At 63.6% G+C, this 82,101-nt stretch carries 93 protein-coding genes and 1 pseudogene; 48 read left to right on the forward strand and 46 right to left on the reverse strand.

The window, feature by feature from the left end; genetic code table 11:
- Positions 1-1,138: 1,138 nt before the first annotated feature.
- The 35 genes from rpsJ to MNBBLIKP_RS04310 all read left to right on the forward strand — a co-directional run bounded on the left by rpsJ (position 1,139) and on the right by MNBBLIKP_RS04310 (position 25,022).
- Complete coding sequence (gene rpsJ, locus MNBBLIKP_RS04140; RefSeq protein ID WP_088307768.1) at positions 1,139-1,450, forward strand: 30S ribosomal protein S10; 312 nt, start codon at positions 1,139-1,141, stop codon at positions 1,448-1,450.
- A gap of 267 nt (positions 1,451-1,717) precedes the next feature.
- Entirely contained in the window at positions 1,718-2,476 is a 759-nt protein-coding gene (gene rplC / locus MNBBLIKP_RS04145; RefSeq protein ID WP_088307770.1) for a 50S ribosomal protein L3, read from the forward strand.
- A 3-nt stretch (positions 2,477-2,479) separates the two neighbouring features.
- Complete coding sequence (gene rplD / locus MNBBLIKP_RS04150) at positions 2,480-3,106, forward strand: 50S ribosomal protein L4 (protein ID WP_088307772.1); 627 nt, start codon at positions 2,480-2,482, stop codon at positions 3,104-3,106.
- Entirely contained in the window at positions 3,099-3,404 is a 306-nt protein-coding gene (locus tag MNBBLIKP_RS04155) for a 50S ribosomal protein L23 (RefSeq protein WP_088307774.1), read from the forward strand. The genes rplD and MNBBLIKP_RS04155 overlap by 8 nt, the downstream gene beginning before the upstream one ends.
- Before the next feature lie 8 nt (positions 3,405-3,412).
- The gene (rplB, locus tag MNBBLIKP_RS04160) at positions 3,413-4,249 is read left to right on the forward strand and encodes a 50S ribosomal protein L2 (protein WP_088307776.1); all 837 of its coding nucleotides are present in this window, start codon (positions 3,413-3,415) and stop codon (positions 4,247-4,249) included.
- Positions 4,250-4,255: 6 nt separating this feature from the next.
- Positions 4,256-4,534, forward strand: coding sequence for a 30S ribosomal protein S19 (rpsS, locus tag MNBBLIKP_RS04165; protein WP_088307778.1), 279 nt, complete (start codon positions 4,256-4,258; stop codon positions 4,532-4,534).
- Entirely contained in the window at positions 4,534-4,923 is a 390-nt protein-coding gene (gene rplV, locus MNBBLIKP_RS04170; RefSeq protein ID WP_088307780.1) for a 50S ribosomal protein L22, read from the forward strand. The genes rpsS and rplV overlap by 1 nt, the downstream gene beginning before the upstream one ends.
- A gap of 3 nt (positions 4,924-4,926) precedes the next feature.
- Positions 4,927-5,637, forward strand: coding sequence for a 30S ribosomal protein S3 (gene rpsC, locus MNBBLIKP_RS04175; protein ID WP_088307782.1), 711 nt, complete (start codon positions 4,927-4,929; stop codon positions 5,635-5,637).
- Between the two features lie 3 nt (positions 5,638-5,640).
- Positions 5,641-6,075 carry a 50S ribosomal protein L16 gene (gene rplP / locus MNBBLIKP_RS04180; RefSeq protein ID WP_088307784.1) on the forward strand — a complete coding sequence of 145 codons (435 nt, stop codon included), beginning with the start codon at positions 5,641-5,643 and terminating at the stop codon, positions 6,073-6,075.
- A complete protein-coding gene (rpmC, locus tag MNBBLIKP_RS04185) occupies positions 6,072-6,278 on the forward strand; it encodes a 50S ribosomal protein L29 (protein WP_088307786.1) in 207 nt (68 codons plus the stop codon). Before rplP ends, rpmC begins: the two co-directional genes overlap by 4 nt.
- Positions 6,279-6,288: 10 nt before the next feature.
- Positions 6,289-6,558, forward strand: a complete 270-nt coding sequence (rpsQ, locus tag MNBBLIKP_RS04190; RefSeq protein ID WP_088307788.1) for a 30S ribosomal protein S17 — start codon at positions 6,289-6,291, stop codon at positions 6,556-6,558.
- A 64-nt stretch (positions 6,559-6,622) separates the two neighbouring features.
- On the forward strand, positions 6,623-6,991 hold the full coding sequence (gene rplN, locus MNBBLIKP_RS04195) for a 50S ribosomal protein L14 (protein ID WP_088307790.1): 369 nt from the start codon (positions 6,623-6,625) through the stop codon (positions 6,989-6,991).
- Complete coding sequence (rplX, locus tag MNBBLIKP_RS04200; protein WP_088307792.1) at positions 6,991-7,305, forward strand: 50S ribosomal protein L24; 315 nt, start codon at positions 6,991-6,993, stop codon at positions 7,303-7,305. The genes rplN and rplX overlap by 1 nt, the downstream gene beginning before the upstream one ends.
- The gene (rplE, locus tag MNBBLIKP_RS04205; RefSeq protein ID WP_088307794.1) at positions 7,298-7,876 is read left to right on the forward strand and encodes a 50S ribosomal protein L5; all 579 of its coding nucleotides are present in this window, start codon (positions 7,298-7,300) and stop codon (positions 7,874-7,876) included. The genes rplX and rplE overlap by 8 nt, the downstream gene beginning before the upstream one ends.
- 20 nt (positions 7,877-7,896) lie before the next feature.
- Positions 7,897-8,202, forward strand: a complete 306-nt coding sequence (rpsN, locus tag MNBBLIKP_RS04210; protein WP_088307796.1) for a 30S ribosomal protein S14 — start codon at positions 7,897-7,899, stop codon at positions 8,200-8,202.
- 12 nt (positions 8,203-8,214) lie between these two features.
- Positions 8,215-8,610, forward strand: coding sequence for a 30S ribosomal protein S8 (gene rpsH, locus MNBBLIKP_RS04215; RefSeq protein WP_088307798.1), 396 nt, complete (start codon positions 8,215-8,217; stop codon positions 8,608-8,610).
- A complete protein-coding gene (gene rplF / locus MNBBLIKP_RS04220; RefSeq protein ID WP_088307800.1) occupies positions 8,610-9,143 on the forward strand; it encodes a 50S ribosomal protein L6 in 534 nt (177 codons plus the stop codon). The genes rpsH and rplF overlap by 1 nt, the downstream gene beginning before the upstream one ends.
- Positions 9,143-9,493, forward strand: coding sequence for a 50S ribosomal protein L18 (gene rplR / locus MNBBLIKP_RS04225; protein WP_088307802.1), 351 nt, complete (start codon positions 9,143-9,145; stop codon positions 9,491-9,493). Before rplF ends, rplR begins: the two co-directional genes overlap by 1 nt.
- Position 9,494: 1 nt before the next feature.
- Positions 9,495-10,226, forward strand: coding sequence for a 30S ribosomal protein S5 (rpsE, locus tag MNBBLIKP_RS04230; RefSeq protein ID WP_088307804.1), 732 nt, complete (start codon positions 9,495-9,497; stop codon positions 10,224-10,226).
- A gap of 6 nt (positions 10,227-10,232) precedes the next feature.
- Positions 10,233-10,409, forward strand: a complete 177-nt coding sequence (rpmD, locus tag MNBBLIKP_RS04235) for a 50S ribosomal protein L30 (protein ID WP_088307932.1) — start codon at positions 10,233-10,235, stop codon at positions 10,407-10,409.
- Positions 10,410-10,556: 147 nt separating this feature from the next.
- Complete coding sequence (locus MNBBLIKP_RS04240) at positions 10,557-11,702, forward strand: acyltransferase family protein (protein ID WP_088307806.1); 1,146 nt, start codon at positions 10,557-10,559, stop codon at positions 11,700-11,702.
- Positions 11,703-11,733: 31 nt separating this feature from the next.
- Positions 11,734-12,828, forward strand: coding sequence for an acyltransferase family protein (locus MNBBLIKP_RS04245; protein WP_176399650.1), 1,095 nt, complete (start codon positions 11,734-11,736; stop codon positions 12,826-12,828).
- 66 nt (positions 12,829-12,894) lie between these two features.
- Complete coding sequence (locus MNBBLIKP_RS04250) at positions 12,895-13,932, forward strand: acyltransferase family protein (protein WP_176399651.1); 1,038 nt, start codon at positions 12,895-12,897, stop codon at positions 13,930-13,932.
- An 83-nt stretch (positions 13,933-14,015) separates the two neighbouring features.
- A complete protein-coding gene (rplO, locus tag MNBBLIKP_RS04255; RefSeq protein ID WP_088307812.1) occupies positions 14,016-14,534 on the forward strand; it encodes a 50S ribosomal protein L15 in 519 nt (172 codons plus the stop codon).
- A 128-nt stretch (positions 14,535-14,662) separates the two neighbouring features.
- Positions 14,663-16,030, forward strand: a complete 1,368-nt coding sequence (gene secY / locus MNBBLIKP_RS04260) for a preprotein translocase subunit SecY (protein ID WP_088307814.1) — start codon at positions 14,663-14,665, stop codon at positions 16,028-16,030.
- A gap of 40 nt (positions 16,031-16,070) precedes the next feature.
- Entirely contained in the window at positions 16,071-16,718 is a 648-nt protein-coding gene (locus tag MNBBLIKP_RS04265; RefSeq protein ID WP_088307816.1) for an adenylate kinase, read from the forward strand.
- Positions 16,719-16,770: 52 nt separating this feature from the next.
- A complete protein-coding gene (locus MNBBLIKP_RS04270) occupies positions 16,771-17,607 on the forward strand; it encodes a hypothetical protein (protein WP_140420524.1) in 837 nt (278 codons plus the stop codon).
- A gap of 34 nt (positions 17,608-17,641) precedes the next feature.
- Positions 17,642-18,364 (forward strand): SRPBCC family protein, encoded by a 723-nt coding sequence (locus MNBBLIKP_RS04275; protein ID WP_088307820.1) that lies wholly within the window; start codon positions 17,642-17,644, stop codon positions 18,362-18,364.
- Positions 18,365-18,509: 145 nt separating this feature from the next.
- Positions 18,510-18,878, forward strand: coding sequence for a 30S ribosomal protein S13 (gene rpsM, locus MNBBLIKP_RS04280; protein ID WP_088307822.1), 369 nt, complete (start codon positions 18,510-18,512; stop codon positions 18,876-18,878).
- A gap of 57 nt (positions 18,879-18,935) precedes the next feature.
- Complete coding sequence (gene rpsK / locus MNBBLIKP_RS04285) at positions 18,936-19,325, forward strand: 30S ribosomal protein S11 (protein WP_088307824.1); 390 nt, start codon at positions 18,936-18,938, stop codon at positions 19,323-19,325.
- A gap of 121 nt (positions 19,326-19,446) precedes the next feature.
- On the forward strand, positions 19,447-20,505 hold the full coding sequence (locus MNBBLIKP_RS04290) for a DNA-directed RNA polymerase subunit alpha (protein WP_088307826.1): 1,059 nt from the start codon (positions 19,447-19,449) through the stop codon (positions 20,503-20,505).
- Positions 20,506-20,717: 212 nt separating this feature from the next.
- Positions 20,718-21,128, forward strand: a complete 411-nt coding sequence (gene rplQ, locus MNBBLIKP_RS04295) for a 50S ribosomal protein L17 (protein WP_088307828.1) — start codon at positions 20,718-20,720, stop codon at positions 21,126-21,128.
- Between the two features lie 106 nt (positions 21,129-21,234).
- The gene (locus MNBBLIKP_RS04300) at positions 21,235-23,388 is read left to right on the forward strand and encodes a prolyl oligopeptidase family serine peptidase (RefSeq protein ID WP_441339264.1); all 2,154 of its coding nucleotides are present in this window, start codon (positions 21,235-21,237) and stop codon (positions 23,386-23,388) included.
- Positions 23,389-23,743: 355 nt separating this feature from the next.
- Positions 23,744-24,355, forward strand: a complete 612-nt coding sequence (locus MNBBLIKP_RS04305) for a hypothetical protein (RefSeq protein WP_088307830.1) — start codon at positions 23,744-23,746, stop codon at positions 24,353-24,355.
- A 133-nt stretch (positions 24,356-24,488) separates the two neighbouring features.
- Positions 24,489-25,022, forward strand: coding sequence for a hypothetical protein (locus MNBBLIKP_RS04310; RefSeq protein ID WP_088307832.1), 534 nt, complete (start codon positions 24,489-24,491; stop codon positions 25,020-25,022).
- 68 nt (positions 25,023-25,090) lie between these two features.
- Here MNBBLIKP_RS04310 and MNBBLIKP_RS04315 read toward each other — a convergent pair whose 3' ends face one another.
- Positions 25,091-25,888, reverse strand: coding sequence for an esterase/lipase family protein (locus MNBBLIKP_RS04315; RefSeq protein ID WP_088307834.1), 798 nt, complete (start codon positions 25,886-25,888; stop codon positions 25,091-25,093).
- Complete coding sequence (locus tag MNBBLIKP_RS04320) at positions 25,885-27,417, reverse strand: WS/DGAT/MGAT family O-acyltransferase (protein WP_088307836.1); 1,533 nt, start codon at positions 27,415-27,417, stop codon at positions 25,885-25,887. The genes MNBBLIKP_RS04315 and MNBBLIKP_RS04320 overlap by 4 nt, the downstream gene beginning before the upstream one ends.
- A gap of 140 nt (positions 27,418-27,557) precedes the next feature.
- Between MNBBLIKP_RS04320 and uvrC the strand changes: the two genes are divergently transcribed.
- Positions 27,558-29,492, forward strand: a complete 1,935-nt coding sequence (gene uvrC, locus MNBBLIKP_RS04325) for an excinuclease ABC subunit UvrC (protein WP_088307838.1) — start codon at positions 27,558-27,560, stop codon at positions 29,490-29,492.
- A gap of 309 nt (positions 29,493-29,801) precedes the next feature.
- Here the strand turns inward: uvrC and MNBBLIKP_RS04330 are convergent, their stop codons facing one another.
- The 9 genes from MNBBLIKP_RS04330 to hisG form a co-directional block, all read right to left on the reverse strand.
- Entirely contained in the window at positions 29,802-30,929 is a 1,128-nt protein-coding gene (locus MNBBLIKP_RS04330; RefSeq protein WP_088307840.1) for a serine hydrolase domain-containing protein, read from the reverse strand.
- Positions 30,930-30,953: 24 nt separating this feature from the next.
- Positions 30,954-31,850, reverse strand: coding sequence for an acyl-CoA thioesterase (locus tag MNBBLIKP_RS04335; protein ID WP_088307842.1), 897 nt, complete (start codon positions 31,848-31,850; stop codon positions 30,954-30,956).
- A gap of 100 nt (positions 31,851-31,950) precedes the next feature.
- Positions 31,951-32,784, reverse strand: a complete 834-nt coding sequence (locus tag MNBBLIKP_RS04340; protein WP_088307844.1) for a cupin-like domain-containing protein — start codon at positions 32,782-32,784, stop codon at positions 31,951-31,953.
- Positions 32,781-33,956, reverse strand: a complete 1,176-nt coding sequence (locus MNBBLIKP_RS04345; protein WP_254912907.1) for a GNAT family N-acetyltransferase — start codon at positions 33,954-33,956, stop codon at positions 32,781-32,783. The genes MNBBLIKP_RS04340 and MNBBLIKP_RS04345 overlap by 4 nt, the downstream gene beginning before the upstream one ends.
- Before the next feature lie 173 nt (positions 33,957-34,129).
- Positions 34,130-36,223 (reverse strand): sodium-translocating pyrophosphatase, encoded by a 2,094-nt coding sequence (locus tag MNBBLIKP_RS04350; protein ID WP_088307848.1) that lies wholly within the window; start codon positions 36,221-36,223, stop codon positions 34,130-34,132.
- A 147-nt stretch (positions 36,224-36,370) separates the two neighbouring features.
- Positions 36,371-37,243 carry a thiamine-phosphate kinase gene (gene thiL / locus MNBBLIKP_RS04355; protein ID WP_088307850.1) on the reverse strand — a complete coding sequence of 291 codons (873 nt, stop codon included), beginning with the start codon at positions 37,241-37,243 and terminating at the stop codon, positions 36,371-36,373.
- A gap of 60 nt (positions 37,244-37,303) precedes the next feature.
- On the reverse strand, positions 37,304-37,759 hold the full coding sequence (nusB, locus tag MNBBLIKP_RS04360; protein ID WP_088307852.1) for a transcription antitermination factor NusB: 456 nt from the start codon (positions 37,757-37,759) through the stop codon (positions 37,304-37,306).
- Entirely contained in the window at positions 37,756-39,048 is a 1,293-nt protein-coding gene (hisD, locus tag MNBBLIKP_RS04365) for a histidinol dehydrogenase (protein WP_088307854.1), read from the reverse strand. The genes nusB and hisD overlap by 4 nt, the downstream gene beginning before the upstream one ends.
- Entirely contained in the window at positions 39,048-39,719 is a 672-nt protein-coding gene (hisG, locus tag MNBBLIKP_RS04370) for an ATP phosphoribosyltransferase (protein ID WP_088307856.1), read from the reverse strand. The genes hisD and hisG overlap by 1 nt, the downstream gene beginning before the upstream one ends.
- A 72-nt stretch (positions 39,720-39,791) precedes the next feature.
- On the opposite strand from hisG, the pseudogene MNBBLIKP_RS04375 reads away from it, so the two are divergent.
- Positions 39,792-40,850 (forward strand): annotated as a pseudogene (locus MNBBLIKP_RS04375) (DUF2332 domain-containing protein).
- Positions 40,851-41,026: 176 nt separating this feature from the next.
- Here MNBBLIKP_RS04375 and MNBBLIKP_RS04380 read toward each other — a convergent pair.
- The 6 genes from MNBBLIKP_RS04380 to MNBBLIKP_RS04405 are packed head-to-tail and all read right to left on the reverse strand — an operon-like array spanning position 41,027 to position 45,705.
- On the reverse strand, positions 41,027-42,349 hold the full coding sequence (locus MNBBLIKP_RS04380) for a low temperature requirement protein A (RefSeq protein WP_088307858.1): 1,323 nt from the start codon (positions 42,347-42,349) through the stop codon (positions 41,027-41,029).
- On the reverse strand, positions 42,342-43,253 hold the full coding sequence (locus MNBBLIKP_RS04385; RefSeq protein WP_088307860.1) for an alpha/beta fold hydrolase: 912 nt from the start codon (positions 43,251-43,253) through the stop codon (positions 42,342-42,344). Before MNBBLIKP_RS04385 ends, MNBBLIKP_RS04380 begins: the two co-directional genes overlap by 8 nt.
- A gap of 2 nt (positions 43,254-43,255) precedes the next feature.
- On the reverse strand, positions 43,256-44,077 hold the full coding sequence (locus tag MNBBLIKP_RS04390) for an SDR family NAD(P)-dependent oxidoreductase (RefSeq protein ID WP_088307862.1): 822 nt from the start codon (positions 44,075-44,077) through the stop codon (positions 43,256-43,258).
- Positions 44,078-44,102: 25 nt separating this feature from the next.
- Entirely contained in the window at positions 44,103-44,990 is an 888-nt protein-coding gene (locus MNBBLIKP_RS04395) for a pirin family protein (RefSeq protein WP_088307864.1), read from the reverse strand.
- Positions 44,987-45,436: an NUDIX hydrolase gene (locus MNBBLIKP_RS04400; RefSeq protein ID WP_088307866.1), complete on the reverse strand. Its 450-nt coding sequence runs from the start codon at positions 45,434-45,436 to the stop codon at positions 44,987-44,989. The genes MNBBLIKP_RS04395 and MNBBLIKP_RS04400 overlap by 4 nt, the downstream gene beginning before the upstream one ends.
- The gene (locus MNBBLIKP_RS04405) at positions 45,433-45,705 is read right to left on the reverse strand and encodes a BolA family protein (RefSeq protein ID WP_176399652.1); all 273 of its coding nucleotides are present in this window, start codon (positions 45,703-45,705) and stop codon (positions 45,433-45,435) included. Before MNBBLIKP_RS04405 ends, MNBBLIKP_RS04400 begins: the two co-directional genes overlap by 4 nt.
- Before the next feature lie 64 nt (positions 45,706-45,769).
- Between MNBBLIKP_RS04405 and MNBBLIKP_RS04410 the strand changes: the two genes are divergently transcribed.
- On the forward strand, positions 45,770-46,258 hold the full coding sequence (locus tag MNBBLIKP_RS04410) for a hypothetical protein (protein ID WP_088307868.1): 489 nt from the start codon (positions 45,770-45,772) through the stop codon (positions 46,256-46,258).
- 4 nt (positions 46,259-46,262) lie between these two features.
- Positions 46,263-46,841: a J domain-containing protein gene (locus tag MNBBLIKP_RS04415; RefSeq protein WP_088307870.1), complete on the forward strand. Its 579-nt coding sequence runs from the start codon at positions 46,263-46,265 to the stop codon at positions 46,839-46,841.
- Here the strand turns inward: MNBBLIKP_RS04415 and MNBBLIKP_RS04420 are convergent.
- From MNBBLIKP_RS04420 to MNBBLIKP_RS04475, 12 genes are read right to left on the reverse strand one after another with little or no spacing between them, the layout of a single operon-like run.
- Positions 46,816-47,268 carry a hypothetical protein gene (locus tag MNBBLIKP_RS04420; protein ID WP_088307872.1) on the reverse strand — a complete coding sequence of 151 codons (453 nt, stop codon included), beginning with the start codon at positions 47,266-47,268 and terminating at the stop codon, positions 46,816-46,818. The two genes, MNBBLIKP_RS04415 and MNBBLIKP_RS04420, sit on opposite strands and share 26 nt — an antisense overlap.
- On the reverse strand, positions 47,268-47,708 hold the full coding sequence (locus MNBBLIKP_RS04425) for an SRPBCC domain-containing protein (protein WP_088307874.1): 441 nt from the start codon (positions 47,706-47,708) through the stop codon (positions 47,268-47,270). The genes MNBBLIKP_RS04420 and MNBBLIKP_RS04425 overlap by 1 nt, the downstream gene beginning before the upstream one ends.
- Before the next feature lie 15 nt (positions 47,709-47,723).
- A complete protein-coding gene (locus MNBBLIKP_RS04430) occupies positions 47,724-48,374 on the reverse strand; it encodes a glutathione S-transferase family protein (RefSeq protein WP_088307876.1) in 651 nt (216 codons plus the stop codon).
- A 4-nt stretch (positions 48,375-48,378) separates the two neighbouring features.
- Positions 48,379-48,855, reverse strand: a complete 477-nt coding sequence (locus MNBBLIKP_RS04435; RefSeq protein WP_088307938.1) for a VOC family protein — start codon at positions 48,853-48,855, stop codon at positions 48,379-48,381.
- A gap of 33 nt (positions 48,856-48,888) precedes the next feature.
- On the reverse strand, positions 48,889-49,404 hold the full coding sequence (locus MNBBLIKP_RS04440) for a DUF6151 family protein (protein ID WP_088307878.1): 516 nt from the start codon (positions 49,402-49,404) through the stop codon (positions 48,889-48,891).
- A complete protein-coding gene (locus tag MNBBLIKP_RS04445; protein ID WP_088307880.1) occupies positions 49,401-50,186 on the reverse strand; it encodes a VOC family protein in 786 nt (261 codons plus the stop codon). Before MNBBLIKP_RS04445 ends, MNBBLIKP_RS04440 begins: the two co-directional genes overlap by 4 nt.
- A gap of 11 nt (positions 50,187-50,197) precedes the next feature.
- Positions 50,198-50,557 (reverse strand): DUF1428 domain-containing protein, encoded by a 360-nt coding sequence (locus MNBBLIKP_RS04450; protein ID WP_088307882.1) that lies wholly within the window; start codon positions 50,555-50,557, stop codon positions 50,198-50,200.
- Complete coding sequence (locus tag MNBBLIKP_RS04455) at positions 50,554-50,784, reverse strand: DUF4287 domain-containing protein (RefSeq protein WP_088307884.1); 231 nt, start codon at positions 50,782-50,784, stop codon at positions 50,554-50,556. Before MNBBLIKP_RS04455 ends, MNBBLIKP_RS04450 begins: the two co-directional genes overlap by 4 nt.
- Positions 50,781-51,188: a DUF1801 domain-containing protein gene (locus MNBBLIKP_RS04460; protein WP_088307886.1), complete on the reverse strand. Its 408-nt coding sequence runs from the start codon at positions 51,186-51,188 to the stop codon at positions 50,781-50,783. The genes MNBBLIKP_RS04455 and MNBBLIKP_RS04460 overlap by 4 nt, the downstream gene beginning before the upstream one ends.
- Entirely contained in the window at positions 51,181-51,600 is a 420-nt protein-coding gene (locus MNBBLIKP_RS04465) for a VOC family protein (RefSeq protein ID WP_088307888.1), read from the reverse strand. Before MNBBLIKP_RS04465 ends, MNBBLIKP_RS04460 begins: the two co-directional genes overlap by 8 nt.
- 25 nt (positions 51,601-51,625) lie before the next feature.
- Positions 51,626-52,294, reverse strand: a complete 669-nt coding sequence (locus MNBBLIKP_RS04470; protein WP_088307890.1) for a glutathione S-transferase family protein — start codon at positions 52,292-52,294, stop codon at positions 51,626-51,628.
- Complete coding sequence (locus tag MNBBLIKP_RS04475; RefSeq protein WP_217896649.1) at positions 52,284-52,937, reverse strand: TetR/AcrR family transcriptional regulator; 654 nt, start codon at positions 52,935-52,937, stop codon at positions 52,284-52,286. The genes MNBBLIKP_RS04470 and MNBBLIKP_RS04475 overlap by 11 nt, the downstream gene beginning before the upstream one ends.
- Before the next feature lie 86 nt (positions 52,938-53,023).
- Between MNBBLIKP_RS04475 and MNBBLIKP_RS04480 the strand changes: the two genes are divergently transcribed.
- The 3 genes from MNBBLIKP_RS04480 to MNBBLIKP_RS04490 all read left to right on the forward strand — a co-directional run bounded on the left by MNBBLIKP_RS04480 (position 53,024) and on the right by MNBBLIKP_RS04490 (position 56,327).
- The gene (locus MNBBLIKP_RS04480) at positions 53,024-54,724 is read left to right on the forward strand and encodes a GGDEF domain-containing protein (RefSeq protein WP_088307892.1); all 1,701 of its coding nucleotides are present in this window, start codon (positions 53,024-53,026) and stop codon (positions 54,722-54,724) included.
- Between the two features lie 80 nt (positions 54,725-54,804).
- Positions 54,805-55,797: a cobaltochelatase subunit CobS gene (cobS, locus tag MNBBLIKP_RS04485; RefSeq protein WP_088307942.1), complete on the forward strand. Its 993-nt coding sequence runs from the start codon at positions 54,805-54,807 to the stop codon at positions 55,795-55,797.
- A gap of 5 nt (positions 55,798-55,802) precedes the next feature.
- Entirely contained in the window at positions 55,803-56,327 is a 525-nt protein-coding gene (locus MNBBLIKP_RS04490; RefSeq protein WP_088307894.1) for a thioredoxin family protein, read from the forward strand.
- Between the two features lie 115 nt (positions 56,328-56,442).
- On the opposite strand, the gene MNBBLIKP_RS04495 is transcribed toward MNBBLIKP_RS04490, so the two are convergent.
- From MNBBLIKP_RS04495 to fmt, 4 genes are all read right to left on the reverse strand, one after another.
- Positions 56,443-59,730 carry an amidohydrolase family protein gene (locus tag MNBBLIKP_RS04495; protein ID WP_088307896.1) on the reverse strand — a complete coding sequence of 1,096 codons (3,288 nt, stop codon included), beginning with the start codon at positions 59,728-59,730 and terminating at the stop codon, positions 56,443-56,445.
- 94 nt (positions 59,731-59,824) lie between these two features.
- On the reverse strand, positions 59,825-60,931 hold the full coding sequence (locus tag MNBBLIKP_RS04500; RefSeq protein ID WP_088307898.1) for a zinc-binding dehydrogenase: 1,107 nt from the start codon (positions 60,929-60,931) through the stop codon (positions 59,825-59,827).
- Between the two features lie 42 nt (positions 60,932-60,973).
- Positions 60,974-61,720 carry a tRNA pseudouridine(38-40) synthase TruA gene (truA, locus tag MNBBLIKP_RS04505; RefSeq protein ID WP_088307900.1) on the reverse strand — a complete coding sequence of 249 codons (747 nt, stop codon included), beginning with the start codon at positions 61,718-61,720 and terminating at the stop codon, positions 60,974-60,976.
- An 83-nt stretch (positions 61,721-61,803) separates the two neighbouring features.
- Entirely contained in the window at positions 61,804-62,709 is a 906-nt protein-coding gene (gene fmt, locus MNBBLIKP_RS04510; protein ID WP_088307902.1) for a methionyl-tRNA formyltransferase, read from the reverse strand.
- Between the two features lie 40 nt (positions 62,710-62,749).
- On the opposite strand from fmt, the gene recR reads away from it, so the two are divergent.
- Positions 62,750-63,346, forward strand: a complete 597-nt coding sequence (recR, locus tag MNBBLIKP_RS04515; protein WP_088307904.1) for a recombination mediator RecR — start codon at positions 62,750-62,752, stop codon at positions 63,344-63,346.
- Between the two features lie 63 nt (positions 63,347-63,409).
- Here the strand turns inward: recR and MNBBLIKP_RS04520 are convergent, their stop codons facing one another.
- Genes MNBBLIKP_RS04520 through MNBBLIKP_RS04530 form a run of 3 tightly spaced genes read right to left on the reverse strand, consistent with a single transcriptional unit; the run spans position 63,410 to position 66,464 of the window.
- Complete coding sequence (locus MNBBLIKP_RS04520) at positions 63,410-63,940, reverse strand: nuclear transport factor 2 family protein (protein ID WP_088307906.1); 531 nt, start codon at positions 63,938-63,940, stop codon at positions 63,410-63,412.
- Complete coding sequence (locus MNBBLIKP_RS04525) at positions 63,937-65,403, reverse strand: acyl-CoA carboxylase subunit beta (RefSeq protein ID WP_088307908.1); 1,467 nt, start codon at positions 65,401-65,403, stop codon at positions 63,937-63,939. Before MNBBLIKP_RS04525 ends, MNBBLIKP_RS04520 begins: the two co-directional genes overlap by 4 nt.
- Positions 65,403-66,464 (reverse strand): alkene reductase, encoded by a 1,062-nt coding sequence (locus MNBBLIKP_RS04530; RefSeq protein WP_441339265.1) that lies wholly within the window; start codon positions 66,462-66,464, stop codon positions 65,403-65,405. Before MNBBLIKP_RS04530 ends, MNBBLIKP_RS04525 begins: the two co-directional genes overlap by 1 nt.
- 82 nt (positions 66,465-66,546) lie before the next feature.
- Here MNBBLIKP_RS04530 and MNBBLIKP_RS04535 point away from each other — a divergent pair, with 82 nt between their 5' ends.
- Entirely contained in the window at positions 66,547-67,320 is a 774-nt protein-coding gene (locus MNBBLIKP_RS04535; RefSeq protein WP_254912908.1) for an SDR family NAD(P)-dependent oxidoreductase, read from the forward strand.
- Between the two features lie 139 nt (positions 67,321-67,459).
- On the opposite strand, the gene MNBBLIKP_RS04540 is transcribed toward MNBBLIKP_RS04535, so the two are convergent.
- Together MNBBLIKP_RS04540 and MNBBLIKP_RS04545 are read right to left on the reverse strand one after the other, a co-directional pair.
- Complete coding sequence (locus MNBBLIKP_RS04540) at positions 67,460-70,009, reverse strand: TonB-dependent receptor (RefSeq protein WP_088307912.1); 2,550 nt, start codon at positions 70,007-70,009, stop codon at positions 67,460-67,462.
- A gap of 205 nt (positions 70,010-70,214) precedes the next feature.
- Positions 70,215-71,294, reverse strand: coding sequence for a Rieske 2Fe-2S domain-containing protein (locus tag MNBBLIKP_RS04545; RefSeq protein WP_088307913.1), 1,080 nt, complete (start codon positions 71,292-71,294; stop codon positions 70,215-70,217).
- 217 nt (positions 71,295-71,511) lie between these two features.
- Here MNBBLIKP_RS04545 and MNBBLIKP_RS04550 point away from each other — a divergent pair, with 217 nt between their 5' ends.
- Entirely contained in the window at positions 71,512-71,847 is a 336-nt protein-coding gene (locus tag MNBBLIKP_RS04550) for a GFA family protein (RefSeq protein ID WP_088307914.1), read from the forward strand.
- A gap of 373 nt (positions 71,848-72,220) precedes the next feature.
- Here MNBBLIKP_RS04550 and MNBBLIKP_RS04555 read toward each other — a convergent pair whose 3' ends face one another.
- The 4 genes from MNBBLIKP_RS04555 to estDL136 all read right to left on the reverse strand — a co-directional run bounded on the left by MNBBLIKP_RS04555 (position 72,221) and on the right by estDL136 (position 74,664).
- Positions 72,221-72,712, reverse strand: coding sequence for an Lrp/AsnC family transcriptional regulator (locus MNBBLIKP_RS04555; RefSeq protein WP_088307915.1), 492 nt, complete (start codon positions 72,710-72,712; stop codon positions 72,221-72,223).
- Between the two features lie 15 nt (positions 72,713-72,727).
- Complete coding sequence (locus MNBBLIKP_RS04560) at positions 72,728-73,201, reverse strand: Lrp/AsnC family transcriptional regulator (protein ID WP_088307946.1); 474 nt, start codon at positions 73,199-73,201, stop codon at positions 72,728-72,730.
- Positions 73,202-73,270: 69 nt separating this feature from the next.
- Positions 73,271-73,738 (reverse strand): nuclear transport factor 2 family protein, encoded by a 468-nt coding sequence (locus tag MNBBLIKP_RS04565; RefSeq protein ID WP_088307917.1) that lies wholly within the window; start codon positions 73,736-73,738, stop codon positions 73,271-73,273.
- Entirely contained in the window at positions 73,738-74,664 is a 927-nt protein-coding gene (estDL136, locus tag MNBBLIKP_RS04570; protein WP_088307919.1) for a chloramphenicol hydrolase, read from the reverse strand. The genes MNBBLIKP_RS04565 and estDL136 overlap by 1 nt, the downstream gene beginning before the upstream one ends.
- Before the next feature lie 156 nt (positions 74,665-74,820).
- Here estDL136 and MNBBLIKP_RS04575 point away from each other — a divergent pair, with 156 nt between their 5' ends.
- Positions 74,821-75,609, forward strand: a complete 789-nt coding sequence (locus MNBBLIKP_RS04575) for a glucose 1-dehydrogenase (RefSeq protein WP_088307921.1) — start codon at positions 74,821-74,823, stop codon at positions 75,607-75,609.
- On the opposite strand, the gene MNBBLIKP_RS04580 is transcribed toward MNBBLIKP_RS04575, so the two are convergent.
- The 4 genes from MNBBLIKP_RS04580 to MNBBLIKP_RS04595 form a co-directional block, all read right to left on the reverse strand.
- Entirely contained in the window at positions 75,606-76,850 is a 1,245-nt protein-coding gene (locus MNBBLIKP_RS04580; RefSeq protein WP_254912909.1) for a spinster family MFS transporter, read from the reverse strand. The two genes, MNBBLIKP_RS04575 and MNBBLIKP_RS04580, sit on opposite strands and share 4 nt — an antisense overlap.
- Positions 76,851-76,882: 32 nt before the next feature.
- Entirely contained in the window at positions 76,883-77,641 is a 759-nt protein-coding gene (locus MNBBLIKP_RS04585; protein WP_088307925.1) for an SDR family NAD(P)-dependent oxidoreductase, read from the reverse strand.
- 108 nt (positions 77,642-77,749) lie between these two features.
- Positions 77,750-78,628: a Coq4 family protein gene (locus tag MNBBLIKP_RS04590; protein ID WP_088307927.1), complete on the reverse strand. Its 879-nt coding sequence runs from the start codon at positions 78,626-78,628 to the stop codon at positions 77,750-77,752.
- 5 nt (positions 78,629-78,633) lie between these two features.
- The gene (locus tag MNBBLIKP_RS04595) at positions 78,634-80,376 is read right to left on the reverse strand and encodes an N-acyl-D-amino-acid deacylase family protein (RefSeq protein WP_088307928.1); all 1,743 of its coding nucleotides are present in this window, start codon (positions 80,374-80,376) and stop codon (positions 78,634-78,636) included.
- Between the two features lie 142 nt (positions 80,377-80,518).
- On the opposite strand from MNBBLIKP_RS04595, the gene MNBBLIKP_RS04600 reads away from it, so the two are divergent.
- The gene (locus MNBBLIKP_RS04600; RefSeq protein ID WP_254912910.1) at positions 80,519-81,271 is read left to right on the forward strand and encodes a helix-turn-helix domain-containing protein; all 753 of its coding nucleotides are present in this window, start codon (positions 80,519-80,521) and stop codon (positions 81,269-81,271) included.
- Positions 81,268-82,047 (forward strand): SDR family NAD(P)-dependent oxidoreductase, encoded by a 780-nt coding sequence (locus MNBBLIKP_RS04605; RefSeq protein WP_088307930.1) that lies wholly within the window; start codon positions 81,268-81,270, stop codon positions 82,045-82,047. The genes MNBBLIKP_RS04600 and MNBBLIKP_RS04605 overlap by 4 nt, the downstream gene beginning before the upstream one ends.
- Positions 82,048-82,101 lie beyond the last annotated feature (54 nt).

The following is an 82,101-nucleotide window of genomic DNA, read 5'->3' on the forward strand; positions in this document are numbered from 1 at the left end:
GCGATGGAGTTTGGGGGTTTACGGACGTGTCACTGTAATTCCGTGTCACTGTAATTCCCCACTGTAATTCCCAGCAGCAACGCGCTGCATCAACAGGCCGGACAGAAGGCAGCATCCGACACCGTGCAATACCCAAATTTAGCGCTTGCATCCGTGGGGGCGTCCACAGAGGGGGTTTACGGACGTGTCACCGTAATTGCCCGTAATTGCAAATGGGATTGGATATCGTTGGCTCCAACCATCGAAGTGAACACAGAATCTACGATTTCTTTCTGGGAAGCTTCTGGCAGAGCCGTCTTGGCGGGACTAACGTCTACCTTCCATGAACAGCCTAATTCGCCGCACGGCTCATCAAACTTTCGACGTACGAAAATGACCACATTGTTACTGGAGTAGAGGAACATGTCGTTCCCGTCGGCGTCCTTTCGAACATCTTTCTGAGAGGTATCCGTAGCCGTCGCTATGCCATTAAGAACGGTTTCCAATTCCGTTTCCCTGACATGCTGCAAGATCAAATTTCGACTATATATTTTATTCAAGTCAGATTCCTCTTTCTTGCAGCTAGCGACTAAAATAGTCAGCGCAACGCTCACGGCAATATGCGAAAGGCATGTTCTATACCTCACGAGACTAGCACCCATTAAAATTCTGCTTGGCATATGCAGCAGCATCTTCGTTCAGACCTTCGAAGATTCCAGGACCCAATTTTCCGTTAAGCCAATCGCGCGCTCCTCCGAAAAATTGAGCGCTGCCCGTGCCATGTGTCGTTGTGAACGTTCCGAAGCGATCCGAATATATCTTTCTGTCAATCTGACCGGCAAGGAATTACGGTGACACGTCCGTAAACCCCTAATNCTAATTACCCTTGGGCTTTGGCCCACGTTTGCCTGGCAGCAGAGGCTTGCCGCTTTGCTTTGCCATGGCAATTACGGTGACACGTCCGTAAACCCCTAAAATCATCGCCGTGGCTTGAATGTCGGACGGGGGCACGCAATAGCATGTCCCCGGTGAAGCTATCCGCCCCCACCGAAAATTCCCGAAATCAGCGCTTGCGCGAATCCCCCATGCTGTGTAGGGGCGCGGCTCGAATTTGGTCGGGGTGAAAGTCCCCGTGGCTCTTTCTCATCGGTAGGATACAATGGAAGCTCAGAATATTCGCATTCGTCTCAAGGCATTCGATCACCGCGTGCTTGATCAGGCGACCGGCGAAATTGCGGAAACCGCGCGTCGTACCGGCGCTCTGATCCGGGGCCCCATTCCTCTGCCGACGAAGATTGAGAAGTTCTGCGTCAACCGCGGACCGCACATCGACAAGAAGTCGCGTGAGCAGTTCGAAGTGCGCACCTACAAGCGTCTGCTCGACATCGTGCAGCCGAACGCCACCACCGTGGACGCGCTGATGAAGCTCGACCTGGCGGCCGGCGTCAATGTTGAGATCAAGCTGGCCTAAGCAGCGCGATCGAAAGTTTCGGACCTCTCGGTCCTTTTCCTTCCGGGCTTCGGCCCGGCTCCTAGCAGGCCAGTTCTGCGACGAGACAGAGCCCCGGCGTGAGGCCGGGGACACAAGGGATACCTCCGGGGCTTGCCCCGGGCATGCGTCCCCCGTCTCGCTCTCTCACTTGTGAGGGGGCACCCAGCCCGGACGGGGCTCGCATCACAAATTGGGCTGGACACGCCTGTGGGGATGGTCCCTGCAGGCCTCTGTAGGAGAAGGATCATGCGTACTGGCGTGATCGCAAAGAAGGTGGGGATGACCCGCCTGTTTCAGGACGATGGGCGGCACGTGCCCGTCACCGTTCTGGCTTTGGAAGATTGCCAGGTGGTTTCGGTCCGCACCGCTGAACGTGACGGTTACGTCGCGGTTCAGCTGGGCGCCGGTGCTGCCAAGCAGAAGAATGTTGCCAAGCCGCAGCGTGAACATTTCGCCAAGGCGGAAGTGCCGCTGAAGCAGCAGGTTGTCGAATTCCGCGTTGCGGACGATGCCGTCCTTGAAGTTGGCGCGACGATCGCGGCCTCGCACTTTGCGGTGGGTCAGCTGGTCGACATTTCGGGCCACACCCAGGGCAAGGGTTTCGCCGGGGCGATGAAGCGTTGGGGTTTCGGCGGTATGCGCGCCACCCACGGCGTTTCGATCAGCCACCGTGCCCACGGTTCGACCGGTAACCGCCAGGATCCGGGCCGCGTCTTCAAGAACAAGAAGATGGCCGGCCACATGGGCGATCGCCAGCGCACTCAGCAGAACCTGGAAGTCGTGCGCGTCGATGACGAACGCGGGCTGATCTTCGTCAAGGGTTCGGTCCCCGGTTCGAAGAACGCCTGGCTGACCGTCAAGGATTCGGTCAAGGTCTCGCGCCACGCCGAAGCGCCCTATCCCGCTGGCCTCAAGCAGGCCGCCAACAGCAATATCGCCGCTCCCGCTGATACCCCCGCCGAGGTGGTTGAAGCTCCGGAAGCCGGTGAAGGCCAGGAGGGCTAAGTCGTGAAGGTAAAGCTTTCCAATCTCGATGGCAGCGCCGGCAAGGGCGACGTCGAACTGAATGATGACGTGTTCGGTCTTGAACCGCGCGCCGACATTCTGCACCGCGTTGTCACCTGGCAGCTCGAAAACCGTCGCGGCATCGCCCGCGCCACCCGCGAGCGTTCCGAAGTTGCCCGTACCGGCAAGAAGTTCGGCAACCAGAAGGGTGGCGGTACCGCCCGTCACGGCGACCGTGCAGCCCCCGTGTTCATCGGCGGCGGCAAGGCCCACGGCGCGCGCCGCCGTGAGTTTGACGTCTCGCTGAACAAGAAGGTCCGCGCGCTGGGTCTGAAGATGGCGCTGTCGTCCAAGGCCAAGGCCAACCTGGTTGTCGTCGATACGCTCGACGTCAAGGATGCCAAGACCAAGGCCGTTGCCGCACAGCTCGCCAAGGCGAACTGGGGCAAGAAGGTGCTGGTGATCGATGGTGAAGCGGTGAACGCCGATTTCGCCCGCAGCGTCCGCAACCTGATCGGTGTCAACGTCCTCCCGGCGATCGGCGCGAACGTCTATGACATCCTGAAGCATGACACGCTGGTGCTGACGCGCGCCGCGGTCGAAAAGCTGGAGGCGCGTTTCAATGGCTAAGGAAGCAATCGACACGCGTCACTATGACGTGATCGTGGCTCCCCACATCACTGAAAAGTCGACGCTGCTCAGCGAAAACAATGCCGTGGTCTTCAAGGTGGTCGAAAGCGCCACCAAGCCGCAGATCAAGGCTGCGGTCGAAGCCCTGTTCGACGTCAAGGTGGTCGCTGTGAACACCCTGACCCAGAAGGGCAAGACCAAGCGGTGGAAGGGCAAGCCCTATCGCCGTTCGGACGTCAAGAAGGCGATCGTTCGTCTGGCTGAAGGCCAGTCGATCGACGTCACCAGCGGGATCTGAGGCGCACCATGGCACTCAAGAACTATAACCCGACCAGCCCCGCACGCCGCGGCCTGATCCTGGTCGACCGCTCGGCGCTGTGGAAGGGCAAGCCTGTCAAGGCGCTGACCGAAGGCAAGCGCAAGACCGGTGGCCGTAACAACAAGGGCCACGTCACTTCGCGCGGGATCGCTGGCGGTCACAAGCAGAAGTACCGGTTCATCGATTTCAAGCGCCGCAAGTGGGACATGCCCGCGACTGTGGAACGCCTGGAATACGATCCCAACCGCACCGCGTTCATCGCGCTGGTCAAGTACACCGATGGTGAACAGGCCTATATCATTGCGCCGCAGCGGCTTGCCGTTGGCGACACGGTGATTGCCGGTGAAAAGACCGACGTGAAGCCGGGCAACGCGATGCTGCTCAGCCAGATGCCGGTTGGCACCATCTGCCACAACGTGGAAATGAAGCCGGGCAAGGGCGGGCAGATCGCCCGTTCGGCCGGGACTTATGTCCAGGTAGTGGGCCGTGACCGCGGCATGGTGATCGCGCGCCTCAATTCGGGCGAGCAGCGTTACCTGCGCGGCGATTGCATGGGCACGATCGGTGCGGTGTCGAACCCCGACAACCAGAACACCAATCTCGCCAAGGCTGGCCGCAACCGCTGGAAGGGCATCCGCCCGCTGACCCGCGGCGTCGCCAAGAACCCGGTCGACCACCCGCACGGTGGTGGTGAAGGCCGCACCTCGGGTGGCCGTCATCCGGTAACCCCGTGGGGCAAGCCGACCAAGGGTGCCCGTACCCGCAACAACAAGCAGACGGACAAGATGATTATCCGTTCGCGTCACGCGAAGAAGAAGAGGTAAGCCACCATGGCACGTTCCGTCTGGAAAGGCCCCTTCGTCGACCTGCACCTGCTGAAAAAGGCGGAAGCCATGCAGGATCAGGGCACCCGCGCCAGTCCGATCAAGACCTGGTCGCGTCGTTCGACGATCCTGCCGCAGTTCGTTGGTTTGACGTTCAACGTCTACAACGGTCACAAGTTCATCCCCGTCTCGGTCAACGAAGACATGGTCGGCCACAAGCTTGGTGAATTTGCGCCCACGCGCACCTTCCCCGGCCACGCTGCCGACAAGAAGGGCAAGCGCTAATGGGCAAGGCAAAAGCTCCGCGCCGCGTTGGTGACAACGAGGCCCTCTCGGTCGGCACCACGATCCGTGGCTCGGCCCAGAAGCTCAACCTGGTCGCGACTCTGATCCGCGGCAAAAAGGTTGAGGAAGCGATGAACATTCTCGCTTTCTCGAAGCGGGCGATGGCGGTCGATGCGCGCAAGGTGCTCGCTTCGGCGATCGCCAATGCGGAAAACAACCACAACCTGGATGTTGACGCACTGGTCGTGGCCGAAGCCAGCGTTGGCAAGTCGATCACGATGAAGCGGTTCCACACCCGTGGCCGTGGCAAGTCGACCCGCATCCTCAAGCCGTTCAGCCGGCTGCGGATCGTGGTTCGCGAAGTCACCGAACAAGCAGGGGAGGCCTGATCCATGGGTCATAAATCCAATCCCATCGGGCTGCGTCTCCAGATCAACCGGACCTGGGACAGCCGTTGGTACGCCGAAGGCAAAAGCTACGGAAAGCTGCTTGAGGAAGACCTCAAGATGCGCAAGTTCATCATGGAAACGCTGCCCCAGGCCGCGATTTCGAAAGTGGTGATCGAGCGTCCGGCCAAGCTGTGCCGCGTGTCGATCTATGCCGCCCGTCCGGGCGTGATCATCGGCAAGAAGGGCGCGGACATCGAAAAGCTGCGTTCGCAGCTGGCCAAGATGACCGACAGCGACGTCAAGCTGAACATCGTTGAAATCCGCAAGCCGGAAATCGACGCCAAGCTGGTTGCTCAGGGCATTGCCGATCAGCTGATCCGCCGCGTTGCCTTCCGCCGTGCGATGAAGCGCGCGATGCAGTCGGCCATGCGCCTGGGTGCCGAAGGCATCAAGGTGGTGTGCGGCGGCCGTCTCGGCGGCGCTGAAATCGCCCGTGTCGAACAGTACCGCGAAGGCCGTGTGCCGCTGCACACCCTGCGCGCCAACATCGACTACGCCGAAGCCGAAGCGCTGACCACTTATGGCATCATCGGTATCAAGGTGTGGGTGTTCAAGGGCGAAATCCTTGGCCACGACCCGATGGCGCAGGACCGGCTGATGATGGAAGCCCAGACCTCGGGCGTCCGTCCGGCGCGTGAAGACCGCAGGAACTAAGTCATGCTGCAACCGAAGAAAACCAAGTTCCGCAAGGCCTTCAAGGGCCGGATCAAGGGCGACGCCAAGGGCGGCACCGATCTGAACTTCGGCTCCTATGGCCTCAAGGCTCTGGAACCGGAACGGATCACCGCGCGTCAGATCGAAGCGGCTCGCCGTGCGATCACTCGCCACATCAAGCGCCAGGGCCGTCTCTGGATCCGCGTCTTCCCGGACGTGCCGGTTTCGAAGAAGCCTGCCGAAGTCCGTCAGGGCAAGGGCAAGGGCTCGATCGAATACTGGGCAGCTCGCGTCAAGCCGGGCCGCATCCTGTTCGAACTCGATGGCGTTGCCGGTCCGCTTGCTGCCGAGGCGTTCAGCCGTGCAGCGATGAAGCTGCCGATCAAGACCAAGGTGATCGCCCGTCTCGGTGACACCAGCCACCTCGGAGGTGAATGATGGCCAAGGCTGAAGATCTGCGCGCGAAGAGCGACGACCAGCTGACCGCTGACCTGGGCGAACTGAAGCGCGAGGCGTTCAACCTGCGTTTCCAGGCTGCGACCAATCAGCTGGAACGCCCGGCGCGCATCAAGGAAGTGCGTCGCGACATCGCCCGCATCAAGACGCTGCAGGGCGAACGCGCCCGCACCGTAGCGAAGTAAGGAGCCCACGATGCCCAAGCGTATCCTGATCGGGACCGTGGTTTCCGACAAGACCGACAAGACCGTGGTCGTGAAGGTCGAACGCAAGGTGAAGCACCCGCTCTACGGGAAGATCATCCGTCGTTCGAAGAAGTATCATGCCCACGACGAAGACAACGCCTACAAGACCGGCGAAACCGTGCGGATCGAAGAGACCCGCCCGCTTTCGAAGCTCAAGAACTGGACGGTGGTTGAGCGGGTGACCGCTGGCAAGACCGCTGCGGTTGAGGCTGACGTTTAAGTCAAAGAAGCTTTTTGGAACTGCCGGACTGGTTTCGGCAAGCCACTAGGAAGGAACCGGATCAATGATCCAGATGCAATCCCAGCTCGACGTCGCTGACAACAGCGGCGCCAAGCGCGTCCAGTGCATCAAGGTGCTGGGCGGCTCAAAGCGCCGGACTGCCGGCGTGGGCGACATCATCGTGGTGTCGGTCAAGGAAGCGCAGCCCCGCACCAAGGTGAAGAAGGGCGACGTCCACCGTGCCGTCATCGTTCGCACCCGCAAGGAAGTGCGCCGTACCGATGGCAGCGTGATCCGTTTCGACAGCAATGCTGCCGTGCTGATCAACAAGAACGCCGAACCCATCGGCACCCGTATCTTCGGCCCCGTGGTCCGCGAACTGCGCGGCAAGGGCTATATGAAGATCATCAGCCTTGCGCCGGAGGTGCTGTAATGGCCGCCGCTAAGATCAAGAAGGGCGACAGCGTTGTCGTTCGTTCGGGCAAGGACAAGGGCCGCACCGGCACTGTCCTTCAGGTCATGCCCAAGGAAGGCAAGGTTGTGGTTGCCGGCGTTAATGTCGCTGCCCGCCACCGTAAGCCGACCCAGGTGAACCCGCAGGGCGGGATCGAACGCCGCGAAGCGCCGATGGCAATCTCGAAGGTCGGTCTGGCCGTCGATGGCAAGCCCTCGCGCGTTCGCTTCGAAACCAAGGACGGAAAGAAGGTCCGCGTGGCCGTGAAGTCCGGGGAGACGATCGATGGCTGACAAGTACGTTCCGCGTCTGCGCACCAAGTATGACGCTGACATCGCCAAGGCGATGACCGAAAAGTTCGGTTACAAGAACCACATGGAAGTGCCCAAGATCGAGAAGATCACGATCAACATGGGCGTTGGCGAAGGCAGCCAGGACAAGAAGAAGGTCACGACTGCCGCCGCTGAAATGGAGCTGATTGCTGGCCAGAAGCCCGTGATCACCAAGGCGAAGAAGTCGATCGCGCAGTTCAAGCTGCGTGAAGGCATGCCGATCGGTTGCAAGGTTACCCTGCGCCGTGAACGCATGTACGAATTCCTCGACCGGTTGATCACTGTGGCGATGCCCCGCATCCGCGACTTCCGTGGTCTGAACGCCAAGTCGTTCGACGGCCGTGGCAACTATGCCATGGGCCTGAAAGAGCAGATCATCTTCCCCGAGATCAGCTACGACCAGATCGAGAAGGTGCGTGGGATGGATATCATCATCACCACCACCGCCAAGACCGACGACGAAGCGCGCGAACTGCTTCGCCTGTTCGGGTTCCCGTTCCCGGCTGAAGCCGAAACCGCTGAAGCGGCCTGAGATAGAGAGAGCTTAAGTCCATGGCGAAACTGAGTTCCGTAAACAAGAACGAGAAGCGCAAGCTGCTCGTCAAGAAGTACGCGGCCAAGTACGCGAAGCTGAAGGCGATTGCCGACGACAAGACCGTCGACGATACCGAACGCCTGATCGCGCGTCTGAAGCTTGCCGAAATCCCCCGCAACGGCAACCCGACCCGGGTTCGCAACCGCTGCGCCACCACCGGCCGCCCCCGCGGCTACTATCGCAAGTTCGGCCTTTGTCGTGTTGAGCTGCGGGACAAGGGCAACAAGGGCCTTATCCCCGGTCTGACGAAGTCGAGCTGGTAAGGATCCAAAGCGATGGCATTGACCGATCCCCTGGGTGATATGCTCACCCGCATCCGTAACGGCCAGCGTGCGAAGAAGGACTCTGTCCTTTCGCCGGCTTCGAAGCTGCGCGCCCGCGTGCTCGAAGTGCTGCAGCGCGAAGGCTATATCCGTGGTTACAGCGAGGACGCCACTGGCGCCCATCCGCAGCTGCGCATCGAACTGAAGTATTTCGAAGGCGAGCCTGCGATCAAGCACGTGGCCCGTGTCTCCAAGCCCGGTCGCCGGGTCTACTCGGGTTCCAAGGAACTCCCGGTGATCCGCAATGGCCTGGGTATCACCATCGTCTCGACGCCGCGCGGTGTGCTTTCGGATGCCGAAGCGCGCGCGCAGAATGTCGGTGGCGAAGTGCTGGCGGAGGTGTTCTGATGAGCCGCATCGGCAAGAAGCCGGTTGTTGTCCCCGGCGGCGTTACCGCCGCGATCGCGGACGGCATCCTCACCGTCAAGGGGCCCAAGGGCACCCTCTCGCTCACCATGCGCGACGAAATCAGCTATACGCTGGACGACGGCAGCATCCAGGTGAAGCCCGCCAATGCGACCAAGCAGGCCCGGGCGTTCTGGGGCATGCAGCGCACGCTGGTTGACAATCTGGTCACCGGGGTAACCGAAGGTTACACCAAGGTGCTGGAAATCACCGGCGTCGGCTACCGCGCCAATGCTCAGGGCAAGAACCTGAAGCTGCAGCTCGGCTACAGCCATGACGTCGATTTCGCCGTGCCGGAAGGCATCGAAATCAAGACGCCCGACAACACCACGATCGAGATCTCGGGCATCGACAAGCAGAAGGTCGGCCAGGTTGCGGCCGAAATTCGCCGGTGGCGGAAGCCTGAACCCTACAAGGGCAAGGGCATCAAGTACCGCGGCGAGTTCATCTTCCGCAAGGAAGGGAAGAAGAAGTAATGGCCAAGCTGTCCCTTTTCGAGCGCCGCCGTCGGCGCGTTCGCACCGCGCTCAAGGCGCGCGCTGGTGGCCGTCCGCGGCTTTCGGTGCACCGTTCGGGCCGTCACATCTACGCCCAGATCATCGACGATGCGGCAGGCCGCACCATCGTTTCGGCAAGCTCGCTGACCAAAGGCAGCAAGACCGCCGGCGCGAACGTCGATGCCGCAGCTACGGTGGGCAAGACCCTGGCCGAAGCTGCCAAGAAGGCTGGCGTGACTGCCGTCGTGTTCGATCGCGGCGGCTTCCTGTTCCATGGCCGCGTCAAGGCGCTGGCTGACGCTGCGCGTGAAGGCGGGCTGGAGTTCTAAGATGGCTGACGAAACCAACATTGAAGCCGAAGGCGTCGTTGCCGAAGTGGCTGCTGCTGCCCCCGAGGGTGGCGATCGTGATGGCGGCCGTGGCCGTGGTCGCGGGCGTGGCGGAAATGATCGTGGCGGCAATGACCGCGGGCAGCGTGGCCGTGGCCGCGATGATCGCCGGGGCCGTGGCGGCGACGAGGATGGTGGCGAGGAGCTGATCGAAAAGCTCGTCCACATCAACCGCGTTTCCAAGACCGTGAAGGGCGGCAAGCGCTTTGGCTTTGCTGCACTGGTCGTGGTCGGTGACGGCAAGGGCCGGGTCGGCTTTGGCCATGGCAAGGCCCGCGAAGTGCCGGAAGCCATCACCAAGGCGACGGCTGCTGCCAAGAAGAAGATGGTCCGCGTTCCGCTCAAGGAAGGCCGCACCCTGCATCACGATTGCAAGGGCCGGTTCGGCGCTGGCAAGGTGAACCTGCGTTCGGCTCCGGCCGGGACCGGGATCATCGCGGGTGGCCCGATGCGCGCCGTCTTTGAAAGCCTGGGCGTGGCCGACGTGGTGACCAAGTCGGTCGGCACCAGCAACCCCTACAACATGATCCGCGCCACTTTCGACGGCCTGGTCAACCAGACTTCGCCGAAGTCGGTCGCCCAGCGTCGCGGAAAGAAAGTCGCCGACCTGCTGGGTCGGGGCGGTGCGAGCGCGGCGGAAGCAGAAGCTGCCGCCGATGCGATTGTGGAGTAATTGACCATGGCGAAGATCAAGATCAAGCAGATCGGTTCGCCGATCCGCCGCCCGGAAAGCCAGAAGAAGATTCTGATCGGCCTGGGCCTGGGCAAGATGCACCGCGTGGTGGAACTGGAAGACACCGCCGAAGTGCGCGGTGCCATTGCCAAGCTGCCGCACATGGTGGCCGTGGTCGACTGACCCGGCGCCAATGCGCTGCCAACCGGAAAGCCGGGCCGCAAGGTCCGGCTTTTCGCGTTTCGGGCCAGCGCGTCTCCGGCTGTGGTGACCGCGCGTTAACCATGTTCGCCTATGCCAGTGCACTCGTGACGCGGCGGAGCAGTGTGAATGGGGTTGTTGCGGGTCTTGCTGGCACTGGCGGTGCTGTTTGAACACACCGGCGGGATCGGCGGCTACGTCATGATTGGCGGGCCGCTCGCGGTGCAATGCTTCTTCATTATTTCAGGTTTTTACATGGGGCTGGTGCTTAACGAGCGCTATGATCGCCCCGCGCTCAACCGCGCGTTCTACGTCAACCGCGCGCTGCGGATTTACGGGATTTATTTCTTCTTTCTGGCGATCCACCTTGGCCTGTTTGCGCTGCTCCAGGCAAAGGGCATGGACACTCCGCTGGCGATCTACGGTGAAGACCGGATTTCGGTGATCGAGCGCATTGGTCTGGGCCTGCTCAATTTCACCGTGTTCGGTCAGGAATTGCCGATGTGGCTGCGGGTCAGCGAAGGGCACCTCGTCTGGTCGTCACAGTTCCTGGGTTCTGGCGGGGACGAAGTTTTCCATTACATGATGATTCCGATGGCCTGGTCGCTCAGCCTTGAGCTGACGTTCTATGCCATTGCCCCGTTTATTGCCCGCCGCCCGGCGTGGCAGATTGCGGTTGTTGCGGGACTTTCGTTTGCAGCGCGGATCATCGCGGCCGCATTTGGCTGGGTGCATGATCCGCTCTCGTTCCGGTTCTTCCCCTTTGAACTCGCGTTGTTCCTTGCCGGGGTGCTGGCCTACAAGGCCTGGGCCGCCAACAAGCTGCGCTGGGAGACAGGCTGGGCAAAGGTGCTGGCCCTGGCGGTCCCTGCCGCGATCCTGGCCTGGCCGCTCTATCTGGGTAACTGGTCGGAGGACCTGTTCTTCACCCCGCCGCGCCTGGCGCTGCTGGCGCTGGTTGCAGTCGGGCTGCCTGCAATCCATGGCTGGAGCCGCTACAACCGGCGCGACCGCACGTTCGGTGAACTGTCATTCCCGATCTACCTCGATCATCTGCTGGTCTTTTCGCTGATCGGGGTGATTCCGGTCCTGAAAACGAGCGATACCTTGTGGACGCTGGCCACCGTCCTGGTTTCGATGGCGCTGGCCTGGCTGGTGGTGCGGATGCTGGACAGTCGGATCGAGCAGTTCCGCCGCGGCCTGGCAAGCCGGGCCGGGGCCACAGAGGATGCAGCCGCATCATCCGCCCCGCCGCGCGACCTTTCGGCAATCTGAAATACGGGCCAGACGGAGCAAGAGAGCACACGTGCAGGATCGCAACGCCCCTGACCGGTTTGCCCTGATCGATGGCATGCGCGGCTTTGCCGCGCTGGCGATCCTGTTGTTCCACTACAAGAATTTCGGCAATGCCGGGGTCGATGTGCTGGCCTGTGCGGATTGCGCGCGGTTTGAACCGGGGCGCAGCTGGCTCTCGCCGCTGTATGATTATGGCTATCTGGCGGTGCAGCTGTTCTGGGTGATTTCGGGTTTCGTCTTTGCATCGGCCTATCTTGGCCGCGACGTTTCCGCGCGCGAATTCTGGGTGAATCGGTTTGCGCGGCTCTATCCGCTGCATCTGCTGACCCTGTTGGTGGTCACGGCGCTGCAATTCACCGCGCTGGCCAGATTGAACACCACCTTGCTGTTCGGTGGATTCGATCTGCCGCATTTCCTGCTGCAACTGGGTTTTGCCTCGAACTGGCTGGATGCCGGGTTTCACACTTTCAACGGCCCGATCTGGTCGGTTTCGGTCGAAGTACTGGTCTATGGCCTGTTCTGGCTGGGGCGCAATCGGCTGGCCGGGCTGGGGCCGGTGGGGTTCCTGCTGGTGCTGATGGGCTGCCTGGCCACGGTTGGTCTGGCGCCGAAATCACAAGTGCAGGCCTGTGCCTTCTTCTTCTTTGCCGGGGTCGCCGCCGCGCGGCTGAATGATCATCTGGCGGGGCATCCGGGCAAGCGTGGCCCGCTGCTGGCGGTATGGCTGGCAGCACTGGCGGCGATGCTGTTCGCGCCGTCCGTGCCGCTGCGCTATGCCGCCTCGGTTGTCGGCATCGGCGGTATGCTGGTGCTGCTGGCCGGAATCGAACCCTGGGCAGGAACCCGGCTGCGGCGCGCGGCGGTGTGGATCGGCGATTGCACCTATGGCCTCTATCTGTGGCACATTCCGATGCAGCTGGTGCTGCTGGTGGTGCTGCTGCCGGGGCAGGGCATGGTTGATCTGGCGCGGCAGGGCTGGTTCCTGGCACTGTGGCTGATCGCGATGGTGGCCATCGCCCGGCTGAGCTTCCTGTGGATCGAACGGCCTGCACGGCTTTACCTGCGCCGGAAATGGGCATCGCCGCCGCTGCCCGTTCCTGCTTAGACAGTTGCGTTCCGCCACCGTGCTGGGCACAAGCGCTCCGGCGATGGAATGCAGGGGCAAGATCGGGTGACGGACGGGAAGATGGGCGGCCTGCTGGGCAATGTGCAGGCCTTGCGGGCCGTGGCCGCGCTGATGATTGTGGTGGTGCATCTGGGGCCCTTGCTGGCCACGGCCGGGTTGGGGGCTGATCTGGGCGTGTTTCAGGCCGGGGTCGATGTGTTCTTCGTGATCAGCGGCTTCATCATGGTGCATATCTCGCGTGATCGGATGCCGGGGCCGGGGAATTTCCTGCACAACCGGGTGATCCGGATCGTTCCGGCCTATTGGCTGGTTTCGCTGGTGTTCCTGGCGGCGGCCACAGCGCTGCGGCAATGGCACCCGGACGGGGCGGGGCTGGGCCTGCTGGCGCGCTCGCTATTCTTCCTGCCCAGCGGCGATCCGCCCTTGTACTATCCCTTGCTCTATGTGGGCTGGTCGCTGAATTTCGAGATGTTTTTCTATCTGCTGTTCGCGCTGACTCTGGCGCTGAAGCTGGCTCCGCTGGCCCGGACCATCGCGGTGGCGGCCTTGCTGACCATTCCGGTCACGCTGGTCGGGCTGCGCCTGGTGCCGCCTTCACTGGCGGATTTTTATGGCAATCCGATCGTCTATGAATTCGTGCTGGGCATGCTGCTGGGGCTGGCCTGGCCGTGGTTCGGGCGGATGCCGGTCTGGTCGGGCTGGCTGGGGATCGTGGCCGGGCCGTTGGCCATGGTCCTGCTGCATCCGCTGGTGGAGGACGTCCACCGACTGTTCCTGGCGGGTTTTCCGGGCGCAGTGATTGTGGCGGCGGCGCTGGTGCTGGAACGGCATGGCCGGTCGGTGCGCAGCAACGGCGTGCTGCTGATCGGTGCGGCCAGCTATGTCCTGTACCTTTCGCACCCGATCGTGATTTCGGCCTTCAACAACCTGTCGCGCCATTTGCCTGCGCTGCGAGGCGCGGGGGCGGCACAGGCCGTGCCACTGGCGGCGCTGGCGGCGTGCATGGTCGCCGCGATCCTGATCCATCGCGGGTTCGAACTGCCGGTTTCGCGCTGGCTGCGCCGGGGTGGCAAGGGCGGCTGACAAAGGGGGGTGACATTGCCCCGCACTTCGCCTATGCGCCCGCCTTCCCATAAGCGCGACCAAAGCGAAAGCGAGTGCATACGATGAAACTGAACGAAATTTCCGACAACAATGGTGCCCGCAAGTCCCGCATGCGCGTGGGCCGCGGGATCGGCTCGGGCAAGGGCAAGACCGCCGGGCGCGGCCAAAAGGGTGCCAAGGCGCGCTCGGGCGTCAGCGTCAACGGGTTCGAAGGCGGCCAGATGCCGCTGCACATGCGGATCCCGAAGCGCGGCTTCAACAACATCTTCGCCAAGGACTTCGCCGAAGTGAACCTGGGCCTGATCCAGAAGGCGATCGACGCCGGCAAGCTGGATGCCAAGGCCGTGATCGATCACGCCGCGCTGAAGGCTGCTGGTCTTGCCCGTGGTGGCAAGAATGGCGTGCGTCTGCTGGGCAAGGGTGAACTCACCACTGCCGCCAAGTTCGCAGTTGATGGCGTGTCGAAGGGCGCGCTGGCAGCGGTTGAAAAGGCCGGTGGTTCGGTTGAACTGCCCGCGGCTCAGCCCAGCGAGCACGAAAAGAAGACCGCCCGCCGCGAAGCCAACAAGGCCGCGAAGTAAGGCAAGCTCCATCCCCGCACCACTGGTGCGGGGATGATGCATTGCAGGGGTTCGACATCGCGCAATCGTCCCTATATGGGGGCTGACAAGCGATCCGAAGCGGATCCACAGCAAGGCTTAATCAGCACATGGCATCACGCGCCGACAACATTGCGAGCAACCTGAGCCTCGCAAACTTTTCCAAAGCGACCGAGCTGAAGAACCGGATCTGGTTCACAGTCGGGGCGCTGATCGTGTTCCGCTTTCTCAGCTTCGTGCCGCTGCCGGGGGTCAATCCGTTGATCCTGCAGCAGCTCTACAAGCAGACCCAGGGCGGCATTCTCGATATTTTCAACACCTTCTCGGGCGGCAGCCTTGAGCGGATGAGCCTGATTGCGCTGGGCGTGATGCCATACATCACCAGCTCGATCGTGGTGCAGCTTGCCGCTTCGCTCCATCCGGCGCTGGGCGCGCTGAAGAAGGAAGGCGAAAGCGGGCGCAAGAAGCTCAACCAGTACACCCGTTACGGCACCGTGCTGCTGACTGCGGTGCAGGGTTGGTTCATCGCCGCCGGGCTTGAAGCCTATGGCGCTTCCAGCGGGCTGCAGGCGGTGGTCGATCCGGGCGTGATGTTCCGCGTGGGGGTGGTGATCAGCCTGATCGGCGGGACCATGTTCCTGCTGTGGCTGGGCGAACAGATCACCTCGCGCGGGATCGGCAACGGCACCTCGCTGATCATCATGGCCGGGATCGTCGCGCAGATGCCGAAATTTATCGGCAACCTGTTTGAAGGCGGGCGCACCGGGGCGATTGGCGGCGGGACCATCATCGGGCTGATCGTCTTGCTGGTCGTGCTGATCCTGATGATCTGCTTTATGGAGCGCGCGACGCGGCGGCTGCTGATCCAGTATCCCAAGCGCGCCAGCCAGAACGGCATGATGCAGGCGGATCGCAGCCATTTGCCGCTCAAGCTCAACACTGCGGGCGTGATTCCGCCGATTTTCGCCAGCTCGCTGCTGCTGCTGCCGCTGACGATTACGCAGTTTGCGGGCAATTCGGTTTCGCCCGATACCGGGGTTGGCAGCTTTATCATCAGCCTCAACCAGTATCTGGCGCACGGCAAGCCGCTGTACATGGCGCTCTATGCGGCCGGGATCATCTTCTTCAGCTTCTTCTACACCGCGGTGGTGTTCAATCCTGAGGAAACGTCGGACAACCTGAAGCGCAATGGCGGGTTCATCCCCGGCATCCGCCCGGGCAAGAGCACGGCGACCTATCTCGACTATGTCCTGACCCGCATCACCGTGATCGGCGCGATCTATCTGACGGTGGTGTGCGTGGTGCCCGAATGGGTCATCGCGCAGACCGGGATGTCGCTGTTCTTTGCCGGCGGGACCAGTTTGCTGATCGTGGTCAATGTTACGGTCGACACTATCACCCAGATCCAGTCGCACCTGCTGGCGCACCAGTATGGCGACCTGATCAAGAAGGCGAAGCTGAAAGGCCGCCTGCGCTGAGGCCAAGCGGCCCACGAGCAAGACTAGAGGGGATCTGCACGTGAACATCATCCTGTTGGGACCGCCGGGAGCGGGCAAGGGCACCCAGGCCCAGCGTCTGGTCGAAGCGCACGGCATGCGCCAGCTTTCGACCGGCGACATGCTGCGCGCCGCGGTCAAGGCGGGCACGCCGGTGGGCCTGCAGGCCAAAGCGGTGATGGACCGGGGTGAGCTGGTTTCGGACGAGATCGTCTCGGCGCTGATCGGGGATGAGCTGGACGCGATGGGCGCGGGCGTGGGCGCAATCTTTGACGGCTATCCGCGCACTGCGGCCCAGGCCGAATCGCTCGACGCGATCCTGTCCTCGCGCGGGCGCAAGCTGGACCACGTGATCGAACTTGGCGTCGATGAAGACGCGCTGGTCGAACGCATCATCGGCCGCTACACCTGCGCCAATTGCGGCAAGGGCTATCACGACACGTTCGAACAGCCGCGCGAGCCGGGCACCTGCGACAAATGCGGAAGCCACGAATTCAAGCGCCGCCCGGACGATAACGAAGAAACCGTCCGCACCCGCATGGCCGAATACCGCGCCAAGACCGCGCCGATCCTGCCGATCTACGACGCGCGCGGAATCGTGGCGCGGGTCAACGGCATGGCCGAAATGGACCACGTGACCGCGGCGATCGAACGTATTATTGCTGCCTGACACGGCGGCGAGCAGACTGGCGCATGGCGACAGAATCGCTATGCTGCCGGTCATGCGGCTCCCACACGTCCTGATCGCTGTCACGCTGCTCGCCCTGACCGGGGCGGGGCAGGCGCAGGAGCCGGTGCCGGTGCCGGTGGCTCCGGTGCAGTATTCCTGCAATGTCGAAACCAACTTCTTCGCGCCGACGTGGCACGGGAAGCGTCCCCTATTCTTCAACCGGACACTGAAGGGTGACCGGCCAAGGGAGTGGGATTCGAAAACCGGTCCCGAAAACGTCTATGGCTATGCGATTGTCGATGCGTCCGGAGCGATACTGAACCTGTACACGGTCTGGATGCAATCAGGCAGCATCGGCTGGCCCTATGTCAGCAGGGCCGATCTCGACGAGATTTCGATGACGCTCACTTTTGGCAGCGCTTCGGAATGGATCAGCCCTGACCCGTCGCAAGTGCGTCTAACCCGGTTCGATCCCGCTGCCGTGAAGGTGCAGATCGAGGCGCAGCAGCGCAAGAAGATCAAACGCCTGCTCGTCCTGCAGGTGACGCAACCTGGCTTTGGTCTGGATCCGGCGCGGCTTGGCGGGCTGGCGGATGTGCCGGGATGGCGCAAGAGCGCCCGGATCACAGTGCGCTGGCCCGAACTTCAGGCGCTGGGTGAGAAGGACAAACTGGTCTCCTTCAGCCTGTCGACGCCGGTCTTGGGGCAGTACGGGGTAGACTACATCCACGTGCGCTCCGGCCATCTCGACCTGACGCCGATCCCGGTGGTGATGGACCAGTTCCGCCTGGCGGAGGCGAAGCTGCAGGAGCTCGCCAGGGACCCGGTGAAAAACTGCCGCAAGCTTGAACCGCCGGTTGTGGAAGACAACCCGCTGGCCGAGATATGACGGCTGAATGCATCAACACCAGGAGAGGGTGCCAATGAAGTTCCGCGCATTTGCGATGGCCGCAAGTCTGGCCCTGACCTTCGCCGCGGCGGCCCGGGCCGAAGTGGTCGACAGTGCCGACACTGGCTTCACCGTCCGCCAAAGCGTCGAAGTTGCGCGCAGTCCACAGGATGTCTGGTCTGCGCTGCTGGCCCCCGCCAAGTGGTGGGACCGGGCGCATACCTGGTCGCAGGACGCCAGCGGGCTCTATATCGATGCCCAGGCCACCGGCTGCTTCTGCGAACTGATGCCCAAGGATCCCGCCGCCCCCGAAGGCGCGCGGCGCGGCAGTGTGGAACATATGCATGTGATCCACGTGAACCCGGGCAAAGTCCTGCTGATGGCAGGCGAACTGGGCCCGCTGCAAGGCGAGGCGGTAACTGGCAAACTGGCGATTCTGCTCAAGCCGGCTGAGCAGGGCAAGACCCGGATCTTCTGGGAGTATACCGTCGGCGGCTATTTCAGCACCAAGCCGGCCGAGATCGCTCCGGCGGTCGATGCGGTGCTGGGCCAGCAGCTGGCCCGGCTGGCACAGTTGCTCGAACCCGTCCCCGCGGCCGCGCCGGAAGCCGCAGCGCAGGGCCCGGAACCGGATGCGCCCGCCGCCAGCCCCGCACCCCGGACCAGACCCGCAGCCAAGCCGCCTGCCAAGGCTCCGGCAAAGGCTCCGGCGAAGGCGCCAGTCCAAGGCGTTGACAGCGGCAACGAATCGCCCTAAGCGCGCCCTTCACTCGACAGAGCGGGTCAGTCCGGCAGGCGGCAGCCTTTGCGCGCGCCAACCGGGCCTTTTGCCGTTCTGGCCCGGGTGAAGCGTTGAGATGGGAAACCGCATTTGCTGTTTCCTGTGGAGCATGGAGAACTAAGTGGCTCGTATTGCCGGGGTCAATATCCCCACCAACAAGCGCGTTATCATCGCGCTCACCTACATTCACGGTATCGGGGCCCACAAGGCCAAGCAGATCGCGGACAAGCTGGGTATCGATCATACCCGCCGCGTTCAGGACCTTTCCGACCAGGAAGTCCTGCACATCCGCGAAACCATCGACGCTGATCACACCGTCGAAGGCGATCTGCGTCGCGAAACCGCAATGAACATCAAGCGCCTGATGGACCTGGCCTGCTATCGCGGCCTGCGCCATCGCAAGGGCCTGCCGGTTCGCGGTCAGCGTACCCACACCAACGCCCGCACCCGCAAGGGCAAGGCCAAGCCGATCGCCGGCAAGAAGAAGTAAGCACGGGCCTTCGGGCTTACTGCTTTCCCTTCCCGATATTCGAGTAGGACGAAAAAAATGGCACGCGAACCCCAGCGCATCAAGCGCCGCGAGCGGAAGAACATCACCAGCGGCATCGCCCATGTGAATGCCAGCTTCAACAACACCATGATCACCATCACCGATGCGCAGGGCAATGCGATCAGCTGGTCCAGCGCCGGGATGATGGGTTTCAAGGGTAGCCGCAAGTCGACCCCCTATGCCGCTCAGGTGGCAGCGGACGACGCCGGCAAGAAAGCCGCCGAACACGGCGTGCGCACCCTTGAAGTCGAAGTGAAGGGCCCTGGATCGGGCCGCGAAAGCGCGCTGCGTGCGCTTCAGGCGGTCGGCTTCACCATCACTTCGATCCGCGATGTGACTCCGATCCCGCACAACGGCGTGCGTCCTTCAAAGCGCCGCCGCGTCTGATCGATTGCACCGCGGCGGGCCACAGCCCGTCGCAGTTTCGGTACGGCCGCGGTCCCAGCTGGGGCAGCGGCCTTTCCGCCAAAACAAGGCCTTAGGGCCAAAAACGCATTAGGGGACCTCCATGACTGTCAACATCAAGAACTGGCAGGAACTCAAGAAGCCCAACACCCTCGAGGTGAAGCCGGGCAACGACCCCAAGCGCCGCGCAACCTTCGTGGCCGAACCGCTCGAACGCGGCTTCGGGCTGACGCTGGGCAACGCGCTGCGCCGCGTGCTGCTCTCTTCGCTGCAGGGCGCCGCGATCACCTCGATCAAGATGGAAAACGTGCTGCACGAATTCAGCAGCCTTGCCGGGGTGCGTGAAGACGTCACCGACATCGTGCTGAACGTAAAGCAGATCGCGCTGCGCATGCAGGGCGAAGGCCCGAAGCGCCTGCAGCTTTCGGCCACCGGCCCGGGTGAAGTCACCGCTGGCGACATCGCGGTGACCGGCGATATCGAGGTGATGAACAAGGACCTCGTGATCTGCCACCTCGATGAAGGTGCAACGCTGAACATGGAACTGACCGCCGACACCGGCAAGGGCTATGTCCCCGCCGTCGGCAACCGTCCGATCGACGCGCCGATCGGGCTGATCCCGATCGATTCGCTCTATTCGCCGGTTCGCCAGGTCAGCTACAAGGTCGACAATGCCCGCATCGGGCAAGAGCTTGACTATGACAAGCTCAGCCTGTCGGTCGAAACCGATGGCACCGTCACCCCGGAAGATGCCGTGGCCTATGCCGCGCGCATCCTGCAGGATCAGCTGGCGCTGTTCGTCCACTTCGAAGATGCGATGCCGGTGGGCGGTTCGCCGATGATCGGTATGGCCGCTGCGCCTGCCGAAGAAGGCGATACCAACCAGCTCAACCGCTACCTGCTCAAGAAGGTGGACGAACTGGAACTGTCGGTGCGTTCGGCCAACTGCCTCAAGAACGACAACATCATCTACATCGGCGACCTGGTCCAGAAGACCGAGGCCGAGATGCTCCGCACGCCGAACTTCGGCCGCAAGAGCCTCAACGAGATCAAGGAAGTCCTGAGCTCGATGGGCCTGCGCCTCGGCATGGACATCCCCGGCTGGCCGCCTGAAAACATCGAAGAAATGGCCAAGAAGCTTGAGCAGGAACTGCTGGGCTAACAGGCTAAGCCCTCTCTCCTTTAGGGGAGAGGGTTGGGAAAGGGGAGTGCGCTCCCCTTGCCCCTCTCAACTTCGGCCAGGCAGCAAGCTGCCAGGCCTTCGTATCTCTCCCCTAAAGGGGCGAGAGCGAAACCCAGGGAACGGCCGGACCCTTAATCCGGCCAGGATCGGGCTACCTGATACGGGCCCCCTACGAACGAAGGACAGATACCATGCGTCATAAATACGGCGGTCGTAAGCTCAACCGTACCTCCAGCCACCGCAAGGCGCTGCTGCGCAACATGTCGGCTGCGCTGATCAAGCATGAACAGATCACCACGACCCTGCCCAAGGCACGCGAACTGCGCCCCTATGTGGAAAAGCTGATCACGCTGGCCAAGCATGGCGGCCTGTCGAACCGCCGTCTGGCCCACGCCCGGCTGCTCGACGATGCCCAGCTGGTCAAGCTGTTCAGCGTGCTGGCTGAACGCTATGCCGACCGCGCCGGTGGCTACACCCGCGTGATCAAGGCCGGGATCCGCGCTTCGGACGCCGCGCCGATGGCCGTGATCGAACTGGTTGACCGCGATGTCTCGGCCAAGGGCCAGGATTCGGGTCCGGTGTTCACCGCCGAAGAAGAATAAGTCGCGCCGCAACGTCGCTCGTCGACGGGCCGATTGCAAAGGCGGGGGCAAGCGTTAGGCTTGGTCCCGCCTTTTCATTTTTGGCCAATCCGTTGGGGAGAATACCATGATCCGCCCGTGCCGCGCCCTGCTGGGCGGCTTGCTGTTATTGGGGGCGGGACTGGTCCAGGCAAAGGACATGCAGCCCATTACCTATCCTGAAACCCAGCGCGGGCCCGTGGTCGAAACCATCTTCGGTGAACAGCTGGCCGATCCGTACCGCTGGCTTGAAGGGGACGTCCGCACAGAACCTGCGGTGGCCGATTGGGTAAAGCGGCAGAATGCGGTGACGCAGGACTATCTGGGCAAGCTGCCCGAACGCCCATGGTTTGCCCGGCGCATTCGCCAGTTGCTGGATTACGAACGGTTCGGCCTGCCGGTAAAGGCGGGCAAGGCCTATTTCTATACCCGCAATTCGGGGTTGCAGAACCAATCGCAGCTGTTCGTGCGCACCGGGCTGGATGGCGCACCCCGGATGCTGCTTGATCCCAACAGCTGGGCCAGGGACGGCGCGACTGCGCTGGATGATTGGGAACCGGCGCACGATGGATCGCTGCTGGCCTATACCGTGCAGGATGGCGGATCGGACTGGCGCACGATCCGGGTGGTCGATGCGGCCAGCGGCAAAGTGCTGGCGGATGAGATCAAGTGGGCCAAATTCACCAATATCGCCTGGATCGGGTCGAGCGGCTTCCTCTATTCGCGGTTCCCCGAACCACGCGAAGGGCAGGCCTTTCAACAGCTCAATACCGGGCAGGAAGTGCGGTTTCACCGCATCGGTACGCCGCAGAGCGCGGACACGCTGGTCTATGCCACGCCTGACAGGCCCGAACTGGGCCATTTCGCGCAAGTTACTCACGATCAGCGCTGGGCGCTGATCACGACTTCGCGGGGCACCGACAACCGGTTTGAACTGCACGTTATTCCGCTGGGACGGCACGGCAAGCCCAAGGGCTGGACCGCGCAGCCGCTGGTCACCGGGCTGGACCATGACTGGCGTCTGATCGAGGGCATGGGCAATCAGCTGTGGTTCGTCACCAACAAGGGTGCGCCCCGGCTGAAAGTGGTGGCAACCGATCTGAAGCATCCCGAACGCGGGTTTGTGGACGTGATCCGCGAGCGTGAGGAAACGCTGGAACGCGCGCAGATCGTAGGTAACCAGCTGATTCTCAATTACCTGAAAGACGCCGCATCGATGGCGGAGATGGTCTCGCTCGACGGGCGGCGGGTGCAGACTATTGCGCTCAATGCGATCGGGGCCGCTTCTGGCTTTACCGGGCGGCCGGGGGATCCGGAGACGTTCTACAGCTTTTCCAGCTTCAACCAGCCCAGCGCCGTGTTCCGTTATGACAGCTCGACCGGCAAGACCCAGCCCTTTGCCCAGCCAAAGCTGGGCTTCGATCCGGCGGACTATGGCATCGAGCAGCGGTTCTATACCTCGAAGGATGGCACCAGGGTGCCGATGTTCCTGGTTCGCAAGCATAGCGTGGCGGCGGCCGGTAAGGCGGTGCCGACCTTGCTCTATGGTTATGGCGGGTTTGACATTGCGCTGACCCCCAGCTTTTCGGCGGCACGGATGGCCTGGCTGGAAGCGGGCGGGGCCTTTGCGCTCGCCAATCTGCGCGGCGGGGGCGAATACGGCAAGGCGTGGCACGATGCCGGACGGCTGCACAACAAGCAGAACGTGTTCGATGATTTCATCGCCGCCGGGGAATATCTGATTGCCCAGGGTGTGACGCCGCGGGGCGGGCTGGCGATCCAGGGCGGGTCCAATGGCGGCCTGCTGGTCGGCGCGGTGGTCAACCAGCGGCCCGATCTGTTCGCTGCCGCCAGTCCGGCGGTGGGGGTGATGGACATGCTGCGGTTTGATCGGTTCACCGCCGGGCGGTACTGGGTCGATGACTATGGCCATCCGGGCAACGAGGCCGATTTCCGCGTGCTGCGCGGCTATTCGCCCTATCACAACATTGCCGGCGGGCGGGACTATCCGGCGGTGCTGGTCACTACGGCCGATACCGATGACCGGGTGGTGCCGGGGCACAGCTTCAAATATGCCGCCGCGCTGCAGGCCGCCGCGCTTGGCCCCAAGCCGCACCTGATCCGGATCGAAAGCCGCGCCGGACATGGGGCAGGCAAGCCGACTGACAAGGCCGTGGCCGAAAATGCCGACGTGCTCGGTTTCCTCGCCCACTGGACCGGACTGGCCGTGCCGGGTGAATGATTTTCCTACAGGCGCCGGTCCTGATAGGGTTCCGTCCGCTCTTTGACATTGTTGGATTCGCGTGGGGTTCGCCGGGATGGGGGCGCTCAAAACATTTCGCACATATCCGCGCCGCGGATGTGTTTCCTCAACTAACTCTGGAAATATCGTTTGATTTCAGTGCGTGGTTGATTTTTGAACAGTGCCAAACTCCGCGAAAAGTGCGCAATTTGGACACTTGTGACCCTGTTCATAAAAAGTGCCATTCAGATTAACAACGCCTGTCAGCCCAATTCAGGCTCGCGCCACACCCGATTCGCTAGACCACCTTCAACGCCGGGCTATTCCGCTCCGGCAGAATGAAGGACGAAATGCCATGAAGACCCTTTCAAAAGCTTTGGCCAAGGGCACTCTCGCCACAGTCGCGGCTGGCGCGATGGCGGCTTCTTCGGCAACTCCGGCCCTGGCCGACAGCTATCGCGGGCATGACCGCGACGGCATCAGCGCGGGCGAGGTGATTGCCGGGGCGCTGGTAATCGGCGGGATCGCGGCGGTGGCCGCATCGGCCAGCAACAACGACCGCAGTGACTACCGCTATGGCCGCGCCGGATACGGCGATTATGGCCGGGGTTATGATCGCGGCTATGGCTACGGCAACTACGCGCGCAGCAACCCGCGCCAGGCGGTGCAGCAGTGCATATTTGCCGCCGAACGCAGCGCGGGCCGCTATTCCTATGGCCGCGCCGACGTGACCGACATCCGCGACGTGCGCGAAACCCGCTATGGGTTCGAAGTGCGCGGCCGGATCGCGGTGAACTCCATGGGCCGCGGCTGGCGCCATGGTGACGGCAACTACGGCCGGGGCTGGGGCGGCGACTATCGCGGCTGGAATGCCGGGATGCGCGGCTATGACAGCGGCAGCTTCAAGTGCCGGATCGAGCAGGGCCGGATCGTCGATATGGACTTCGACGGGGTCCGCGGCCTGTAAGCCAGACCGTGTGTGAGCAGCGACAGGCGGTTCAGACTGGAGACAGTTTGGACCGCCTAGTTTGAGAGACAAAGCTACACCGATTCGTCCTGCGGCCTGGGTCCGCAGGCGGTGCTGCTGGAGGGTTCGTACCATGACGCGCAAACTTTCGCGCAGCGCCGCCATGTTGGCGGGCGTTGCGGCCTTTTCGATGATGGCGACCCCCGCCTTGGCCCGCGATCGCGGTTGGGGCGGCGGCTGGGGTGGCGGCTGGGGCCGGCATCATGACCGGGTCGACGCCGGCGATATTTTCGCTGGCATCCTGATCATCGGCGGCATCGCCGCAATTGCCAGCGCTGCCAGCAACGGCAGCAAGAGCAAGCGCAACCAGCCGGAATACCGCGAACCGCTGCCTCCGCCGCCGCCCGCTCCGCGCCAGGACACGCGCGACTATGGCGATGACAATCGCCCGCAATGGAACGAAGGCAACGGCATCAATACTGCGATCGGGCGGTGCATCGATGAAGTGTCACGCGGCAAGTCCGGCGTCGATGCGGTCGACAGCGTCAATCGCGAAGGGCAGGGCTGGCGGGTTCAGGGCAAGGCCGCTGGTGGCGGGGCCTTTACCTGCACGATCGACGGCGATGGCCGGATCCGGCAAGTCAGCATCGACGGCCGCGCGATCTGACCGGCCCGCATGAATGAATGAACCGGGCCGCGCGGCGAAATGCTGCGCGGCCCGGCTTGTTTCAGCGATCAATGCAGGCGGGTTTTCGGGAACATCCAGCGGTTGGTCAGGCCTGGTTTGAACGGCTGCCATTCGCCTTCAGGCTGTTTCAGGCGGTCAGCCAGCACCACCATCACACTGGGGTTGACCCCCAGCCCGCAGTGGCTGGCGTGAACCTCCACATTCTCGCACTGCGCATGATCGGCCTGCTGCACCGAACCGCGCCAGTGGACCACACCATCGGTTTTGGTCAGCACCGAAGTGGTCGGCACTGGCGGAGCCTGATGCAGCCCGGTGAAGTGGCCTTTTTTGGTGACTTCGGGCTCTTTGCCGTTGAGCCATTCGAACAGCTTGCTGGCATTGGTGTGGCGGCGATCATCATGAATCGGGCTGCCGAGCGAGATCACTTGCCGCACCGCTTCGGGGTGTAGCTTGGCCAGTTCACGGGCGAACACCCCGCCAAGTGACCACCCGACAATCGAAACCTTGCGGCCCGTTTTGGCGTGGATGTCCAGCAGCAGGCGCTCCATCTCATGCACCCGCGCCAGATCAACCCGCACGTTGCGGCCCAGCTTCCAGCCATAGGCGTCATAGCCCAGGTCTTTCAGCAAGCGGCGCATCGGCGCGGTCGAGCTGTCGCTGGCCATGAAGCCAGGCAGGACCAGCACCGGATGGCCATCGCCCTTGGGCAGCATGCCAAGCAAGTGGCGAGTGGCGTAGAACGAGGCGAGCTCGAACACGGCGCGGCCCTCGGCCAGGGCAAGCAACTTGTGCGGCGGGCGCGCCTCGATCTCCAGGGCCTTGCGGGCGGCGGTTGTGGCGGTCATTTGCTTGCCTTTCTGGCTTTGGCCGGAGCCTTGGCTTTAGCCGAGGGTTTCGATGTGGGCTTGGCTTTGGGCTTTGCCAAGGGCTTGTCCTGTTTCGCGCTCGCCGCTTTGGCGGGCGCGGGCTTGGGTTCCTGCCGGGCAGCATCGCGCAGCTCGGTAAAGCTATCCTCGATGCACTGTGCGTAGAAATCCGGATCGGGCATCAGCTTGCGATCGGCGGTGAAGGCGATGGTTGCCTCCTTGCAATAACTCTGCACCACATGGCCCAGGCCCATCCCGTCAGTCAGGCAGAGCAGGCCCATCATGCTTTCCAGCCGCGCACCGCTGGAATAGATCGGCACCGGTGGCCCTGGCACATTGGTAACCACGGTAGAGAAGGGCGGGCCAACCCGGTTGGCAAGGCCCAGCCGGGTATAGAGCTGCGCCCCCAGCGCCATGAACAGGGCCGGGCTGACCTTGCTCATCTCGGTCATGTTGCGCGCGCCGATCGCGTCGGTCATCGCTTTGCTGTTGACCGTCTGCGAATGGACATAGGCAAGCCGTTCGACCGGATCGGCGATGTGTGTACCCAAAGGGGCGATCATCGCGGCGACCTGATTGCCCATGTCGCCCTTTTCATCGCCCGCACGGACCGAGATCGGGGCCATTGCGGTCAACGTCTTGTCCGGCAGCTCGCCGTGGTGATCGAGGTACTTGCGCAGCGCTCCGCCGATCACGGTCAGGAACACGTCGTTGACCTTGCACCCCGGTGTCAGTTCGCGGATCGCCTTGATATCGGCCAGCGGGATCGAGCGGCCTTCGACCACGCGATTGGGGGAAAGCACCGCGTTGAAGCGGGTGCGCGGGGCGATCATTTCGCCGTGAAGCTTGAAGTCCTTGGCGGCAAGGCCCTTGAGCGCGCGAGCCAGCCCTGGCACCGCCTTGGCCGCAACGTCCAGCTGGCGCGCGGGGTTGAGGATGCCGTTGAGCCAGCTCTTGGCCAGCAGGGTCGGCACGTTGGGCACTTCTTCTGGCTGCCAGGTGTCTGGCTGGTTCGGCGGCGGGGCATTTGGGTCAAGCGTGTGGAGCGCCTCCATCAGATCGATCCCGCTCATCCCGTCGATCGCGGCATGATGGACCTTGGTGACCATGGCGTATGAGCCAGGGACAACGCCCGGGATGTTGTCCAGACCCTCGATCACCGTGAATTCCCACGGCGGGCGATTGAGATCGAGCGGGCGGGCAAAGATCCGCGCGGCCTGAATGCACAGTTGCCGCCAGTCCCCCGGCTTGGGCAGGGCAACGTGACGGACGTGGTATTCCAGATCGAATTCCGCGTCCTCGATCCAATAGGGGTAATCGAGATCGAACGGCACCCGCACCAGTCGTTGGCGCATGGTCTTGGACAGCTGCATCCGGCTTTCAAAGAAGCGCAGGATATCCTTGTACCGCACGAACCCGCCGGGCGCAGTGGCCGGGTTGTAAATCAGCAGCGATCCGATGTGCATCGGCGAATTGCGCGTTTCCAGCGCGACGAAGGAAGCATCCATCCCCTGGAGTTGCCGCAAGCGCCCTGCCTCCCATTGTTATGCCCGTCTTGTGACGGTCTTGGAAACAGAGCCTAACACACCGGGGATAGGCGTCAACAAGCCGCTTTCGCGCCGCGGGCCGAGCGCCTATCTGATCCGCAATGTCCAAAAGCGGCCGCCCCGATCAGCCCAATGCTTCCGAGCGCTTCAACGAGGAGCGGGCGACCTATACCATGAAGGGCAGCCAGCCTGACCTGGAGGCCGGAGTTGCGGCAATCCGCGAGGTGCTGGCGACGCTGAAGCCAAAGCCCGGGGTTTACCGCATGCTCGATGCACGCGGTGACGTGCTCTATGTCGGCAAGGCGCGGGCGCTGAGGAACCGGGTGGCGAATTACACCCAGGTTGAGCGGCTGCCGCTGCGGCTGAAACGGATGGTCAGCCAGACCCGCGCCATGACCATCGTCACCACCAACAGCGAGGCTGAGGCGCTGCTGCTGGAAGCGCAGCTGATCAAGCGGTATCGCCCACCCTACAACGTGCTGCTGCGTGACGATAAGAGCTTTCCTTTCATCCTGCTGAGCGCCGAACATGACTTTCCCCGGATCATGAAGCACCGCGGCGCGCGGCGGGCCAAAGGCAATTACTACGGCCCCTTCGCCAGCGCCGGATCGGTCAACACCACGATCAATGCGCTGCAGAAACTGTTTCTGCTAAGATCTTGTACCGACAGTTTTTTCTCTCGGCGTGACCGGCCATGTCTGCTCTATCAGATCAAGCGCTGCTCTGCGCCGTGCACCGGGCGGATCGACGCGTCGGGCTATGCCGAGCTGGTGGACGAGGCCAAGGACTTCCTTGGCGGGCGCAGCGGCGCGGTGCAGGCCAAACTCAATTCCCAGATGGAGGAGGCCGCCGCCGCGCTCGATTTCGAACGTGCTGCCATGCTGCGTGACCGGCTGCGCGCGGCAACGTTCATCCAGGGCAGCCAGGCGATCAATGCCGAAGGCGTGGGCAATGCCGACGTTTTCGCGATCGCTATGCGCAACGGCCAGTTCGGCGTGCAGGCATTCTTCATTCGCGGCGGGCAGAACTGGGGCCACCGTGCGTTCTTTCCCAGCCATACCGAGGGACTGGACGAGGCCGAGGTGCTGACCAGTTTCCTCGCCCAGTTCTATGAGGAAGTGCCCCCGCCGCGCCTGATCCTGATCGACCGCGCGCTGCCCGAAGCCGATTTGCTGGCCGAGGCGCTGGCCGGGGCCGCGGGCGGCAAAGTGGAGATCTCGATTCCCCAGCGCGGTGACCGCCGCCGCCTGATCCAGCAGGCCGAACGCAACGCGGCGGAAGCGCTGGAGCGGCGGCAGGCAGAAAGCGGGGCCAAGGCGCGATTGGGCCGTGAGCTGGCGGAATTCCTTGAACTGCCCGAAGTGCCGCAACGGATCGAGGTTTACGATAACAGCCACGTCCAGGGGGCCCATGCGTTGGGCGCGATGATCGTGGCCGGGCCTGAGGGCTTCATCAAGGGCCAGTACCGCAAATGGAACATCAAGCAGGCCCAGACCAACGATGACTTCGGCATGATGCGCGAAGTGTTTGGCCGCCGCTTTGCCCGCGCGGCAGAGGAAGATCCCGACCGCGATGGCGGGATGTGGCCCGATCTGGTCCTGATCGACGGCGGCAAGGGCCAGATGAGCGCGGCGCGCGACACGCTGGAAGAGATGGGGATCGAGGACGTGCCCTTGATCGCGATTGCCAAGGGGCCGCACCATGGCCGCGACGGGCGCGAGGTGTTCCACTTTCCCGACGGGCGCGAAAAGATGCTGCCGGTCAATTCACCCTTGCTGTTCCACCTGCAACGGATGCGTGACGAGGTCCACCGTTTTGCCATCGGCGCGCACCGCGACAAGCGCAGCCGGGCGATCCAGGCATCTCCGCTGGACGAAGTGCCCGGTATCGGCCCGGCCCGCAAACGCGCGCTGCTGCTGCATTTCGGCACTGCCGGCAAGGTCCGCGCAGCCTCGCTCGAAGACCTGCAACGCGCCCCCGGTGTCAGCGCGGCAGTGGCGCAGACGGTGTATGATTTCTATCATCCCGGCGGGTGACACGGGCTGACAGGTTTACACGGTTGACACTGTCCAGAGAGGAAGTGTCACCCTCTGTCACCCGGCGCCTTCTTCGCACCGCTAAAACCGACAATGAGAAAGACCGCAGCCTGCGCAGGGCTGCGTTGCGAATCGGCCTATCAAATCGATCCGATGTAGGAAAATTGTTTGGGCACGCCGCTCTGATTCCAATCACACAACATCCGTTCGTGTCGAGCGTAGTCGAGACACGTCAGCGCTGGCGTGTCTCGACTACGCTCGACACGAACAGAGATGGGGAGTGGTGGTGGATTGCCAAAGCTACCCCACTCACAACCCAGCATATACCGCCGCAATCAGGGCCTTGGCGCGGGCGTCGTCGCGCAGGTTGGCGTCCATGCGGTTCATCACATAGGCCATGGTCAGGCCGTTTTCGGGATCGGCCACGGCAAAGGAGCCGCCCCAGCCGGTGTGACCGAAAGTGGCTTCAACCGGTCCGAACACGCCGCTGGAATTGCGCAGGAAACCGGCTGCCCAATCGCATTCGATGTTCAGCACAAGGTCTGTGTTGCGGATCTGCTGGGCCGTCGCCTTGGCCAGCGTTGCGGGAGAGACCAGTCCGCCCTGCGGCGCGATCAGGCGGGCATAGATGCTGGCGAGCGCCCGCGCGGTGCCGTGCCCGTTGGCTGATGGCAGGTCTGCCCCGCGCCATTCGGGGGTCATGGCAAAGCCCGCGCGCAGCGGCGGATTGCCCAGCGCGGCGATCTGCGGCGGGGTGAAGCTGGTCGGATCGACCGGCATGGCGGGCGGCGGAATCAGTTCGGCGCAGCGGTGGTCTTCACCCGCGGGCAGGCCGATCGAGAAATCCAGCTCCAGCGGCCCGGCGATTTCTTCGGCCACGAATTGCCGGATCGACCGGCCCTCGATCCGCTGGAACAGTTCGGTTCCGAGAATGCCGATGGCCAGCGCGTGATAGCCGCTGGCGCTGCCCGGTGCCCACAGCGGGGCCTGCTCGGCGAGACGCGCGGCGGCGGTGCTGCCGCCAACCACGTCCGGTTCGCCCGCCGGCGTGACAAAGCCGCATAGCCCTGCCTGATGCGAAAGCAACTGACCAACCGTTACCGCGCCTTTGCCATTGGCTGCGAATTCGGGCCAGAAATCAGTCACCGGCTGGTCGTAGGACAACAATCCGCGTTCGACCGCCATGGCATAGCAGGTAGCCTGCACGCCCTTGGTGGTGGACCAGACGTTGGCGACAGTATCGGATGTCCAGGGGCGGGTGCGGGCCGGATCGGCCCAGCCGCCGTGCAGATCGGCCACCAGTTCACCCTGCAGAGTTACCGCAAAGGATGCGCCGATTTCATCATGTCGGTCAAAATTGGCGGCGAAAGCTTCACGCACTGCGGCAAAGCGATCTGAGCATGTGCCGCCGATGGTGGTCTGTGCTGCTGCGGTCATGCTCGTCCCCTCTGGCTTTGCGGTTCAGTCCCGCTGCTTGGGGACTACCTTACGGATCATGCCTTCCTGCGCAACACTGGCGACAAGGCGGCCATCGCGGGTGAAGATCCGGCCGCGGTTGAAGCCGCGTCCGCCGCCGCTCCATGGGCTGTCGGTGGCATAGAGCAGCCACTCATCAGCGCGGAACGGTTCGTGGAACCATACCGCGTGGTCCAGACTTGCGCTGACCACTTCGCCTCGCGCCCATGACAGACCGTGGGGCAGGGCGCATGTGCCCAGCAGCGTCATGTCACTGGTAAAGGCCAGCACCGCGCGATGGATGCGGGGATCATCGGGGAGGGGAGCAACAGCCTTGAACCACGAATGGCTGCGCGGCGGGGCGGGCGTGGGATTCATCCAGTGCCGTCCTTCAACCGCGCGCATTTCCACCGGACGCGGGCTCAGGAAATGGTGACGAGCTTCGGGCCGGGCCTGCTCCGCAAAGCGGCGGCGCACCTCAACCTCCGGTTCCAGATCCTCGGGCGGAGGGACTTGCGGCATCTCCGCGTCAACGTGATGCAGCCCTTCCTCGTGCTTCTGGAAACTGGCGGTCAGGTTCAGGATTGGGCGACCCTGCTGGCTGGCAACCACGCGGCGGTTGGAAAAGGATCCGCCGTCGAAATCGCGCTCAACCTTATAGTCTGTCTCGAAATCCTCGCTTCCGCCGCGCAGGAAATAGGCATGCAGCGAATGCGCCGGGCGCGCCGGATCGACGGTCTGTTCCGCCGCAAGCAGCGCCTGCGCAATCACTTGTCCGCCGAAAACCCGGCCCACCCCGCCGCGTTTGCGCCGGCCGGTGAAGTGATCCGCTTCGCCGGGCTTGACCTCCAGCAATCTGACCAGGCCGGCCACCTGCTGTTCGGGGGTAGGTTCGTTTTCCATCGCAACCCTTTGGTGGGGGTTGTGGGGAAGGTCAAGCGGGGGCGGGGGACGAGAGCTGGCATATTCTCCCCCTCCTCTGAAGAGGAAGGGGGCTGCCAGCTTACCCCCGGACCTTCCGGATCAGCCGCCAGCCCAGCGCCTTGACCTGATTGCCATGCGGCCAGCGCCCGGTGCTCACCGGCTTCATGCCGATGCGCCGCAGCACCGCGTTGAACGCGCGTGCGTCGGCTTCGGCAAAAGACCATTCGCTGCGCCAGGTGATCGACAGCGAAACCGAACCTTCGGGGCCGTTCCTTACGTAATGCGGGGCCATCACTGGAACGAACAGCGCTTCGCCCGGGCCAAGCGGGAATTTCATCCCGCCCGCTTCCAATTCATCCCGCCAGGTCAGTTCGCGCCCGCCGCCGGTGTGGTAGGTTTCGTGGACTTCGTCCGGGGCATAGGCCGGATCGCCCGCGGGGAACTGGGTCATCACCTTGCTGCCGCGGATCTGCAGCAGGATGTTGTGCTCAGGATCGAAATGGTATGGGGTGACCCCATTGGGGCTGGTGATGAACACGAAGCCCTGGGTCTTCATCATCCGCCCGGTCCTGGCTTCGATCTCTGGCTGGATCTCGCTCAGCAGATCGGCCAGCAGCGCGGCATATTCGGGCACCTGTTCGATATTCTTGAGCGCGGCCCAACTGCCGGTCTGTTCGATCCGGCGGATCGTGTCGCCAATGCTCAGGCCCGACGCCCCGGGCTTTTCGGTGATCCCGATCGGCAGGTCGGCCTTGTTGTATTCGATCGAACTGGCAGGCAGTTTTTCCGCCAGACTGGCCAGGGCATCCAAATCCAGCAAGGGGTGGTGGCCCAGCCGGTGGTGCAGCTTATGCGGCACTTCGGGATAATTCGCGGCAAAGGTGGCGCGGTCATCGCTTGAAAACACGGTCATGGCATTATTCCATTGGGATTGCGGCCCAATTCGGCCTTTAGGAGTTGACGGAACGCGGCGCGGCGCAGCTTGCCGCCAATCGCGATCGACAAGCGTCCGATCGCACGGCGTTCGCGCCAGATGTGGTCGATCATCGGATGATCGGCCGCGGCGCAGCTATCGGTCCAGCGCACCAGCGGATGGTCCAGCATGGCGAGGTTCTCGCGCTGGAGCAGCACGCCGGGGCTGTATCGGGCATAGCGCTCGTCGAACGCGGTCTTGTAGCTGAAGGCACCCGGCGGGGTCAGGAAGCTGGCCAGCATGGCGATTGGTTCGCCATCCAGGTTCAGTGTCAACCGTTCGAGTCGCCCATGACTGGCTGCGCCCGAAAGCGCCTCGCGAAACATGCGGGTGGTGGTCTGATGCGAGGCGAGGGCAGAGCCTGCGCCGCCTTTCCAGCCCGAATGTTCCAGGGCCAGAAAATCGTCGATCCAGCGGCCGAGATGCTCATCGCCTTCTGTGCGCTCCAGCGTCACTTCGCCCAGTTCGGACAAGCGGGCGAATTGGCGGCGCAGTTCCTTGCGCTTTTTGCCGGACAGCGCGGCTTCGAAATAGGCATCGCGGGAAAAATCGGACTGCAACAGGGCGCGCTGTTCGATGTGCACCAGCCCGGCAAGGCGCTGCTGTTCGTCCAGCACTTGCGCCAGCGCGGTCTGCAAGGGGCCGTCCAGCGGCATGTGCGGCAGATGCAGGAACAGGGCGAGGCCGGGCGCACGGTCGGCCCAATCCAGCAGTGCCCGCCAGAAATGCCGCTCCAGCCCGGCAGCAACCAGGGGTGCACCAAGGAAGCAGTTGCCGTGAATCCAGGTTGTCAGTTGTGGGATCGGCCAGCGGTAATAGCGCGGCTCGCGCCGGATTGGCAGCAATCCGGCCAGTTCGCCATCGCATTCGAACCGCAGCAGGCGCACGGACCCTTCGGGATCATGGGCGCGCAGGGCAGGGAGCAAGTACCAGCTTTCGAAGAACGGATTGGGTTCGCTGGCGCAAGCGGTCAGCGCGTCCCAGGCGAGGCGGGCTTCCGGATCCTCGAAGATGCGCCAGTCGACCGGGCGGATGCGGGCCACGGGCGCAACAAGGGGCGCAGCATAGTGCTGCATCGCACCGGGCGGAGCCAGCTCTGCCTTGCTTGCCACTGTTACCGTTCCTCACACAGTTGGCGGAGCGCCACTGCGGGGCCGGTTTAGCGCTGAAATGCCAAGGAAAGCCTAACGCTCAGAGACCCGGCCAGGTTCGAACCTTGAGAAAACAAAACCCCGCCCGGATCGCTCCGGACGGGGTCTGCTTCACCCTGGCGGGCAGGCGGAGCTTAGCTCGCGCCGTGGGCCAGCGCCGCGAGCAGGAGCAGCGCGACGATGTTGGTGATCTTGATCATCGGGTTGACGGCCGGACCAGCGGTATCCTTGTAAGGATCGCCAACCGTGTCACCGGTAACCGCAGCCTTGTGGGCATCGCTGCCCTTGCCGCCGTGGTTGCCGTCTTCGATGTACTTCTTGGCATTGTCCCATGCGCCGCCGCCCGAGGTCATCGAGATCGCGACGAACAGGCCGCCCACGATCACGCCCAGCAGCAATGCACCCAGCGCGGCAAAGCCGTTGTCCTGACCGGCGACCAGGGTGATCACATAGTAGACAACAACCGGCGCAAGCACCGGCAGCAGCGACGGGATGATCATTTCCTTGATTGCCGCCTTGGTCACCAGGTCAACCGTGCGGGCATAGTCGGGACGGCTGGTGCCATCCATGATGCCCGGATTGTCACGGAACTGGTTGCGCACGTCGATCACCACGTCACCGGCAGCGCGGCCCACGGCGGTCATGCCCATCGCACCGAACAGGTACGGGAGCAGCGCGCCGAGCAGCAGGCCGACGATCACATAGGGATTTTCAAGGCTGAAATCGACCTTCAGGTCCGGGAAGAACTCGCGAAGGTCGGTGGTGTAGGCGGCGAACAGCACCAGCGCGGCAAGGCCAGCCGAACCGATCGCGTAACCCTTGGTCACAGCCTTGGTGGTGTTGCCCACCGCGTCGAGCGCGTCGGTCTTTTCACGGACCGAATCGTCGAGACCCGCCATTTCGGCAATGCCGCCGGCGTTGTCGGTCACCGGACCGTACGCGTCGAGCGCAACGACCATGCCGGCCAGCGCCAGCATCGAAGTGGCGGCATAGGCGATGCCCAGCAGACCCGCGAGCTTGAAGGCCACGATGATGCCGGTGACGATCACCAGCGTCGGCATGGCAGTCGATTCCAGGCTGATTGCCAGACCCTGGATCACGTTGGTGCCGTGGCCGGTTTCCGAAGCCTTGGCGATCGAACGCACCGGGCGATAGTTCGTGCCGGTGTAGTACTCGGTGATCCAGATGATCAGGCCGGTGATGATCAGGCCCAGCAGCGCGCACCAGAACAGTGCTTCGCCGGTGATTCCGGTATCGCCGATCGGCACGGTCATGTCGCCCAGCGCAGTGCGCATGGCCCACAGGATCGCCGGGATCGAAAGCACGGCAGTCACCAGGAAGCCCTTGTACATGGCGCCCATGATGTTGTTCGACTTGCCCAGCTTGACGAAATAAGTGCCGATGATCGAGGTGACGATGCACACGCCGCCGATCAGTAGCGGCAGGCTCATCAACGGAACGATGTCGGCCACGCCCTTCACCAGCAGTGCGGTTAGCACCATGGTGGCGCCAACGGTCACGACATAGGTTTCGAACAGGTCAGCCGCCATACCGGCGCAGTCACCCACGTTGTCACCGACGTTGTCGGCGATCACGGCGGGGTTGCGTGGATCGTCTTCGGGAATGCCCGCTTCGACCTTGCCCACCAGGTCCGCGCCCACGTCAGCCGCCTTGGTGAAGATCCCGCCACCGAGACGCGCGAAGATCGAAACCAGCGAAGCGCCGAGCGCCAGCGCGGTCAGCCCGGTCACCACGACGCGGTCATTGGCGGCATAGCCAGCCGGACCGGTCAGGTACCAGAAGAACCCGGCGATCGCGAGCAGGGCAAGCCCTGCCACCAGCATGCCGGTGATCGCGCCCGCGCGGAACGCCAGGGTCAGGCCCTGTTGCAGCCCGACCTGCGCAGCGGCAGCGGTGCGGACGTTCGAGCGAACCGACACGTTCATGCCGATGAAGCCCGCCGCGCCCGAAAGCACTGCGCCCAGTACGAAGCCGGCAGCGGAAATTCCGCCTAGCGTCAGCATGATGATCACGGCCACGACCACGCCAACAATGGCGATCGCGGTGTACTGGCGCTTCAGATAGGCTTGCGCGCCTTCCTGGATCGCACCGGCGATTTCCTGCATCTTGGCGTTACCGGCCGAGGCGCCGAGCACCTGACGGCTGGTAACGAAGCCATACACGATGGCTAACGCCCCCAGGGCGATTGAAATTGCGACGAGACTCACGTGAGGGTACCCCCTTTGGCTATCCTTGAACTAATGTCCCCATAGGGCCCGTTTTGGCACGGACCTCTTATGCGCGGACCCGTATAGGGAAGCAGAGCAGGCGTGCAAGTGCCCAATGCGGCGGATTTCCGCGCAGTTGGGGAAAAATCAATGGTGTTCGTAGCCCAATGCCGCGTGCGCAGGCGGGGCCTGTCCATCAAGCAACAGAGACTCTTCGGCAAAAGCCAGCGCCTGTCCGATCAGATGCGCGGTAATCGGCGGTTCCAGCCCTGCCGGCAGGGTGAACAGCAACTGATAATCATCCCCCCACCGCAGCGCTTCGTCGCGGAGGTACTCGGGGCATGATAGGGGGACCGCGGCGGGGACGATGTCGAAAGAAACCCCGCTGGCCCGCGCCATCCGCACGGCATCGAGCAGCAGCCCGTCCGATACGTCCATCATCGCAGTGACATGCGGCGCAAGCGCCCAGCCTTCGGCCAGCATCGCCATCGGGCGGCGATAGGCCGTGCTGTCGCCAGTGCCACTTTTGAGCGCCTCAAACCCCACCATTGCCGCGCCAAGCGGACCGGACAGGTAAAGCCTGTCACCCGGCTTTGCCCCGCCGCGAGAGGGCACCGGCCGATGAGTGGCGCGTCCCAATGCGGTCAGCCCCATGGTCTGTGGTCCCGCTCCGCCCACGGTGTCCCCGCCCAGCAGCGGCACACCGTAATGCTCCAGCACTTCTTGCAGGCCTTCGAGGAAGCGCGCGTCATCCTCACCAAGTTGATAGCCCAGGAGAACCCCCAGCGGCTCCGCGCCCTTGGCGGCAAGGTCAGACAGATTGGTGGCCACCAGCTTCCACGCCACATCCGCCGGGTCCTGTCCGGGCAGGAAGTGAACTCCTTCAACCAGCATGTCGTGGGTCAGCACCAGCGCCTCGCCACCGATCTCCAGCACCGCTGCATCATCCGCAAGTCCGCGCGCGGCAGGGTGCGTTGCGATGGCCTGAAGGGCTGCGATGAATTGGGGCTCGGTGGTCATTCGCCTGAAACTCTCCCCAATTCTGGCCGCATCTGAAAGCGGCGCTGGATCAGTGGGATCCTAACGCACATCCTTCGCCACGGCGTCCAGCAGGCCATTGACGAACTTCGCTTCGCGGCGTTCGAAAAAGGCGTGGGCGACATCGACATACTCGTTGATTACCGTGCCGGTCGTCACGTCCGGGCGGGCAAGCAATTCATAGGTTCCGGCGCGCAGGATCTGGTGCATGGTCTTGTCCAGCCGGGACAGGGTCCAGCCTTCGGCGAGCTTGCTGGTCAGCACGTCATCGATCTCGTCCAGCCGGGCATAGACGCCCAAAACCACATCATCGAAGAATGCCACTTCGGCCTGGGCATACTGATCGCCTTCGATTTCGGCGCCAAGCCGATGCCGATGGAACTCGTCGAGCAGGGTGGGGAGGTGAGTAGCCTCCATGTCGCGCTGATAGAGTGCCTGAACGGCGGCGAGCCGAGCAGCGGCGCGTGCGCGCGAGGCTTTGCTGTTATGCGCTCTCATATTCCCAATCTCACTTCGATCGAACGCGCATGGGCGGGCAGCCCTTCGGCTTCGGCCAGCTCGATCGCCGCCGGGCCAAGCGCCCGCAGCGCCGCTTCGTCAAGCTGGATGAAGCTGGTGCGCTTCATGAAGTCCAGCACGGAAAGTCCAGAAGAAAAACGGGCCCGGCGCCCGGTTGGGAGCACGTGATTGGGCCCGGCAACGTAATCGCCGATCGCTTCCGGGGTCATCCGTCCCAGGAACACCGACCCGGCATGGCGGATTGCGTCCATCAGCGGCTGGGGATCAGCAACCGCCAGTTGGACATGCTCCGCGGCCAGCGCATTGGCGAGCGCGGGGGCCTCGTCCAGGCTGGTAACTTCGATGATCGTGCCGTGTGTATTCCAGCTGTCCGCCGCGACGCGGGCGGTGGGCAGCATGGCCAGCTCCACCCCGATCCGGTCCGCCACCGTATCGGCGAACAGCGGATCGTCGGTGATCAGGATCGATTGCGCGCTGGGATCGTGTTCAGCCTGGCTAAGCAGATCAGCGGCGGTCCATTCGGGATCGTTCTGGCCGTCCGCGATCACCAGGATCTCGCTCGGGCCGGCCACCATGTCGATCCCGACCACGCCATAAAGCTGGCGCTTGGCCTCTGCCACCCAGGCATTGCCGGGACCGGTGATCACGTCGACCGGTTTGATCCGCTCGGTGCCATAGGCGAGCGCGGCCACGGCTTGCGCACCGCCGATGCGCCACAGTTCATCGACGCCCGCGAGATGCGCGGCGGCAAGGACCAACGGGTTGATCTGGCCCTTGGGGGTAGGGGTGACCACCACCAGCCGTTCAACCCCGGCAACCTTGGCGGGGATGGCATTCATCAGCAATGACGAGGGATAGGCCGCGCGGCCGCCCGGCACATAGAGCCCGGCGGCGTCAACAGCCAGCCAGCGCGCTCCAAGCCGAACCCCGGTCTCATCCACAGCATCGCGGTCCATCGGCAATTGTGCCTGATGGTAGGCGCGGATTCGCGCTGCGGCCAGTTCCAGCGCGGCACGCAGATCGGGCTTGAGCGCATCGAAGGCTTCGCGGCAGGCTTCGGGCGTGATCCGCCAGTCGTCCTCGGTGGTCAGGGCATGGCCATCGAACTTGGCGGTCATGTCCACCAACGCCGCATCGCCGCGATTGCGCACGTCGGAGAGGATCACCTGAACGTCGCGCGCGACATTCTCGTCGCTTTCGCGGCGGTCGGCGACCAGGCGGCGAAAAGCCTGTTCAAAGCCCTTGTCGCTGCTCTTCAGCCGCAGCATCAGGCGGCCTGCTGCTGGCTGACCAGCGCGCGGAAATTCTCGACCAGCGCAGCTACGCGCTCGTCGGTTTTCAGCGCAGCGCGGTTGACGATCAGGCGGGCGGAAATCTGCAGGATCTGGCTGGTTTCGACCAGGCCGTTGTCCTTCAGCGTCTTGCCGGTCGAAACCAGATCGACGATCCGGCTGGCGAGGCCAAGCCCGGGAGCAAGTTCCATCGCCCCGTTGAGCTTGACCACTTCGGCCTGAATACCCTTTTGCTCAAAATGCTTGCGGGTCAGGTTGGGGTACTTGCTCGCCACGCGCAAATGGCTGACGCGAGCAGGATCCTCGCTTTGGCCATCCGGTTCGGCCACCGACAGGCGGCAGTGCCCGATGTCCAGATCGACCGGGGCATAAAGGTCCGGATAGGCGAACTCCTCGACCACGTCCGATCCGACGATCCCGGCCTGCGCCGCGCCGTGGGCCACAAAAGTCGCCACGTCGAATGCGCGCACGCGGATCAGGCGCATGTCGCTGCCCCAAATGTCATTGGGAGCGCAGGCAAAGCTCAGCGCGCGGCTCTTCTTGTCATGAAACTCGGCTTCGGGCACGACACCGGCACGCGCCATCAGGGGCAGCGCCTCGTCAAGAATGCGGCCTTTGGGCACGGCGAAGGTCAGTGGTCGGGACATAGTGGGGCGCGTTTAGGCGCGGTAAGGCGAAAGGGCAACCGGATGAGCAATGCCAAGCCACCGATCATGGAAATGAACAATGTGCTGTCCGCGCTCGAATGGCAGGCCGATCATGCCGAAAGGAACGGCGCCCCGGCCACCGCGCGGGCGATCCGGGGCGCGATCCCGCTGCTGCAGGGGAACAGCGAATGCGGCCGACGAATGCGCGAATGGCCGGGGCTGAGCCTGGAAGACGCGATGCCGCTGCGCTTTACCGGCGGTCTGCACAATCTCTACCTGACCGGTAAAGTGCCCGATCTGGGCGCGGTCTATCGGCAGGAAATGACTGATCAGGGGGCGGTCAATGCTGTCGTCGCGGCGGCGGTTTCTGCGCACGATATGGAACTCGCGGGCTGGTTTGATGGCCCGCCGCAGACCAATGAGGCCGGGCGATCAGCCAGCGTGATGGTCCAACTGTTGTGGCTCAGCCAGCGGTTGGGGCCGCGCTTCGAATTGCTGGAACTGGGGGCCAGTGCCGGAATCAATACGATGATGGACCGGTTCCACTTTGACTTCGGCGGCGTGGAATCGGGCGATCCTGACAGTCCGATGCGGATCTGACCCGAATGGCGCGGCTGCGCGCCGCCGTCCGGTTCGGTCGAGATCACAGGAATCCGGGGCTGTGATCTGGCTCCGGTCGATCTGACCGATGCGGCTTCAGCCTTGCGGCTGAAAAGCTATGTCTGGGCCGAAGTGGCCCACCGGCTGGAACGGATCGACGCCGCTATCGCGCTTGCCAATCAGCACGCACCAGAGGTTGAGGCCGCCGATGCCGGGGAATGGGTGCTGCGGCAACTCGCCCTGCCGCAAGCAGCGGGGGTGACGCGGGTGCTGTTCCACACCATCGTCTGGCAATATTTCCCGCCCGCCACGCGCGACGCGATCCGCGCGGCGATGGAGCGTGCCGGAACAGAGGCCACGCCTGAGCGGCCACTGGCCTGGATCATGGTCGAAACCAACCGCCAGACCTTTCGCCACGAATTGCGCGCGCGTTACTGGCCGGGGGGGCAGGATGCGGTGCTGCTGGGCGAGGCACATGCCCATGGCGCCTGGGTGGATTGGCGGGGCGAGAGTCTTTCTGACCTGGATTGATCCACCCTGATTGTCTCAGGAAGCTTCTTGGCAAGGAGCGCTGCGCAGTGCTGGCTGGTAGCCAGTGCCAGTGGCGCGACGCAGTCCGAGGTGCTTCCTGAGGCAACCCGACTGAGCGGGCTGATTTTGGCCCATCCCGGCTCCGTCACATTGCGATATTCTAGGTCGGAAAGGTTCTAACCTCGCAGCTGTTCGGTCTCGCGCCGCCGCCGTTCAAAGCTTTCGCGCATCCGTTCAGGATAGGGCAGGCCCAGCCGCGCCCATCGCTCCATCCAGCCGCCGTGATAGCTGACCCATTCCCACACCGCAGTCAGCAGCAGGATGGCGATCCCCAAGGTGCCGAATTGCGGGGTGCCCGGCTCGCGCCACCACGCCCACAAGCCCAGCCCGCAGACCAGCACCATAGCAACCGTATGGGATAGCGGGAAATTGCCGATAGTATTGCCAAACCGCTTGAACAGACCCAGTCCGCCCAGGAAAGTGAGCATCCCGCCAGTCTGGATAAGGATCAGCGCACGGCTAACGGGTTGTTCCCAGCGTTCCAGCAGCATGGCATCGCCCACCGCCAGCACAACCACCCCCAGCACGATCGGCATGTGGAGATAGGTAAAGGCGTTGCGTGCCACGCGTCCGACTTGCGAATGGCCTGAAATGAACTGTGCCCCGCGTACCGCGCCCATGTCGAAATAGAGCCACCACAACAGTGCCGACCCGGCGAAAGCCGTTACAAAAGCCAGCGACGTTGCCAAGGTGGGCATGGTGCCAGCCATGGTCGCACCGGTCACGACGATCCCTTCGCCCAGCGCAATGATAATGAACAGCGCGCAGCGTTCGGCCATGTGGCTGCCCGAAATGTCCCACTCGCTCGCAAGCGAATGTCCCAGGAAAGGCACACGATAGAGCACGAAAGGCCCGGCATATTCGATGGCCAGCGCGGCCAGCCAGCACAGCACTTGCGCCGGTCCGCCGGCCATTGCCCCGCCGATCCACAGCGGCGCGCTGGCGGCGAACCACACGGCGATCCGCACCATGTTACGGGTGTTGTGCGCTCGTTCGCGGTGGAACATGGCGGCGGTGCACAGCGTCCGCCCCAGCTGGATCGCGACATAGCACAGCGCAAAGGGTAGCGCCTTGTCTGCAAAGGCATCGGGCAGGCTGACCGCCATGCCCAGGCTCAAAAGCATCAGTGCCAACAGCATAAGTCGAACCGGCAACCGATCGGGATTGAGCCAGTTGGTGACCCAGGTGGTGTACATCCACCCCCACCACAGCGTCAGGAACAGCATCAGTCCTTCGGCAAAGCCCCATGGATTGAGATGATGCCCGAAGAAGTGCGAAAGCTGGGTGATCGCAAATACGAACACCAGATCGAAGAACAGCTCAAGGTTCGAAACCGGCGCATGGCCGCCGCCGTGGTTGCGCAGGAGCGAATTGCGGGCGCGGCGTTCGGCGGCGGCAACCGCCGCGCCGATTCCGCCGCGGCGCGGGCTGTCAGGCATCGGTGGCGGTCCGGGTCAAGAAGGCATCCATCGCCGCGTTGACCGCCTGTGGAGCTTCCCACGGCACGAAATGGCCGCAATCGCTTACCTTGACCACTTCGAGGTTGGGCACCATTGCTTCAAGACCATCAAGGTTTTCTGGCGGCAAGGCAATATCGTCCAGCGCCCAGACCACCAATGTCGGCAGGGTCAAGGGAGGCAGGTCGGGCGGCCCACCTTCTGCCGGGACTGCGTAAGGTTCGTCCATGGCAGGGACATAGAGCGGGCTGGCGCGGTACCAGTTGAGCATGCCGAAGGCAGCATCAACATTGGCCCATTCGCTGGTCAGCGCGGCACGCTCCTCGGGCTCCATCCGGTCACCGGTAGCCAGCCTGTCCCCAAATGCTTTCAGCAGGATCCCGCCCAGGCCAAGTTCGCGCACCAACGCGTCATTGGACGTATCGCGGAACGTCCGCATGTACTGGCTCGATTCGCGCTGATGCCGGTTGGTCCAGACCAATCGAGCGAAGCCCACCGGATGGGGCGCATTGGCGATTACCGCGCGATTCACCCGGCCGTTCATCTGGCCCATCAGGGCCACGCCCCATGCAATTGCGCCGCCCCAATCGTGCCCGACAATCGTGAATTTGCCAACGCCCAGTGCATCGGCAAGCTGGAAGACATCGCCGATTAGCTTGTCCGGGGTGTAGCTTTCCACATTCTGCGGTTTTGATGATCCGCGATATCCGCGCTGATCGGGCGCGATGCAGCGAAACCGGCCAGACAGGTGCGCGATCTGGTGGCGCCAGGTGCGGTGGCTTTCTGGGAAGCCGTGCAGAAACACCAGCACCGGCGCATCGCGCGGGCCGGTATCGACCACATCGAGCTCGATCCCGCAGGCCAGAGTGACGCGGATCTGCTCCATGCTCACTGCTCGCCAACCCCCATTTTTGCTGCATAGCCCGAATTGAACGCGGCGATCATTTTGTCGAACAGGGCTTCGGGCGTGCGGCGTTCCTGCGCGATCCACTGTTCCATCCCGTGTTCGGCAATCGCCACCTCGCGCTGGCCCGCGTCGATTGCGGTCAACATTCGCTGAGCGAATTCGTCCGGGTCGATCCCGGTATCGATTGCGTCATCGCTGACCCCGCGCCGGCCACCATCGGCAGTGATTGCGTTGCGCGACACGTCAGTGCGGATCGAACCCGGCGTGACGCCGATCACCGCAATGCCATGCGGGCTCAGCTCGATCCGTAGCGAATCCGCATAGCCGATCAGCCCGTGCTTGGCCGCGCAATAGGCCGAGCGCAGCGGTGAGCCGACTTTGCCGGCCAGGCTGGAAATCATCACGATCTGCCCGGTCTTGCGTGCAACCATGCGCTTTAGCAGCGCCTGGGTCAGGGCGATCGGGCCGAGCAGATCGATGTCGATCATCTTCTGGTAGACCGAGAAATCGGTATCGACCGCCAAGCTGCGCTGGCTGATCCCGGCATTGTTGACCAGAGCGTCGATCCCGCCGCTCCAGTCCCAGGCCTTGTCGGCGGCGGCCTGCGCAGCGGTAAAGTCGCTGGTGTCAAACGGCAGGATCAGGTGCGGCGTTCCGCACTGCGCGGCGACATCGGCTAGCGCGGCTTCATTGCGGCCGGACAGGATCACGCGGTAGCCGCGTGCCGCATAGGCCCGCGCCAGCGCTGCACCGATGCCCGATGATGCGCCCGTGATCCAGGCGGTTTTGGCTGCTTCGCTCATTATCGTTGCTCTCCCTGAATTCGGCTCAATCAGTGCGGGTCAGCGGCGCGTCGGGCAAGGGGATAAATTCATCCGCATCGCCCGGAACGGTTGGAAAGCGGCCTTGTGTCCAGTCATCTATCGCCTGCCGGATCCGCTCGCGTGAGGAGTGGACGAAGTTCCAATAAGCATGCCTGGGCGATGTGGCTGCCGCGCCGCCCAGCAGCATCACCCGCCCGCCCAGGCTGGATCCCAGCCGCATGGTCCGTCCCGGCGCGAGAATGGCCAATTCGTAGAGCCCCAGTTCCACACCGTCGATCATCGCCTCACCGCCGACCAGCATGACCGCGCGTTCCTCTGCCTCTGTATCGATCGGGATCGTGCCGCCGGGGGCCAGCACGATCTCAGCATAAATCGTGGGGCTGTGCAGGGTAGTCGGGGCGGTCTGGCCCCACAGACTGCCCATGATTACGCGGGCAGTGGTGCCATTGTTTTCGATCAGTGGCAGATCGGTCTGGGCTTCAAACGCCGGGTCGATTTCCTCACGGCCATCGGGCAGAGCCAGCCAGGTCTGCATGCCATAGATGCGCTTGGGCAGATCGCGCTCGGCAGGCAGCCCGCGTTCGGAATGGACGATTCCGCGCCCGGCCGTCATCAGGTTGACCTGACCGGGGCGGATCGTGGCGAAAGTGCCCAGACTGTCGCGGTGATCGATCGCGCCTTCGAACAGCCAGGTGACTGTCGCAATGCCGATATGCGGATGCGGGCGCACGTCGATACCAGGGCCAGGGGGCAGGTCGGCCGGGCCGAACTGATCGACGAAAATGAACGGCCCCACCATCACCCGGCGCGGGCTGGGCAGCACCCGGCGGACCTGGAACGCACCCAGATCGTGCGTGACGGGCAGGACGGTCTGGATGACCGGATCGGTCATGCGGTAATCTCTGCGAGTTCGAGCAGTTCAAGCAGGTCGAGCGGAAAGATCCGTTCGGGCCAGTCGGTCAGTTCGGCGCGGGTGAACCAGCGCGCCTCGCGCATGATTACGCGTTCCAGTTCGGTGTGCCCTGACATGTCGATCGCGGTCGTCATGGTGCACACCCGAAAGAACCTTTCATCGGCGGTCACCGGTTCGCCATCGGGGGTGATGAAGTCATAGCAGCGCCGGGCAAATTCCGGCCCGGGATCGGCGCTTAAGCCGGTTTCCTCAAGCAGTTCCCGGCGTGCCGCAACGTGGAACTCCTCGCCCGGATCGCATTCGCCACCAACTGCCGCCCAGAATGGGCTGCGCCCGGCCACACTGAAGCGGAAGAGCAGTAGCCGGTCCGCGGGATCGAGCAGCAGCAGCCGTGCCGCGCGGCGGATGCGGCGGGGCTGGGTCATTCTTCCGGGGCCTGCGCCTTGATCGCCAGGGCATGGACCCGCTGCCCGGGAATGTCACCCAATGCGGTAATAACCATGCGCTGGCGTTCCAGCCTGGACTTGCCCGCAAAAGCGGCGCTTTCGATCTCCACCGTGAAGTGCGATTCGCCCGATCCGTCATCGCCGGAATGGCCGTGATGGCGCGCGCTGTCGTTGATTACGGCGAGGTGGATGGGGGAAAAAGCCTGATTCAGCAGGGCTTCTATTTCGGTGGCGATGGGTCCGGTCATGCGCGCCAAGCTAGGCTGCAGCAGCCCCTTCGACAAGCGCCGCAAAGCCATTATATGCACCGCGATGCGCGTTACGATCATCCATACCCCGCGTGAATGCCGGATCGCGATTGTGCGAGACGATGGCAGCCGTGCGGACACCACGTTCCCGCACAAGGGCCCGTTCCCACACGATGCGATGCATTTCGTGGTCGAGCGGGTGATGGGCATGCGGCGCGCTTTTTGGGGAATGGTTGCGGCGGGGCAGCATCCCGAAGAGCTGTCTGAGTTGGCCAAGCTGGCCGGGCATGCGAGCGCCAGTCGGGCCAGCATGCCGCAGGACCATATCGTAGAGCTACTCCAGGCTGAACGGCTGGTCGAATGCTTCGAAGCCGATCTGTGGGGCGGGGCGGGCGATCCGGAAACCTTGCGCAGTGTTTACCGCGCAGCCTGTGGCAGCTCACAAGTGCCGTGCCCGGACCTTAGCGACGCCGCGATTGCCGCGATCCGGGCAGAGATTGCCGTACTGCAGGAACAGTGGCGCAGCGGACAACTCGTGCTGGACTGGGTGTGAGTTCATGGCTGGTGACCGTTTCCATGGCCGGGTGACCAATCCCGGCCGGCTGTGCGACCGCCCCGGCTGCCCCGAAGCGGGGGAGTTCCGCGCACCCGGTCCGCGCGGCTCCAGCTTTGACGGCCCCGGTGACTATCGCTGGTTCTGCCTGGACCATGTCCGCGAATTCAACGCCGGGTATGATTGGTTCGAAGGGATGAGTGCCGAGGAAATCATGCGCGCGCAAAGCCCGATCAACGGCTGGGAACGCGAAACCCGAGCCTTTTCACCCACAGCCGGAATCGATTCCGCCCCGCGCTGGGCAGACTTTGCCGATCCACTGGACGCGATCAGCAAGCGCGCCCGCGCGCGCCGGCCAGCCGAACGGGCCGACGGAAGGCTGCTCAGCCCGGATGAGCGGCGCGCGCTCGATGCTCTTGGGCTGCCGCTCGATGCCGACCGCAAGGCACTGCGCGAACGCTATTCGCAGCTGGTGCGGCGTTACCACCCTGATCGCAATGGCGGGGATCGCAGTTATGAAACGCGGTTGCAGGGGGTGGTCGAAGCCTACCAGCTGCTTAGGAAGGCCGCGGCGTTCGCTTGACCAGCCAGAAGATCGGCAGGCCGACGAAGAACACGTGCGGAAAGAGGCCCAGTGCCAGCTTGATCTGGTCCGGATTGGGGAAGGGGGCTCCGAACCGGAAATGCAGCACGATCCCGTACATCACACCGTACAGCACTATCCCGTAAAGGGTCCCCGCTTTCCACGGCGCGACCTCGCCCAGCGGGGTGTTTCGCGCCAGCCACAGGCCAAGCGCGACCATGGCCGCCATGATCGCGAAATGCACACCCAGCCCCAGCAGCGCGCCGGGCGTGCCCCACTGGCTGGCCGCGTCACCAAACGGTCCCGCCGCTACCCCGCGCCACAGCTTGCCGATGTCTCCATCGCCCCGCACCAGGGTGAGCAGGGTAGCATAAGCGGCGTCGAGCGCGCCGCACAGGAGCCACAGCTTCAGGAACACTTGCCGCATCACGGCGCTTCGCACAGTGCCTTGAACTGGTCAGCCATGATGCCCCAGCCCTGATCGAAACCCATTTCGCGGTGATGAGCCATGCTTTCGGAAGTCCAGTGCCGCGCTCGGCCGGTATAGCGGGTGCCGGTGCCTTCGGACGCGATTTCCCAGATGCCCAGCATGAAGGGGCCAGCCGGTTGCAGGCCCTGTTCGATCGCGTCGGTCACGGCAATCCGGCGGCCTTCTTCCCAGGCGACGATGAAGCCAGGATGCTCGTTACGCTCGCCTTCGGGGCCATGCATCACCGTGTGGGTGAAGCCGCCGGGTTGGCGACTGCCCCAGTCCACTTCGGCGCGCCACGGCTTGGGGCACCACCAGGCATCGGTCTGATTTACCAGCACATCCCACACCTTGTCCGGCGCGGCATTGATCAGGCGGGTGACGCTCAATTCATACATTCAGATTTTCCTCTCTCAGTCCCGGTCCGGCGCGCCGAGCGGGAAATAGGCACGATAAGGCCGCGCTTCGTCCACGCAAGCGGCTACGGCCGGCAAAGCCAGCAGATGCGCGCGCCATTGCCGCAGCCGGTCCAGCTCCATCGGGATTGGATAACACCAGTCGGCATAGAACAGGCTGGGCGCGGCGGCGCATTCGATCAGGGTGATCGCATTGCTCGCCGGATAGTCTGCCAGCCAAGTGTCGATCCAGCGATAGGCGCGGTCCAGCATATCGCGTGCGCGGCCTTCGGTGGCGGGATCTGGCATATCGAGGCTGCGGATATGCGCGCTGACGATCTCCTGCATCGGGTGCATGACATAATTGTCAAACACCCGGTCCAGCATCCGCACTCTGTTTGCCTTTGCCGGATCGGATGGAAGCAGCGGTGCGGGGCCGGGGTGATGGAGATGCAGGTGCTCGATAATCGAGCTGGCTTCAAACACCACCACGTCACCATCGCGCAGCACCGGAAACTTGCCCAGCGGGCTGGCTGCGGCAACGAAAGCGTCATGCTCCGGTACCTCCCCGCCCAGCGAGCAAAAGTCGAACGCGGTGCCATTGGCATAAAGCGCGATCTTTACCTTCCAGGTGTAGCTGGAAAAGGGGTGGCCGTAGAGCGCAAGCATCGGGTCAGCCCTTTCGTGCGGTTTCGATCGCGGCAATGTCGATCTTCTTCATCGTCATCATCGCTTCGAACACCCGTTTGCGCGCTGCAGGGTCGGGATCGGCCATCCAATGCGTCAGTGCGCGCGGGGTGATCTGCCAGGATATGCCCCACTTGTCCTTGCACCAACTGCACATGCTTTCCGCGCCGCCATTACTGACGATAGCGTTCCACAATCGGTCGGTTTCCGCCTGATCCTCGGTGTGGATCTGGATCGAGAACGCCTCGCTGTGCTTGAACGTGGCACCGCCGTTGAGCAGGATTGTCGGCACCCCCAGCAGCGTCATTTCCACAACCAGCACTGCGCCTTCGCTGGTAGACGGATTGTCCGCCGGAGCGCGCTGGATCGCGCCGATCCAGGTGTCCGGAAACGTCTCGGCATAAAATGCAGCGGCCTCTTCGGCGGTGTGGTCGTACCACAGGCACAGGGTGGCTTTGGTCACGGCAAACTCCTCAAGCGGCCATGCGATCACGGATCAATAGCGGCCCAGCAGCGACAACAGCCCAACCTTGATCGTTCGGCCCACGAAGCGCGGCGCGAAGCCCTTGCTGCGCGGGGCCTGGTCCGGATAGGCGAACGAACTCGTGCGATAGCGGGTCATGTGCCGAAATTCGACCGGCGGGACCGGGCCGATGAAGCGGTTGCAGAGAGTCGACACCCAGAAGGGGCCTCGCTCAAACCCCAGGTACATCATGCTGTCGCAGCAGGTTGCGATCATGCGGAAAGTAGCGCTGTCACTGCGCAGCTTGACCTGCTCAAGCCGGTCTGCGCCTCTGGTACAGGTGAAGCGTTTGCGGTGGAACAGAGTCAGGGCTGTGCCTCCATCCTCGTCCGCAGCGGGTGCAGCGCCGGGGCGTTCAGCCAGGCTGTGCGCCGCAGCCTGGCAATCGTCACAATAACAGACCGCAGTGCCGATCGGATCGCCGCTGGCGCGGCATTCCACCGCGCCGCAGGCGCAGCGCAAAACGTGGACCGGCAGCATCTGGCTCATGCATTGCCGACCAAGCTGAACAGCGCACCTTGGGGATCCAGACCCTGGATAATCCACAACTCGCCCGGCACCTGATGCGGGCCGTTGACCACATGCCCGCCAAGCGCGGTTACCCGATCCTTTGCGGCGGCGATGCTCTCCACCCAGAAATAGTGGCACCAGACCGGCACTGGCACTTCGTCCGGTTTGGTCATCATCGCCCCGATCTGCACCCCGTTATGCGCGATGAACTGGTATTTGCCCATCGGGCCCATGTCCATCGCATCGGGCAGGGTCCAGCCGAACTGGCCGGTGTAGAATGTCAGCGCATTATCCAGACTGCCGGCGTAAAGCTCGTTCCAGCCGCAGCGGCCGGGATTGGGCATGGCGGAAAAGCTGGTGCTTTCCCCGCCGCCGGGGGGCGGGGTGGGGGTCATCACGTAGAACGGCGCGCCGCAGCAGTCGGCCACCATCGCTACCCGCCCGGCCATGGCGATATCGGTGGCGGGCATCAGCACCTTGCCGCCGGCAGCTTCGATCACGGTACAGCTCGCATCGACATCGTCCACCCCGACATAACCCAGCCAGCACGGCCGCGCGCCGTGTTCGGTCATATCGCCGGTCAATCGCAGCAGCCCGCCGGTCATCCCGCCATCGGCATTGGCGATGAAGCCATAGTCCCCGGTTTCCGCAGTGCCGGGATGGATCGTCCAGCCCACTACTGCCTCATAAAAGGCGCGGGCACCCTCCGGATCGGGGGTCATCAGTTCGTACCAGATCCAGCTGCCTTGCAGAGTACCCATCGGCGTTTTCCTTATGCCCGTTGTTCGACCAGCGGCACGAACCCGCTGAATATCATGCGCTTGCTGTCAAAGATGTTGGCACAGTCTGCCCCGGTCATGCGCGGATCTTCCATCGCGGCCTTGTTGCCGGCATCGCGAGTGGCCTTGTCCGGCCACTTGATCCAGCTGAACACCACACCTTCGTGCTCCTCGGCCTTGACCGCCATGAAGAAGTCGGTGGTGTGCCCGCGCATCATGTCGTCACCCCAGGTCTCGACCACTTCCAGCGCGCCATGCTCGATGAAGATCGGCGCCGCCAATTGGGCAATACGCTGGTAATGGTCACGCTTGGCGTGTGGGACCGGGATCAGAAAGCCGTCGATGTAGCTCATTTTCCATCTCCTTGCGGCTTGCCTTTCAGCAAAGCGACGATCGCCATGGCGTGGCCGTGGCCCAGCGCGAATTCGTCCTTGAGCCAGGCGACGATCTGCCCAGCCTTGACCCCCGGAGTCAGGCCAGAACTGTCGGCAAATCCTTTGGCCGCTGCCATAGTTTTGAAGTCAGCCGGACTCTTGCCGGTTTTAGCCTGAATATTATCAAGATAGGCCTGAAAGCTCATGCAACAGTCTCCGTCAGTTCCAGCCGTTCAAGCGCGCCTTTGCGTTTGACGATGTTCTTGTAATCCCACTGCACCTGCCGTGACTGACCCAGCCAGCGGCGCAGCTGGACAAGGCCGATGTCCGCCTCTGTCGGAAAGCGGGCCTCGGCTGCCTCGAACTTGCCTTCCGGCTTCAATCCGGCCGCGTCGAAGTCCTGACCGCTCCAGAACAGCAGTGAGACTCCGGACTTGCGCTTTGCATAACCAACGATCGGATTGCCCGAAAGAAACCACACCGGATGGCCATGCCAAACCTTGCTCTCTGCGACCGGCAGGGCGGCATCAATCTCGCGGCGCAGGCAAGCACAAATCGCCAGATCGGCAGGCGCAAGTTCTGCGTGGTGTCCTGCGATCGGATCAGGCATCGCCCTGACCTTCGTGGGCGGCGGACATGTCCATCCAGAACGGTTCCCAGACGTGGTCGTCGGGATCGCAGATTGTGCGCTGGTACATGAAGCCATGGTCTTCGGGCGGATTGACGTCAGCCGTTCCGCCTCGCGCGGCGCCGGCCTCGACTAGCCGGTCGACAGCCTCGCGGCTATCGCAGGTGATTGCCAGCGAGACTTCACTCGATTCGCGCGGGCAGATCGGACGGGTGGTGAAGCCCTGCCATTTGCCGTGGGTCAGCAGCATCACGTGGATCGCCTCTGACAGAACCATACAGGCCCCGGCGTCGTCGGAAAATTGCGGGTTGTGGGTGAATCCCAGCGCCTCGTAAAATGCGATTGACCGCGCCAGGTCGGTTACGGGCAGGTTGACGAAAATCATGTGCGCCATGCGCGTTCTCCCACGCTTGCCCGGATCAGGCCGGGTTTGAATCAAAATCGGCGAGCTGTGCGGCCATGGCCGCCTGGAACGCGGGCCGAGCCGTCGCCCGTGCGACATAGGCGGCAAGGTTGGCGTGAGCTGCCACCAAGTCCGGTTCGGGCGCGGCGCGCAGCACATCGACCATGGCCAGATCGCCGATGGTGAACCTGTCCTCCAGCCATTCGCGATTGCCCAGAACCGCAGCAAGTTGGCCGATCCGCTTTTCGGCGTATGGCCGCATTGCGGCGACCGCCTCTGCCTGCCAGGGCTGCCCTTCGGACGTGTGGCGCGCCAGCAGCAGGGCCTGGGTCATCGGTTCGACACTGTTCAGCGCGGCGAAAGTCCAGCCGATGGCGCGGTCGCGCTGAGCCGGATCACCCGGCAGCAGTCGTTCATCCCTGGCTCCAAGATGGACAAGGATGGCCCCAGATTCAAACAGAGTCAGGTCGCCATCGCGCAGTACCGGCACTTGCCCAAATGGCTGGTCGGCCAGATGCTCAGGCGCTTTTTCACCGCCGGCTCCGCCCACCAGCCGGACCCGATAGGGCAGGCCGATCTCCTCCAGAGCCCAGCGTATGCGCATGTCCTTCACGAACCCACGCGCCATTGGCGGGACCCAGCGATAGGCGGTGACTTCGATCGCGGCGGCCTGATCAACCGGCATCTGTCATCTCCTGCTGGAACAGCATCGCAAAATAGCGTCGCAAATGTTGCAGTTCTTCGCGCGCCACTCCGGCCGCGGCCGCACCGCCTTTCGCCTTGGCCAGCACAATGGCGCCCTGGATCACCGCCTGAGCATGACGCGCCAGGCCAGCCGCCGTCACCTCCCTTGCGCCGCTTTGCGCGATAGCTGCGGCGAGGTCTGCTTCCAGCGCGTGGGCATTGCCCATGATGCTGGCTTCGCAGGCAGCGCGGATCGCTTCGCTGGTCAGGAACACTTCCTGCACCATCGTCCCTGCAACGCACGAAAAACTTTCTACGGGGCCTGCCAGCAGGGCAATACGCAGATCGATATAGCCCAGCACTCGCTGGACCGGATATTCCGCATGATGGAACGGCGCTCCGGCGAAGAACGCGCCGGTGCTGTCCGACCAGTATTTCGCCAGTGCCACGCCCAGCGCTTCCTTCGACGCGAAGTGATGAAAGAAGGCGCCTTTGGTAACCCCGGCGTGCTGGCACAGCTGATCGACTGAAGTGGCGGAAAATCCCTGTTCGCGAACAAGTTTCACGCCCGCTTCCAGCAATCTGTCGCGGGCAGTTAGGGGGGCGGGGCGAAAGGCTTGATTCGGGATCATCGCCATAACCATACCAACTGGTCGGTATGTTACAATGGTGAATCTGCAAACGACATCCGTTAACCCCTTTTTGGCCAATTTTGTTTAGAGGTTGCCCGATGGGGAATGCGATCCGCCTCACGATGCGGCTTTTGGCTGCACTGGTGCTTGCGCTGGGCGCGGGCGGCGTGGCGCATGCTGCGGTGCCGGTAAGCTCCTGTGTCTTCCCGCTCGATCAATCCCAACCGGGCGCTGCCAAGCTGATTGCACAGGCTACTCCGGTTGCTTGCGCCGCGGATCCTCACACGCTTGGCTCTGGAAATTATGGCGTCAGACTGAACTTCGCCCCGCAATTGGTCGATCCGGCTGACCCACTGGTGCTTCGGCACACAAGCGTTTGGCAAAAGGCTGAACGGATCGTGTTCCGGTATGGGGACGGTTCCACGGCCGAACTGCGCTGGGATTCCTCGAGTGCGGCGCGATATATGACAATTGGCGCGCAGCTTGAATTCCCGGTTCCCGTCCGCGCCGCGCCGCTCACCGGGGCCTATCTCGAGATCACGGGAAGTGCCAACTGGCGCGGTGTCCTGATCGGGGCGGGCCTGGGCAAACGGAGCGAGGCGGACCGCGAACAGACTTGGTTGACAGCATTGTATGCCGCGTTCGGGGGTCTGGCGCTGGCACTGATCGTTTACAACATGGCGCTTTGGTCTGCACTGCGGCAGCGGTTCCAGCTCTATTACTGCGCAATGGTTGCGGGGCTTGCGGCCTATACCTTTACTTCATCTGGCGCGGTGCTGCTGGCGTTCCCGTGGCTTGATAACAACGATCGGTTGCGGATCAATTATCTGTTGCTGGTGCTGACCGGGATCGCGGCGTTCCGCTTCATCGTGGATTATTTTGGGCAGGAAATGCTGTCCCGGCGGCTGCGCAACCTGATCGCAATACTGGGTTACGCCGCTCTGGCGGTGGCGGTGGCATTTGCCGCGCTGGCCCCTTGGCAAGGGCATGTGCTTGATACTGCCTACTTCGCCCTCGGTGGGCTCTGGCTGTCGATGCTGGTGCCGATCCTGGTTCAGGCGTGGCGGGCCAGGGCAAAGCATTTCTGGCTGTTTGTGCTGAGTTGGAGCGCGCCGGTTAGCGCTTCGCTTGTCCGGGCGGCTTATGGTCTGGGCCTGATCGAATACAGCTTTTGGCTCGACAACGGGAACATGATCGCGCTGTCGATCGAATCGCTGTTTTCAACCCTTCTGATTGTCGCCCGGTTGCGTGATATCAGCGCAGAGCGCGATCTGGCTCGCGCAGGAGAACGAACCGCGATGCGGCTGGCCAATTCCGATCCGCTGACTGGCCTGCTCAACCGCCGCTCGTTTCTGGATCTGGCGATCGGGCGCGAACACCCGCAACGTTTGCTGCTGGTCGACATCGACCATTTCAAGGCGATCAACGATCGTGTCGGCCACCACAACGGCGATGAAGTGCTGTGCGAAGTGGCCAGGGCGCTGCAGGCAGTTCGACCTGCGGAAAGCCTTGCCGTGCGTTTGGGCGGAGAGGAATTCGCCCTGTTGATCCCCTGCGCTCGCGCCCATGAATGCCGCCCGGAACAACTGCTGGACGCCGTACGCAGTCACCCGATGCCGCTGGGGACGAAGGTCACGGTCAGCCTGGGCTTTGCTGAAGGTGCCGTGGCAACCCATGAAGACTGGAAGCGGTTGTATCGGCTGGCCGATGCCGCGCTCTACCGGGCAAAGGCTGATGGGCGGGACCGCGCCTGCCGTGCGACAGGGTTCGCCTCTGCACCGCCCGCCCGAATTGCCTGACCCCTATCCCCAGCCGGGTCGCATTTTGCAACGCAAAGCTTATTGCACCGCCGCGCGCGCGCGTATAGGCGATGCGAGCGATGACCCAGACTTCTGATAGCCAGCTCGACACCCGCAATAACACCGTGCTGTCCGCTCCGGACCGCGAAGTGGACGTGCGTGAAACCTTCGGTATCGATATCGACATGAAGGTTCCGGCCTTTTCGGTGGCGGACGAACGTGTGCCCGATATTGATCCTACCTATGTGTTCGATCCGGACACCACGCTGGCGATTCTGGCCGGGTTTGCCTTTAATCGCCGCGTGATGGTGCAGGGCTATCACGGCACCGGCAAATCGACCCACATCGAACAGGTCGCCGCCCGGCTGAACTGGCCGTGCATCCGTATCAACCTGGATGCGCATATCAGCCGTATCGACCTGATCGGGCGCGATGCGATCGTGTTGCGTGACGGGCTGCAGGTCACCGAATTCCGCGAAGGGCTGCTGCCCTGGGCGCTGCAGCACCCGGTTGCACTGGTGTTTGACGAATACGACGCGGGCCGTCCGGACGTGATGTTTGTGATCCAGCGCGTGCTGGAAACCGAAGGCAAGCTGACCTTGCTTGACCAGAACCGGGTGATCCGCCCGAACCCCAACTTCCGCCTGTTCGCCACAGCCAACACGGTCGGGCTGGGCGATACCAGCGGCCTCTATCACGGCACGCAGGCGATCAACCAGGGGCAGATGGACCGCTGGAATATCGTCGTCGGGCTCAATTATCTGCCCGCCGCGGTGGAAAGCGAAATCGTGCTCAAGAAGACCACCGGTGTCGCCGATGACGTGGTCGACAAGATGGTCAAGGTCGCCGATCTGACCCGTCAAGGCTTCATCGGCGGCGATATCTCCACCGTGATGAGCCCGCGCACCGTGATCACCTGGGCGCAGAACACCGCGATCTTCAAGGATCCCGGCTTTGCCTTCCGCCTCTCGTTCCTCAACAAGTGTGACGAGACAGAGCGGATGCTGGTGGCTGAATACTACCAGCGCGTGTTCGGGCAGGACCTGCCCGAAAGCGTGGTCGGCAAGGCCTGACGCTGATGTTTGCCTGCCTCGCGCCGCTGTTGCTGGTGGCGGGGGCCGCTCCGCCCGAAACTGCCTCGCCGGCCAAGGACGAGACATGCAAGGTTGAGCCGCGCAAGCCGATGGCCAGCGCGACCCATTTCTATCCCGCCGATGCCGATGCCAGTGCTGCAGTGGATGCCGCACTGGCCGATGCGGCCAAGGGGCAGAGGATCGCCCTGATCGTGTTCGGGGCGGATTGGTGTCATGACAGCCGCGCGCTGGCGCGGGTGCTGACGGGCGACGCATTCAAGGCCGAGTTCGCCGAACGCTATTCGGTGACCTTCATCGACGTCGGCAAGCCCCAGACCGGGGAAGGGCGCAATCTCGAACAGATCGCCCGGTTCGGGGTGAAGCGCCTCAAGAGCACGCCCGCGATGTTTGCTGTGGGTGCGAAGGGCAAGGCGATCAACGGCAAGAAGGATGCGCTGTCCTGGCGCAGTGCGGACAGTCGGGGTGATGCCGCAGTGTTGGCGTGGCTGCGGGGATTGGCGAAGCGCTGACTCCCTCTCCTCTTCAGAGGAGCGCCCGGGGGATGGTGGCGGCACGCGACCACATCGCCTGAACCGCACCACCTTCAACCCCCTCCTCTAAAGAGGAAGGGGCTTTGGTCAGGCTCTACCCGTCATCCGAATCTGCATGTGCCGTTTCCCCGCCGCTAGCAGGGCCGGACCAGCCGCTTGCGCCGTCCTTGCCCTCCCACCAGTATGCCGGGCGCAGCCTTGTGCCGGTCAGTTCCTCGTTCAGCGTGGCCGCATCCATCAGGCGGCCGCCGATCATCACTTTGGAGACTTTTTCCGAATTGCGGATATCCTGTGTGGGATCGGCATCGAGCACCACCATGTCCGCCAGCTTGCCTGCTTCGAGCGAGCCGACGTCTTGATCGTACCCCAGCGACCGCGCGCTTTCGATTGTGCCGGCACGCAAGGCCTCAACCGGGGTCATCCCGCCGCGCACGAACGACCACAGTTCCCAATGCGCGCCGATCCCGGCTTCCTGTCCGTGCGCGCCGATCGAAACCGGCACGCCCAGCTTGGCCAGCTTACGCGCCTCGCGCGCACTGTTGCCATCGCGGTAGTCCTCTTCGGGCGCGAGGGTGCGACGCGCGCTGCCGGCGGTCAGCAGGGCGGATGGCTCATGTTTCTGCAGCAAGGGCTGCTTCCACACTTCGGTATGCGAACGCCAGTATGGATCGCCCGCCGGGCCGCCATAGGTGACCACCAGTGTCGGCGTATAACCGGTCTTCGATTTGCCGAAGAACTGCAGCACATCGTCATAGAACACGTCGAGCGGCAGGTTGTGTTCGATCGTGGTGTTGCCGTCGGCGATCAGGGACATATCGAACCCGAACAGCGATCCGCCTTCGGCCACTGAGCGGATGCCTTCGGCAAGAGCAGCGGCGGTCACTTGCTGGCGCTGGTCGCGGCGCGGCTGGTTATAGTTCTTCAGGCTGTGCGCGCCCTGTGCCTTGAGGCGGCGAACGTGCTGCAAGGCATCTTCGTAGGAATTGATCTCGGCATAAACACCGTTCTGCTTGGCGCCATAGACGATCTCGGCAGTCGAGAACGTGCGGGGGCCGATAACTTTGCCCGCGCGGACCATGTCGAGATTGGGGAAGGCGGTGCGTGCGCTGCTTGAGGGGTCATGCCGGGTGGTCACGCCCAGTGCCAGGTTGACCATTTCGACCCAGTTGGCCTGCGGGGTGATTTCATCCACTCCCAAGGGGCCATGGGCGTGGGCATCGACCAGCCCGGGGATGATGGTCTTGCCGCTGGCGTCAAGTGTAGGGGTGCCGGGCGGGACCGTCACTTCGCCGCGCTTGCCAACTGCCTTGATCCGGTCACCTTCGATCAACAGCACGCCGTCATCGATCACGCCGCCATCGGCCCCGGCCATAGTCACTACCCGCGCACCAACCAGCGCGACACGCCCGGTGGGTTTGTCGGCCTTGACTGTCATCGAGAGCGAAATGCCAACCTTGGGTGGGGTGTATGTCGGCTTGGCGTCCTTGGCGGCAGGCGCATCGGCGAACAGTACGGCGCGTTCGGCGGTATAGACCACCGGGCCCAGCGACCAATGGAGCCGCTTGCTGTCTCCGCTCCAATGGATCCAGTCTGCGCCGTTCTCGCTCGCCTTGGTCACCGGCAGTCCGCCGCTCTTGGTGCCGAGCGACACTTCCTGCGTTCCCGGCAGCAGCGGGGTCACGAACGCCTGATAGTTCTGGCGGAAGGCCAGGGCCTGCCCATCGGGCGAAATGCTGTAATCGTTGACCAACTCGCCCTTGGCATGGACGCGGCGCGCTTCGCCATTCAGATCATAACTGACAATCGAACTGTCCTTACCGCCTTCAAACACGAATACCCGATCACTGCCCGCGCCAAACTGGGGCGAGCGGCCATTCTCGGTGATCCGCACTGCGGCTCCGCCAGTGGCAGGCACCCGGTAGATTCCCGGCTCGCTGCCACCGCGCGGGCTGGTGAGGTAACCGCCGCCATCCTTTTCAAACACCACCAGCTTGCCGTCGGGCGAAAAGCGCGGGTGGGCATAGTGGCCGGGTTGCTGAGTGAGGGCCGTGACCTTGCCGCCGCCTGCGCCAATCACTTGTACCGAGCCCAGTCCGGCATCGGTCCAGCGCACGAAAGTGATCTTCTTGCCGTCCGCCGACCACGATGGATAGGCCTCCATCGCTTCGGCATCGCCGGTCAGGCGGCGCGGCTCACCGCCGCTCGCGCTCTTGAGCCACAGCTTGCCCAGTGTTTCGAACACCACCGTCTTGCCATCAGGCGACATTTGCGCGCCGCGCGGCATTTTGGTTTGGAAACTGTCCGGCGCAACGGCGACGGGCGGACGCGGCGGATCGATCACGCTGCGGCTGTCGGCGATGCGGAACGGGATCACACTCGCTTTGTCGCTGGCCGTATCGACCCGGTTGAGTTTGCCCCCGGCCCAGAACGCCAAACTGGCCGAATCCGGCGTCCAGGCCATATTGGGATAGACGCCCGTCACCGCCCAGGTTTCCTGCACGTCCTGATCGAGCGCGTCATAGACCTTGCGGTCGGTGCCGGTCGCCAGGTCGCGGACATACAGCTTGGACTTGGTCCGCTCGCGCCGGACATAGGCGATTTTTTTGCCATCGGGCGACGGGGTGGGCCGCACCGCGCCGCCTTCACCGCCGATCACGCTTTCGCTTTTGCCCGTATCGAGATCATAGCGCTCAACTTCGAACAGCTGCCCGTTGCTGTCCTGCGCATATTCGAACACCGGCCCCGGTGTGGTATTTTTGGTATAGTAGATGTGCTTGCCATCCGGCGCAAAGATCGGCTCGCCCAGTTCTTTCTGGTGCTGCTCGCTCGGCCGCTTGACCAGCAGCACCCCATCGCCGCCCGATACGTGATAGAGCCAGACCTCGCCTGTGCCGAGCGAGCGACCGGTGGTGAAGTGCTTTTTGGCGGAAATGAACCGCCCGTCCGGGCTCCAGCTCGGCTGGTTGAGCAAGCGAAAGCTTTCCTTGGTCACTTGCCGCTTATCACTGCCATCGCGGTTCATGATCCAGATATTGTCGCCGCCGCCCCGGTCAGAGGTAAAGGCGATCCGCTTGCCATCGGGGGAAAAGCGCGGCTGGGTTTCATACGGCAGCCCTTCGGCAATCCGCGTCGGGGTGCCGCCCGCAATCGGCAAGGTGTAGATGTCGCCAAGCAGGTCGAAGGCCAACGTCTGCCCATCGGGGCTGACGTCCAGATTCATCCAGGTGCCTTCACTGGTGTCGATCGGAATCTCGCGCAGCTTCATGCCTGGTGGGGCTGCAACGTCCCACTTGGGCGCGTCTTCCGCCAGGGCAGGTGCGGCAACCCCGGTCAGGGCAACGGCAAGCGCGAGGCGCGATGCGGCGCGGATCGATCGGTTCATAAGGCAAGACTCCCTGTTGCGCCCATCATGGACGCCCGCCGAGATTGGTCAACGTCGCGTTCTGCAAACGGCATGGGCCGGGCGGCGAACGGCTTTAGCCGTTCGGCACCACCAGATACTTCTCGCCAGTCCGCCGTGCGTTGTATTCGCTCACGGCGTCCTTGGTCAGCATCTCTTCCAGGCTGACCCGCGCCTTGTAGTGGCTGGCGAAGGTGGTGGTCAGGTCCTTCATCACCCGCGCGCGCATCCGGCCGACCACTTCCATCCCGGCCTTCATCATGAACGGTGTCAGCAGCCATCCGGCCAGATCCCAGGTCAGGCCAAACGCACGGTTGAGAATCGTCGGGCCGATATCGAGCGCGCCATAGATGTAGACCTTCTTGGGTTCGCTCGATCCATACCGGCTGAATGCCGCGCCGCGGCTGGCCGCGGCTTCCATGCAGGTCAAGATCTGGCTGGCAAGCGTGCCGCCACCGATCGGATCAAAGCCCAGCATTGCCTTGGTTTCGGCTATCGCATCAGTCAGCTGTGCCATGAAATCCGGGTCGGTCATGTTGAGCACGTGGGTCGCGCCCAGGTCTTTCAGCAGCTTCACCTGTTCTGTGCTGCGCACGATGTTGACCAGCGGGATATTGTCTTCCTGGCAGATCTTGACCAGCATCTGTCCCAGGTTCGAAGCCGCCGCAGCATGGACGATGCCGGTGTAGCCCTCCAGCTTCATCGTTTCGGTAAAACCGAGTGCGGTCATGGGATTGACGAACGAACTTGCGGCCTGTTCTGCGCTGACATTGTCATCGACCGGGAAAGCCATCTGCGCCTCGGCAATGGCGTAGCTGGCATAGGCAGTGCCCGGCACGCAGGCGATCCGCTTGCCCATCAGATGTTCGGCGCCTTCGCCCGCTGCAACCACTGTGCCGGCCGCTTCGTTCCCCGCAGGCATCGCCATGCCGTGCCGTGCCTTGAATGCACGGGTCGCGCCATCGGGCATCCGGGCCACGACCTTGCCGGGACTATAGACCGCATTGTCGGTATCGGCGCTGGCGAACAGCAGGCCAAGATCCGACGGGTTGATCGGGGTCGCTTCCACCTTGATCAGCACCTGCCCGGGCTTTGGCGCATCCCAGGTCTTGTCATTGAGCTGGACGGTCAAGGTGCCGTCCGCATCGAGCTGGGTGGTCAGTTGCTTGCCGGTAAAGGTCATTGGTCATCTCCCGATTCTTGTTTCAGAATGCAACCTAGTGACTCATTCGCCGGGGTAAAGCGCCCGCACGAAATAGAGTCCATCGCTTGGCGCATTGAGGCCGAGTGTCTGCCGGTCACGGGCCGCCAGCGCCTCAGCCACCTGCGCCTCATCCCAGCGGCCCATCCCGACGAGCGCGAGGCAGCCAACCATCGAACGGACCTGGTGGTGCAGGAAGCTGCGCGCAGCAGTGCGGATCTGAACTTCATCGCCGATCCGCTCTACGTCCAGCCGGTCCAGCGTCTTGATCGGGCTTTGTGCCTGGCAATGGACTGAACGGAAGGTGGTGAAATCGTGGCTCCCGATCAAGGCCTGTGCGGCGCGGTGCATCGCCGCTGCATCGAGCGGCTGGGGCAGCTGCCACAGGCGGTCCCGATCAAGCGTGAGCGGCGCGCGGCGGTTGGCGATCCGATAGACATATTCGCGGCCAATGCAGGAAAACCGCGCGTGCCAGTCATCCGGTTTCACCGCACAGGCCGTGACCGCGATCGGATTGGGTCGCAAGTGGTGGTTGAGCGCCTCCATCAGCCGGAACGGGGCGATGTCCTTGGCCACATCCAGATGCGCCCGCATCGCCAGCGCATGAACCCCGGCATCGGTGCGCCCGGCGGCGTGGAGGGTAACCTGCTCGCCCGTGGTGGCCAACACCGCTTCCTCTACCGCCTGCTGCACGCTGGGGCCGTGGGCCTGGCGCTGGAGGCCGAAGAACGGGGTGCCATCGAATTCGAGGGTGAGGGCGAAGCGGGTCATTTCATTCTCTTGCCGTTCGTGTCGAGCGAAGTCGAGACACCCCGCGCATGTGTCTCGACTTCGCTCGACACGAACGGGCGTCGTTATGACAATAAAGTGCCCGCCGCCACACTGCGCCCGCGCAGCAGTTCGTCCACTTGCATCACCGGCCGCCCCGCGCGCTGGATCAGCACCGGGCGGATTGCCGCGTGCCCGCAAGCCACGGTCAGGCGGTCATCCAGTGTGTAGCCCGCCGCACCCTCGCGGTTTACCACTTCGGCCTTGAGCACGCGGAAGCGCTCGCCATCCAGTTCAAACCATGCGCCGGGGGCCGGGGCAAAGGCGCGGACCTGCCGTTCGACCATTTCGGCGGCGTGAGCAAAGTCGATCCGGCTTTCGGCCTTGTCGATCTTTTTCGCATAGGTCACGCCCAGTTCGGGCTGCACCTCGGCGCGGTGGCTGGGCAGGTCGGCCAGTACCTCCACCATCAGCCGCGCGCCGATTTCGGCCAGTTCGGCAGTAAGTTCACCGGCGCTCTTGTCCTCCACCGGGGTGCGCGCGACGGCCAGCATCGGCCCGGTATCGAGCCCGGCCTCCATCTGCATGATCGTGATGCCGGTCACGCTGTCCCCCGCCAGGATCGCCCGCTGCACCGGCGCCGCACCGCGCCAGCGGGGCAACAATGAGCCATGCACGTTGAGACAGCCCAGCTTCGGCGCATCCAGCACCGCCTGCGGCAGGATCAGGCCATAGGCCGCGACCACTGCCACATCTGCCTCTAACGCGGCGAAGTCGGCCTGCTCGTCCGTGCCTTTCAGCGAAACCGGATGGCGCACCGGCAGTCCCAGTTCCTCGGCCTTGCGCTGAACAGGGCTGGGCATCAGCTGTTTGCCCCGGCCAGCGGGGCGCGGCGGCTGGCTGTAAACGCAGCACAGCTCATGCCCCGCTTCGACCAGCGCGGTCAGCGCCGGGACGGCGAAGTCCGGAGTGCCCATGAATATGATGCGCATCACTTTGCCTTTCGTGAAAGTGCGCCCTATCTGTCCCCCCATGGCATCGCAAGAGATCGAAGCACTGACCACCGCGCTGTCGCGCCTGCCGGGGCTGGGGCCGCGTTCGGCCCGGCGGGCGGTGCTGTGGCTGGTCAAACGCCGCGAAACCGCGCTGGTGGCGCTGCTTTCCGCGCTGGAAGGGGTGCAACAGACGCTGGTTGAATGCCAGACCTGCGGCAATGTCGATACCAGCGATCCCTGCCCTATCTGCAGCGATTCCCGCCGTGACATGCGCTCGCTGTGCGTGGTGGAGGATGTTGCGGACTTGTGGGCGCTTGACCGGGCGCGGTTGTTCGCGGGCAAGTATCATGTGCTTGGTGGTCGCCTCTCTGCGCTCGACGGGGTGCGGCCCGAGGATCTGACGATTGGCAAGCTGCTTGACCGCGTGGCTGCGGGCGGGATCGACGAAGTGGTGCTGGCGATGAACGCCACGCTGGAGGGCCAGACCACCGCCCACTACATCGCCGAACGGCTGGAACAGTACCCGGTACGGATCACCCAGTTGGCGCACGGCCTGCCGGTTGGGGGTGAGCTGGATTACCTTGATGAGGGTACTTTGGCCCAGGCGCTCCGGGCGCGCAGGCCGATGGCCTGATTGCGGGTGCAGCGCCGCATTTCTCCACGGGGAGGGCAGCGGCGCCTTTCAGTCAGGCATGGCTCAGTCGAACCATTCCAGCCACTTGGTCGTATCGCTGCGTTCATCCGGCTTGCGCCCGGTTTCGCGCAGCATGGCGTGGCGGATATCGAGCTGCGGGCTGATCGGGCTGACGATTTCGTAGACCCGGTCATACTCGCTATGGCGGATCTTCCAGCCATCGGCAGTGCGGACATAAGTGTCGTAATAAAGCGATGAACCCATCGTGTCTTCGCCGCGTTCGGGATTGATGAAGCGGTCTTCCAGATACCAGGTGCCCTTGGCGGTGTTATCATCGACAAAGCTGATTTCGGGCGTGTGGCCATGGTGCATGGCGATGACATCGGAATTGAAGCTGGAGGCGACGAATTCCACCATGTCGGCCCGCCCCGAAACCCGCAGGCGATAGCCGCCGCCGCGGTAGTCGACGCTGACATCTTCGGCAAAACAAGTGGCCAGTTCGGTATGATTGCCGGTGTCGATGCAGCGGAAATAGCGCGATTTGAGCTGGCGGATCTCTTCCAGGTCGGACAGCTGCTGCAAGGTAAAGGTCATGGCAGAATTCCCTCGTGATTGCGGGGGGAGAGTTGGCGGCCAGCGCACAGTCGCAGGCCGTGGAGCAGGGCATTGCGCAGTTCGCGCGGATCGATCACCTCGTCATAGGCCATCCGGCCCGACAGGTTCCACGCGCTTGCGGTTTGTTCGGCGAGCGCTCTGGCGGCAGCATCGGGGTCGAGCCCGGCGGCGCTTGCGCCAGCCCCGGCGGGCATCGCGCCCAGGCTGATCGCGGGGAAAGCCAGGCTGACGGTTTGATTGTCAAACGGGTTCATCGCCATGATCGAGCTGCCGAACCCGAAAGCCTTGCGCAGCGTCACGTGCAGCTTTGGCACGCGCGCCCGGTGCTGCGCGGCGAACATCCGGGCAGCGTGGCGCAAGGTTCCGGCGCGCTCGCTGACGCTGCCGGGCATCACGCCCGGCGTATCGGCGAGGAACACCAGCGGCAGCCCATGCGCGTCAGCCACTTCGATGAAATGCGCGGCCTTCTGTGCGGCGGCGGCATCGACTGAACCGGCGTTGACCGCCGGGTTGCTCGCAACAATTGCCACCGCCTGGCCGCCGAGCCGGGCGAGGGCAGTGACCAGCGCACCGCCGTAGTGCGGCTGCACTTCCAGCAGCGATTCCGCGTCGGCCAGCATGGCCAATATCGGCAGCACGGCAAAGGGCACGCGTGGATCGGGGTTGATCAGATCAAGGATCGCGTCAAGCTGGCGTTCGCTCTCTGCAGGTGCCGAAGAGGGGCCAAAGTATGACAGATACTGCCGCGCCAGCGCCACCGCCGAGGCATCGTCCGCCGCCAGATTGTGCGCCACGCCCGAGGCGAGGTGGACCTGCGGGCCGCCCAGCTCTTCCTTGGTCACCACCTCGCCAATCGCGGCTTTGACGATTGGCGGCCCCGCTACGAACAGGCTGGCCTGCGGGGTCATCACCACAAAGTCAGACAGCGGCGCGGTCAGCGCGCCGTGGCCTGCGGATGGACCCATGACGAGGCAGACCATCGGCACTTGGCCTGACAGGCGGGCGAGCCCGTGCAGGTCATTCGGCGCAGGGTTGGCGTGATGGTTGGTCAGCCGGTGCCCGGCGCCTTCCAGCATGAACACCAGCGGCATCTTTTCGCGCGCGGCAAGCTCGGTCAGGCGGTAGCGCTTGCTCGATCCGGCATCGCCGATCGATCCGGCCAGCACGGTGAAATCCTCCACCCCGCACAGCGCCGGGCGGCCTTCGATCAGGCCCGAACCGGCGATCAGGCCGTCAGCGGGCGGGGGCAGGCCATCTGTACCGGGCGCGCCAGCAAGCGTGCCAATTTCGACGAAAGTGCCCGGATCGAACAGCGCTGCGGCGCGCTGGCGGGCGTTCAATTTGCCGTTGGCATGGTGCGCGGCCAGCCGCTCCTCACCGCCCATGGCCCGCGCTGCCGTGCGGCGGCGTTCCAGTTCGGTCAGGATCGGCGCCCAGTCCATCAGGCAGCGTCCAGCGCCGGGTAATCGGTAAAGCCGCGCTCCTCCCCGGTGTAGAGCAGTGCGTAGTCGGGCTTGTTCAGCGGTGCGCCCGCCTGCATCCGTTCGGCCAGATCGGGATTGGCAATATAGGCGCGGCCGAACGAAACCGCCTCGGCCCGGCCTGCTTGCAACAGTTCCTCGGCGCTATCGGCCTTCAGCATGTTGTTGGTGATGATCGGCCCGGACCAGTGTGCGCGCAGGAAAGCCAGCGTATCGAGATCGGGCAGGCCCATATCGACCACATGGAGGAAGGCGAGACCCATGCCGTTTACCGCGTCGAGGAACGGGCCAAAGGTCGCAGCCGGGTCGCTCGGGTCCATCCCGTTATAGGGATTGCCTGGGCTGATCCGCAGACCCACCCGATCCACACCGATTGCCTCGGCCATGGCGGCCAGCACCTGGACCGGAAAGCGCGCGCGGTTTTCGGCGCTGCCGCCGTATTGATCGGTGCGCTGGTTGCTCGCCGGGTTGAGGAACTGGTTGATCAGGTAACCGCTGGCGCAGTGCAGTTCGACCGCGTCGATCCCGGCCATGCGGGCGTTGCGCGCGGCCTGAGCATATTCCTGCGTGACGCGGGCCATATCTGCTTCGGTCATGGCGCGGGGCAGGGCGGTTTCGGTGGGAGTTCCATCGGGACCGGGGACCTTGTCCGGGCAGGCGACGGCGCTGGGCGCGATCACGTCCGCATCAAACCCCCGATTGGCCGGAACCACCACCCGGCCGCAATGCATCAGTTGCATCGCGATCAGCCCGCCGCGCGCGTGCACTGCATCGGCCACTGTGGCCCATCCGGCGATCTGCTCTGCAGAGTGGATCCCGGGGGTGCGCCAGTAACCCTTGCCCTCGGGCGTTGGTTGAACCCCCTCGGTCACGATCAGACCAGCCCCGGCGCGCTGGGTATAGTACTGTGCCATCAGCGCGGTCGGCACGTCGCCGGGCCCGGCCCGGTCGCGGGTCATCGGGGCCATGATCACGCGGTTGCGCAAGTTCAGTGCGCCCAAAGTGACAGGAGAAAACAGCAAGCCTGACATTCGCATCCTCTAAGCAATTTATTCGTTTGACCGCGATTTGCGATGAAGTCTAATCGCTGGGATACGCAAATCAATGGAGAAGGGTGTCTCGATGGTCGATTATGGCATGAACGGCAAGGTCGCGCTGGTGACCGGGGCCAGCGGCGGGATCGGCCGGGCGGCCGCGCTCGCTTTTGCGGCATCAGGCGCGGCGGTCCTGGTCAGTGATGTCAATGCCGAGGGCGGCGCTGAAACCTTGGCTCTGATCGAGGGGCAAGGCGGCAAGGCCCAGTTCTTCAGCTGCAACGTTGGCGATCCGGCGCAGGTCAAGGCGATGGTCGCGGCTGCCGTTTCGGCTTTCGGGCGGCTTGACTATGCGTTCAACAACGCCGGGATCAACAACCTGGGCGCGGACGAATATGACGATGATGTCTGGGCGCGCAGCCTGTCGGTCAATTTGTCGGGCGTGATGTACTGCATGCGTGAAGAGGCGGAGGTGATGCTGGCACAGGGCAGCGGGGCGATCGTCAACACCAGTTCGATCAATGGCCTGACCGGCAACGGCGCGCAGCCGGGCTATGTCGCCACCAAACACGGGGTCGTGGGCCTGACCCGGCACGGCGCACTGCGCTGGGCCAAGGCCGGGATCCGGGTCAACGCGGTCTGCCCCGGCGTGATCGAAACCCCGATGACCGCGCCTCTGGTAGCCAACCCCGAAATGCGCAAGGTGATCGACGGGATGACCCCGATGGGCCGGATGGGCCAGGCCGAGGAAATCGCCGCAGCGGTGGTCTGGCTGTGCAGCGATCAGGCCAGTTTCGTTACCGGCCACCCGCTGGTGATCGACGGGGGATCGACCGCAGTTTAGAGCCTCATAGTCCTCCCTCTTTGGGGGAGGTGGCAGGTGCTGCGCTCGGCACCTCCATCAGAGGGGTGTGGATTTCAAAAAAGAAGGGGCGGTTGCCACACCGGCAACCGCCCCATTCTTTTGGCCGTAACGGCCTGGCTTAGAAAGCCACGTCCAGCGTCGCGCCGAAGGTACGCGGATCGCCATAGATCACGGTGCCCATGCCCAGCTGGCCGAAGTCGACCGAGCGCACGACATAGTGCTTGTCGGTCAGGTTCTTGCCCCAGATGGTCAGCGAAACGCCTTCCATCCCCAGCCCCTGGATCTTGAGCTGCGCATCCAGCAGCCCGCGCGCATCGCCCTTGGTAGCGGTGCTGAACGGGGCCGTCAGGGTGTTGCCGAACATCTGGAAGTCCGAGGTGTAGTTGTAACCCACCCGACCGATGACCTTGGTCATGTCGCTGACCGGAATCGTCAGGTTGGCACCGATGTTGGCCGAATACTTCGGCGCATAGGCACCCGCCCGGACCAGCCCGGCAATGTTGCGGGTGGTGCCGGTGATGTCGGCACCCGGGAAGTCCTTGATATTGATATCGATGTAACCGAAGTTGCCGTCGATCGAGAGCATGTCGTTCAGCTTGAACATGCCTTCCAGTTCGATCCCGTTGTAGATCGTCTTGCCGGCATTGACCGTCTGCGTGCCGAAGCTGCCGCCCCCGGTGATCGGGATCGGGATGGTGGCCAGCTGATCGGTGTAGACGTTGTGGAACAGCGACAGGTTCAGGCGGACGCGGTTCATGAATTCGGTCTTGGCGCCGACTTCATAGGACCACAGCGTTTCATCGTTGAACGGGATCAGGCCGATGTTGTTGGCCACGCTGGTCGCCTGGCGCAGGTTGAACCCGCCCGAACGATAGCCCTTGGCAACGCGGGCATAGAGGTTGACCGAATCGCTGGCGCGATAGTCAACCGTAAGGTGCCCGGTCGGTGCGCTGAAGGTCGCCTTGCGCTTGTTGAGCGCATATTCAGCGGCGCTGAACGGAGCTGCACCGTTCTGGGTGCGGTCCACGCCCTTGCTGTCCCAGGTATAGCGCAGGCCCAGGGTGACTCCCAGCGGGCCATCCTTGCCGCCCGGACGATAAGTGCCCTGGCCATAGAGCGCGAGGCTGTTGCCCCAGGCGGTATAGGCGAGGTCCGACAGCGTCGGCACCACACGGTAGCGTGCCGGGTTGGCGGCCTGGAACAGCGGAGCCAGCGCGCCGAAGCTGCCGGTGGTGAACACCGCCGTATTGGTATCGAGCACAAAGCCGATCTTCTGATGGTTCAGCTCATGCCCGCGTTCGGAGAAGTAGTAGGCACCAAGCACCCACTGGAACGGACCTTCGCTCTGCGACACGAATTCCAGTTCCTGGCTAAACTGGTGCTGGCCGCGGTTGTTGTCGGCCTGGAACAGCGCGGTCGAGGTGCTGGGCACCGGGGTCGCGGCGATGAACGGCGCGAAGGCGGCCTGCGCGGGCGGCAGGACGAAGCCGATCAGCCCGGCCGGCATGCCGTTGAACAACGATGCGGTCGAGAACAGCGGCGCGTTGAGCTGGGCCAGACCATCCAGCGTGTTGCTGGTAATGGTGTTATCCCACTTGCGGTACGAAGTGGAGCTGCGCACCGTGATGGTCGGCAGCGACAGTTCCATCCGCAGCAGGTCGCCCCAGATCTTGTCGGTCGAGGGGCCATAGGATCCCAGGCACAGCGAGGACTGGTAGGCGCGGTTCGCCGCCTTGGGGCAACCGGCCGGCACGGTCACGCTGGGCTGGGCCAGGAACCCGGCGATGTTGGCGGGCTGGACCTGGGCAAAGGTGTTGCCTTCATAGACAACGTTCGGGCGGAACACGCCGTTGCCAATATCAGCCAGCTGCGAGGCGTTGGGCACGCCCTTGATCTTGGTCCAGTCGAACACGTTGTATATGCTGAAGGTGTCGGTCACGTCCCAATTGAGGGCAACGCGGAACGAATCCAGCTTTTGCGCACCCGGATCAAGGTTGTCGCTGGGCTGCAGCAGGTTGTCGACCGTGCCGTGGCGTTCGCGGTGGTTGTAACCCAGCGAGATCTGGACCGGACCGAGATCGCCGGTATTGGCGACCGCGCGCACGTTCCAGGCGTTGTAGTTGCCGATCCCGGCGCGCAGCTTCATGCCGGCATCATGCGACGGCTTCTTGGTGATGAAGTTGATCGCGCCGCCGGTGGTGTTGCGGCCAAACAGGGTGCCCTGCGGCCCGCGCAGCACTTCGACCCGTTCGATATCCGCTACTTCGAACGAAGCGGCCGAAGAGCGGGCGAGGAACACGCCGTCAAGATACATGCCGATCGGGCTGTCATAGCCCTGGGTTTCGTCAGCTGCCGAGGGAATGCCGCGGATCGAGACGACCGCTGCGGTGGCATTGGTGGTGGCGCCGACGACCGACACGTTCGGGGCGATTGCCGAGAGGTCCTTGGCTTCGGCCAGCCCGCGCAGTTCCAGCTGGGCGGCGGGGATCGCCGTGATCGCCAGCGGAGCCTTCTGCAGGTTTTCCTCGCGCTTGTTAGCGGTGACGACGATCTCGTCGAGGTTGGTTTCGCCTTCTGCGGCCGCCTGGGCGAATGCCGGCGTGGCGAATGTGGACAGTGCTGCTGTCGAAAGCAAAACGACGCGCGTACCGAAGCGACGTACCTTCATAGAAAATCCCCTCCAAGGTCAGGATGGTCTTTGGGCCATCCTTGGTGAAACAGGCTCGCAAGTCTCATAGCCGGGGTCAAATCCTTCTATGCAAACGCCGCGGGCTTGGGTTAGTTGTGGCCGAAATTGTTCCTTCTATCGGCTTGGACGAAAGAACCTGCCGACTTTGCGAAGGCAGGGTTCGATCGCCGGGCATTGCCCTGGTTCACGCCGCTGTGTCCCACGGGGCCTGTTGGGTGCCCTTGGTAACATAGTGGCCGTTCACACGGGTCTGGAATTCTCCCGCACGGGCGCGGGGGTTGTAGAATTGCTTGTACCAGATGCGCAGCTTGTCGAACGGCCCGTCGCCGCGCACCATCATCGGATTGATGCAGGGGCGCTTGTTGCCCCAAATCTCGAAGTCCTGGGCAAAGGCCGCGATCCCGCCCTGTTCGTACCCCTGCGCCAGCGCCCGGTCTTCCTCAGTCGGTTCGGCGTTCTTGACCTTCACGAACAGGCCGTACCACACCTTGATCACGCCATCGTCGATCGGGGTGTGGGCGATCAGCATGTGCGAGGGATATTCGCCCACCATGATCGATTGCAGGATGCCGGGCCCGGTATACCACGTATCGTTGAGCATCGGTTCGGCGCCCGATCCGGCCAGGGTCTTGTGCCCGGCCAGCAGGATCTGGCGAACCTTGATCCCGTCAAATTCGTTTTCGAACTGGATCATGTCGATCGACCCGTGAACCGGTTCCAGATGGCCCTTGTCGGTCATGTTATCCAGCACTTCCTGGGGATGACTGGCCAGTTCGCCCAGACATTCGACGTTCCAGTTGACCCAGTTGGGCTGGTCCCACATCTCGAACGCCGGCAGATCATAGTCCGGCTCACCATTTTCGGGGCAGTACCAGGTCCACAGGCAACCGGCCCGTTCGACCAGTTTCCAGGATTTGACACAGGCTGCCTTGGGCGGCGGTGCAGGGCTATAGGGAATCTCGTTGCACTGGCCGTCCGGGCCGAACCGCCAGGCGTGGTAGGGGCAACGGATATTGTCGCCCTCGACATGTTTCTTGTCGACCACGACATAGGAAGTGGTGTTTTTCGCCAGGTGCGTCCCCATGTGCGGGCAATAGGCTGCCAGCAGGTGCGGGCGCCCGGTTTCGCCGCGATAAAGCACCAGATCTTCGCCGAAATAGCGCACGGCGGCAGGGGTGGTGGTGGCATCGGCAGCGGTGCCGATCATGAACCAGCCACGCGGATAGGTGAATTCTCCCAGCCCATAGTCTGCGGTCTTGGCCACGGCTGATTCTCTCCCTTCCCCCAATGGGGCGTTCTTTTCGTAACGATTCTCCCTTAGCGCAGCGGAGAATGAAGGGCAACACGCAATCTGGATGGTGTTTGCGTATCAGATGTCAGGATCAGTTACGCAGATTTGGGGGTTGAGAGGGGCCTGGCATCGCCGTCGGGTTCGGACGGGCGTGTTTGCTCATGTTGTCCTATCCCGATATGCCATCGCCATGACCATTCACGGAAGTTGCCACTGCGGCCAGGTACGGATCGAATTGCCCAGCGCGCCGGAATGGGTGGCGGACTGCAATTGCTCGCTATGCCGCCGCCTTGCCTGGCGGGTCGCCTATTTCCCGCCGGAACAGGTGCGCGTCACGGGTGAGACGACTGCCTATGTCTGGGGTGACCGCCTGATCGGGATCCACCACTGCCCCACCTGCGGCTGCGGCACCCATTGGCAAACGCTGGAGCAGGACTTCGGCAAGGCAGGCATCAACGCGCGGTTGCTCGACGGGTTTGATGAAAGTGCGATTGAGGTGAGAAAGTTCGACAACGCGGGGGATTGAACCGGGTTGCACAAACAACTTTCCTACATCGCGCGAATCTGGCTTAGCCTTGGCGATGAAGCTTCTTTCGCATTTTGCATCCAGACCCGCACCGGATCGTAGCGTTGCGTCGCTGCCTGACGGCGATGTTTCGGTAAAAGCCAAGTTCACAGATTGGCGCGGCTGTACCAGCGTTTCCTGGCGCACTGTCCAAGCCGGTCAAGTGGCTGCGGTGATGGCCAAAGTGACCGGAATTCCGCCACTTCTTGAGTTGTCCGCCGCCAGCCGGGATGCCTTGCGAGCCCCGGCTAAAGTCACACGAATTCGCCCCCCTTTGGGTGTCTACCAGACGGTGAAAAAATGGAGGCAGACGGTGAAAAACGGGGGCTGGTGCCTAGTCCCCGTCGCTGTCCAGCGGCGAGCTTTCGGTGATCTTGGCCACGCGGGCGTTGTACTTCACCGTCTTCACCGCGATCGAAGTTTCGACGTGGTGGACGCCCGGTACCGCAAGGATGCGGTCCGAGGCGACTTCGACCAGATCATCCAGTTCGTCGAACAGGCACATCGCCATGATGTTGAACGAACCCATGGTGATCATCACCGCGTTGACCGGGTCCATATCGGCGATCAGCCGCGCAACCTCGCGGGTGCGTTCGACATCGGCCTGAACCCAGATGAAAGCGAGCCGCGACTTGCTGGCCATCTGCAGCCCGGTGATCGCGGTGAAAGTGATCAGCTTGTCCTGCTGCAGCCGCTTGATCCGGCCGCGCACGGTGCCTTCGGTGACGCCCAGTTCGGTCGCGATCTTGCGGTTGGAGACGCGCGCGTCGCGGGCGAGCAGGTCGATCAGCTGGCGGTCGAGATCGTCGAGTTGGATGTTCGCCATGGCTCAGGCCCCCCTTTATGCGCGCGCTTCGATCGGGGCGACGTCGAACTGGTAGCGCATAATGTCGACCGCGATCGACGGGGCGATCTTGCGGATGCCGCGGATCGAACCGAGCCGGTCGAGCATGAAATGCGACAGGTCCTCAAAATCGTGGAGCACCACCAGCGCATCAATATCGTAGCGCCCGGTGACGATGTGGACCGCGAACACTTCGGGGAACTGGGCAAGTTCGTGCGCGACTTCGCTGGCCGGGCGGCTATCGACCTCGATCGCCAGCTGCATCAGCACGTCATAGCCGTGCGCGGCAAAATCGGACACAGCGACCACGCGCAACTGGTTGGCGTCCTCCATCCGGCGGATCCGGCTCGACACGGTGGTGGCGGTCAGCCCCAGCCGCTCAGCGATCTGCTGGTTGGTTGCGCGTCCGTTCTTGCGCAGTTCGGCCACGATCAGCCGGTCGGTCTCGTCAAAGGTAAAATCGGTCTTCATCGGCCCCATCCGGTTCGCGTTTCACCTGCGGGGCCAAGCGGTCCTCGTCAAGGTGCGTGCACTGCCTGTTCACTGCAAATCCTTCGCTGCCCCGCTCATCATCGCCGGATCGAACCGGCGCACGGGGCGGTTTTCGATCCACAGCATCTCCAGCCGGCGCTCGGCAAACTTCCATTGCGTGCCGTCCAGCGCGTAGCGATCATGATACCAGATTGCCATGTCGACGCAGACCGGATCGGCGCCGGGCAGGATATGGCTGGCGATGCAATAGGTCATGCCGGTAACCGCGCCGTCATCGGTCCGGTCGAACACCTGGTTGAACACATTGTGCATGGTGCGTTCGAACATGCCGAGATCGCCCATCATCTCGGCCAGCCGGGCAGGGCCGGTATAGTCGATCGGGTTCTCACCCCACCCACGTATCGCCCCGTCCGGCGTGAACAGGTCCGCCAGCTCCGCGCCCTGTCGCCGGTCGACAGCCCAGGCATAGCGGTGCGCAAGGTCGCGCAGCTGTGACGGGGCGTCGAACTGCGCCATCAGGCCAGATCGCGCCGCAGGTTTGCGCCGGCGCGCTCGATCCACGGCAGGGCATCGGGCACGAAATCCAGCATCGAGAAGAACCCGTGGATCATCCCCGGCGCCACCGCCGCGTCCACGCTGTTTCCAGCCGCTTCCAGCCGCTTGGCATAGGCCATGCCTTCGTCCCGCAACGGATCGAATTCGGCGGTGTAGACGCTCGCCGGAGGCAGACCGGCCAGGTTGGCGGTGGAGCCGACGCGGGCGAGCGGGGCGCTGCGGACATCGCCCAGGTACTGTTCCCAGAACCAGCGCATCATTGCTTCACCCAGGAAATATTCCCCGCCGCCATTCTCGGCATAGGAAGCCAGCGAATAGTCATCGTCAGTGACCGGATAGATCAACAACTGGTGGCGCAGCGCCGGACCGGCCCGGTCGCGAGCCATGATCGCCACCGCGGCGGAGAGGTTGCCGCCCGCGCTGTCACCCGCCACCGCCAGCCGGGCTGGATCGCAGCCCAGGTCTGCCGCGTGGCGGCTGGCCCAGACCAGCGCGTCATAGCAATCCTCAACCGGTTCGGGATAGGGATGTTCGGGAGCAAGGCGGTAGCCGACCGACAACACCGCCGCACCGCTGGCCCGTGCCAGCGCACGGCAGGTGCCGTCGTGGGTTTCGATCGTTCCGATCACCCAGCCGCCGCCGTGATAATAGATCACCAGCGGCAGCGTGCCTTCTGCTCCTTCGGGCACATAGAGCCGCGCGGGGAGGTTGCGCAGCGGCAGCACCAGTTCAAGGTCATCGACCCGGGCCATGGCAATCGGATCACCAAAGCCCATCGGGCGGTCATTCACCTCACGCAGGGTGGCGGCAGTGATCGTCGCATAATCGACCGGTGGGGCCTGAGCGAACAGGTCAAGCACGGCCTGGATCTGCGGATTGACCGGCATCGGTATTCTCTCCCCTTCGTTTGCGCAATTGCGTTGACAGACGCCCCGTGTGATTCGCGTTTAGGGTCCGAATGTGAACCCGATGGCCATGATTGCGTATTGCGGGGGGCTTGGCCAGCCCCTATCGCATCGGTCAAGGCAAGGGAGAGAACGGCCATGAATCGACTTGAAGGCAGCGTTGCAATCGTCACCGGCGGGGCACGCGGGATCGGCGAAGGGATCGTCCGCCGCTTCGTGGCCGAAGGCGCGCAAGTGATGATCACCGATGTGCTGGCCGAACAGGGTCAGGCACTGGCGGATGAACTGGGGGCTGCCGCCGCGTTCCATCACCATGACGTTACCGACCGGGCCCAGTGGAGCGCGGTGGTTGCCGCGACCGAGGCGAAGTTCGGCAAGCTCACCACGCTCGTCAACAACGCCGGGATCATTGTGTTCAAGCGGGTCGAGGACCTCAGCGACGCGGAGATCGACCGCCTGCTCGACATCAACCTGAAGGGCGTGATCATCGGCACCCAGTCCGTGATCCCAGCGATCGAGCGCGCCGGGGGCGGGGCAATCGTCAACATGAGCAGCGCTGACGGGATCGCCGGGGCCAACTCGCTGTCGGTCTATTGCGCGTCCAAGTTCGCGGTGCGCGGCTTTACCAAGGCCTGCGCGCTGGAACTGGGGCCGCGCAAGATTCGCGTCAACTCGATCCATCCGGGTGGGATCTACACCCCGCTCGCCAACCCGATGAACGTGCCCAAGGAGCTCTATGACAAGGGCTACTGGATTTATCCTGCGCAGTACGCGGGCGAACCGCAGGATATCGGCGCGGCGGCGGCCTACCTCGCGTCGGACGATGCGCGCTATTGCATGGGCACTGAACTGTCGGTCGATGGCGGATTGAACGCTGGGCACTACTACATGGCCATGCCGGGCGCGCCCAAGCAGCCGGGGGGTTAGGCTTCCCCGGCCAGCGCCCGCCGGTCGGCATCGAGCAGACTGCTCGCCCGCCACATCGCCCAGGCGCCGATCAGCCCGGCCGGGATCACCAGGCTGAGTGACAGGCGCAGGCCGTTCAGTCCGCCGCCGAACAAGTCGCTCAGCATGCCCGCCACCCACGGCCCGGCAAGGTTGCCGATCAGCCCGATCGCCAGCAGCGCAATCGCCGTGCCCGCCGCGCGGTGGCGTTCGGGCAGGATGTACTGGAAGCCCACGAAGATCCCTACCGACCAGCCGCCGCCCAGCAGTCCGGAAGGAATCGCCAGCAACTGCGCATAGCCCAGGCTGGGCACCCAGGTGATCGCCAGGATGCAGCAGGTTGCCACGCCCAGCGCCGCCGCGGCAAGCTGCAAGGGCCGCGCCGATCCGCCGCGCCCCAGCCGGTCTGAGACAAATCCGTAGCACAGCGTCCCGGTCAGTCCGGCCAGGCCAAACGGCACCCCGAACGCGGCCCCGGCGGCCTGCGTGGTCAGGCCATAGGCACGCTCGAACAGGGTCGGGCCCCACAGCCCGAATGATACGCCCGAAAAGGAACCGAGCCCCATCCCGGCCGTCAGCAGCAGCCAGCTGCGCGCCCGCACCAGCCGCCGGGCCAGTGCGATCAGGCTTTCATTCTGCACCTGCCCCGCAGGCAGGGCATCGCGCGGCGGCTCACGGATCAGCAGCCACGCCGCCAGCCCCACCGCCAGCCCGACACAGCCCAGCACGGCAAAGGGTGTGCGCCAGCCATGCGCAGCGGCAATCGCCGGGCCGCCAGCCATGCCGCTCATCTGTCCGATGTAGATCGCGCAGGCCATTAGCGACAGCGCGCGGCCGCGCTGGTGCGGCGGGAAATAGGCGGCAATCAGCGCCATCACTGGCGCCTGATAAGCCGCTTCGCCAATCCCGACACCGACTCGCGCTATCCCGAGCACCAGCGGATCGTGCGCCAGCGCGGTCAGCGCGGTGAACACCGACCACAGCATGCAGCCGCCAGCGGCCACTGCCACCCGCGAGGTGCGGTCCGCCAGGCGCGCGGCGGGCACTCCCAGAATGGTGTAAAGCAAGGCAAAGGCCGGGCCGAGCAGCACCCCCAGCACCGAATCCGACAGGCCAAACTCGCGCTTGATCGGCTGGGCCAGCCCGGCCAGCAGATAGCGATCCGCATAGCACAGCACCGCCACGCCCAGCAGCAGTGCCAGGACCAGCGGGCGCGGGCTCAATCGGGTGGGGGAGGAGGTGTGCAAGGCCTGCGTCAATCGCGCATCTGCGCGCCGCCGTTGACGTGCCAGACCTGCCCGTTGACCCAGGCCCCGTCATCGCTGGCGAGGAAGGTCAGCGCGGCGGCCAGATCCTCCGGCTGGCCAAGGCGGGTGTGGGGAATGCCTTTTTGTGCCTTTTCAACGTACTCGTCAGTCAGGTGGATCTTGACCGCCTCGGTCAGCACCAGGCCCGGGCAGACCGCGTTGGCGCGGATGCCCTGTTTGCCCCAGCGGCTGGCGACATGGCGGGCTAGGGCATGGATCGCGTTCTTGGTCATCGGATAGGCCACCTGCCACGGCGCGCCGCCAGTGGCCGCGCCGCTTGAGGTATAGAGCATCGCCCCGCCGCCGCGCTCCAGCATCGCAGGCAAAGCGGCTTGCGTTGCCAGGAAGTGGCTCTTGGTGTTGATCGCAAAGCTCTTGTCCAGCACTTCGACCGGGCAGTTGAGCGCATCGATATCGCCGTCGGTCCCGCCGGCCAGATTCGAGATATAGATGTCAAGCCCGCCAAACGCGTCCCGCGCCGCTTTGACGATCGCTGCCTGCGATTCCGCATTGGTCCCGTCGAGCGCCACGGCAATCGCCTGGCCCCCGTCTGCCATGATCGCCGCGGCGGTTTCCTGCGCCTGATCGACCAGCAGATCGCCAATCACCACGCTCGCGCCCTCTTCGGCCAGACGCCGCGCCGTCGCTGCGCCAATCCCGCGCGCGCCGCCCGCCACGATCGCCACTTTGCCTGCCAGTCCGCGCATGTCAGTCCCTCACCAATACCTTGGCGACATGCTTCCCAGACGCGAAACGGCGCGTCAATCGGAGGGAGTGATTGACGCGCCGCTATTTGGCACAGGATGTTCCCTTGCCTACTCCGCCGCTTCCATCAGCGGTTCGCCATAGGCCGGGTCGCTTTCATCGCAGAGGCGGTTGGTGTCAGACCACAGGTCTTCTGCCGGGACCGGGGTGATGCCCAGTTCCTTACGGATATCAGCCATCTGCCAGTCGATCATCGAACGCCAGTCAGCCAGCATGATCGGGTAGGTCCAGTTGTGCGCCTGACTTGCGCCGACGAATTCTGCTTCGATGTTAAGCGCGAAAGCCTCGGGATAGTGCAGCGCATCCTTCATCACCGTCTTGGCTTTCAGATAGGCCTGGATGCGGTTGAAGAAGGCAGCCAGTTCGGGGCGGAAATAGCGCACCCGGCTGTACATGTTGGCGTTGAGCAGCGCCACTTCGCCGCCGTGGTTGGGGCCAAAGCCAGTTACCAGGTGTTCGATATCGTGGTTCAGCGCGGCCTGCCGCAGATAGAATGTCAGGTCGTTGACCACCACCAGTTCGCGGTAGAATACGTCAAGTTCATAGCCGCTGGTTTCCATCCAGTTGAACAGCGCCGCCCCCAGCGTGCCGGGCTTGCAGTGGCGGACATCGTCCTTTTTGAAGTCCGACAGACTGCGATTGTCACACCATGCCTTGAACTGTGGCAGGCGGGCCTTTTCTTCCTCGAACAGTTCCATCAGCCGGGGGAAATCCTCCAGCATCATCATGATCTGCGCGACTTCGGGAATGAAGGCGGTGGTCGGCAGGTCCGGGCCGTTGCGGCGCAGCATTTCCTGCGCGATCAGGTGTCGCAGCTCTTGGTGGTTGAGGTATTTGGACGAGCTGACCAGCACCGAACTGTCAGTGCCGACATTCTGCATCCCGCCGTTGAAATAGGCGCGCTCGCCTTCGCCAACCTTGACTTCCATGGGGATTACTCCGCTGCAACGGCCATGTGGCCGTCATCGTTGCTGGGGGACAGGAACTGTCCGGGCTTGGCCCCGGTATAGGCCCCGTTTTCAAAGGTCGGCTCGCCATTGACCATGGTCAGGCGGGTCGGCATCGCCTTGCGGGTAAAGCGCCAGGTGGTGCCGCCTTTGCCATCGGGCATGTCCCAGGCCTTTTCCATCTGCTGGCGCTGGACCTCGTTCAGGTTGAACACCACCACATCGGCGCGCTTGCCCGGTGCGATCACGCCGCGATCGGACAGGAAGAAGTGTTCGGCCAGCTTGCCGGTCATTACGTGGATCGCCTCTTCCAGCGTCATGGTCTTTTCATCGCGGACATACTGGGTCAGCAGCAGCGCGTTTTCGCCGCCGCCGCACAGCATCTGCAAATGCGCGCCCGCGTCCGAGATGTTGCCGACGGTTTTGGGATCGCGCATCAGCTCGATCGTCAGCGCCTCGTCCTTGGGGAAGGGGGCCATGTGGACGGTGGAAAGCGTGCCGTTGGCCAGGATCCATTCGGCCATGGCATCGCTGCGGTGCAGCCCCTTGTCATCGGCGTACTGTTTCAGCGTGATGTTGATCGGGCCTGCGCCGTTTTCGCTATCCAGCAGGTACAGGTCTTGCGGGTTTTTCAGCGGGCTGTGATCCCAGGCCTGAGTATCCCAGCTTTCGCGCGCCCGTGCCCGCCAGTCCGGATCGGCCAGCAGACGGCGCTTTTCGGCGTGATCTTCGGCCAGCACCACTTCGTGCCAGATATAGTCGTTCGACTGGGCGAAGATCAGCGACTTGACCAGGCTGAGCGTGGAAGTGGGCGAAACGTGCGCTACCCCCGGCCAGATATCGACCCCGGCGGCGCGCATCGCCGCCAGGCTGGCCTGCATTGCGGGCAGGATCGGCTTCTGGAAATCGAGCGTCGGCACCGCCCCTGCAACCTGCACCCGGATCTTGCGGCCCGAGAGCAGGCGGGAAAGCCGCTCCATATTGGCCGGGCCGGTCATCCGCATGAAGGTATCGACGATCACCTGATAACAAGTCGCCGGATAGCGCTCCATAACGTCGAACAGCGCAGTGAATTCGGCATCGTCAGCCAGCAGCGTGGGGACGGGCCGGTTCGATCCGTCATGGTCGTGCATGTTGTCCGACAGGCCAAGCGCCCCGGCGCTGAGCGCATCGTCAAGCAGATCAGCCATCACCGCGACTTCTTCCGGCGTCGCCGCGCGGTCCCAGGCCTCGACCCCCATTGCCGCGATCCGCAGCGGGATATGGCCGACGAAGCTGGCATAGTTGAGCGGCACTTTGACCCGGCTTTCGAACGAGGTGCGGTATTCGGACCATTTGTGCCAATCCCACGGCACGAACTGCTTGAAGGGTTCCAGCGGGATATCCTCAAAGAACGAGAAGATCCCCATGACCTCTTCCTTGGCCGCCTGGCTGGGGTGGAGCGGGGCCATCGAAAATCCGCAGTTACCCATGATCATCGTCGTTGCGCCATAGCCGGGCAGCGGATCGAGATCGGGCTGCCACCACATGCTGGCATCGTAATGGGTGTGGCTTTCGATAAAGCCGGGAGTGACATGGCAGCCGGCCGCATCGAACACGCGCTCGCCATTGGCGGTCAGGTTTTGCCCGACTTCGGTGATCGTGCCATCGGCAATGCGCACGTCGGCGGCAAAGGCGGGGGCACCGGTGCCGTCCACCACGGTGCCGTTCTTGATCAGCATGCCAGTCATCTCGTGTTCTCCCAGTCAGGTCATGGCGGCGGGCCGGATCGTGCCGACTCTCATCCGCTGCGCCGCGCAGGTTACTCCCCTGTGGGGGCTGACGCGAAATCGCGGCTGGCCAATCGGATCGAATTATGATGAGTTACGGATCATGAAACGATCCCAATCTACAACCGACAGCTTGCTGGCCGCGTTGCGGCTGCACTTGCGGCAAGCCGGGTGGACGGCGAAACGGCTCGCCACGCACTTTTCGATCGGTGAGGCGACCGCCAAGCGCTGGCTGAGCGGCAAGGGCCTGACTCTGGACCGACTGGCGACGCTGGCCGAGCTCTGCGGCCTCTCGCTCGCCGACCTGACTCGCGAGGCAGAGCATCCCGCCACCGGGCTGGCGCAGGAACTGACCCTGGCACAGGAACGTGCGCTTTCCAGCGACATCTTCCTTTCGTTCCTGTTCATGACCGTGCTGGGCGGCAACAGCCCGGCAGAGATCGCGGCAGACTTTGCCGTGCCCGCGCCGGTGCTGGAACTGTCGCTCGCGCGGCTGGAGCGGCTGGCCCTGATTGACCGGCTGCCCGGCGGGCGGGTGCGGCCCCGGATCGACCGCACGATCGTCTGGCGCAAGTCACCGATGCGGGCCTTGTTCAACGAACGGATGAAGCGCCAGTTCCTGACCATGGACTTCGCGGCGGAGGATGCGGTGTTTGTGTCCGAAGTTGTGAAGCTTTCCCCGCGCGGCGCGGCAGAACTCGCGGAAATGCTTGAACAGCTGCGCCGCGATTGTCAGGCTCTGGCCGAACGTGACCGCGATCACAGCCTGCTACCCCGCAAATGGTACGGCATGCTGGGTGCGCTGCGCGAACTCGACACCAATGAGCTGCAAGGCGCGGCGCGGGAGGGAACATGAGCGGCAGACTGGCGGGACGGCGGGCACTGATAACGGGTGCGGCGGACGGGATCGGGCTGGGCATCGCGCGGCTCTTTGCCCGCGAAGGGGCCGAAGTGGTGATGGCCGACTGGAACCTCGATCAGGCCGAGGCCGAAGCGGCGCGGATCCGGGGCGAGGGCGGCGCGGCGCGGGCCTTGCATGTCGATGTGTCGGACCATGCGGCGGTCACCGCGATGATGGCGGCGGCCGGTCCGGTCGATATTCTGGTCAACAACGCCTATACCGGCGACGGCCCGCGGCGGCTGGAGCAGAAGGGTGACGACGTGTTCCAGCGCGCCTTGCTGATGACTTTCTGGGCGCCCAAATGGACCATGGAAGCCGCCTTGCCGCATATGAAGGCGCAAGGCTGGGGGCGGGTGATCAACATGGGCTCGCTCAACGGCGTCAACGCCCACATGGGCAGTGCCGATTACAACAGCGCCAAGGAAGCCCTGCGCGCCCTGACCCGCACCGCCGCGCGCGAATGGGCGCGCTGGGGGATCTGCTGCAACGTGATCTGCCCCGCCGCAAAAAGCGCGGCCAGCCGCCGAGTCGAAGCGGTCGCGCCGGAAATGATGGCACAGATCGAGGCGGCGAACCCGATGGGCCGGATGGGCGATCCCGAGGCGGATATCGCCCCGGTCGCACTGTTCCTCGCCAGCGAGGATTGTCGCTATGTCACCGGCAACACGCTGTTCGTGGACGGTGGCGGACATATCAACGGGGTGGCCTGGGCACCGGAGCTGGGGGACTGATGATTGAAAATCCTCCCCCATTGGGGGAGGTGGCCCGCCGCGGGCGGGGCGGAG

It is taken from the genome of Novosphingobium sp. B 225, from assembly GCF_002198665.1.
Classification (GTDB): Bacteria; Pseudomonadota; Alphaproteobacteria; order Sphingomonadales; family Sphingomonadaceae; genus Novosphingobium.

What these genes read in the sequence shown, in the direction of transcription:
- rpsJ (WP_088307768.1), top strand. Translation starts at nt 1,139, where the DNA reads ATGGAAGCTCAGAATATTCGCATTCGTCTCAAGGCATTCGATCACCGC.
- rplC (WP_088307770.1), top strand. Translation starts at nt 1,718, where the DNA reads ATGCGTACTGGCGTGATCGCAAAGAAGGTGGGGATGACCCGCCTGTTT.
- MNBBLIKP_RS04155 (WP_088307774.1), top strand. Translation starts at nt 3,099, where the DNA reads ATGGCTAAGGAAGCAATCGACACGCGTCACTATGACGTGATCGTGGCT.
- rplB (WP_088307776.1), top strand. Translation starts at nt 3,413, where the DNA reads ATGGCACTCAAGAACTATAACCCGACCAGCCCCGCACGCCGCGGCCTG.
- rpsS (WP_088307778.1), top strand. Translation starts at nt 4,256, where the DNA reads ATGGCACGTTCCGTCTGGAAAGGCCCCTTCGTCGACCTGCACCTGCTG.
- rplV (WP_088307780.1), top strand. Translation starts at nt 4,534, where the DNA reads ATGGGCAAGGCAAAAGCTCCGCGCCGCGTTGGTGACAACGAGGCCCTC.
- rpsC (WP_088307782.1), top strand. Translation starts at nt 4,927, where the DNA reads ATGGGTCATAAATCCAATCCCATCGGGCTGCGTCTCCAGATCAACCGG.
- rplP (WP_088307784.1), top strand. Translation starts at nt 5,641, where the DNA reads ATGCTGCAACCGAAGAAAACCAAGTTCCGCAAGGCCTTCAAGGGCCGG.
- rpmC (WP_088307786.1), top strand. Translation starts at nt 6,072, where the DNA reads ATGATGGCCAAGGCTGAAGATCTGCGCGCGAAGAGCGACGACCAGCTG.
- rpsQ (WP_088307788.1), top strand. Translation starts at nt 6,289, where the DNA reads ATGCCCAAGCGTATCCTGATCGGGACCGTGGTTTCCGACAAGACCGAC.
- rplN (WP_088307790.1), top strand. Translation starts at nt 6,623, where the DNA reads ATGATCCAGATGCAATCCCAGCTCGACGTCGCTGACAACAGCGGCGCC.
- rplX (WP_088307792.1), top strand. Translation starts at nt 6,991, where the DNA reads ATGGCCGCCGCTAAGATCAAGAAGGGCGACAGCGTTGTCGTTCGTTCG.
- rplE (WP_088307794.1), top strand. Translation starts at nt 7,298, where the DNA reads ATGGCTGACAAGTACGTTCCGCGTCTGCGCACCAAGTATGACGCTGAC.
- rpsN (WP_088307796.1), top strand. Translation starts at nt 7,897, where the DNA reads ATGGCGAAACTGAGTTCCGTAAACAAGAACGAGAAGCGCAAGCTGCTC.
- rpsH (WP_088307798.1), top strand. Translation starts at nt 8,215, where the DNA reads ATGGCATTGACCGATCCCCTGGGTGATATGCTCACCCGCATCCGTAAC.
- rplF (WP_088307800.1), top strand. Translation starts at nt 8,610, where the DNA reads ATGAGCCGCATCGGCAAGAAGCCGGTTGTTGTCCCCGGCGGCGTTACC.
- rplR (WP_088307802.1), top strand. Translation starts at nt 9,143, where the DNA reads ATGGCCAAGCTGTCCCTTTTCGAGCGCCGCCGTCGGCGCGTTCGCACC.
- rpsE (WP_088307804.1), top strand. Translation starts at nt 9,495, where the DNA reads ATGGCTGACGAAACCAACATTGAAGCCGAAGGCGTCGTTGCCGAAGTG.
- rpmD (WP_088307932.1), top strand. Translation starts at nt 10,233, where the DNA reads ATGGCGAAGATCAAGATCAAGCAGATCGGTTCGCCGATCCGCCGCCCG.
- MNBBLIKP_RS04240 (WP_088307806.1), top strand. Translation starts at nt 10,557, where the DNA reads ATGGGGTTGTTGCGGGTCTTGCTGGCACTGGCGGTGCTGTTTGAACAC.
- rplO (WP_088307812.1), top strand. Translation starts at nt 14,016, where the DNA reads ATGAAACTGAACGAAATTTCCGACAACAATGGTGCCCGCAAGTCCCGC.
- secY (WP_088307814.1), top strand. Translation starts at nt 14,663, where the DNA reads ATGGCATCACGCGCCGACAACATTGCGAGCAACCTGAGCCTCGCAAAC.
- MNBBLIKP_RS04270 (WP_140420524.1), top strand. Translation starts at nt 16,771, where the DNA reads ATGCGGCTCCCACACGTCCTGATCGCTGTCACGCTGCTCGCCCTGACC.
- MNBBLIKP_RS04275 (WP_088307820.1), top strand. Translation starts at nt 17,642, where the DNA reads ATGAAGTTCCGCGCATTTGCGATGGCCGCAAGTCTGGCCCTGACCTTC.
- rpsK (WP_088307824.1), top strand. Translation starts at nt 18,936, where the DNA reads ATGGCACGCGAACCCCAGCGCATCAAGCGCCGCGAGCGGAAGAACATC.
- MNBBLIKP_RS04290 (WP_088307826.1), top strand. Translation starts at nt 19,447, where the DNA reads ATGACTGTCAACATCAAGAACTGGCAGGAACTCAAGAAGCCCAACACC.
- rplQ (WP_088307828.1), top strand. Translation starts at nt 20,718, where the DNA reads ATGCGTCATAAATACGGCGGTCGTAAGCTCAACCGTACCTCCAGCCAC.
- MNBBLIKP_RS04300 (WP_441339264.1), top strand. Translation starts at nt 21,235, where the DNA reads ATGATCCGCCCGTGCCGCGCCCTGCTGGGCGGCTTGCTGTTATTGGGG.
- MNBBLIKP_RS04305 (WP_088307830.1), top strand. Translation starts at nt 23,744, where the DNA reads ATGAAGACCCTTTCAAAAGCTTTGGCCAAGGGCACTCTCGCCACAGTC.
- MNBBLIKP_RS04310 (WP_088307832.1), top strand. Translation starts at nt 24,489, where the DNA reads ATGACGCGCAAACTTTCGCGCAGCGCCGCCATGTTGGCGGGCGTTGCG.
- MNBBLIKP_RS04315 (WP_088307834.1), bottom strand. Translation starts at nt 25,888, where the DNA reads ATGACCGCCACAACCGCCGCCCGCAAGGCCCTGGAGATCGAGGCGCGC.
- MNBBLIKP_RS04320 (WP_088307836.1), bottom strand. Translation starts at nt 27,417, where the DNA reads ATGGATGCTTCCTTCGTCGCGCTGGAAACGCGCAATTCGCCGATGCAC.
- uvrC (WP_088307838.1), top strand. Translation starts at nt 27,558, where the DNA reads ATGTCCAAAAGCGGCCGCCCCGATCAGCCCAATGCTTCCGAGCGCTTC.
- MNBBLIKP_RS04330 (WP_088307840.1), bottom strand. Translation starts at nt 30,929, where the DNA reads ATGACCGCAGCAGCACAGACCACCATCGGCGGCACATGCTCAGATCGC.
- MNBBLIKP_RS04335 (WP_088307842.1), bottom strand. Translation starts at nt 31,850, where the DNA reads ATGGAAAACGAACCTACCCCCGAACAGCAGGTGGCCGGCCTGGTCAGA.
- MNBBLIKP_RS04340 (WP_088307844.1), bottom strand. Translation starts at nt 32,784, where the DNA reads ATGACCGTGTTTTCAAGCGATGACCGCGCCACCTTTGCCGCGAATTAT.
- thiL (WP_088307850.1), bottom strand. Translation starts at nt 37,243, where the DNA reads ATGACCACCGAGCCCCAATTCATCGCAGCCCTTCAGGCCATCGCAACG.
- nusB (WP_088307852.1), bottom strand. Translation starts at nt 37,759, where the DNA reads ATGAGAGCGCATAACAGCAAAGCCTCGCGCGCACGCGCCGCTGCTCGG.
- hisD (WP_088307854.1), bottom strand. Translation starts at nt 39,048, where the DNA reads ATGCTGCGGCTGAAGAGCAGCGACAAGGGCTTTGAACAGGCTTTTCGC.
- hisG (WP_088307856.1), bottom strand. Translation starts at nt 39,719, where the DNA reads ATGTCCCGACCACTGACCTTCGCCGTGCCCAAAGGCCGCATTCTTGAC.
- MNBBLIKP_RS04380 (WP_088307858.1), bottom strand. Translation starts at nt 42,349, where the DNA reads ATGCCTGACAGCCCGCGCCGCGGCGGAATCGGCGCGGCGGTTGCCGCC.
- MNBBLIKP_RS04385 (WP_088307860.1), bottom strand. Translation starts at nt 43,253, where the DNA reads ATGGAGCAGATCCGCGTCACTCTGGCCTGCGGGATCGAGCTCGATGTG.
- MNBBLIKP_RS04390 (WP_088307862.1), bottom strand. Translation starts at nt 44,077, where the DNA reads ATGAGCGAAGCAGCCAAAACCGCCTGGATCACGGGCGCATCATCGGGC.
- MNBBLIKP_RS04395 (WP_088307864.1), bottom strand. Translation starts at nt 44,990, where the DNA reads ATGACCGATCCGGTCATCCAGACCGTCCTGCCCGTCACGCACGATCTG.
- MNBBLIKP_RS04400 (WP_088307866.1), bottom strand. Translation starts at nt 45,436, where the DNA reads ATGACCCAGCCCCGCCGCATCCGCCGCGCGGCACGGCTGCTGCTGCTC.
- MNBBLIKP_RS04405 (WP_176399652.1), bottom strand. Translation starts at nt 45,705, where the DNA reads ATGACCGGACCCATCGCCACCGAAATAGAAGCCCTGCTGAATCAGGCT.
- MNBBLIKP_RS04410 (WP_088307868.1), top strand. Translation starts at nt 45,770, where the DNA reads ATGCGCGTTACGATCATCCATACCCCGCGTGAATGCCGGATCGCGATT.
- MNBBLIKP_RS04415 (WP_088307870.1), top strand. Translation starts at nt 46,263, where the DNA reads ATGGCTGGTGACCGTTTCCATGGCCGGGTGACCAATCCCGGCCGGCTG.
- MNBBLIKP_RS04420 (WP_088307872.1), bottom strand. Translation starts at nt 47,268, where the DNA reads ATGCGGCAAGTGTTCCTGAAGCTGTGGCTCCTGTGCGGCGCGCTCGAC.
- MNBBLIKP_RS04425 (WP_088307874.1), bottom strand. Translation starts at nt 47,708, where the DNA reads ATGTATGAATTGAGCGTCACCCGCCTGATCAATGCCGCGCCGGACAAG.
- MNBBLIKP_RS04430 (WP_088307876.1), bottom strand. Translation starts at nt 48,374, where the DNA reads ATGCTTGCGCTCTACGGCCACCCCTTTTCCAGCTACACCTGGAAGGTA.
- MNBBLIKP_RS04440 (WP_088307878.1), bottom strand. Translation starts at nt 49,404, where the DNA reads ATGAGCCAGATGCTGCCGGTCCACGTTTTGCGCTGCGCCTGCGGCGCG.
- MNBBLIKP_RS04445 (WP_088307880.1), bottom strand. Translation starts at nt 50,186, where the DNA reads ATGGGTACTCTGCAAGGCAGCTGGATCTGGTACGAACTGATGACCCCC.
- MNBBLIKP_RS04450 (WP_088307882.1), bottom strand. Translation starts at nt 50,557, where the DNA reads ATGAGCTACATCGACGGCTTTCTGATCCCGGTCCCACACGCCAAGCGT.
- MNBBLIKP_RS04455 (WP_088307884.1), bottom strand. Translation starts at nt 50,784, where the DNA reads ATGAGCTTTCAGGCCTATCTTGATAATATTCAGGCTAAAACCGGCAAG.
- MNBBLIKP_RS04460 (WP_088307886.1), bottom strand. Translation starts at nt 51,188, where the DNA reads ATGCCTGATCCGATCGCAGGACACCACGCAGAACTTGCGCCTGCCGAT.
- MNBBLIKP_RS04465 (WP_088307888.1), bottom strand. Translation starts at nt 51,600, where the DNA reads ATGGCGCACATGATTTTCGTCAACCTGCCCGTAACCGACCTGGCGCGG.
- MNBBLIKP_RS04470 (WP_088307890.1), bottom strand. Translation starts at nt 52,294, where the DNA reads ATGCCGGTTGATCAGGCCGCCGCGATCGAAGTCACCGCCTATCGCTGG.
- MNBBLIKP_RS04475 (WP_217896649.1), bottom strand. Translation starts at nt 52,937, where the DNA reads ATGGTTATGGCGATGATCCCGAATCAAGCCTTTCGCCCCGCCCCCCTA.
- MNBBLIKP_RS04480 (WP_088307892.1), top strand. Translation starts at nt 53,024, where the DNA reads ATGGGGAATGCGATCCGCCTCACGATGCGGCTTTTGGCTGCACTGGTG.
- cobS (WP_088307942.1), top strand. Translation starts at nt 54,805, where the DNA reads ATGACCCAGACTTCTGATAGCCAGCTCGACACCCGCAATAACACCGTG.
- MNBBLIKP_RS04490 (WP_088307894.1), top strand. Translation starts at nt 55,803, where the DNA reads ATGTTTGCCTGCCTCGCGCCGCTGTTGCTGGTGGCGGGGGCCGCTCCG.
- MNBBLIKP_RS04495 (WP_088307896.1), bottom strand. Translation starts at nt 59,730, where the DNA reads ATGAACCGATCGATCCGCGCCGCATCGCGCCTCGCGCTTGCCGTTGCC.
- MNBBLIKP_RS04500 (WP_088307898.1), bottom strand. Translation starts at nt 60,931, where the DNA reads ATGACCTTTACCGGCAAGCAACTGACCACCCAGCTCGATGCGGACGGC.
- truA (WP_088307900.1), bottom strand. Translation starts at nt 61,720, where the DNA reads ATGACCCGCTTCGCCCTCACCCTCGAATTCGATGGCACCCCGTTCTTC.
- fmt (WP_088307902.1), bottom strand. Translation starts at nt 62,709, where the DNA reads ATGCGCATCATATTCATGGGCACTCCGGACTTCGCCGTCCCGGCGCTG.
- recR (WP_088307904.1), top strand. Translation starts at nt 62,750, where the DNA reads ATGGCATCGCAAGAGATCGAAGCACTGACCACCGCGCTGTCGCGCCTG.
- MNBBLIKP_RS04520 (WP_088307906.1), bottom strand. Translation starts at nt 63,940, where the DNA reads ATGACCTTTACCTTGCAGCAGCTGTCCGACCTGGAAGAGATCCGCCAG.
- MNBBLIKP_RS04525 (WP_088307908.1), bottom strand. Translation starts at nt 65,403, where the DNA reads ATGGACTGGGCGCCGATCCTGACCGAACTGGAACGCCGCCGCACGGCA.
- MNBBLIKP_RS04535 (WP_254912908.1), top strand. Translation starts at nt 66,547, where the DNA reads ATGGAGAAGGGTGTCTCGATGGTCGATTATGGCATGAACGGCAAGGTC.
- MNBBLIKP_RS04540 (WP_088307912.1), bottom strand. Translation starts at nt 70,009, where the DNA reads ATGAAGGTACGTCGCTTCGGTACGCGCGTCGTTTTGCTTTCGACAGCA.
- MNBBLIKP_RS04550 (WP_088307914.1), top strand. Translation starts at nt 71,512, where the DNA reads ATGACCATTCACGGAAGTTGCCACTGCGGCCAGGTACGGATCGAATTG.
- MNBBLIKP_RS04555 (WP_088307915.1), bottom strand. Translation starts at nt 72,712, where the DNA reads ATGGCGAACATCCAACTCGACGATCTCGACCGCCAGCTGATCGACCTG.
- MNBBLIKP_RS04560 (WP_088307946.1), bottom strand. Translation starts at nt 73,201, where the DNA reads ATGAAGACCGATTTTACCTTTGACGAGACCGACCGGCTGATCGTGGCC.
- MNBBLIKP_RS04565 (WP_088307917.1), bottom strand. Translation starts at nt 73,738, where the DNA reads ATGGCGCAGTTCGACGCCCCGTCACAGCTGCGCGACCTTGCGCACCGC.
- estDL136 (WP_088307919.1), bottom strand. Translation starts at nt 74,664, where the DNA reads ATGCCGGTCAATCCGCAGATCCAGGCCGTGCTTGACCTGTTCGCTCAG.
- MNBBLIKP_RS04575 (WP_088307921.1), top strand. Translation starts at nt 74,821, where the DNA reads ATGAATCGACTTGAAGGCAGCGTTGCAATCGTCACCGGCGGGGCACGC.
- MNBBLIKP_RS04585 (WP_088307925.1), bottom strand. Translation starts at nt 77,641, where the DNA reads ATGCGCGGACTGGCAGGCAAAGTGGCGATCGTGGCGGGCGGCGCGCGC.
- MNBBLIKP_RS04590 (WP_088307927.1), bottom strand. Translation starts at nt 78,628, where the DNA reads ATGGAAGTCAAGGTTGGCGAAGGCGAGCGCGCCTATTTCAACGGCGGG.
- MNBBLIKP_RS04595 (WP_088307928.1), bottom strand. Translation starts at nt 80,376, where the DNA reads ATGACTGGCATGCTGATCAAGAACGGCACCGTGGTGGACGGCACCGGT.
- MNBBLIKP_RS04600 (WP_254912910.1), top strand. Translation starts at nt 80,519, where the DNA reads ATGAAACGATCCCAATCTACAACCGACAGCTTGCTGGCCGCGTTGCGG.
- MNBBLIKP_RS04605 (WP_088307930.1), top strand. Translation starts at nt 81,268, where the DNA reads ATGAGCGGCAGACTGGCGGGACGGCGGGCACTGATAACGGGTGCGGCG.